Below are 111,662 nucleotides of genomic sequence, written 5' to 3'. Positions count from 1 at the left end.
GAATACGGCGGCAGAGCCGCCTCTCAGATCATCGCCCCACTCACGACAGAGCAGAGATTGCCGCCGCAGAATGTGATCGAGAGCCGACGCAGCCAAGGAAGGCTCCTCGAACTCTGGCAACTGATCAACAGCCAGAACGCTATCTACAGTACGCCGTCACTGATAAAGAGCCGCGACGAAATTGAACGGCTCTTTTTCCGCGGTGGTCTTGATCTGGTCGACCAGGTTATCGACGAGGGCCGGCGCAAGTCGCGCTACACACTAACCGCGACGGAATTCACTGAACGCTTCGTCCCAACAATGCGGCCGATCGAAACATATCGAAGCGAGTTCCTCGACGCCGTTGTCGAAAAGTTTGCCGACGCAAGCACAAACGCCCTCTTCGGCCTCGCGATAGTGGTGCTGGTGACGGCCATCGTTCTTGCGACGCTCATTGGAATCATCCTCTCGGTGCGAACACATGTGTTTCGCCCGCTCATGCAAGCGCATGACGACGTCCTTCGACTGGCAGAAGATCGCCCCATTGCCACAGCGACTAGGCCGACCCAGGCCGGTGAGATTCGCGACCTTTTCCAGGCGATCGAAGTCCTTCAGGGAAAGCTGCAAGAGCGCGCCTCCCTCACCAGGGAATTGAAAGTCCAGGCGGAAACTGACGGACTGACGGCGCTCCTCAACCGGCGGATGCTCGACCGCTTCGCCCAATCATCGCCGATTGGAGAACGCACGAACGACAGCATGTGCCTTATCCTCATGGACATCGACCATTTCAAGAAGGTGAACGACACCTACGGACATGTCACGGGCGATCGCGTGCTCATCCAAACCGCAGAACTCTTGCGGTCCCAACTGCGGGCCTGCGATCTGATCGCCCGCTTCGGCGGCGAAGAATTCGCGGTTCTCGTCTCCAGCAATGATCTCTCCGGCGCCGTTTCGATTGCAAGAAAGATCCGCCTCGCTATGCAACGAGAGACGTTCACGACACCCGATGGAACACCCTTCCGCGTGACAGCGAGCTTCGGCGTCGCGTCCGGCCGACGTGGCGAACGCGCGTGGTCGGAATTGATCGAGCTAGCAGATACTGCCCTCTACCGCGCGAAATCAGACGGTCGCAATCGTGTTCGCTTCGCGCGAAACACGCTCTCAGCGCCGGCCGCGATGTCTACGACACGCGATAACCTGGCACTGGAACGACGTTCCCCCAAATAGCTTAAGTACGGAACCTGCGGTGCAATCCGCTTCATAACGCGAGTTCCGTATATGAGGTGCGCGATGCGTGGGACTCGTCACAACTGCGTCGGGTTCGGTGCGTGCCCGTAGACGGCGACCGGATCGAAGACCTTTGCCGTCTCCTCCAAGGTGAGAATAATCGGGGTCTCGCCGAGAGGCCCAACGGGGATCGAGCGATAGAAGCACGACCGGTAGCCCACATGGCAGCTCGCGATGCCCGCGACCTCGACCCGCAACCAGATCGCGTCCTGGTCATCATCAACGCGTATCTGCATGACTTTCTGAACAAGCCCGCTCTTCGCCCCCTTGTGCCACAAGCACTGCCGGCTACGACTCCAATAGTGCGCTTCGCCCGTCTCGATCGTCTGCAGCAATGCATTCGCGTTCATCACGCCCATCATAAGAACCTCGCCGGATGAGGCGCCGGTCGTCACGACGGGGATCAAACCTTCAGCGTTGAACTTCGGCGCAAGAAGTGAGCCTTCCTCGACTCCTTCGATTGTCAACCGCGGCGCAAACTGTTTCGGCCGATCACCGCCACGATCAATCCTACTCATCCGAATGCCTCCCGCGATCCCGAAATCGAACCGAGGAAGTCGCGCCGAAGCTCGGTATCCGTCTCGAAGGCGCCTATCAGGCGGCGTGTGACCATGGTGACACCGGGCTTTCGGATCCCACGCGTCGTCATGCACATATGTGCCGCTTCGATCACCACAGCGACGCCCTTCGGCTTGAGCACCTCATCGAGGGCGTCGGCGATCTGCGCCGTCAGCGTCTCCTGAATTTGCAGCCGCTTGCCGTAGACCTCGATTAGCCGGGCGAGTTTGCTGATCCCGACCACGCGGCCCGAAGGAAGATAGGCGACATGGGCCCTGCCGATGATCGGAACAATGTGGTGCTCGCAGTGCGATTCTAAGCGAACGTCGCGCAGCACGACCATGTCTCCATAGTTCTGCGTCTCCTCGAAGGTTCGGCCAAGCAGATCCACCGGATCGATGCGATACCCTTCGAAAAACTCCTCATAGGCCCGCACCACGCGATCCGGCGTTCCGACCAAGCCTTCGCGGTCCGGATCATCGCCCGCCCATTCGATCAACGTCCGAACCGCGGCCTCGGCGGCCTCGCGCGTCGGGCGCTTTCGTGGCGCATGAGATGGCCCCAAGCCCACGATGGGCTCACTCAACAAAACGTCACTCATGATTTCTCCAGTCAGCTAGTTGCGAATGATCATGCAACGTTATAACGTATCGTTCAAGAGACTATCTCGCTCGCCATGAAATGATGGAGAAATCCATGGCCCAGCACACAAAGCCGCCGCACGGGAGACCCGTTTCGCAAGCGGTCGTTGACGCGGTGCTCGACGCCGTCGCCAAGACTTGCCACGAGCGTGGGCTGCAATTCACAATAATCCGCCGACAGGTGATGGAAACCCTGATCCATGCCGGACAGCCGCTCGGCGCTTATGAGTTGATGCCTGCGCTCGAGCGCACCCTCGGCCGGCGCCTCGCGCCTCCGACGGTCTACCGTGCGCTCGAATTCCTACGGGACCAGCACTTCGTTTCTCGCATCGAGAGCCGAAACGCGTTCGTGCCCTGCGCGCACCCCGATCACCCGCACGCATGCGTGTTCTTCCTTTGCGACAATTATGGCGCTTCCACCGAACTCGAAGATTCCACTATCGAGAAAGCAGTTACCCGCGATGCCGCGTCACTCGGCTTCCGCATCGCTCGCCACGTGGTCGAACTGCAGGGTACCTGCGCGACCTGCCTCGCCACCGGCAGTCACGCAGCCGCCCATTACTCATAGTGCTTCAGCCCGAGAAGAGGCTGGCCTCAAGGCCGCCTCTGATACGGCTCGCCAACAACCAACAGGAGATACCACAATCATGCAGCCCGCTTTGTCACAAACGCCCGTCACGGTCCTCACCGGATATTTGGGCGCCGGAAAGACCACGCTCCTCAACCGGATTCTCACCGAGAACCACGGCAAGAAGTACGCCATTATCGTCAATGAATTCGGCGAGGTCGGCATCGATAACGATCTGATCGTCGATGCCGACGAAGAGATATTCGAGATGAACAACGGCTGCATCTGCTGCACCGTGCGTGGCGATCTCATTCGCATCATCGACGGGCTCATGCGCCGCCGCGATCGCTTCGATGCCATTCTGGTCGAGACTACAGGTCTCGCCGACCCAGCTCCCGTCGCCCAGACCTTCTTCGTCGACGAGGATGTCCGCTCGAAGACCAAGCTCGACTCGATCGTCACCGTCGTCGACGCCAAGCATCTGCTCGGCGAAATCGACGAGGCACACGAAGCGCAAGAACAACTCGCCTTCGCCGACACGATCCTGATCAACAAGACTGATCTCGTTTCTGCCGACGAACTCAAGCAGGTCGAAGATCGTATTCGGCGCATCAATCCGACGGCGACGCTCCATCACACACAGCGCTGCAATATCGATCTCAACCAGGTGCTTGGCCGTGGCGCTTTCGACCTCGATCGCGTTCTGGAAGTCGAACCGGACTTTCTCGACGAGTTCCACGAGCATGAACATGACGACCATGTCTCAAGCTTCGCACTTGTCGCCAAGGAGCCCCTGGATCCCAACACATTCCTGCCTTGGCTTGGCACGATTATCCAGCACCTCGGCATGGATATCCTTCGTATGAAGGGCATCATCTCTTTCAAGAATGATGATGACCGCTTTGTCGTGCAGGCCGTTCATATGCTCCTCGACGGCGACCATCAGCGCCCCTGGAAGCCCGAGGAGGAACGCATCACCCGACTCGTCTTCATTGGTCGCAACCTCCCGAAGGAGGTCATCGAAGCGGGCTTCAACGCATGCCGGGCGTAAGCGCTGCGAGAGCCGTTTCAGGAGCCCCGCCGCTTCATGGGTTCCCCAGCCCTTCCACCAGCGTGCTCAATGCCGCATCCAAGGGGGCCAATCCCACCTTCTCGGGCACCAAGAGCCCATCGATCGCAAGCATGGTCATACCGTGGACGAGGCCCCAGCCGGCCGCCGCCTGACCTTCTATAGGCCGCTTGCGAATGCTCCCCGCGGCTTGGCCGCGCCGGAGGATCTCGAGGAGAACATCGAATACCGCCAGCGCCCGCTCATTGAGATGCATTCCCACCGCCTTCCCCTCCTCCGCGCTAAACATCAGGCGGTAGAGAGCCGGGTTGTCCGTTCCGAACGCGACGTAGGCACGAGCTATCGGGGCAATTTCGTCGCGCAGAGTTGTGGGCGCTTCTGACTTCGCAGCGGATAGAGACTCCCGCAGCCGGTCGAAGCCAATCATGGCGAGTTCTGCAAGTAGCGAGGCTTTGTCCGGAAAGTGCTTGTAGGGGGCCGCGTGGCTTACGCCAGCCCGGCGGGCGACTTCGCGCAGCGTGAACTGCCAGCCCTTCTCCTCCCGAAGCATGTCCAGCGCCGTCTCGATAACCGCGCGACGGAGATCACCGTGGTGATAGGGGCGGTTGGGTGCGTCCTGCATGGTACCTCAAAGTTTCTTGTGATTACATTGTTGACAGTGACTACTTAAGCGCCTACGTCAAGGGCATAAGTTTCTCCTGTCTACATTGGGGTGGACCATGAACGCAATCGAAAAAATCACCGACGCTGATCGGCTAGGCAGTCTCCTCGCGGCACAGCGTGCTGCCTTCCTGCGTGACGGAGCGCCTTCGCTGGCGCAGCGGCGCGCTGATCTGACTAGGTTCAGGGCCACGATAATCGGGCACCGCAGAGCGATCGAAGATGCCATCAATACCGATTTCGGGCATCGCTCGAGGTATGAGACGGCGATCATGGAGGTTGGAGGGGTCGCCGAGGGCACGAAGTACCTGATCCGCAACCTTCGCAAATTCATGGCGCCGACCCGCCGCCACGTTGCTCTGCACATGCGGATGGGCAACGCCCGAATTGAATATCAGCCGCTTGGCGTCGTCGGCGTGATGTCACCGTGGAACTATCCGGTGAACCTCGCGCTGATGCCAGTCGTAACGGCCATCGCAGCGGGAAACCGGGTGATGCTGAAACCTTCGGAGTTTACACCCGTCACCAATGCGCTACTCGCAAAAATGTTCGGCGAAATATTCTCCGAGGACCAGTTCGCGATCGTGACCGGTGATGCGGCGGTAGGGGCGGCATTCACTGCCCTGCCGTTTGACCATCTCATCTTCACCGGCAGCACCGCAGTGGGGCGGGCGGTGATGAAGGCTGCTAGCGACAACCTTGTCCCGATCACCCTTGAACTGGGAGGCAAATCGCCGGTCATTGTCGCCAAAGGCCACTCCCTCGACCAAGCTGCGGCGTCCATTGCTTTCGGCAAGCTGCTCAACGCTGGCCAGACGTGCATCGCCCCGGATTACGCACTCGTCCATGAAAACGACGTCGAGTCGTTCGTCGGGGCGTATGACCGGAAAGTCGCGTCCTTCTATGCGGACGGGCCGACGAGTAAACACTATACTTCCATCATCAATGAGCGGCACCACGCTCGGCTCCAGGGCCTGATCGAGGATGCTGGCGCCAGGGGAGCGCGGATCATCGAGGTCGGCAACCGGCCCGGTGATGCATCTCGTCGCCCCAACACGCTGGCGCCAACCGTCGTGCTTGGCGTCACAGACACCATGCGCATCGCTCATGAGGAGATCTTCGGTCCGATCCTGCCGGTCTTTCCCTACCGCGACATCAGCGATGCGATTGCCTATGTGAACGCCCGGCCTCGGCCGCTCGCGCTCTACTATTTCGGCGCTGATGATGAAGACCGACGCATGGTGCTGAGCCGAACAACCTCAGGAAACGTCACTATCAACGGGACGATCATGCACATCGCCCAGGATGACTTGCCCTTCGGCGGCGTCGGGCCCAGCGGCATGGGCGCTTACCATGGCGTCGAGGGCTTCCGTACGCTCAGCCATGCCAAGGGGATCTACGAGCAGGGTCGCTGGAACCTCTCCAATCTGCTCCACGCCCCGTTCAGACAGCCGATCGATATCATCCTCAACATGATGCTTCGGTGACAGCATGCCGTCATCAAATCAAGCTCAGGAGCATCCGTACATGACCACCCATACATCGTTGCCGCTACGCGGTTCCTGCGAGTGCCGCGCTTGCTCGTTCGAGGTGCATACGTCGCCGAAAGCCAGGTTCCGGTGCCACTGCCTGATCTGCCAGGAGTTCAATGGCAAACCGTTCGCGGATGTGGTCGCTGTTCGCGCCAGGGATGTCGTGCTGAAAAACCCCGGCAATATCTCATTCAAGAAATACCGTGCGCCGCCGAACTTCAATCGGGGGGTCTGCCGGACTTGCGGCAAGCCCGTTGTGGAGGTTGCGGGCGTCGGGTCGCTCAAAGTGATGTTCATCCCGACCAGCAATTTCGAACCGGAGGCCCGGCTGCCGCCGGTTCGGATCGACATATTCTATCACCGTCGTGTGCTGGACATGCCCGATAGCGTGCCCAAATACAGCGGCTATTTCGCGAGCGAGTTCGCCATCGGGAAACTGATCATGAGTGGCTTGTAGGGCGCCGGCTAAAGTACCGTTCGCGCGGAAACGCCCCGTGAAGGGGAGCTTTCACATTAGATTTCAAGCCTTGATCTGCAAAAAGTACCGTCAGACAGATCGGCCGCACCTTCGCCCGCGATTTGCTCGGTTCCAAAGACTATCGATATCGGTTGGTCTATTTTCCTCGGAGTTCTCCGCAAAAGCGGCGTCTCCAGCCCTGCCAAAAAGACCGTCGGCGATGGTGAAGTCCGTCGCCGTCAGTAGAGTGGCCCCCGCGTCGGTTGCGATACGGCGCAACATTCGCGGATTGAACGACGCCGCTTCAAGCGATCGCAGCTCGGCTTCCGACCGGATTACGGCAAGCGTCCCCGGCGACCTGCCGGGCGTCAGTCGCGCGATATGGACAGCCCCGCGATAAGCGGAGCGTACGCGGCGAGCCTGCGGGATACGAACTCCGTGAACAGCCGCACGCGCTTCGTCTTGCGTGTCTCCCCCTGTGTGAGAAGCCAGAGCGTTCCGTACATGTGCAGGTCGGTGCCCGGCACCCTCACCAGTAGGGGGTCGGCATCGCCGACGAAGCATGGCAGTGTCGTGATCCCGAGCCCTTGCCGTACAGCAACGATCTGCGCCTCGGCGTCCGTGGTTCTGAATGGAACCCCCGTGGTGCGAACCTCACCCTCGCTGGCCCAATCCGGAATTCCATGAATGCTTATGACGATCCACCGGATGGGATCAGGCGCGCCCGCACGCCATGCGGCTAGTCGATCGCAGGACATGTAGACGCCGCCGAACAGCTCCGGTCCCTTCAGGCCGTGAAGGTTGAGCGGCAGGGTTTTGCGGTCGTAGACGACGCGGATCGCCACGTCGGCCTCTCGGTTGGTCAGATTTGCCAGTTCGCCGGACGACAAGACTTCGATCTCGATGTCCGGATGCAGACGGGCGAAATCGGCAAAGTCCGGCATGAGCAGGTGTGTCGCGAGGGTCGGAGCCAACGTCACCCGCAGAAGCCCGCGCACGCTCTGGTCGCGCCCGAATACGCGCGTCTCCAACTGGTGCGACGACGCTTCCATCTGGTTCGCGAGCTCGAGGACCTCCTCGCCCGCAGCCGTCAGGCGGTAGCCCGAAGGCAGCTTTTCGAACATCTGCGCCCCGAGGCGTTCCTCGAGCTGTGCGATGCGTCGCAGCACGGTCGAGTGATACACCCCGAGGCGCTCGGCAGCACCCCGCACTGAGCCTCCGCGCGCCACGGCAAGAAAGTAGCGAATGTCATCCCAGTCGATCATGGTGCAATCCGGCACCGCGCGGTGCGCCTTCCAAAGCCCGTATCGAACGCATCGTACAACAGTACTGGCGGTCATCATAGCTTATGGCGACGAGCGCGGGCCAATTTCGAACGGCGGACACCGATCGTCGCGGCTGGCGTCAGTCGTCCAGCCGGATCGATTTTGCACCACCGATGTGCGCGCTTCCGCACTCAACAACTGATGCCGGCGGGCCCATTTCGAGGTCTCGGGGGCAAGATGCTATCCCGACACCAGGACAGGAGAAGGTATGGGAAAGCTTGAAGGTAAGGTTGCAGTCATCACGGGTGGTACCTCCGGTATGGCGCTTGAGACGGCGAAACTATTCGTCGAAGAAGGGGCCTATGTGTTCATCACCGGCCGGCGGCAGGAGGTCCTCGACGAGGCGGTGAAGGCGATTGGCCGCAACGTGACCGGCGTGCGCGCCGACTCCGCCAACCTGGCGGACCTCGACCGGCTCTACGAGAAGGTGAAATCCGTAAAGGGCCACATCGACATCGTCTTCGCCAGCGCCGGCGGCGGAGAAGTCGACAAGCCGATCGGGTCGATCTCGGAGCAGTTGGTCGACGATACGCTCAATCTCAACGTCCGCGGTACGCTGTTCACCGTCCAAAAGGCGTTACCCCTGATGCGCGAGGGCGGCTCGATCATCCTCAACGCCTCGAATGCGCACCTCAAGGGATATGCTGGAGCAAGCTTGTACGCGGCTGCCAAGGCGGCAGTCAGGTCGTTCGCGCGAAGCTGGACGAACGACCTGCAGGACCGAAAGATCCGGGTGAACAGCATCAGTCCGGGAGCGATCGGCGACACGGCCGCCTTCGCCGGAATTTCCAAAGAGTTGACGGACTACTTCGTCTCGCTGGTTCCGTTGGGACGCTTCGGGCTTTCTACGGAGATCGCGGCTGCGGTCCTCTATCTCGCCTCGGACGACAGTCGTTTCACGACGGCCATCGATCTCGTTGTCGACGGGGGCATGTCGCAGGTCTGACCCCGACGCCGTCCCGCGGTTGGCCCTCCAATGGCGGGATCACTAGGCGCGGAGCCTAGAGCGCTGATGCACCTCGTTCCCAGGCGTGCGCGCAAAACTTGATCGATTGGGCGAGCAACCTAGCCACCGTTCGCTTTGCGAACTTTAGTTCTAACACAACATCGGAGAAACATTATGAGCTACGCAATTGTAGGATTCGGTAAGATAGGCCAGGCTCTCGCCCACGCCTTCGCCCGTAAAAACATCGAGGTGACCGTCGCGAGCCGCCGGCCGCCCGAGGCGTTGACGCCGCAGGCTCAGGCGATTGGACCCACGGTCGTCGCCAAGTCGCTGCGGGAAGCACTCGAGGCCGACACAATCATCTTGGCGGTCCCGTTCGGGGAGCACCGCGCGGTTGCGAAGGCCCTGCCGAGTTGGGAAGGCAAGACGGTCATCGACGCGATGAACGCGTTTCCTGTCCCTGAAGAGCTGGACGGCCTCCCGTCCTCTGCCTTCGTTGCGAAGTCGTTCACCGGCGCCAAGCTCGTGAAAGGTTTCAATCACCTGATTGCGGCCACCCTGGCTACCGATCCGATCGTCGAGGGCGGCCACCGGGTCGTCTTTCTGGCGAGCGACGACGAGGACGCGATCGCTCCCGTAGCGGCCTTGGCCAAACAACTCGGGTTTGCGCCCGTCGAGCTGGGAAAGCTCAACGAGGGTGGCACGCTGGTGCACGCACGCGGCCGCACTTGGGGCCAGCTCATCTTCCAGGATTTGTTCAAGAAGGAGCAGTAATCGATCTACGACCGTGTGATCGACGCCGAGAACTGGTCGCGCGCGCCAACTTCTTCGAGCGCGCGACCGAATATTTGAAGGCCACAAAGTCGCGAAGGTTGGGGTGAGCCCGACGGCCTATGGGGCGCCGTTCGAAGAGCGGGGAGACGCCCGACAGAGCGGCAGATCTGCGGGTCGCCTCGAATCTATCGACTGCTATCGCTGGCCTGGGATTCGCTCGAGTGTCCTCTGCTATCCGATACTACTCCAGGGTACTCCCCTTCACTCCCATTCGATTGTTCTGAGCGATCGTAAAGCGTTGATCTAGCGGGGCAACGTTTTTCTGTGCGCCACGAAGAACCATCTCCCCAATCCGTCAGAAATCTCCGCTCTTGAATTGAAAGGGGAAATTCGCCGGTTCCAAGTCGGCCCGGTTTCAGGGACTATCGGCGTCAATCGTTCAATTTTTTGTTCTTCGGCTGCGCGTTCACGAGCAGCCCTGCCAGCAAAAGACCGTCACGACCAGCGAGAGCCCTACGATATCGCTAGTGTCCACATCGACCTCCTCCCTTGCGATCAGCCAACGATCTCGCGTGGCGGGACCTGACCGTCGCGGTCCGGGCGCGCACCAAACCGCCAGCAGAGCTCCATCGACATGCGCCGGTCGGCCCGAGTGCCGCGAGCGACACAGTGCCGCGGCTCTCGGCTGAAAAATTTTGCCGAGGTCGATGAATCCGGGCTGGTCCCCCGTCTACGTAAATGAGGCGGCGTTTGAATCGGCTGCCCGCGGCCGGAGAAAACTGAGGAGAACAGCCATGAGTAGCGAAAAAATCTTCGAATACGATCTCGATATCGTGGGCGTCACCGACTACGGCGCGAAGATGGAAGCCATCTTTACAGGGCAAGAAAATGTGCCGCTGCAGGGGGCTCAATTCGATGTCACGCTTGCAGGATCAATCAAGGGGCGCGTGGCGGGATCGCTGCGCGGCATTGATTACCTGCGGGTGCGCGCCGATGGCCGCCGGGAACTCGATCTCCGCGGCACCATCGAAACCGACGACGGGAGCAGGATAGCGTTTTCCGCCGACGGCGTCGGGACACCGCGCGAGGGCGAGCCGATCGTCGACCTGGCTGTGAAAATCCATCTCCTCACGGCCGCAGCGGATTACGCCTGGGTCAACGCGCGACCGGCCTGGGGTGCCGGCTACGCGAACGTCGCCACCGGGAAGATCCATATCGACGCCTTTCTGCATTGACGTAGAGGCGACCGATGATTTTTCGAACATCGGATCGTCCTTAAGAAACAGGGACGCCTTCCGCGCCCCTCGCCGAGGAGGATGAAGATGGCAATCGAGATTTTTTGGCTGAGCGGCAGCCCTTATTCGTGGCGCGTGCTGTTGGCGCTGGAGATCAAACAGGCTTCCTACGTCGATCGGCGCTTGGATGGCTCCAAGGGTGATTTGAAGTCACCGGAATACCTCGCTATCAATCCCCGCGGACGCGCGCCGGCGCTGCGCGACGGCGACTTCGTTCTGAACGAGTCCGTCGCCATCATGGCCTACCTGGATCAAGCCTGCCCGGGTCCCAAGCTGTTCGGCGCCTCGGCCGGGGAGACCGGTCAAATCTGGCGGTTCATCTGCGAATGCTCGGACTATCTGGCGGATGAAACGATAGCGGCCGTTCTGCCTGTCTTTAGTGGGCAACTGCCGGAAAAGCGTGAAGCGGTCTTTGCGTCTGTCGAGAAGGTCCGCGCGGAGTTCGCCCGGATCGAGCGGGTCCTAGCGGACCAGGACTGGTTCGTGGGGGACGCCATCAGCGCCGCCGATATCGCGGTCTACCCGTTCGCCGCCCTCGCCCTCCGCGGCGCGCGGGCGGCCGAAAAGCAGGGCGTCGATCTGGGCTTCTTGCCGTTCGTCGGGCGCTATCCGGCGGTCGGACGCTGGATGGACCGGATCGAGGCTCTCCCTAGATACCAGAAAACCTATCCGCCGCATTGGCGCGCCGCGGACGTCGCACCAGGGAGCGCCGTCTGACGTCCTGGCTCGGATCGCTACGCAATGACGTCATTTCCTCTCGCACAATGGGTCGGATAAGACTCTGCGATCGATCTACGGGGCAACTCTTTCGCACATACGGGTTGATGCCCAGCTGCTCCATCTTCGCGCGAACCCCGCAAGGTCGGGGCCTGCAAGCGCGTCTCCTCGTTTGAACTTTGGCGTGGTCAGCCCGTTCTATCCGATCTTGCGAGAGTCCTAGGTCGACGGACTCCACATTCGGACGGATAGCGCCAGTGACAAGCGTCACTGGCGCTATTGGAGTGTCTGCCACGAGCGGGCGTCAATCGACGATCAAACCACCGGTGAGATTGGCGACCGTGCCGGTCATCGCGCTGGCCTTGTCGGAAGCGAGGAAGGCCGCGAACTCGGCCACTTCGGCGACCGACGTGAAGCGCTTCCGGTGCGTCATGCCTTCGACGAAGCCCTGAAACTGCTGCGGCGTGATCCCCAGCGCCTTCGCGTGCAGGCCGAAGACGACGTCGATCGTCTGTGTCTCAGGCATGCCGGTTGAGCGCAGGACGATCGAGCGGACGCCGCTCGGCCCCAATTCCGCGGAGAGGTTGCGGCTCAGCGCCTCCATCGCCGCCCAGGCCGGGCCCATGCCGCCGACAAGCGCCGCGCCGATACGCGCCGGCTCGGGCGTGTTCATCAGGATGACCCCGGAGCCCGCCTTCGACATGCGCCTGGCTGCGGCCCTCGCCGTGAGGAACTGCGAGCGCATGTAGAGGTTGATCGGCGCCAGGAAGCTATCGACCGGCAGTTCGGCGATCGGGATGCCCTGAGTTCCCGGCTGGGGCACCGCCGTGATGGCGTTGAACGAGATGTCGATCCTGCCGGCCTTCTCGGCGACTGACGCGATGTGGGCCTCCACCGCCGCTTCGTCGAGGGCATCGACCAGGGCCGCGTCGGCAAAACCGCCGTGAGAGGAGATCTTGTCCGCGACGGCGCGGACCGTTTCGAGCCGCCGACCGGTCAGGTAGACCTTCGCGCCCTCGCGAGCGAACCGACCGCCCACCGCGCCGCCGATCGCGCCGCCTGCGCCATAGATCACGGCGACTTTGTCCTTGAGCAACATATTGATTTCCCTAAAGTTCATTGTGCTGACGCAGCGCCGTCGGCTCATCCATCGGCATTCGGCGTCACCAGCGATGACGCTCCCGACCGGGCGAATTCATCGGTCATGGCGACTGGCGGACGACGGCCGCGGTGTCTGCTGACGACGGGGCGTCGCCAGCGCTCGAAAATTTTCAGAGCGGCCGATGAATCTCGATCCGGCGGCCCGTCCTAGTAGACAGGACCCTCGGTGGAGATGAACATGCCAAGCCTGATGGACAAGAACGTGATCGTGCTGGGCGCGAGCCGCGGACTCGGCGCGATGATTGCGCGGCGGGCCGCCGCGCAAGGCGCGCGCACCCTGGCCGTTGCACGGCGCCGTCACGGGCTCGACGAGCTTGCCCGCAGCGCCGGCGACGTCGACGTCCTGGAGCTCGACGCCTCGGACGAGAGCGCTCCCGAGAAGGTGTTCAGCGATCGTGTTCCGAGCCTGCTGGTGGTCTGCGGCGGAGCCCGACCTCATGCAGCGGCCATCCACGAGATGACCTGGGAGCAGTTCTCGGCCAACTGGGAGAACGACGTCAAAACCTCTTTCCTGTTCTGCAAGGCCGCGCTTTCGAAACCGTTGGCGCCGGGCTCGGTGGTCGTTCTGGTCTCGAGCGGAGCGGCGCTGGGCGGGTCGCCGGTTTCGGGCGGATACGCGGGCGCGAAGCGCATGCAGATGCTGATCGCCAACTATTGCCAGAAGGAGTCCGACCGGCTGGGGCTGGGAATCAGGTTCCTCGCGGTCGCACCGGCGACGATCATGCCTGGCACCGAATTCGGCAAGCATGCGGTCGAGGGGTATGCCGAGTATCTCGGCATGTCGGTCGCCGACTTCGTCAACAGCATGAAGTCGCCTCAGAGCCCGGAAGACGTCGTCGCGGCAGTATTCGAGCTTGCCGCGCACCCGAACGCTTGGGAGGGAAGCGTCTTCAAGGTTTCTAGCGACGGCATCGCGAGGGTATAGTGATGCTCATGGCTCAATCAGACCGCACCTCTCAGCCAATCGCCGGCGTGTCGGCTATCGAACCGGCCGTCGCAAGCCCCGGTGGGCCCGACGCATTCGCCCGGCTTGCCGAACCCTATCGGCGGCAGATCAAGGCGCACTGCTATCGCATGAGCGGATCGCTGCACGAGGCGGAGGACCTCGTTCAGGAAACCTATCTGCGCGCCTGGCGTGCCTTCGCGAGCTTCGAGGGGCGCGGTTCGCTCAAGGCCTGGCTATATCAGATCGCGACGCGCATCTGTCTCGACGCCATCGCCCAGCGCAAGAGGCTCCCGCGGATTCTGCCGGAGGGAAGCTTCCCACCCGCGACCGAGATGCCATCGGGACAGCCGCCGGCGGACATCGCATGGCTTGAGCCGTATCCGGACTCGGAGCTGGACCAGCTTGCCGACGAGTCACCCGACGCAGAAACACGCTACCTACAGCGAGAGTCTGTGCGCCTCGCATTCGTCGCCGCGCTCCAGCATCTCCCGCCGCGTCAGCGGGCAGTGCTGCTGCTCATAGACGTGCTCGGCTGGTCTTCCGCCGAGACCGCCTTGCTGATCGGCGGCTCTACCGCATCCGTCAACAGCGCCCTTCAACGGGCGAGATCGACGCTGGAGCGCCACAATCGCGCCGGGATGGACGGCCCTATTGTCGCCCCGCCAGACCAACAGGCGCTGCTCGACCGCTACGTTCGCGCCTGGGAAGACAAGAACCTCGACGGCTTCGTTGCGCTGTTGAAGAGCGAGGCGACTTACGCCATGCCGCCTTGGTCTCACTGGTATCTGGGTCGTGAGGCCATCGGCCGGTTCTTCGGCGCGGTCTGGAAGCACTACGGTCGCTTCCGCCTGCTGCCGACGCAGGCCAACGGCCAGCCCGCCTTCGTGCTCTACACCCAGGCCGACGGCGAGCGTGCGTGGCGCGCCCACTCGGTGCAGGTGCTGGGCATCGAGGGCGATGCCATCTCGAGCCTCACGGCCTTCATGCGCCCGTTGGCGCCGGCGCTCATCCCATCCTTCGGCCTTCCTCTCGCCTTCGAGGACTGATCCGCGAGACCCGACTGGTCAGCCAACCGCACCCCATTCACAACTTCGTGGTTTTTGCGGCTACGATTTCCGCTACTGCACCAAATTTCGAGCAATAGCGGTCAAGGCTGCACAGAAACCGATGCCATCGGGTCTCGGCATCCGCTGTGCCTAGAAATCCATCTGCAACCTTGAAATGCTATCCGTCGTTCCAGGGACCGCCTGGCGTCCAATGCGCATTGAAAGGCGCAGTCTCAGTCGTTGCGATCATAGGCGGCATGACGAGTTCGGCGATACGCGCCTGGATTTCCGGAAACGGTTCAGGTGCAAGAGCGATCACGGTCCGCCTCAGAAACGCCGCCCATTGGACTTCCTTTGCCTCGGCGAAGCCCGCCGTCAGCGCCGATGGTGTTTTGGTGGGAAGCCGCGTCTCGCGGCGCTCGAAGGTCGTCTGGATCGCCCGCGCCAGAACCTCTCCTTCAAAGGCGAAGGCGCCGGCGATGGCCCAGAGATCGAAGAAGTCCTTCATGCGCGAATTGAGCATGTCAAGCGCCACCATGGCCTGGAATTTCTCCGCCACAACAGTTTCAGCTGGATAGGCTCTCAGGTGCGGCGCCGGCTGCTCTAGAATCGAAGGGTATTCTATGTCGACAGGGTCCGGCGTGATCACATCGCCGTACCCAATGTCTACATGCATGGGCAGGCGCGCGCCAGCAAGTTCCGCCACGAAGTCCAACCGAACGCCAGCGATGTCAGCAGGAGCATTCTCGCCAAAGCCGAGGAGATCGAGGTCGCCGGTAGCACGGTAGGGCACAGGCGCCCACAGGCTGAACAGCATCGCGCCCTTGAGGACGACGCGATCCCGGTATGGCGAAACACTCAGACGATAGAGCACACGCTCTCCAGCCCCGCAGCCTCCGCCATCAGCCAGCCAGTCTTGCGCTCAATCCCGCACAGCAACCCGCCCAAAAAGGCGCAACCCGTCTCCTTCAACTCGTGCCGCCGGAACACGGGCGAAAGTCGCTCCTTCAGCGCCGAAAGCTCCCGCACCCATGCCAACAGCGATCCCGACCAAGTCGCAACCGACATCCAATTCCCTCCCGGTTTTCAAAGGAGGGAATTACATCAACCTCAAAACCGCAACTGTAGTACTAGTTCACCAGGCAGGCTTGGAGCCTGCAAGAATCGGTCAGGATACGGACATGAGCCGAGCCGCCAGGCGCACACCTGAATGGGCGTCGAACAGAAAGCCTCGATCGAGCGGAAAGTGCACGGCAACGGCCTTGTCGAAGTCGATGTCGTAATCCCTCGGCATCTTGACCGACAGGCTCTCCTTGCCCACCACGAGCGTGACCAACGTCACGTCGCCGGTAGGCTCAGCGGCATAGACCGTAGCATCGAACAGACCAGCGCCGGGCTTGACGATGTCGGCGTCTTCCGCGCGGAAGCCCATGACCACATCCTTGGTCATGATTCCCTTTTCTGCTGCCACCGGCAGGCTCACACCGTGGCTCTCGAAGCGATTGTTCTCGATCCACCCGCGCAGGAAATTCATCGGCGGCGAGCCCATGAAGCCGGCGACGAACAGGTTCGCCGGGCGATCATACACCTCGCGGGGGGTGCCTAGCTGCTGCAGCACACCGCGGTCCATGATCGCAACGCGATGCGCAAGGGTCATGGCCTCGACCTGATCGTGGGTGACGTAGACGGTGGTCACCCCGAGCTGGTGCTGCATGCGCTTGAGCTCGGCGCGCATGAAGCCGCGGAGCTTCGCATCGAGGTTGGAAAGCGGCTCGTCCATCAGGAAGGCCGAGGGCCGCCGCACGATGGCCCTTGCCAAGGCCACCCGCTGACGCTGGCCGCCGGACAGCTGGCGCGGGTATCGGTCGAGGAGATCCTCCATATGGACCTGCGCAGCAGCGTCGCGGACAGCGAGCTCCCGCTCCTGCTTCGACACACCACGGACCTTCAGCGGAAAATCGATGTTCTCGGCTACGGTCTTGTGCGGATAGAGGGCATAGGACTGGAACACCATCGCCACGTCGCGGTACTTCGGCAGTATGTTGGTGACGTCGGTATCGCCGAGCACCACCTGCCCCGAATCGGCGGTTTCCAGGCCGGCTATGATCCGAAGCCCGGTGGTCTTGCCGCAACCGGAGGGCCCGAGCAGCACCAGAAACTCACCCGGCGCAACGTCGATACTGAGATCTTTAACAACGTGAACCGCACCGAACGATTTGTTCAGGCTGCGCAGCGACAGCCGCTGCGCTTGATGACCGGTGTCGATGCCCCTATCCACGTTCATCCCTTCACCGCCCCCAACAGTATCCCCTTGGAAATGAAGCGCTGAAGCACGAGCGCCATCAGTACGACCGGAATGATCATGACGATAATGACCACCGCCATGCTCCACCACAGGATGCCGCGCTCGCCCGCATTCATGGCGGCGACCAGGATAGGCATGGTCTGCGCATTGGACGTCGAAAGGAACAGCGACAGCAGATACTCGTTCCAGCACAGGATCAGCACCAGTAGCGTCGTCGCCGCGAGACCGGGTTTCGCCAAGGGCAGGATGATCTCGACGAAGGTGGTAAAGCGGGTGGCGCCGTCGAGCTGCGCGCTCTCGTCGAGGTCGGTCGGAATGGTGACGAAGAAGTCGTACATCAGCCAAACGACGATCGGCAGGTTTACTACCGTGTAGGCGAGGATCTGCGCGATGTGGGTGTCGAGCAGCCGAATGCTCTGAAACATCATGTAGATCGGAATGACGGCGACGATCGGCGGCAGAATGCGCTGCGAGATCATCCAGAACAGGATATCTCCGTTCCCCAGCGTGGCCTTGAAATGGTGACCAACAGCGCGGGCGAGAACGAAGAAGACCGCGAGCGCGACGGCAAGCGACAGACGCCAATCGACCCCCCAACGGCCGACCACCACCGCCATCGCGACCAAGCAGAGAACGAAGAGAACGATCGTCGCGAATTTGGGCTTGTACTGAATGCGCGCCAAGGCATAGGCGGCCATCGAGCCGATGGTGACGCAAAGGGCTGTGGCGAGAAGCGCGATGATGATCGAGTTGATGTAGGCCCTCAGCGTGTCCTCGTAGTCGAAGACGAACAACTCGCGCCATGCATGCAGGCTCGGCGTGAAGTCGATCCAGGGCAGGTAGACTGGGCCGGCGTTGACGTCGGCTGGCAACTTGAACGACGTAATCAGGAGCCAATAGAGCGGAAACAGGACGAACACCGCCCAAAGGATCAGCAGGCCGTAGACGATGACGGCCGTGGCCGGCGCCATCTCCTTGATCGACTTCGGCTCGAACCACCGCCTGAGCAGGGATCTCTGGGGTGACATCCGGATGTCGTGCGTGATCATGCCGGCCTCAATCGCTTGAGGACGAGGAGATTGAAGAAGGAGACGCACAGCACCACCGTCACGAACAGAAGTAGGTAGGCGATCGCCGCAGAATCCCCGAGATTCAGCGCCCGCCATGCAAAGAATGAATGAAGCGTCATTGACTCGGTCGCGATGCCGGGGCCCCCGGACGTCATGATGTTGGGGAGGTCGACCAGCTTGAAGGCCTCGATGATCCTGATCAGCATCACCGTGGCGGCAACCGGCGCAATTTGCGGCCAGGTTATTTCCTTGAACACCTGCCAACCGCTGGCACCGTCGACCTGGCCGGCCTCCACCTGGTCACGGGAAACATTCTCAAGCGCAGCAAGCAGGATGACGAAGATGAACGGGATCCACTGCCAGGAATCGCCGATCACGATGAACAAGCGGGCAGTCCAGGCATGGTTAGCCCAGCCGAAGTCACCGAGGCCGATCCACTGCCAAACCGGCGAGAACGGACCCTTGGTCGTGTCCGCCAGCATGCGGAAGCTGTAGCCGATGCCGATCGGCGTTATCATCAAGGGGATGAAGAAGACGACGCGGAAGAAGGTCCGGCCCTTAATCGGCTGGGCGCAAAGAACGGCGAGGCCAAGGCCGATCAGGAACTGGATGGTGCACCCGACGAGCACGTAGAAGATGGTCACGCCGAGCGTGCCGAACGGATTGCCGCTGAACAGCGTCGCGGAAAAGAGAAGCGCCAGTCCGAATCCCACGCTGGCGGTGATCAGCCGGCCAATAAAGCCGAGGATCGCGAAGCCTCGCTTGGCGTAGCGGTAGAGCCACCAGATGAGGCCGGCCGCGCTCGCGATCGTGACGATCCAACCAAGCAGGCTGATGCTGGTGAAGGTCCCGAGGAAATGGAACTGCTCGGTGCCGAAGAACTGCTTCCGGAAGTTCCTCAGGCCGACGAACTGGACCTGATAGGAACCGGCCCTGAGGCGGATGTTGGAGAAGGCGAGCACCAGCGACGCTATCGTCGGGAATACCGAGAAGATGAGAATCATGATCACGGCGGGGGCGATGAAAAGCTGGCGCGAATGGCGGTCGAGCCACTCGTTCAGCCTCGCCCTCGTCGTGACGGAAGCATTGAGGCCGGCCGGGGCGACACGCCCCAGCTGACTAGTTGTCGTTGGTCCAGTACCGGAGGTCACTGACTCTCACCCCTCAGTTGGTGATGCCGAGCGAGGACTTGTACAGGTCCTTCTGCTTGTCCCGGTCCAAACGCTCGGTGATCTCTTCCCAGCCGGTCTCGACGTTCGTCACCGCCTCTTCAGCAGTGATCTCGCCGGCAAGGAAGCGAGCGAGCTCGCGGTCGAGCACGACACCCTGATACTCGGCGGTCCCCGGGATTTTGAGGTCCGAGGCCATGTTCGGGTTGTTCAGGCTGTCCTTGATGGCGCCAAGATAGTTCTTGGCTGACTCCTCTGTGAACCCGGCCTTGATCCACGGCTCGAGATTGTCGAGCTGCGAGTTGCGGTACGGGTTGTAACCAGTCCAGCCCATCGTCACGTCGACATTCGATTGGGCCGCCTGGTTCATGTAGGACAGGAAGTCATAGCCGGCCTGCTTCACCTTGTCGTCAGCCTTGGCGTTGATACCGCCGGTCCAGCCACCGAACGCCGCGAACGGCGAGTAGTTGATGCCGTCGATCGCATGCGGGCAACGGGTGGCATCGCAGTCGACTAGCTTGCCGGTGGCCTTGTCGAGCACCTTCTTGGTGCCCATCATGACGGTGGCGCCCATCTTGTTCTTGATCGCCTCGCCGCCCGGGTCGAGAGACAGGGGGCCGATATCGCCCCAGTCGATGGCCAATGCACAGCGACCAGTGGTGACGAGCGCCCGGGTGTCGCCGATGTCGTGGTTGAGCTCATCGGGTGGTCCGTATTCGCCGTTCTCCTTGTAGACCTTGAAGGCCTCAGCCCAGGCTTCGTTATTGACCAAGGGCTTCATGGTCGCGGGATCGAAGAACATGCCCTCACCGGTGCCCTGAGTCTGAACGTAGGCGGCAGCGATCGACATGAGGGCGAAGTATGACTGCGCGTTCCGCTTCTTGAACATGCAGGAGCCGAAATCCGGCATGCCGTCGCCGTTCAGGTCCTTGCCGTTGGTCGCGGCAGCAACCGCATGATACTCGTCCCAGGTGCGCGGCGGCTTCAAGCCCACCTGGTCCAGAATGTCCTTGCGGTAATATACCATCTGGAAATCGCCATCGACGGTGATCAGGTAGGTCTTGCCGCCGACCTTCTGGTTATACTCGCGGAAGAACGGAGCAATGTCGTTGATGTCGATCTTGGTGTCCTTCGCGACATAGTCGGTCAGGTCCTGGAGTAGACCGGCGTCGACATATTCGGGCGCCCAGCTCGAAGCAAATACGCCGATGTCGATGGAGTTGGTGGCGGTCGCCCAGTCGGTGAGAAGTTTCTGGAACAGCTCCGCGAACGGGACTTCGGCGACCTCGATCTTCGCCCCGGTCATCTCGGTGAATTCCTTGCCGCGCTCGACAAGACGCTGGGCAATAACCGGTCCGGGCCGGGTCATGATCCTGACCGTGACGCCGTCATACATTTTCTGCGCGGCCGCAGGCCCGCTCGCCGCGACACCGGCCATGGCCATTGCACCGAGAAGGAGTGGGTTCAAAAGTTTTCCAATGTGGTTCATTCGTTACCTCCCTTTGTTGGTTCGCCCGCCCTGATGTCATTGATTCCGACGCCAATGCCTTTTCAAGGACATAGATACCGTCGGGCCTGGATATGGTTAGGCTAGCCGTGTCTTTCGCCTGGCGGTTCCCCTCCTGACAGTTGTGGTCTTCGAGCCGTAAGCCTCTCCTTTCGCCGATCCTCCATCATGGCCAGGTTGGCTCGACTCCATAAGCCGCATATTCGGTTACTCCCTTTGCATGGCGGGGCAACTGCACCAGCTTGCCAAGGATTCCAAACCGGGTCGCGCCGGAAGCAGCGGGTATGTTGTTGGCGAGCTGGTTGACCGTGGCGTAGGCAAGCGTCGCAAACTTGATCGCCTCCCTGAACTTCGCCGGAACGCCAAACTCGTCAGATGTCGTCAGGCGCAGACCCCTCGGCATGTATTCCGGCAGCCTACTCATCAAGTAATGATTCCGGGTGCCTCTGCCACTGGCCATGATCACCGATATTTCGCTTAGCATTTTGACGCTGTCGGTGATCGAACGCGTGATCGCGTACGCGGCAAACTCGGTCAAAGTCGCCAGCAAATCCTCTGTCGAAAGATGACTGAACTCCTCCATCTGGCGGTCGAGATAGGAGGAGCCGAAGTCGAGACGCGAGGCGCTCCGCGGGATCGGTCGCTTGAAGAAGTCGTGCTCTTTCAATCTCCCCATCAGCATGTCGGCGACCTTGCCCTTGGAGGCGACTTCGCCGTCCTTGTCATAGGGCCTGCCCAGAGATTGTAGAACAACTTCGCAGGTAGCGTGAGCAAATTTGTGAATATCTGTTGGGTTACGCAGGTTGCGTCGGTGCGACTCTCGATGAATTGCTGGGAACGACCGTGCGCAAGGCCAACTAATATGTCTTAGACAGGCTCAACAGCGCGGCATGATCGGAGGCGAACCTCATGCAGCCCGGTGTCCTCGACACGCGTTGGGCGCTCGCGCTACACTTTTCGCCACCGCCATCTATCGGCAAGCGCGGGGGCGACATCACCCCGAAAGGCCCCTCCGCCCGTACCGCCACCTCTACGCCAGACTACGCCGGCCACGATTCAGCCTCCCAGAATTATACCGTCACGGGCCCGGTCCGCCATCCTCTCTCTCAATGGGATGACCTTCGCGCGAGGGCTAGGAAAATTGTAATCTTCGTGCTACATATCTCGCCAATCTGTAGTGCGAAGGTTTCAAATGCCTACACCACATAACCCTCCCGCCGCTGTGCGGCGCGTCCTGCGCAAGCTCGGTGCAGACATCCACGATGCCCGTCGGCGTCGGCGGCTGCCAATGGCTGTCGTCGCAGAGCGCGCCTTCACGTCCCGCTCGACCCTGCAAAAGGTCGAGGCTGGGGACACCAATGTCAGCATCGGCATTTATGCAGGCGTCCTTCAGGCGCTCGGCCTGCTCGACGGTCTGGGCCAGATCGCCGACATCGGCAACGACCCGGTTGGACAAGCGCTAGCCAGCGCGGAACTACCCAAGCACGTCCACCTTAAGCGAACAGTCGGATCATCCAGCGATGGCTGATTTCGAGGTACATATCGACCTGGACGGCCGCACGCGCCCTATCGGCCTGACGAGGAGCAATCGCGTTCGAGGCACGGAGACTATCCTTTTCGAATATGATGCCACGTGGCTCGCCGATCCAGACCGGTTCTCGCTTGAGCCTGCCCTTGCCCTGACCCGCGGTGCCTTCGCCCCTCCTGCCGGACTGGCGACTTTCGGCTCCATAGGAGACTCAGCGCCCGACACATGGGGGCGCCGTCTTATGCAACGGGCCGAGCGCCGTCTTGCCGAACGTGAAGGCCGCGCCGTTCGCACCCTTGCGGAAAGCGACTACCTGCTCGGCGTCGCCGACGAGACCCGCCTGGGTGCCCTCAGATTCCGCTGGGCAGGCGAAGAGGCGTTCCAGGCGCCTATCCGCGCCGGCGTCCCAGCCCTGATCGAACTCGGGCGGCTGCTCCAGATCACCGAACGAATCCTCCGGGACGAGGAAACGGACGAGGACCTTCAACTCATCTTCGCCCCCGGCTCTTCCCTCGGCGGTGCCCGGCCGAAGGCCTCGGTCATCGACCAGCACGGACACCTCTCAATCGCCAAGTTTCCGAAGGAGACCGACGACTACAGCATGGAGACATGGGAGGAGATCGCGCTGCGGCTGGCCGAGCAGTCCGGTATTACCACGCCGCACCATGAGCTGATCGAGGTCGCCGGCAGGGCGGTGATGCTGTCCCGACGCTTCGATCGTTCCGGCTCGATCCGCCTTCCTTTCCTGTCAGCGATGGCGATGATGGGCGCCAAGGACGGTGAGCGCGGCAGCTACCCTGAAATCGTCGACGCTCTTACGCAACATGGCGCGCAGGGGAAGACCGACGCTCATGCCCTCTATCGGCGGGTCGTCTTTAACGTCCTGATTTCTAATGTCGATGATCACCTGCGCAACCATGGTTTCCTTTGGCTTGGTAAGGCGGGATGGTCCCTTTCTCCCGCCTATGACCTGAACCCCGTGCCCACCGACCTCAAGGCGCGCGTGCTGACGACGAACATCGACCTCGACGAAGGCACCTGCTCGCTCGACCTGCTTGAGGCGGCTTCGCAGTTCTTCGGCCTCGCGCTTCCACAGGCCCGCGCGATCATCAAAGAGGTAGCGACCGTTACTGCGACGTGGCGAGAGACCGCCAAGGCGGCCGGCGCCCGTTCCGCCGAGATCACCCGGATGGCCAGCGCCTTCGAGCACGATGATCTAAAACGGGCATTGACGTTATGAAGGCAGCATCAAGATCGCCGACTCAATTCGCGGACCGGCTAAGAGGGATCGATTCAGCTTTACAAAACTTAGGGTCGCTGCTTCGCGGACGAAGCGCTCTCCTGCAAGAGTCGGCCGGGCTCCGATCCTACTGCGCTCGAACAACGGTAAGCCAAGCGTTCGTTCGAGTATCTGAATACGCCGGCTAACGGTCGACTGCGGCAGATTCAATATGTCAGCGGCTCGCCGAAAGCTGCCTTGCTCGGCAACGACGATCGCATATTTAAGATAGCGAAGATCAAGCGCGAGGTTCGGCATTCGATGCGAGCCGCTAGATCAAGATAAGTGAGCGAGTTGATCTATTTGCGCAGCGCAGCAGGTTACCGTGGACTCGCGCACCGTTCGTAGGCGTTGTTCCGCGATCACCGGTGTGGCAACGTCGGTGTCCGCGCTGATGCTCCGCACCGTGGCATGCGCCGGTCCTTCATTGTCACGCTTGCCCCGGCTCAGACGCCAGCGATTTTGTAAGTCGCGTCGCCAGCTGTTCTCCCGCTTGCTTGGCGGCGGCGTGCGCCTGCTTAAGATTAGACGCCGCGAGGTCCCGCAACGAGGCCATAGCGGGATTAACATCAGCGAGGGTCAGCTCGACATCGATGAGTTGGAGGTCCAATCCCCAGCTGTCTTCGAAGATGCGCCTAAGCCAGGGCGTCGCGTGGTCCCAGCCTTCCTTCGGCATGCCAGGGCCGTACGCGCCTCCACGCGCTGAGATCAGATAGGCGGGACGCTTCGAGATCGGCGACGCCACCTTAACGGTGAAACGCGGTTCGGTTACCAGAAGGTCAATCCACGCCTTTGCGTGTTGCGAAACAGCGTAATTGTAGAGCGGAACCGAAAAAATGAAGGCATCTGCTGCCAGCATCTCATCGGCCAATTTGGTTGCCAGCGCTGCCGCCTCCACCTCCTCCGTCGTGCGTTCGCTGAGGGCCTTTGGACCAGCCTGCACGGCACGGGCCCAAGCTGTTGCAGGCAGGGGTGAAAGGCCAACGTCCCGCCTCACGACATCCAGCTCTGCCAGTTGCGTTCGGATAGAGTCCTCGAGCGTTGAAGCTAGAGCGCGGCTTTGAGAGCCGACGGCACGAATGCTTGCATCCAAACGAAAAATCGTCGTCACGGCTCAAGCCTTCCTCTTGTTGAGAAAGGCGACCAGCGCCTCATTCACTGCCTCAGACGCCTCGAGCTGTGGCCAGTGCCCGACGCCCTCAAGTGGTAGGAACCCCTGGAGGTTTGGCACGGCCGGCTTGAGATCTTCCTCGTTCAAAGCTCGCATCTTAACCATGCTGTCTGCTGTGCCATACGCAAAGAAGGCTGGCTGTCGGATCTTCGCCCCGGCAAATGCTTTTGCTTGGTCGAAATAGGGCTGCATGCCGCGATAGATATTCAGTGGGCCGTGGAAGCCATCACGCTGGAAGCCTGCGATCATCGTCTCGGCGTCCTCGCGGTCAGCGAAGGGCGGGATGCCGATCGGGGATGGCCGGTGCATATCTTTGCTTGGGTCCATCGGACCCCATCCTTCGGAAGCATCGGGCAACCCCGACATCCAATAGAGAGCGCCCGGGAAAGTCGTGGCCGCATCCGCCCACTCCTGGTCGGCCTCCGGCTTCATGTGGCGGAACATATAAAAGGCTCCCTCCTTGCCGGCGGCCTTCAGCATTTCGAGCATGCTTGGCCCCGCACCCGGTAGCACCGGAGGGACACTGAGGCCGAAGACCGCGTCAAACAGATCCGGACGCATCACCGCCGCGTTCCAGCTCACCGTCGCACCGAAGTCGTGGCCGACCAGGCTAGCGCGCTCGATCCCGAGTTTCGCGAGGATGCCGACAAGGTCTCCGACGTGGTAGAGAACCGTGTAAAGCGCGGCGTCTTCAGGCTTGGAGCTATCGCCATAGCCACGCGTATCGAACGATATCGCGCGGTAACCCGCGGCCGCGACTGCCGCCATCTGCCGGCGCCAGCCCCGCCATCCGTCAGGAAAGCCGTGGACGAACAGCACAGCCGGGCCCTCGCCTTCCTCGACAACGTTCAGCTTGACGCCATTGGTTTCTACAAAGGTCTGCTTCAGCGATCTATTCCGATCCACGAAAGTCATCTTTCATACTCCATTTGAATTGTGAAATTGACGCACGCGAGGCGGCGACCGCTGAGATCGATCTGTGAAGTATACAGCTCGATAATAGTTCGCGTGCGATCGAGATGGTGTTCGGGTTACTTTGAACTCTCTGTCATCCGTCTCGGAGTCAGTCGCAGACTAACCGCTGCCTGACTCCGAGAATTGATGTCAGCACCGGATCGAGTTACTTCCCTGCGAACTGGATCTTCGGGATCGGCTCGTGTTTGCGCACAGCCGCGACCGCAATGGCCATTCCCTCTGCGCCATCCTTGGTGTCAAGGATGCCAGCGCCGAGCTGGGTGGAGATTATGTCGGCAGCCGCAACGCCGCCGGTAGCCCAGGTGTGGATGAGCGTGCGCGCCTTGCCGTACGCGAGGGTCGGCCCTGTCGCGAGATGCCGCACGAGTTCGTCGGAGACCTCCTCCAACTTGCCGTCAGGCGCTGAATGGGTTGCGATACCCAGATCGACTGCGACCTTTCCGAAAATTGGCTCCGAAAGCAGGACGAAGCGAGTAGCGAGCGTTTTGCCGACGCGATCGGCGAGCCGCTGCACCCCGCCTGCCATTGGAATGCCGCCGACCGACACTTCCGGGAGGACGAGCATCGCCGACTCTGCGACGACCAGGAAATCGAACGCCAGGAGCAGTTCGAAACCGCCGCCCAAGGCCATCCCTGCTACCGAAGCAACCGTGGGGACGGGCAGTTCCTCGATGAGACGGATCGAAGCCAGGATGTCGGCCGCAAACGCTTCGAGAAATTTCGAGCCCTTGTCACCGATGGCGCCCAGATCGTCTGCCACGGCGATGTTGCCGGACGCGGACGTCAAGTGAAGGACGCGGATGTCGCTTGCATATGCCTGGCGAACGGCGGCCCGCAGCGACGAGGGAAAGTCGGACCCTGGCTCGCTGTCTGCATCACCGAGCAAGGTCAGTTTGCCCACCGCACCGTGTTGCTCGAAGCGGAACGAACTCATGTTTTACCTCCTAGTTTGCTGACTATCTAGCCAGGCAGGCCTAACACCTGCTACAAAATGGCCCGTGTCTCACGTCGCGATTGGCGGATGACCAAAGCCTGTTATGTGATGTACGTTACAGAATGGAGTGCTGTCAATGGCCCGCCCCCGCGCGTTCGAAGAAAGCGAAGTGCTAGATCGCGCGGCGGACGTCTTCGGTCGCCGGGGCTACGACGGCTCAACCATGGCGGAACTGACGGCCGCAATGGGCTTGAACTCTCCCAGCATCTACGCGGCTTTCGGAAGCAAGCGCGGGCTTTTCGACGCTGTTCTCGGCCGCTGTAGTGCCCGCGAGGACGAGCACTGGGAGTGGGCGCTCACAGCCCCCACGGCCGAAGAAGTCGTCAAGCGCTTGCTGACGACCTCGCCAGCGCAGGAGTCCAGCCGCATACTCGTTCATGCGGGCTTGGCGATGGGCAGTGAGAATGCCGACATTCCCGCTGCCCTGCTTCATCGCCGCCAATCGGCAGAACTGAAACTGCGAGACCGGTTCGAAGAGGCGAAACGGAGTGGCGAACTCCCTGTGGACGCTGATGCCTCAGGGCTGGCGAGCTATGTGACGTCGGTTCTCGGCGGCCTCGCTATGAAAGCCGCCGGCGGGGCGCCGCACGCCGAACTGCGAGAGGGTGCCGAACAGGCGGTGGCGGCCTGGCGGGCGATCAGCGACGTTGCAGCCGCCGCGAGCACTTCATCGAGGGGGGCGGCACCGGCAGGCGAGTTAAGCCGCGACCCGCGAAGGTTCAGCGCCGACACAGCGCTCGATGCTGCCATGAAGGTCTTTTGGACCAAGGGTTTCGCGGGCGCATCGTTGAATGATCTCACTGAGGCGATGGGAATCACTCGACCCAGTCTCTACGCCGCGTTCGGCAACAAAGAAGCATTGTTTTTCAAGGCCCTCGACCTCTATCAGTCACTTCGTAAAGACTACCTAACTGAAGCGCTCCAAGCTCCGACGGCGCGAGGCGTTTTCGAAGCGCTGCTCAGGGGTGCGCTACGCGATCAACAGGCAGAAGGGCAACCGCGCGGCTGCCTCATGGTTCTTAACGCAATGCAAGGCGGTGATGAGGCGCAGCCCATCCGCAACGAAGTCCTCAGGCGCCAGGCCATCGGGCGCGACTTGCTCGCGGCCCGGTTTGAGCGGGCCAAACGCGACGGCGACCTGTTGCCGACCGTCAATGTCGAAGGTCTCGTGCGCTTTGTCCAATCCCTGATGCACGGCATCCTCATGCAGGGAGGGGCCGGCGCAAGCCAACGTGAGCTTGAGGCGTTGGTTGAGAGCAGCTTGACCATGTGGACCGCATCCGCCGAATTACCGATCAGTAAAGATTAGGCGCAGTTAATCTGTCAAGATCTTTACCGATCGGTACCTGTCCTTCGCTATCGGGGGCCTGCCGGGTTGGAGTAGCCATCGCGGAGGCCACAATTCCCGAAGACGAACACTCGCTGTGCTCACGATTTCCGTGAACCAAGCACGCGCGGGGCGTGCGTCGTCCCTCATGCCGTCCCCAGGGCGACAGAGCCTTTGTCCGAACGATCCCGGCATCTGGGACGCTGGCCACGACATGGACGACGTCGCCCACCGAGAGGTTGGGTGTGCCCCGTCTAAATTGGCGCCATGATATTCCCCCTGGCCCGCGTCGATCGCATCGCGTCCCGCCTTATTGCCTCTTCGCAGCTTCAATCGACGGAACGGGCGTGGGATAATTGTGACGCAGATATTCGGCCGTCGTGAGCGGCTTGTGACCGATCAGGCGCTCAAGATCGCCGGTGAGGTCGCCCCACTCACCGAGGTTGACCGCATGGACCCATTCGAGCGCGAACGCAGCGTACGGTTCGGGCAGACCCTCCGCTGCATAGTTGGCCATATATTCTTCATCCGTCACAGGAATGAGGGGCACCGGGACGCCACGGGCGTCGGACAGGATCTGGGCGATGTCGGCGTAGGACACCGCCGGCTCGCCGGTAAGCGAGTAGGTCTTGTTGTCGTGGCCTTCCTCCGTCAGCACCACCGCCTGAGCCTCTGCGATGTCTTCACGCGACGCCGGCGCCTGCTTGCCGTCACCGGCCGGAACGCGAAGACCTTTCTCGTAAACCTTGTCGCCGAACTGGAACTGGAAGGTTTCGAGGAACGCCGGCTGTCGAACAATCGTGTAGGTGAGGCCCGAGGCCTTCAAGGTTTGTTCGGCGAAGATATCGGGCGCCGTGCACTCAGACAGGTTGAAGTTCGATCCCTCGCGGCGGATGATGGCCGTGTAAGCGACATGTTTGACGCCGGCCTGCCGCGCCGCAGTGATCGCATTGTAATGCTGTGTGTTGCGGTCGGTAAATGGAGCGCACGAGATGAGCATCAGCTTCTCGACGTCCGCGAAGGCATTCAACAGCGAGTCGTAGTCAAAATAGTCGCCCTTGCGAATCTCGATGCCTTGAGCGGCAAGATCAGCCGCCTTTTGCGGGTCGCGGGCCAAGCCAATTAGATCACTGGCTGGCCGCCGTTTCAGGAGGTGCTGCAACGTCTTGCGACCTAGATAACCGCTGGCGGCCGTGACAAGTATCTTACCCATTATAGTCCTCTTCGCTTGATGATTGGGGGGCGGTAACCGCGCTCACCCGAGAAGGCTGACGCCGATTGAGAAGTTGGTGTGCTTGACGGAGTGGGCCATTAGGCTCAGCGACAGCAGACACACGTGCTCCAGAGTCCGCGCCATGAGCAGCGGCCCGGTGTCCATCGGGCGAAGTCCGAGAGTCTCGATGAATGCCGAGACGCGTGCCTTCGCCTGTGTGTTGTCCCCGGCGATGAACACGTCCAAAGGATGACCCTCGATGGGACCGGCCGCCAGGACATGGGAGAACAGGGTATTGAACGCCTTGACGACTTCCGCATTGGCAGGGGCCGCCTTGGCGATCTCCTGCGCGCCGAAACTGTCGGCAGGGGTCACAAAGCTCGTGTAGTCGGGGGCGATGGGGTTGGTGATGTCGACGAGGAGCTTGCCTGCCAGTTCTTCTCCGTACTGCTTCACCACGTCGAGAACGGCGGAGTAGGGAACCGCCAGGATGACAATGTCCCCGGCCGGGGCGGCGCCGAACGTTGCTGTCGTCGCGCCGGCACCGATCTGCTCAGCGAGCGCCCGCGCCTTCGCGGCGTCGCGACTCATCACCTCGACGCTGTGTCCGGCTTTGGCGGCAAGGCCGCCGATCGCTGCGGCCATGCCGCCTGAGCCGATAATGCTAATAGTGCTCATGTTCATTTTCCTTGCGGGGCGGGCAGCGCCTTTGTTGCCATTTGCGCAGACGCACTCTATTTAGTGGTTCACCGATCCGCTTAACAATCGGATCACCGATCCACATATACGGATCACTGATCCGGTTATCAAGGCATCTCATGCGATCCGACGCAAAAAAAAATTACAACCATATCCTCGCGGTCGCGCGTGACGTCGTCACCGAGCACGGTATCAATGCGTCCATGCGCGATATCGCCCGCCGGGCCGACGTCGGGTTGGCCACGCTGCTGCGTCATTTCCCGACGCGAGAAGCCTTGTTCGAAGCGTTGCTGTGTACGAATCTGGACGCACTGACGCAGACGGCAGACGAACTCGAAACCTCGGATTCGCCTGACGAAGCGCTCGAGTCCTGGCTTCGCGAATGGTTGGCATTCGCCCAAAGCTATAGGGGCGTTGTCGCCTTGATGGCGGCGGCCCACACGAACCCAGACTCCGCGCTTTATGCTTCATGCGCCGCGGTGCACTCGGCGAGCGCGCAACTTCTGCTCCGTGCTCAGGCCGAAGGGACGGCGCGCGCCGATATGAACGGGGACGACCTATTCGCCCTGATGACGGCACTCGGCTGGGCGGTCGACCAACCCTCATTCGCGCCGCGGGCCGATCACCTCTTTCACATCATCGCGAGCGCCATCCTGACAAACCCGTCGAGGCCCGATGTCAAGACGGCAGCATGTTGAACCGGATCGGCATCTGCTGCGCTCGACCGGTTCCACCGGGCTAAAATTCCACCGGCGGTGGCCCTTCAAACAAGAGCCTCAGGCCTAGTGGACGCTCCTAGATGACACCTGTCTTCTGGGACGACCTGTCCGATTTGCACGCTACAGCCCGATATTGCCGCACTCGTTCACGCGTGGGCTTCAAAGCGGAAGATCTATCGCCTTATATCTTCACAAGAGTAAAAACGTGGAGATACAGTATGAGTGCTGCCTCGCACGTCGCCCGCAGAACAATTCGCCGGCAGCAGCTACGAGAGATCGTGCCGCTTGCCGACAGCACGATCTACGACATGGAGCAGCGAGGAGAATTCCCGCAGCGCTTTTATCTCACCTCGCGCTGCGTCGTCTGGGACTTGGCAGAGGTCGAAGCCTGGCTCGACGCTCGGCGCCATGTCTCTCGCGCAAATGCCATCAAGCGTGCTCCAAGCCCTAACGTGAGGCTGCGCCGTTCGCGGCCCGTCAAACATTAGGCTCCAACTCAAGCAACTCCATCGTGGCCTCTCTTGGGCGGGAGAGCGCCCTTCTGAAATGGCCCGCTTCGCATCGATCAGCTTCTCGCGAGCCCTGGCAAGCGAGAGGCCATCTGGGCCGTATCGGCCGAGCGTCAGCGTCTCGCGCCGTCCGTTGAGGCGGTAGTCGTACCGGAACACGATGGCCCCCGACGGCTGCACCACGACGTACATACCGTCACGATCGCTCACCTTGTACAATTTATGCTGCGATCTCAGCGCCTTAATCGCAGTGTCAGTTAGCATGGGGGGCTCCAAAACAGTCTAAACTGGAGAGAGGCGCCGATTATACCGTCAGGCCAAAACAGGGGGCGCTGGAAGCGAATTTCCCTTTTTTAATCAGCCAGTTACCGCCAAAAACGATACCGTCAGCAGCTCTCTTAGCCGTGACGGTATAGCGAAATCCCCGATCGAACAAGTTCCCCATACCGTCTGTTATACCGTCAAATCGGAGCACTGCCCCTCGATAGACGACGATAGACGTTGCGATATTTATCGTTATATTTCAGTCGATTATGTCGCACTGGAGCGTACAAACGGATACTGCCGGAGGGGTAAAAATCATTCCCACTCTATCGTCCCAGGCGGCTTCGAGGTTACGTCATAAACCACGCGGTTGATGCCGCGCACTTCGTTGATGATGCGGGTTGCGGCACGGCCGAGGAATTCCATGTCGTAGTGAAAGAAATCCGCGGTCATGCCGTCGACCGAGGTGACGGCGCGGAGCGCGCAGACGAACTCGTAAGTGCGGCCGTCGCCCATGACGCCGACGGTCTGGACCGGAAGCAGCACCGCGAAGGCCTGCCAAATGGCATCGTAGAGACCGGCCTTGCGGATTTCGTCGAGATAGATGGCATCGGCTTCCCGCAGGATATCGAGCTTCTCGCGAGTGATGCCGCCCGGGCAGCGGATCGCAAGACCCGGCCCTGGGAAGGGGTGACGGCCGATGAAGCTGTCGGGCAATCCGAGCTCCTTGCCGAGCGCGCGCACTTCATCCTTGAAGAGTTCACGCAGCGGCTCCACGAGCTGCATGTTCATGCGCTCCGGCAGGCCGCCGACATTGTGGTGCGACTTGATGGTGACCGACGGGCCGCCGGTGAAGGAGACGCTCTCGATGACATCCGGATAGAGCGTGCCCTGGCCCAAGAAGTCGGCGCCGCCGAGCTTCTTCGCTTCTTCTTCGAAGGTTTCGATGAACAGGCGGCCGATGATCTTACGCTTGGTTTCCGGATCGCTGACGCCTTCGAGCTCGCCGATGAACCTGTCCGAGGCATCGACATGCAGCAGATGCAGATTGTAATGCTCGCGGAACATCGCGACGACGTTTGCCGCCTCGTCTTTCCGCATCAGACCGTGATCGACTAGGATGCAGGTGAGTTGGTCACCGACGGCTTCATGGATCAAGAGCGCTGCGACCGAGCTGTCGACGCCGCCGGAAAGCGCGCAGATGACGCGCTTGTCGCCGACCTGCTGGCGGATCTGTTCGACCGCCTTCTCGCGATAGGCCGACATTGACCAGTCGCCCTTGATGCCGGCGATGTTGTGGATGAAGTTGCCGATGAGCTTCGCGCCATCCGGGGTATGCACGACTTCCGGATGGAACTGCACGCCGTAATATTTGCGTTTTTCGTCGGCAATGAAGGCATATGGCGCGTTGGAGGAAGTCGCGACGACCTCGAAGCCATTGGGCAGCGCCGTGACGCGGTCGCCATGGCTCATCCACACCTGATGGCGCGATCCGGAGGACCAGAGGCCCTCGAAGAGCTGGCAATCCTTGTCGACGTCCAGAAAAGCGCGGCCGAATTCGCGGTGATGACCGCTCTCGACCTTGCCGCCGAGCTGCATGCACATGGTCTGCTGGCCGTAGCAGATGCCGAAGACCGGCAGGCCGCTGTCGAAGATAATCTGCGGCGCGCGCGGCGAACCCTCATCGACCGTTGAAGCCGGGCTGCCGGAGAGGATCACAGCTTTCGGTTGAAGGCGCTTGAAGCTCTCTTCGGCGGACTGGAAGGGAACGATCTCGCAGTAGACACCGGTCTCGCGCACGCGGCGTGCGATCAGCTGGGTCACTTGGCTGCCGAAATCGACGATGAGAACGCTGTCGGGATGTGCTGTCTGGGTCATGGCGAGCCTTTAATGAAAAGCACCCGTTCTGGCAATGCAGGAAATCGGCCGCGTCGGGATTTTATTGTCCTGATTGTCCCCCGCTTCAAGGCGTTTTAGAACCAAAAGACACCGTCTTCCAATGCTGTGAACAGACTGTCGACGGCATAGGAGAGCTTACGGTCGATCACGTGCAGATATTCCGTCCAGCCCGAAATATGCTGCAGCTCTTCGACGCCATCGGAAATGCCGCGAAGGCCGATCAATGGCAGGCTATAGCCTTGGCAGGCGCGGAGGATCGCGAATGTTTCCATGTCCACCATGTCAGCAGCGATGTTCTTGTAGGCCGGTCCCGATATGACGTTGCCGCCGGTCGAAAGGCTGGCCTCTGGAATGCCGGGAATGCGGAGCGGCAGATCGATGACGGCAGGAAGGTCGAGGAAGGGCGTGCTGCCCTTCTCGAAGCCGAGCGGCGATGCATCCATGTCGCGATAGGAAACGGACGAAACCTGATAGACCTCCGTCTGCTCCAGCGTTGCGGAGCCTGCCGAGCCGAGAGAAACGACGAGCTGCGGCAGGTCGTCGGCCTGATCGAGCCGTGAAAGCGTCTTCGTCATCGCGATCGCAGCCTCGACCGGACCGACGCCAGTCATCAGCGGCTCGAAGCGGGAGCGCAGGAAGGGACCGTATTCGGCTTCCGCCGCCATGACGAAGAGGATGGACTTGCCGGCCACCGGCTTCAGTTCGAATTTCATCCCGTAATTCCTTCTCTGCCGCGGACGACCATCATCGTTCCCGTCATGGAGGCGATCAGCTTGGCCGGTCCGTCGTCAATCGCATAGCCGCGCCCATCGGCAACGATGATGTTGGAGCCGGGTTTGGTGATCTCGCCGCGAAACAGGAAGCGTTCCCCCCGCCCAGGCGACATCAGGTTGACCTTGAATTCGATCGTGAGGATCGAGGCATCGGCGTCGATGACGCTGTAGGCGGCAAAGCCGCAGGCGCTGTCGAGCGCTGCCGAAATGACGCCGGCATGAAGAATGCCATGCTGTTGCGTTAGCTTGACATCGAAGGGCAGCTCGATCTCCACCACGCCGTGCTCGACCCGCGTCAGTTCGGCGCCGATCGTTTCCATCGCCGCCTGGCGCGCGAAGCTCTGCCGGATCCGCTCGCGGAAATCACCGCTTTCCCTAACATTCATGCATTTGTCCCCTTGCAACCGCGAAAGTGGCACGGCACGCCGGATTCGACAAGGATGAGCAGGCGAAATCAGTTCAGACAGACGGTCGCGCCTTGACGACTGCCGCACCGAGGATTCAGCCGCGCCCGCGTGCAATCCCGACGATATGCTGGTCCCATGCCACATCGCTGCGCGTTGCAAGGAATTTCCCGCCATAGGAAGAAACCGCAAATCCGTGCCGAGCGGGTGCGATGCCGGAAGCATCGGAGATCCTGTCCTCGGCCAGTACCTTGCCGGAGCGGGCGTCGATCGTCACGGAGGCACCCTTCGGCGAGGTCACACCGACGAGGCCGTCCTTGCGGTTGACGGCGATGGCGCCGACGTAGTTGCCGAGCCGGCGGGTCGTTTTCTCCGGCAGGTCGATGACGGTCAGCTCCTCGCCTTTGGCAAAGCGGCCGACGAGCGGTGGCAGGTCGTTGCGGTGGCCCTCGTACTGGCATGCGAACCACACGCTGCCACCGGCGTCGATATCAACGTGACGGGTCGAGACCTGCGACCATTGCGGCGGCAGAACATGTTTTTCGACGAGCATGCCATTCGCCGCATCGATCAGCGTCAGTGACGGCTGCATGTTGCCGAGGTTGAGCTTCGTGCGACCGGAATCCGGATGGGTTTCGATGCCGCCATTGGCGACGACAAGCCAGCGGCCGTCGTCGGAGACAGTCATATCGTGAGGGCCGACCCCATAGGTCTCGAACTCGCCGATGCGGGCGAAGCGGCTTGTCGCATCGTAAAGACCGATCATGCCGCGATTGCCGTCGAAATCGTTCTCGCTGGCGTAGAGAACGCGTCCGTCCGGCGAAAAGGCGCCGTGCCCGTAAAAGTGGCGACCTTCGGCGGAGGTGATGACGATCGGTCCGCCCTTATTCCAAGGGTCGAAGATCATTGCGTAGGTGCCGGGGCGACGGGCAAAGGCGACCGTCTTGCCTGTGGCCGGACTGAAGGCCATGCCATGGGCGCGAGCGGGGAGTGTTACCTGATCGACGATTTCGCCACGCTCGGTCACGGTTGCGACAGCGAAGGAGCCGTCGGCGGCGCGGATGCCCGAGGCATAGACCGCATCGGCGCGCTCAAGTGCCAGCAGCGCGCGCGGCTGCAATGCGGCGAGAAAGCTCAGCCCCGCTGCCTTGACTAAACTGCGCCGGTCGATGGCAGCGCTCCGCCACATCGGCTCAGTCCCCGTCGGAGAAGGAGAAGCCGGCGGAAAGGCCGATTGCGCCGCCATATTCGTCGCTTATGCGAGTGATCAGCGCGCGGCTTGTTGCCAGAAATGCGTCAAGCTTGGCTTTTTCCGCATCGCTGGTGGCCACGTCGATATCCGGATTGAGTTTCGGGACTGTGTCGAGCAGCGTTTTGAAGTTCGCCTCGATCGCATCGGCGATGGGCTTCTTGTCGGCAGGCAGGAGCTCCGCCATTCCAGCCTTCTGCCAGAGCGTGCGCAGTCCCTCGATGTTTGCCGTCATCGATTTCCAGGTGTTTTTCGAGCGCCAGTAGATAGCCATGCGCGGCCGCGGCGCGGTGTCCCGGCCTTTGTAGAACAGCTCCAGCCGCTGATCGCGGACGGTTTCGGCGCCGTGGACAAGAATGCCGAGAAGCGCGGTCGCCGCTTCCTTGTTATCCATGAAATCTTCGCTTCGGGGACCGGGACGTTTCCAGCTTGCCTGCACACCATCCGGCTTCTCCCAAGCCGCAACGACTTCGCCGGCCTCCCGCTGGATATTGCCCGCGACAGCCGCGCCGAATTGGCAGCGGAACCCGTTCTTTTGACCAACCAGCTGATCGGAGCCGTTGCCGTAAAGCACGTATTCCAGTGCCGTGAGACCCTGCAGGGCAACGCTCTTTCCGCCAATCGCATCGACTGTTGCATCTTTCGGGTCGGCCTTGGCGAGCAGCGCCTGCACCTGCCTGAGGCCCACGCCCTTGCGGTCAGGAAAGAAGAGGATGTGTTCGAAGAGGTTGTCGTGCATCACCGGGCCGGTCTGTACGATTTCGATGATCGACCAATAGCGGATCGTATCGTCGAAGGCAGATTTGGCCCTGTCCAGAGTCTGCTGGGTCCCGTTGTCACAGAGATCCTTCATCGCCGTCGTCAGGCGTGCTGCAGACTGCTGCATATTGCGGTAGCCGGGCCGGATCACCTCATCGACGGCGCGCGCCATTACGGCCGGGATAGCCTCCTCGTTCAGCCCCGCCGGCGTCGACGCGGTCTGCGCAGTTACCGATGTCGCAAGCACGAGCGAAAGCAGGAGAGGTTGCCAAAGGCGCATTACAGGGACTCCAGGAATCTGATCAAGGCCTCTCTATCGTCTTCCGGCAGAGAGGAGAATGCATCGCGGGGCTTTTCTGCTTCGCCGCCGTGCCAGAGGATCGCTTCGGTGAGATTTCTGGCGCGGCCGTCGTGAAGGAAAAAGCTGTGCCCGCTGACAGTCCGGGTCAGTCCTATACCCCATAGCGGCGGCGTGCGCCATTCACGTCCGCTTGCGCGGCCAACTTGCTGGCCATCAGCAAGGCCCTCACCCATGTCATGCAGCAGGAAATCCGAATACGGCCAGATAAGCTGAAAAGACTGAGCCTTTTCGGCCGCATCCCGACGGGTGACGAATTTGGGCACGTGGCAAGATATGCAGCCGGACCGATAGAAAAGTTCCTTGCCCCGCAGCGTCTCCGGGAAGCTTGCCTTTCGCCGCGCTGGCACGGCGAGGTTAGCGGAATAGAAGGTCACGAGATCGAGGATAGGCCCGGGTGCCTCTTCATTGCCGAGGCGCTTTTGAATACCGGTCGGCATTTTTTGGCATTTCATCTCGGCCTGCGTGCAATCGCCATGCGCATCCGGCCGGTCGGGCGTCGATATGCCGATGTCGCTCAAGAAAGCAGCAGCGCTCTGGTCGCGCACTGTCGCATTCTGCGCCTTCCAGCCGAAGCGGCCAAGGGTGGCCGCGCCGATGCGAGAATCGCGAACAATGGCAGCCTTGCCCGAAATGCCGTCGCTATTCTTGTCGTCCGGATCGGCATGCGCAAGGATATCGGCTGTCGGAATGGCTTCAATGAGGCCCAGCCCGATCATCGCCGGGGCAACACGTGGCGATATCGTCGTTGCCGGGTGGAGCGGGCCGTAAGCTAGATCCTTGATTTCGTAGGTCGGCGCGCGCAGTGAGACTGTTTCTCCACCGGCAAGCGTAACGGTCTTTGGCGTATAGCGGATTACCATCTTGCCTTCGGCGGCGAGACCGGGCACGGCAAGGTCCTGCAGCTGATGGCCATAAGCGGGGTCGGGGAAATTGACGGCGTTAGCACTTGCGATCGCCTCTCTTTCCTCCGGTGTCACCGCTGCTCGTGCAAGGCGAAGGAACATCGAGGTGGCGCTGACGCCGCCTTCAGGTGGCTTTCCACGCCCGTCGTTCACGTGGCAGCTCATGCACGAGCGCGCATTGAAGAGCGGCCCGAGTCCGTCCGATGCCTGTGTCGAGGATGGTGCGGAAACCCAGAGCTTCTTGAAGAGTGCGTTGCCGAGATTGAAGTTCTGCTCTTGCTCGAAGGAGATGTTCGCTGAGATATGCGAGAAGGAATCCTGTGTAACCGGATCAATCGATGTGGCGGCACCCGCCTGCATCGCTTCATATGGCTCGGCCTTGGAAAAATCACTCGCCGGGCGCGTCACGGCCTCGGCGCGCTTCAAATCGGCATCGGAGAGGTCTGTCCGTTTCGCCGGAAGATCGAAGTTGGCGGCAATGGCCGCTGAAAGGCCGGCAAGCGTGGCGCAGAAGGCTGCGCTGAAGTATAGGCGGCGAGCCGGATTATGCGGCATTTTCGGGGTTCGGGCCGCTTCGGTTCGGAAGCGACCCGCCTTTGTGCTTATTGGAAGACAGCGTTAGGATTATCCAGGCTGTCGGAACCTTCAAGCTGAACCGTACCCAGATCGAGTGCGGCAATAACGCGTTGGATCGACTTCGTCTGGTCGATGAGGCCGTCGATGGCGGCTTGAACGGCGGCGTTGCCATCCTTGTTGCCTTCGGCGATCATCTGGTCGTATTTCTCGACCGTCTCGCCGCGCTTTGCCATGGCGTTCATCGCATCAAGCGTCGTCTTCAGCTTGCCCGCCACCTCGGCATCAAGCGCCTTGTCCTTGGCGACAACGAGATCGTGCAGTGATGCGCCGGTCAGTTTCGTTCCGTCGACGCGGGTGTAATCCCCGGTGTAAGCGGCGGCGATGCCGACCGCATCGTTAAGGTGCGAGTTATAGGTGTTGTCAGAGAAGCAATCATGCTCCTCTTCCGGATCGTGCAGCAAAAGGCCAAGCTTCATGCGCTCGCCGGCGAGTTCGCCGTAGGAAAGTGAGCCCATGCCGGTCAGGATCGCGACGAGGCCGGCCTTCGGATCAGCTTCGACGTTCTTCGTCGCAGCACCGTCAGCCGTCCAATTGTCGGTCATTTCCTGCAGGTCGGAGACGAGCAGCGTGGAGGCCGACTTCAGATACTCGGCACGCCGGTCGCAATTGCCATGCGTGCAATTCTTGAGGTCGTAGTCCGTTGCCGGGCGGTCGCCCGACCCAGGACCCGTACCGTTCAGGTCCTGGCCCCAGAGCAGGAATTCAATAGCATGGTAGCCGGTCGCGACATTGGCTTCGACACCGCCTGCTTCCTGCAACGTGCCGGACAGGAACTCCGGCGTCAGCTTCGAAGCGTCGACATCCTTGCCGTCGATCTTGATCGTCTTGTTGGCGATGACGTTTGCGACAAAGAGCGCGTTTTCGTCGCTCTCCGTGCCGTAGGACGCATCGACGTAATCGATCAGACCCTCATCGAGCGGCCAGGCGTTGACCTTGCCTTCCCAGTCATCGACGATCGGATTGCCGAAGCGGTAGACTTCCGTCTGCTGATAGGGAACACGGGCCGCAAACCACGCATCCTTGGCGGCCTTCAGCGTCTCGTCGTTCGGCGCCTTCAGGAAGGCATCGATCGCCTTATCGAGCGCCTTCGCGGTGATCAGCGAATCTTCGTACTTGGCATGGGCCACTTCGGCATAATGCTTCACGACGGCGGCAGCGTCGGTGTCTGCGAGGGCCGCGGCGGGAAATAGAGGGGCTACCGCCAGCGCCAATGCTGCGCAGAAATTCTTGTTGAGCTTCATGATCCTCTCCTGTGACGGGTATCCGTCTGAAATCACCCAAATCTCTTCGCGCAAAAGAAAACCAGTGTCAAACACTCTAGTTTGGAATAATTTTAAGGATGGAATTTGTCTGAAAGCGCGTGATTAGAAAGGACTTTGCTTGGAAAAAGGCAGAAGGTTGATCTATTAGTGTGCAATTGCTCAATTTCTGATCTGGATTCCCCGCGTGCGCCATCACATCAGGCATTTCATCCATCGCCACGAACAAAAAGGTGAGACTCATCACCATCTGAAATCCGGCATAGGCGCGATGGTGGGTATGCTTTCCGTTGGAGCGTTGACGATCGAGACGGGCATTCCGCTGCTGATTGCACCCTTCGGCGCAAGTGCTGTCCTGCTTTTCGGCCAGCCGCAGAGCCCCCTTGCTCAACCGGCAAACGTCATCGGCGGCTATCTGCTGGCGGCGCTCATTGCTGGTCTGGCCGCCTTCTTCTTTCCGGGCATCTGGTGGGCTGGGGCAGTCGCGGTCGGTCTTGCGATTGCCGGCATGCTGCTGTTGCGGATCACGCATCCACCGGCGGGTGCGGTGCCGCTTGTGGCGTTCGGCTCACATCTCGGTGGACTGACGCTCTTTACCGTCGTTTTCCTGGGCGGCGTCCTGCTGGTGGCGATTGCCGTCGTGCACCACTTTATCCCACCGCGCCTTCAATATCCGCTGCGTGCGCCGGAGGCGCCTTAAGCCTTCCGCTGCATCCGGCAGAAGAAAAAGCCGTCCGTATCAGTCGATGCCGGTGTCAGCGTAACCGTTTCACCGTCTGACGAACGCGGGCGCGGTGCATCCTTGCCGAACAGATCGTTCCAGGCAGGCAGGGCGCTTTCGATGGCGAATTCCGGATTTTCCGTGGTGAAGCGACGGACCTGCGCCTCATTCTCCTGCGGCAACACGGAACAGGTGACGTAAATCAATTCACCGCCGGGGCGAACGAAGGCGCTTGCCTGTTTCAGCGCATCCTGCTGCTGGCTGGTGCGTTCATCGAGATTTTTCGCCGTCAGCCGCCATTTGGTATCCGGGCGGCGGCGCCAGGTGCCGGTGCCGGTGCAGGGTGCATCGACCAGCACCTTGTCGCAGCGAGCGCGCAGACTCGAAAGCGCCTTCGCATCGTCGTGCACTTGAACATTGCGCGTACCGGCGCGCTTCAGACGCTCGATGATCGGCGCGAGGCGTTTGCGGTCGGTGTCATAAGCATGGATCTGGCCTTTGTTGTGCATCGCTGCCGCCATGGCCAGGGTCTTGCCGCCACCTCCGGCGCAATAGTCGAGCACCTGCTCGCCATCTTTCGGCAGCACCAGATCGGCAACGATCTGCGATCCCTCGTCTTGAACTTCGAACCAGCCTTTTTGAAAGGAAAGCTCAGCCGTGACATTCGGAAGCCGCGAGGCGCCTTCACCGGCAGGAATCCGGATGCCGTACCGCGCGATCTTCGCTTCATGCGCGCCGGCTCTTTCAAGCGCCTTGACCGCCTTTTCGCGGCTGGCCTTCAGGATGTTGGCTCGCAGGTCGAGCGTCGGGCGGGAGGCGAGTGCCTGCGCTTCGGCAAGCCAGCTATCGCCGAATGCCATCTCGAAGGAGCTTTGCACCCACTCGGGAATATCAGCCTGGGCATGGGGAGGCGCGGAGGAAAGAGCCCGGCTCTGGAAGGCTGCGAGCGCTGCATCGGGCAGAGAAGGCGGCGCGAACTTGTCGTCGGAAAGTTCGGCGGCAAGCGCTTCCGGCGTGAACCGCCATTGACGGAACATGACGGCATAGGCAATCGCCAGCGGGCTGTCATCATCCATCAGAAACGAATGCGAAAGCCGCATGCGCAAAGCATCATAAACGATGTTGCCGATTGCGGCGCGATCGCCGGACCCTGCGAAGCGATGCGCGAGGCCCCAGTCCTTCAGCGCGTCGGCGACAGGTCTTTTGCGCTGATCGATATCAGCAAGAACCGAAATCGCCCCCTCGAGGCGGCCGCCCAAACGCATTCACAAAACTCCTGTTGCCACGAACATGTAAACGATCCGCGGGAAGCGTGACTGACGCTGCGGATAATTTCACAAGTCTCAACCGCGTGGTAACCGCGATTGACGGCAAGAGCAAGCGCCGTCCGGCGCTGGTAGCGGACGCCTTAGCTGGCGGCGACGACTTCGTAGCAGACCTTGGCAGTACCGGAGCGGACCATACCGATGTTCTGTGCGGCGGCGCGCGAAAGGTCGAGAACACGGCCGCGGATGAACGGGCCACGGTCATTGACGCGAACGATGACGCTACGGCCATTGTTGCGGTTGGTGACTCTAAGCTTGGTACCGAACCGAAGCGAACGGTGAGCGGCAGTCAAAACGGCAGGATTCATACGTTCGCCGGAAGCTGTTTTGGAATGCAGTGCGTACCACGAAGCGCCGCCACATCCGGCTGCAGCAAATCCTTCGGCAGGAAGGATGAAAGAACTAGCTGCAATAGCTGCGACAATGACTATAGAACGGCTGATATTCTTCAAAACGGATTACCCCTCAACTATTGAATTGCGCCTTTACGGGCGGCGGGGCTTACATCCGGCGAAAAGTGGCAAAAAAGTGCCGCCGATTATCACGGAATGTTACAAGTTGTAACACTTGTGAGTCCGGTGGAATTCGAGTGGAAAAAGTTCGACTGCCGGAAAAGTGGAAAAAAGATAAGAGAATCAGGTAAAATTAGAACAAATTTTTCTGCTGCAACGCGTCGTGACGCTTTGTTAAAAAAGTAACAAAAATAATTTTCCGATCCCGCCACAATTGATGCCTCATTTGCGCAAATTCAGAGGCCATTAACCATAATACGAGCGAAAATCAGATCGCAAAAAAGTCCGAAGTAGGAATTTTCTACTCATTTCGAATGTGCTGGGATCGCGTATTCGGGTTAACCGCGCCACCGTCCGCTCTGCCACAATTGTGCAAGCGACATCGGGTAATTCGGGAAGGAAAAGGTGTAGCCCGCGGCTTTCAATTTGGCATTCGAAACGCGCTTATTTTCGCCGTAGAAGGAGCGTGCCATCGGCGTCAGCTCGGCGGTTTCGAAGGGCTGTTCCGGAGGTGGCTCAACACCCATCAGCCGCGCTGCTTCGACGATGACATCCTGCGGCGGGCCAGGCAGGTCATCCGTCACATTATATATGCCACCAAGGGACTGGTCCGCGAGGTAGCGCGCCGACGCGCCGATATCCTCAACGCGGATGCGATTGAAAACCTGATCCTTCTTGATCAGGCGCCGGGCCGTGCCTCGGTCGAGATTGATGAACGCGTTGCGGCCCGGGCCGTAGATGCCCGACAGCCGCAGTACGGCAGCCGGAATACCGAGCTCCCTGCCAATCGCAAGCCATGCATCCTCTGCCTCCAGCCTTTCCTTCGATCGCCCGGAAACAGGGACGCAGACCGTCTCTTCGCTGACCCACGCACCCTTGTGGTCGCCGTAAACGCCAACAGTGGAAAGATAGCCGATCCACTGCAGCGCCGGCATCATCTTGCGGAGTTCGCCGCTTGCGAGATTGATCAGCGGGTCCCCGGCTTCCCGCGGAGCGATCGACTGGACAAGGTGTGTGACGCTTCGCATGGCCTCAAGCAAGGCGTCGCTGATGATCTCGCCGTCGAAAATGAAGGCTTCGATCCCTTGGCTGCGGAGCAGCTCAGCCTTGTCAGCCGATCGGGTTGTGCCGGAAATGCGGACGCTTGCGGCGGAGAAAGCCTTGGCAATCGCCGTGCCGGAATAGCCACAGCCGAAAATCATCACATGCATCACACCACCCCCGCCAGTTGCCATTCCGCACGCACGTCAGCGTCCGACTCATCCGGCCTTTGTGCCGCAAAGGCGGCAAATTCGCCAGGGTCCATCAATCGCGAAAGCGCCCAGATTGCCATGGCGCGAACAACTGGAGACGCATCGGCCGCCAACCGCCGGCATTGACCGATAAGGCCGCGATCGCCGGAATTTCCGGCGGCGATCAGCACGTTGCGGATAAAGCGGTTCCTGCCGATGCGCTTGACCGGAGAGCCACTGAAGAAGGTCCGGAAAGCCGCGTCATCCAGCGTCAGAAGAAAGGCGATCGACGGCTCTTTCAGGTCTTTGCGCGCCTGCAGCTTCATTTCGGATGCCGAGGCAGCAAACTTGTTCCATGGACAAGCGGCAAGACAGTCGTCGCAACCATAGATACGATTACCGATCAGCGGCCGGAATTCGGGATCGATCGGGCCTTTGTGCTCGATCGTCAGGTAGGAGATGCAGCGCCGCGCGTCGATCTGATACGGCGCTGGGAATGCATTGGTCGGACAGGCATCGAGACAAGCGCGGCAGGAGCCGCAATGATCGATCTCGGCGCCATCTATATTGAGATCGGCTGTCGTGAACATCGAGCCGAGGAAGAGCCATGAACCGTGGCTGCGGCTGACCAGATTGGTATGCTTACCCTGCCAGCCGAGACCTGCTGCGGCGGCGAGCGGCTTTTCCATCACAGGTGCCGTGTCGACAAAGACTTTGACGTCGACGCCTGCCCGTGCCGCAAAGCGGGTCGCGATCTCCTTGAGCCGTCCCTTGATGACGTCGTGATAGTCGCGATTGCGTGCATAGACGGAGATTGCCGCCTTGTCCGGCTTTTCAAGAATCTGGCGCGGGTCTTCCTCGGGGCCGTAATTGAGGCCGAAGACAACGATGGACTTCACATCGCTCCAGAGCGTGCGGGGATCGCCACGGCGATCGCGCGTTTCCGCCATCCATTCCATCGTGCCGTGACGTCCGGCATCGATGAATTCGCCAAGCCGTTCCTTCGCTTCGGGTATCGAATCGGGCCGTGTGATGCGACAGAGATCAAAGCCGAGTGCTGCCGCCTCGGCATGAACAAAGGCGGTCAAATTGTCGCGGCGCTTGCGTTCCTTATCGTCTGTCATCCGTTCGGGCATCGAAAGCCCTCGTCAGAAATCCAGGTCTGCGTAGTGAGAGACCGGTGTCAGTCCACGCACCCGCTCCGTCAACAGCGGGCGGAAGGATGGCCGTGATTTCATGCGCTGGTACCAATCCTTGGCGATCGGCGATTCAGTCCAATCGATCTCGCCGAGATAGTCGAGGATCGAGAGCGAAGCGGCCGCCGCAAGGTCGGCATAGCTCATGCGGTCTCCTGCCAGCCACTGCCGCGAACCGGCAAGCCAGGTCAGGTATTTCATATGCTGGCGGATATTAGCACGCGCCGTGCGCAGGATTTTTGAATCCGGTGCACCGCCGCCCTGATCTGCGCTCATCTGCAACTTATACACGCGCTCCCGTGCCAGAGGCCGGGTTACATCCGTCTCCATCTTCTGCATGAACCACTCACCGAGGCGGCGGATCTCCGCGCGCTGGAAAGGATCTTCCGCAAGAAGACGCCTGTCGCGCTTCAGCACGCCGTGCGTTTCATCGAGATATTCCGAAATGACGGCCGCGCCGCAAAGCGCGCGCATACTGTCGTCCACATAGACCGGCAAGGTACCGGCGGGGTTGAGCGCCAGAAAGTCGCGCCGCTTTTCCCAGGTTTGCTCTTCAATAAGATCCGCCTGAAAGCCATACTCGCTCAGAATCAGCCGCACGAAGCGTGAAGCGGATGACATAGGATGATGATAAAGCGTCGGCATCGATACCCGAATTGTTGATTTGTCGCGGCATGCTCGGGGGCATTCATACTCATAGCGCCCTAGTCATGACTCATTCGTTGCAGCTATAGGAGCTTGGCCCCTTCAATACAAGCAAATCGGGTCCCACCCCGTCTCACAAGGGATAAAACATGGCTGATATCTTCAGTGCGCTCATTCTCGGCCTTATCGAGGGCCTCACGGAATTCATACCGGTCTCTTCGACAGCCCATGTCCTGCTGGCAGGCCACTTCCTGGGCTTTCGGTCCCCGGGCAATACATTTGTCGTTCTCATCCAGCTCGGCGCAATCCTTGCAATCCTTCTCGTCTATTTCAAGCGACTGCTGAGCCTTGCCCTTGCTTTGCCCAGCAGTGCGCGGGCGCGGCATTTCGTCCTTGCCGTTCTTTTTGGCTTTCTGCCGGCAGCCGTTATCGGCGCCATTGCGCATGACTTCATCAAGAACGTGCTTTTCGAAACACCGATGCTGATCTGCGTGGTCCTCATTCTCGGCGGCCTCGTCCTCCTTGCCGTCGACAAGATCCAGTTCAAGCCCAAATATCATGATGTGACGGAGTTTTCGCTGCCGATGGCCGTGAAGATAGGTTTCTTCCAGTGCCTGGCAATGATCCCGGGGACATCCCGCTCTGGCGCCACGATTGTGGGCGCATTGCTGATGGGTGCCGACAAGCGTTCCGCAGCAGAATTCTCGTTCTTTCTGGCCATGCCGACGATGGTCGGCGCCTTTGCGCTGGACCTCTACGAAAACCGCAATGTGCTGAGCTTTGATGACGGAATGCTCATCGTCGTCGGCTTCGTGGCGGCTTTCGTCTCGGCGCTCTTCGTTGTTCGCGCGCTGCTCAATTTCGTCTCGATCCGGGGCTATGCGCCCTTCGCCTGGTGGCGAATCTTCATCGGCGCGGCAGGCCTGATCGGCTTGACGTTGTTCGGCTGATTTTCAGGGAGTTGACATCCGGGGCGGCTCCGGAAAGAGCCGGCCTTTGCCCTCAGTGGTTGAGGGAGGCGGTGGAGCAGGGATCGATGCCATAAGCCGGCGCGCAACCGCCCTTCACCGCTGCGACCGAGCCGGGCGCAATGAAGGAGCCTGCGAGGATAACCAGTGCCGCACACGCAAATAGAAGCGCGATTGACTTGCCCATCGATAAAGCCTTTCAAAGTCGATTTAGCGCGCCGCAAAAGGCGCTGAGTCCATCTCAGGACGCGCGGGGTGTGTAGTCAGTGGAGTAGCAAATAGCAATAAATGTTCCTGCTAAATGTGGCGTTAATTTCACTAATTTTTTGATGCGTCTTTTATGCAACGCCCTTTTGGCGTGACGCCATGGACAACACGCTAAACTTGCGCCGGATTTGTCTGAAAGACGCAAAATGAAAAACACCGCCCGTGGATAAACACAAGCGGTGTTCAACTGTTGCCGTCGTTCCTCAGGCTGCTTTTCCCGAACCAGTGTACTGGCCATGCGGGCGATAATGCACCAGATAGGACGGCAGTACGGAGGTCAGCATTGTCGGCGTAACTCCGAGGGCCTTCAGCGTGTGGCCATCCGCTTCGGCCTTCGTTGAAACGATATTGTCGCGCTTCAACAGGCGAACCTGATCAGCCGTGATCGGGGGCTTAATGAAGGGAACGAGCGACGCGACGCTGCCGATTAGCGAGGCGATGCTGAAGGGAATGGAAACCAGCCGGTTCTTGCGGGCGGTAATCTTCAGCATGACCTGAAGACATTCGCGGAAGGTCAGCACTTCCGGACCACCGAGTTCATAGATCGCCCCGCCCGCAGCCTTACCCTCGATGGCACGTGCTACGGCTTCTGCCACGTCTTCCACGTAGACCGGCTGCAGCTTCGTCTTGCCACCGCCGATGAGCGGCAGAACCGGCGAAAGACGGGCCATCTCCGCAAATTTGTTGAAGAAGCCGTCTTCCGGCCCGAAAACGATCGACGGGCGGAAGATCACAGCGTCCTTCTTGATCGAAAAAATTGCCGCCTCCGCGCGCCCCTTGGTGCGGGCATAGCTGGAATCCGAATTCGCGTCGGCGCCGATTGCCGAAATATGGATGAGCTTCGCGCCGGAGGCACGGGCGGCTTCAGCGACAGCACGCGCACCGAACTCCTGGACCGCATCGAAGGTGTTGCGGCCGGTCTCGAAGAGCACGCCGACACAGTTGATGACGAAGTCCGCACCCTCGACGGCTCGATCGACCGAGTTGCGATAGCGAAGGTTAGCCTGAACGAACGAAATCTGGCCGACATTGCCAAGTGGCTGCAGGAAACCTGCAAGATCCGGGCGACGCACTGCGACGCGAATTCGATAGCCGCGCTTTGCCAGCGCACCCACGATATGCCTGCCGATAAAGCCGGAACCTCCGAACACAGTCACGAGCGGCGGCAGGTTGGCAAGGGTCATGGCAGGTTCCTCGAAAGGCTCGGATGGATGCGTTGGTCGGCACTCGTATTAACCGAAACCCGGCGCGACGGAAAGATCCCATCGCGCTCGAGTTTTGCGGATGCGAAGAGTGCTCAGACGCCTTCCACGACAACCATTTCCGCGTCGGCGGCTTCCTGGCGGATCTTGGCGGCGATCTGGTATTCCGGTGAATTATAGCACTCGACCGCGTGTTTCATCGAAGGAAATTCGATGACGACGTTTCGGGCGCGCGACTTGCCTTCGAGTTCGGTGATTGCGCCGCCGCGGGCGAGGAAGTTTGCACCGTATTTCTCAAAGGCCGGCTTGGCTGCCGCGACATAATCCTTGTAGCGCTCGGAATCGCGGACATCGACGCGCGCGATCCAGTATCCCTTTGCCATGGTCTTCCTCCTGTTGACGGTCGAAAATTGCGGGGCGGGCAACGCGACCCATATCCTTCGTCAGGCGTCAGAGAGCGGTTTCCATTTCGGCAAGAATGCCACGCGCCGCCTCCTTCGGATCGGGCGCCTTGACGATCGGCCGTGCGACGACGAGGTGGCTCGAGCCAGCCTTCAGCGCATCGGCCGGGGTCATCACCCGCTTCTGATCGCCCTTTTCGCTGCCTGCCGGGCGGATGCCGGGGGTGACGATCGCCATGTCGGGTCCGACGATTTTCCGAACGGCGGCGGATTCTTCGGCGGAGCAGACGACGCCGCCCATCCCGGCGAGCAGCGCCTGTTCGGCGCGGCGCAGCACCAGCGTATGCGGGTCGTATTCGTAACCCGCAGCGATCAGATCCTGCTCGTCCATGGAGGTGAGAACGGTCACGCCAAGCAGGCACAGGTCCGAGCCGTTTGCAGCCTCCACAGCAGCCTTCATCGCCTTGGGATAGGCATGCAGCGTCAGCATCGACATGCCCATTTTCACGATATTCTCGACGCCGGAAGCGACCGTGTTGTCGATATCGAGCAACTTCATGTCCAGGAAGATCTTCTTGCCGTCCTGCGCAAGATCGCACGCGAATTCCAGGCCGCCGGCAAAGACGAGCTGATAGCCGATCTTGTAGAAGAGAATGTCGTCGCCGAGCGTCGAAACGATCTTTTCCGCCTCGCCAAGTGTCGGAACATCCAGCCCGACGATCAGCCGCTCGCGTGCGTTCATCTCACATCCATCCCTGCCAGTTTTCCATGGGCGTCCAGTCGCATGATAAGCGCCGGTCCGCAAGGCTGAAACAATAGAGGTTGCCGCCGCCGGGCGGCTGATCGCGATCGCGCGCGATGGCGCGGCTCTCAAGATGGCATTTCAGCAGCGTGCCGACGCCACCATGCCCGACAAAGGCGATCGGCTCGCGTGGATCGTGATCGATGAGAATGGTTTCAAAGGCCGAAACGATGCGGTGCTGCGCATCGGCGGCACGCTCCCAGCCCCTGAAACTGTTCTGCGGATGGGCGAAGAACCAGTCGGCCGCTTTTTCGAATTCCGGAGGCGGCAAGAAGCCGGTCGCGGAACGGTCGTTTTCGTGCATGCCGTCCCGGATTTCGATGGCCACGCCCGCCGCAGTAGCGAAGATTTCCGCGGTTTCGATCGCCTTCGTCTCATCGCTCGAAACAATACGGCGCAGTTGCCTCGCCCAAGCGCTTTCAGCCGCCTTGTGGGCGCGCGCCTCGCCGATCTCCGATAAACCCCATCTGGGCACCGGGACGTTCGGATCGATTTTCACTTGTGGGTGGGTGATATACAGCCCGTACATTTCAGCCGCGTCTGTAGATCCAGAGCTGGGCCGGCGGGATGTTGCGGACGATAAAATCGAAATGCTGGATGTGGTAACGCTCCGGCCGCGCGATGATCGGCGAGACGGGGCCATAAGAAATCTGCACGACCGGCCGACCGGCCGGAATACGGTCGAGCAAGCTTTCGAGAAGCGCAGAGCGCGCCTGCATCGGAAAGTTCAGGAGCGGGACAGCCGAAACGACGGAATCGAATGTCTGATCCTTGAGGTTGCCGAGCGTCTTGTCGAGGTCGAAGGCGTCGCCATTGATGAAGTGGACGCCGGGGTAGAGGCGCACGAGATGCTCGTAAAAGTCCGTCGAATATTCGATGGCGACAAGGCTCTCCGGCTTCACGCCGCGCCCGAGGATCGCCTTGGTAATGGCGCCCGTACCGGGGCCGAGTTCAAGAACCGGAAGCCCCGAATTCAGGTTGATGACGCTCGCCATCTTGCGGGCGGTGATGGAGGAGGTCGGGACGATGGAGCCGACAGTCTTCGGCCCCTGCATCATGCCCTTGAAGAAGCGGATCTCCTCATCGAACTTCTTGCCGAGCCGTTCTTTCAGCCGCAACGCCATGCCGTCCTCCACGAATAATGCACCAAACCGCCAGCTCTCTATTTGCAATCCTCTGGCGCAAAAACAAGACCAAACGTCGCAATCGGCAAACTTTGCACGGCAAATGCTACGCGCGTTTACACGCGCATCGGCATCAGAACGTAAAGTGCATCGTCGCCAGCGGTATCGCGAATAAGCGTCGGCGAGCCCGCATCGGCCAGCAGGAAAATCGCCTGATCGCCGGAAAGCTGCGCCGTGATGTCGAGCAGATATTTGGCATTGAAGCCGATTTCCATGGCATCCGTATCGTAACCGACGGCGACTTCCTCTGTCGCGCTGCCGGAATCCGGATTGTTGACGGTGAGCAAAAGCTGGCCGTCGGAAAGTGCGAGCTTCACGGCGCGGCCGCGCTCGGAAGAAATCGTCGACACGCGATCGACAGCCTGGGCGAACGTCGAGCAATCGACGCGCATTTCCTTGTCGTTGCCGGTGGGGATCACACGCTGGTAATCCGGGAAGGTTCCGTCGATGAGCTTGGAGGTCATGACGATCGAGCCGATGCTGAGGCGGATTTTGGCATCCGAGACTTCGACCGTGACCACCGCATCGGGATTGTCGATGAGTTTCTGCAGTTCGCCGACCGTCTTGCGCGGAATGATGATGCCCGGCATGCCTTCGGAGCCGGAAGGCGCCTTCACGTCGGCGCGTGCAAGGCGGTGGCCATCCGTCGCTACGGCGCGCAACTTAAGATCCCCGTCGCTTTCGATCGTGTGCAAGAAGATGCCGTTCAGATAGTAGCGCGTTTCTTCGGTCGAGATCGCAAACTGCGTGCGGTCGATCAGCATCTTGAGATCGGCCGCCTTCAGCTTGAAGGAATGCGTGAAGGTGCCGGCGGTGAGGTCCGGGAAATCGGATTCCGGCAGGCACTGCAGCGAGAATTTCGAGCGGCCGGACTGGACAGCCATGGAGCCGCCATCCGTCGATGTCGCCAATAGAACTTCCGAACCGTCTGGCAGTTTGCGCACGATGTCGTAAAGAAGATGCGCCGGAACCGTCGTGGCGCCGCCCTGCTCGACATTGGCGGGCGTGGCTTCAGTCACTTCGAGGTCGAGATCCGTCGCCTTCATGTCAAGGTTCTGGCCATCTGCGCGCAGCAGGATATTGGACAGGATCGGAATCGTGTTGCGACGTTCGACCACGCGGTGAACGTGGTTCAGCGACTTCAAAAGGTTTGACCGCTCAATAGTTATACGCATGGGATGCTACCGCTTTCGACCGTTACTGCCCGGCACGCAAGACGCGCCGAAAGATGCTGTCCGGCTCCGGGCCGGAGGAGTGGACAGGCAAAATGGCAGAACTTTACCGGCGAATGCAAGGGGTGCGAGACACGGCAGCGCGGCAATTGCCATTTTCCGGCATGGATGCTCACAGAAATCCAAGCATCCGCAGAAAACATTGTGGCGAAACCTCATGGAATCCCGTGGCCTTCGTTCGCAAAATCGGCCGCCCGAGCTTCATTTTCGCTGTAAAGGGGTCTAAGTCTGGCATCTTCAGAGAGTCGATTTCAGGAGGTAGCCGGCCATGACGTTCATGCCCCAGAGTCAGAATTCCGTCGATCCGATCAAGCTGGAGAAACTCGCGGAGGTCGCTGTCAATGTCGGCTTGCAACTTCAGAGGGAGCAGGATCTGGTGATTACTGCTCCAGTTGTCGCGATGCCGCTGGTTCGCCTGATCACCAAGCATGCCTATATGGCGGGTGCTGGTCTCGTCACGACGTTCTATTCCGACGAAGAGACGACGCTTGCCCGCTATCAATACGGCAGCGACGAAGGCTTCGACCGTGCCTCCGGCTGGCTCTACGAAGGTATGGCAAAGGCCTATCAAAATGGCGCGGCGCGCCTCGCAATTGCCGGCGACAATCCAATGCTGCTTTCCGAACAGGATCCGAACAAGGTCGGCCGCGCGAACCGGGCGAATTCCACCGCCTATAAGCCGGCGCTCGAAAAGATCTCGAACTTCGACATCAACTGGAACATCGTTGCCTATCCGAACCCATCTTGGGCGAAGGTCGTATTTCCGGACGATCCGGAGCCGATTGCGGTCGCGAAACTGTCAAAGGCAATCTTTGCCGCCTCGCGCGTCGATCTCGACGATCCGGTCTCAGCGTGGAGGGAGCACAACGCGAACCTTGCCGCACGCTCATCCTGGCTGAACGGCCAGCGCTTCGCCGCGCTGCATTTCAAGGGACCGGGTACCGACCTGACCGTTGGCCTTGCCGACGGTCACGAGTGGCATGGCGGTGCCTCCGCCGCCAAGAACGGCGTCACGTGCAACCCGAATATCCCAACCGAAGAGGTCTTCACGACACCGCACGCGCTGCGCGTCGAGGGCCATGTCTCAAGCACCAAACCGCTCTCGCATCAAGGCACGCTGATCGACAAGATCCAGGTTCATTTCGAAGAGGGCCGGATTGTCGAGGCCAAGGCCTCGCGCGGCGCGGAGGTATTGAACAAGGTGCTCGATACCGACGAAGGCGCGCGGCGTCTCGGCGAAGTGGCGCTCGTACCGCATTCGTCGCCGATCTCGGCGAGCGGCATCCTGTTCTACAATACGCTTTTTGACGAAAACGCCTCGTGCCATATCGCGCTCGGCCAGTGCTACTCGAAGTGCTTCCTGGGTGGCGCGCAGCTCAGCCAGGATCAGATCAAGGCCCAGGGCGGCAATTCCAGCCTTATCCATATCGATTGGATGATCGGCTCGGACGAGGTGGATATCGACGGGGTCAAGCCGGACGGCTCGCGGGTTCCGGTAATGCGGCAGGGAGAATGGGCCTGACGGGCGCCATCGCCCTCTGGCTGACCCAAACGCTCGCCAGCACAAGCGCGAATCCGAAGAGCTGCGCGGGCGTCAAGCTTTGGCCGAGCGCCAGCCAGCCGAGAAGCGTCGCGACGAGCGGGCTTAGGAAGCCGAGCGACGCGGCCGCCGACGGCTCGATCTTCGACAGGCCACGGAACCACACGACGTAAGTGAAGGCGGCGCCGATCAATCCCAGATAGGCCATGCCAAGCACATTTGCCGCCGTCGGCACCGGAAGAGCCGGTTCGAACATCAGCGCGACCGGCACGAGCAAAAGCCCGCCGGCGGTCAATTGCCATGCCGTGAATGTGAGGTTCGAGACCGGCGGCGCCCAACGGCGCGTCAGCACCGTGCCGAAAGCCATCGAGACGGCGCCTGCGAGACCCGCGGCAACACCAATCGGATCAAGCGCAGCCTTGGGTGTTAACACCAGCAGTGCAACCCCAGCCATTCCGGCCAAACCTGCAAGGACGGCAAAAAGCTTGATCGGCTTGCCAAGAAAGACGCGCGATAGCGCGATGACGATCAGCGGCTGGACGGCTCCGACCGTTGCCGCAACGCCGCCCGGAAGCCGGTAAGCGGAGACGAAAAGCATTGCCCAGAAGAACGAGAAGTTCAGCGCGCCGAGGATGAAGACCCTGCTCCACCAGATGCCGCACGGCAAGCGGCGGACGGTGACAAGAAGCAAGAGACCCGCAGGCAAGGCGCGCAGCATTGCAACAGTCAGTGGATAGCCGGCAGGCAGGAACGCGGTCGTTACGAAATAGGTGCTGCCCCAGATGGCTGGAGCAATGGCCGTCGTCAGGACATCGGCCGCATAAGTGCTATTTTTCTTCATATCAAGAATCTCTACATCAAGATAATATTCAACATAGTGGTATTTATCTTGACGTCAAGACATCTTGTGCTATCGCTTGTTTATCGAAGTTGAGGAAGCGATGGACCGCGTCGATAAAATCCTGTCCCAATGGCAACGTGAGCGGCCAGACCTCGACGTCGAAGCGATGGGCATCCTGGGGCGCCTCAAGCGGCTGATGACGCATCTCGGACGCGAGGTTGAACAAGTGCTGCTGCAGCACGGGCTCTCGTCGTCCGCCTTCGACGTGCTCGCAACGCTTCGGCGTTCGGGAGCGCCCTATCGCCTCTCACCAGGCGATCTTCTGGCGATGACGATGGTGAGCTCCGGTACGATGACCAACCGCATCGACCAGCTCGAGAAAGCAGGTTTTGTCGAGCGCGTCCTCAATCCCGACGATCGGCGAAGCGTGCTGATTGCATTGACGGAGAAAGGGTTTGCAGCCGTCGAGACCGCGGTCGGTGCGCATGTCGCCAATCAGCAGCGGCTCGTCGAAAACCTCAGCGATGAAGACAAGGCAGCGCTCGACGCGCTGCTGCGCAAATTTCTCGCGAAATTCGAATAGTCAGATCGCGCTCAGCGCCTTGCGCACGCGATCAAGATGACCTTGGCGTTTGGCGGCCGTCGCGCGATCCATATCATGCAGGCTGAGCATGCGAAAATTGAGGCGCTTGGAGCAGACGTTCGCGATGCCGCGCTTCAGCAGCCGGCGCACCGGATTGCCCATATAGAGATGAACCAGCCACCACGGCGAGCCCGTCGTCGTCAAAGCCCAAAGCAGCCTAATATTTGTCAGCTGCGGAACAATCCGCCCGCCGGCCGCATCGTGCGAGAAGGCAACACCGGGCGCGAAGACCCGATCGAAGAAGCCCTTGAGGATCGCCGGAAAGTTGAACCACCACTGCGGAAAGACAAGGATCAATCCATCGGCCGCCTTCAGCCGCTCCACGATCGTTGAGACGCTGGAGGCATCATAGGGGATATCGAAGTAGCCGCCACGCTCGGCCTTCGTGAGGCGAGGATCGAAATCCTCGGCATAGAGATCGAGCACATCAACCGCATGACCGGCTTCTGCCAGAGCTTCACCCGCAGTCTTTGCAACAGAGGCGGCAAAACTCTCTTCGAGCGGATGAGCAAGCACCAGGAGGATACGCATCGGTTGTCCTAGACTAGAATAGGCTGCCCTGCTTCGGCGGCGCGGTCGGCTGTTCCGGCTTCGGCGAGCGTTTCCTCGGCGGCGCACCGCCTTCGGTCGTCACGGCGCCGACGCGGCCGTCGGCAAACTCGATCGAAATGCCGCTGCCGGCTGAAAGTGCCGCGGCCTGCGATACCGGCCGGTTTTCATCGTCGCGGATGACTGCATAACCGCGCTTCAAGACGTTTTTGTAGGAGAGCGACTGCAGCACGCGGTCCTGTGCCGAAAGCTCGCCCCTTGCCCGTGTCAACTGATGGCGGACAGCGGTATCGGCGTGACGGGACAAGTTTGCCAGATGGTCGCGCATGCGCGCCGTCTGCGTTTTCAAGCGCATGGGCAGGGAGGCAAACACGACATCGGCGCGGCCGACACGGGACTTAGAGCGATCGATCAATCGCTCCACCATGCGCTCCGCCCGCGTCATTCGCTCGGCAAGTATCTGGCGGTGCTCGGCAATGCGGTTAGAAAGCACGTCCGGCCTCAGATGCGAGGCAGTGCGCTCAAAGCTCCGGCGTTTATTGATGGTGTTGAGTTCCAACCCGCGGCCGAGGCCCGCCGCTGCCTCATCAAAGCGCCGCCGCGGCATCGCAAGCAGCTGATCGAGCGACGGCAGCGCCCGCACCAGCGAGCGAACCGCCTGCCGCCGGTGATCCATCTGGCGGCTTGTACAGCCTTGCAGACGAGCTGAAAGTGCCGAAACCTGCGCCTCCAGTTCGGCCTTGACGGGAACGGCCATTTCCGCAGCACCCGTCGGCGTCGGCGCACGCACATCGGCCGCATAATCGATCAGCGTCCAGTCCGTCTCGTGGCCAACCGCGGAGATAAGCGGAATTTCACTTTCAGCAGCGGCCCGCACGACGATCTCGTCGTTGAAGCTCCAGAGGTCTTCGAGGCTGCCGCCGCCGCGGGCGACGATCAGCACATCCGGCCTCGGCATTTCGCCGCCCGGCTGAAAGCCATTGAAACCGCGGATGGCATTCGCCACCTCCTCGCCGGAACCATCGCCCTGCACCTTGACGGGCCAGACGATAACATGGACGGGAAAACGATCAGAAATGCGGTGCAGGATATCGCGAATGACGGCGCCCGTCGGCGACGTGACGACGCCGATGACCTTCGGCATGAACGGCAGCCGCCTCTTGCGCGCCGCGTCAAAAAGACCTTCAGCACCAAGCTTGCGCTTGCGCTCCTCGATCAGCGCCATCAGCGCGCCGGCACCGGCTGGCTCCAGCGTTTCAATGACGATCTGGTACTTCGATGAGCCAGGGAAAGTCGTCACCTTGCCGGTGGCGATTACCTCCATGCCTTCTTCCGGCCGGAACTTCAGCCGCGAGAATGTGCCCTTCCAGATGACGGCGTCGATACGTGCGCGATCGTCCTTCAGCGAGAAATAGGCATGACCCGATGAATGCGGGCCGCGATAGCCGGAAATTTCGCCACGCACCCGCACCTGATCGAAGGCGGTTTCGACCGTGCGCTTGATCGATCCCGAAAGCTCGGAGACCGAATATTCCGTCAGGTTCGTGGGCGAATCGGTGTCGAAGACGTTGCTCATCCTTCCTTTCTAGCGAAAGCGGAGGGAAAGATCAGCCTTAGGCGTCAAGGATTTTGCAGAGCGGCCTGTCAATCCACCGGCTTGAAGAGATAGTATTCGACGCTCTTGGCTTTGGCGAAAGGGCGTAGGTAAGAGGGAATATTACCCTTCGCGAGCTGAGCGTAGAGCCCTTCCGATTTCAACTTCCGGAGCGCGGCGGTCAAGGGGTCGTCTTTGCAAAAGGCAAGCATAGTGACGCCGGCCCCGCGCAGGAAGGCTTCCGCCTCCTTTGGGTCGGAAAGACCGATATGAAGTTCGGTCAGCATGCCCTGCGGATTCCGGTGATACGGCGCGGTCAAAACGTGCTGGCCGGTGAACCGCAGGATTGGAACACCCATTTCCGAAGAAGCCGCGATCATGCCAACTGGTATGGTGTTGAGTGGCGCCACAGCATCTCTGGACTTGCAGGAATTCGTTTCGTCATCCTCCTTCGCGGCATTTTGTTTTTCTTCCGGCGTCTTGCGCTGCATCTCGACAAAGCCACCCGCCACCGCCCACGCAGCCGGCACGCTCGCCAGCACGACCATGATATAGCAAAGAGCCGCAGCGATATTTTCCCGTTCGCCATTCGAAAACCGGCGCATATCGATAATCAGCAGCGCGAGCGGCAGGATTGAAATCATATTCGAGAAGGCGGCGCCCCGAACCTGCACAAGTGCAATCGCCCAACTCACCCCCAGCAGGAGCAGCAGGATCAGATGAATCTCCACACGATCGCGATGAAAGATGCGGAAGACGCAGGTGCCGACACCAAGTAGACCAACGGCATAAAAGGCACCAAGCGAATAGGGCTCGGTACGCCCCATCGCAATGATCGACCGCGCCTCAGAAATACCGTTAAGCCATAGCTCGATCAGCATGGGATCGAGATCGTTCATTGGATTATGCAAGCATTGCGGCGCGATCACGAGCGCGGATACGGCGACAATAGCGCCAACACCGGCAAGAGCGACAAAACGCAGAGAACGCGACAGGTGGCTGGCGCAAACGGCCACGGCTAGGAGCAGCCCTCCGCCAATCGCGGAGAGACTGTAAAAGCCAAGCGAGAGGCTGTCGCAGGTTACAGTTGAATACAGCCTGGGGGAAATCGTACCGAAGAAGAAAATGCTGATGAAGAGCGCCATGGATAGACCGAAGGCTTTTGCCGCCGCCGCATAGATTTCCCCGTGCCAGGCCCAGGAAATCGCGACCGTGATGCAGACGGCCGCAACGACCGGTGTCGTTTCGGCGCCGATCGCAATTGCAAGAGCGGCACAGAATCCCGCGATGGTATAGCTCCAGGCGCGATATTTCTCATCGAGCAACATCGCAATCATCATGGCGACGAGGCAGAGTTGCACATTATGATGATCAATTGCGCCCGGCAGAAACCGGCCGCTTGTCATCACCGTCAGAGCAGTCAGGCCCAGCGAAATGTGCATGGCCGCGATGCCGCCGATGCGGCGCGCAGCTATCGCCATGGCGAGCATCAGAGGGATAATGAGCGAAAGCGGCCAAACGGCAAGTGCAACAGTCTCGGCTTTTTCTGTCGACAGGAAGAGGCCGAAGAACCTGATCAGCGAGGCAAGCGGCAAGTCGACGAGTCGCGACCAATGCATCAGCGTTCCGCCGACACCAAGCCGATACTGCATGAGATCGAACCAGCCTTGGCCAGCAAGCAGGTCGCGCGCCTCGACAAGCCGCATGCCGTCATCGTTGTCAGGGCCGACATAGTCCGTGGCATTCGGCAGCCTCATGGCTGCTATCGCCGCGATCAGCACACCGCTGTAAATCAGGACGGATGGCCAGAGACGCGTCAGCAAGGTTCGCAGCTTCGTCAGCGAAAATGCCGAAGTGGCCCTGCCGGTTATCTCTGCAACATTCGTCATTGGGATACTGTCCGTCTTGAACTCGACGGACTTTAGCCTTCGTGAATCAAGAAAGAGTAAAGCGCACCAAAAGTAGCCACGGTCTCTGTCTGCGCTATAGCGTCTTATTAATAATGGATGTTTTAGACTGCTCGCCGACCAAGAACGGTGGGTAGGATCATGACGCGATTGCCGCCAGAGAGCTTGAATATTGCTGTGCTGCTACCTTGCTATAACGAAGCGGCAACGATCGGCGCAGTCGTCCGCGGTTTCAAAGCGGCACTGCCGCATGCCCAGATCCACGTCTACGACAACAATTCGACCGACGGGACCGCGCTCCACGCCATGCTCGCAGGCGCCGCCGTCGTTCGCGAGCGGCGTCAGGGCAAGGGTCATGTAGTGCGCCGCATGTTCGCCGATATCGACGCTGACATCTATCTGATGGCGGATGGCGACGGCACCTATGCGCCGGAAGACGGCGAAGAGCTGATCCGCACGCTGCTGACCGAACGCGCCGACATGGTGGTCGGAACGCGGCGCGGCGTTCATGCGGACGCAGGACGCGACGGACATGCTTTCGGCAACCGCATCTTCAACATTCTCTATCGCACGATCTTCGGCCCTGACTTCACCGATATTTTCTCAGGCTACCGGGCCTTCTCGCGCCGTTTCGCCAAAAGCTTCCCAGCCGTTTCCGGCGGTTTCGAGATCGAGACCGAAATGTCCGTTCACGCGTCGCGGCTCAAGCTGCCGGTCGCCGAACTGGAACTCGACTACGGCCGGCGCCCGGAAGGCTCGCACTCGAAACTTTCAACCTTCAAGGATGGCGGCAAGATTCTGTGGATGTTTGCCATGCTGATGAAGGAAACACGGCCCTTTGCCTTCTTCGGGCTTATCAGCGCGTTCTTCATGCTCTCGAGCATGGGTTTCATGACGCCCGTGCTGGCGGAGTATTTCGAAACAGGCCTCGTCAACCGCATGCCGACATGGGTCCTCTCCATGGCGCTGATGATGATCTCGTTCATGGTCTTCACCGCCGGCCTGATCCTTGACTCCGTCGCCCGCTCGCGTGCCGAGCAGTTGCGCATCCATTACATCAACGTCGCCGCACTGAGTCAGGGTGCGATGCCGGAAAAACCCATCGACGCCGCACGAAGCGGCAAGACCGCCCGTATCGCTTGATTGCTTCCGCTCAAGGTGACGCCACTTCCATGAATAGAGAAACCACAAACCGCATCCGTTTCGTGCTGGAAGATATCCTACCGCCGTTTATCCGCGATTCAGGTGCTTTCCGCTGGGCTGCACAGCGCGTCTGGGGCGCCCATATCACCCATCTAGCGAACTTCCGCGAGCGCGCGCCATTCCTTTCGGAAAAAGAGTATGCCGAGCTTTACCGCAATCATCCCCGCGTTCACGAAGGCACTGACAATTCGGTAGCCTGCATCCGTCGCATCCTCGGATCGATCGAGGGCGAGACTGTCTGCGACATCGGGTGCGGCACCGGCGCGCTGCTCAGCCGCATTCAGTCGGCGCATCCGGACCTCCATCGCCTCACAGGCGTCGACTTCGTGATAGACGACGCGTCGCGCCTTTCCGGCATTGAATATGTCGCCGCCAAGGTCGAAACCCTCCCCTTTGCAGACGCGGAATTCGACACGGTCATCTGCACACATGTGATCGAGCATATTCTCGACTACCGGCGGGCGATCGCGGAACTGCGCCGGATTGCAAGACGCCGCCTCATCATCGTTGTGCCGCGTGAGCGCGAATACCGCTACACGTTCAACCCGCACTTCAACTTCTTCCCTTATACGCACTCCTTCCTGAGAGCTGTCCAACCGGTGCCTTCAGTCTACGTCTGCGAGGATATAGGCCGCGACATCTTCTATTCGGAAGAAAGAGGTGCAGCGGATTGAAGGACGGTTCGATGCTTTCCACTTTTTCAGCGAGCACGTGGATTGGCCTTATCGGCACGCCGCTGCTGATCGCCTCGGGTCAGGTGCTGTTCAAACTGACGAGCGCGACCGCAGGCGAACTCAATGTCCGCAATATCCTTGCGCTGCTTCTCAATCCCGTGCTGCTCGCAGCACTGCTCCTTTACGCCCTCGGAACGATTATCTGGATCTACGTCCTGAAAGCCGTCCCTCTGACGATTGCCTACTCCTTCATGGGGCTGACCTTCTGTTTCGTTCCTTTGCTAGCGCAGGTCTTTCTCGGAGAGGCTCTTACTGTACGCTACGTCATTGGCGCCATTTTCATCATAGCCGGCATGCTGGCGATCAATGGCTGACAGTTCTTCCAATCGAATTTTGTTGTTCCTGCGCTTTATCGCATTGTTGCTGCTCGGACTGATGATAGACGCGCTACTCTTCCATTTGCTGCTGAATGCGGCGTTTGGCCCGCTTCTCGCGCGGACACTGAGCCTTCTTGCAGCACTTGCCATTACGCTCGCATTGCTGCACCGCATCGATCTTAAAGCACGCAATCGATTGTCGACAGAACGCCCTGGCCTTGCCGCAATCCTAATAATCGCGGCAATTCTGAACCAAGGCCTCTACGCCACGCTCGTAACGGCATTGCCGTCTCTGCAGCCGTTGGCGGCGATGGCTCTCGCCTCCACCGCCACACTGTGCTTTGCAATTTTCGGCTACCTGCGGCTCGCGTTTCGCAAATAATCAAACTGGCTGCCAGCCGTCCCTCTCGCTGGCGCGGTAGATCGCGTCGATCACCTTCTGGTTCAGCTTCGAGCTTTCGAGCGTCACCACCTCTTCCTTCTCGCCCTTCGCAGCGCGGGCAAAAGCTTCAGCTTCGCGCCTATACTGGCGGCTGTCCTGGAAGCGGAAGATGGTCGACTCGTTGTGGCTGCGGTTGGCGAGTTCCAGTTCCTCCGGCCCCCAGCGGTCGGCGTTGAAGGGCGACTTCACCTCGATGTAACCCTCGGTGCCGTGGAAGACCATGACCTGGCGGTTTGCCATCTGGGTGGATATGTAGAAACTCAGCTCGAAATCGCCGAAGTCGGCCTTCACGCTCGAATAAATATCGGTGCCGAATTCCGGGTCGCGTTCGGTGACGGCCTGGATGCGCACCGGTTCCTTGCCGGTCGAGAACCGCGTGCTGATGGTCGGATAAACGCCGATATCGGGCAGGCCGCCGCCGCCGAGTGCGGGAATGTTGCGCATGTTGCCGGGATCGCGATTAAAATAGGTGAAGGCACCCTGGACATGGCGCAGCTTGCCGATCGCACCATCGGCTATCAGCGAGCGGACCTTTCGCCAGACCGGCGCATAGGTCACCATATAGGCTTCGGTAATCAGGACCTTATTGCGATCGCGCGCAGCAATGAGGCTGTCGATCTCGCCGGCATTGAGTGCGATCGGCTTTTCGCAAAGGACATGCTTTCCAGCGTCTGCCGCCTTGATGGTCCATTCGACGTGCTGCGACGTCGGCAGCGGAATGTAGACGGCATCGATCACATCGGAGGCGAGCATCTCCTCATAGGAACCGAAAGCATGCGGTACGGAAAAGCGGCTGGCCATCTCTCGGGCCTTTTTCAGGTCGCGGCTGGCAATTGCGGTGACGACGCAGTTTTCCGCGTCCTGAATGGCCGGAACGACGAGTTCACGGCCGATCTTTGCCGTCGAAATGATACCAAAACGGAGCATGGCTTAGCCTCCCAGAGCTTGAATGGGCGCAAGCTTATTCAGGGGTGGCGAGCGACGCAATGGCGCGCGCGCAAATCACGGAAGTTTGGTTTTCCTCTGCCGGAACCTGCGTTAGTTTACTCCCCGCGGCGCTCTGTCGCATCCGCACTTTCAATCAAATCAGCATTTTAGGAGAACGCCATGAAGATGCGCAGGCTTGGAAAAACAGGTCTTTCAATCTCGCCTATCGTCTTCGGCGGCAATGTCTTCGGATGGACCGCCGACCAGAAAACGTCGTTTGATATTCTCGATTCATTCTTCGACGCGGGTCTCAACACTATCGATACGGCCGACGTTTATTCATCCTGGGTGCCCGGCAACAAGGGCGGCGATTCAGAGGAGATCATCGGCAAGTGGCTGAAGAACGGAAAGGTTTCCCGCGACAGGGCGGTCATCATCACCAAGGTCGGCTCCGACATGGGCCAAGGCAGGACGCTGAAAGAGCAATATATCCTGAAGGCCGTGGAGGATTCGCTTAGCCGCCTAGGGACCGATTACATCGACCTCTACCTCTCGCATTGGCCAGACGAAAATACGCCTTATGAAGAAACGCTCGGCGCCTTTGCCAAGCTGAAAAAGCAGGGCAAGATCCGAGCGATCGGTTGCTCTAATCTTGATGCCGGCCAGCTTCAGGCATCCTTCGATGCCGCGGAGAAGGCTGGCGTTCCTCGCTACGATGTGCTGCAGCCCGAATATAATCTCTATGAGCGCTCCAGCTTCGAAGGGCGGCTTGCCGATCTTTGCGTCAAGGAAGATATCGGCGTCATCACCTATTTCAGCCTCGCAGCCGGCTTTCTCACCGGCAAGTACCGCAGCAAAGCCGATACGAAGGGCAAGGCCCGCGAGGACCGGGTCTCGAAATATCTCGACGACAAGGGCATGCGCATTCTTGCCGCACTTGATCAGATTTCCGCCGAGACGGGTGCAACACCTGCAGAGATCTCGCTCGCCTGGCTGCTCAACAAGAAAGGCGTGACGGCACCGATCGCCAGTGCTACGAGCACCTCTCAGCTCGACAGCCTTGTAAAAGCGGCTGAACTGGAGCTTTCCGACGAAGCAATGAGACTGCTCGACCGAGCTGGCTCCTGAGGGGGAATGACATGACCGTGACAATCCGCGATGCGAGACCGGAAGACGAAGCGCGTTGGCGCGGACTCTGGAAGGATTATCTCGCCTTCTACGAAGTGACGGTCGATAAGGACATTACCGATTCAACGTGGCGTCGGGTTTTCGATCCGGCGTCGGCAATCTTCATGCGCGTTGCGGAAGTCGATGGAAAGGTGATGGGCTTCACCCTATCGCTGACGCATGAAGGTACGTGGATTCGCGACAAGGACTGCTATCTCGAAGATCTCTTCGTCGATTCTGCCGCCCGCGGCAAAGGGGTCGGCCGGGCGCTGCTGGATGACCTCGTTTCTCTCTGCAAGCAGAACGGCTGGTCGCGGCTTTACTGGCACACCAACGAACAGAACAAGACGGCACGTGCGCTCTACGACAGCTATGTCGAAAGCGATGGACACATCCGCTACCGCATCAGTTTCTAAGCCGCGGAAGACCCTCGTAGAACTTCGAATGATCACCTTGCCAATTCGCCATACCAGGCTTGGTGCCGCGCGGCCGCACATAGCTTTGGATCACACGCTTTGGCCGCTCGTGCCATTGGATGTTGAAGGCCCATAGCTTCGGAAAGAAGCAGAGCGATGAATAGGGCAGATGATCGTGGATCCACCATGCAAGCTTCTGCCACTCTTCCTCATCGCGATAAGTATCGATCATCCAGGGTACGACGACACAGGCCGTCGCCCCCATGCAGCCATCGAAATCATGCCTGTCCCAGATATGGTCCGCGGCACTTGATGCATTGGTCGAGCAATTGAGCTTGTTTTTGTTTCCGAACTCGTTGACGGCGGCGGAACGGTAGCCCGAGCGGATGTGCAATCTGCCGAACATTGCCTGAAGCGGTTCGAGCAGTTCCTCGCAAAGCCGCCTGCCCGCCTCGATCGCCAGGTCCGGGTCGTCGGGAATGTTCGGAATTCGATAGAAATCGGCGATCTCGGAATGCAGGAAATCGCGGAAGAAGAAATTCTTCGAAAGCCGCGCCCGGCCCATATCCTCGAGCGATTTCATCGATCCAGGCTTCTTCATGCACCTCTCCATCTACTGGCACGACCCTATCCCGCCCTCCGGCTATTGCCACCCGGAAATTGCGGGCTCCAGCCTTACCAGCTGCTCCAGCTTGGCACGGCTTGCCGGAAGAGAGCCTGGCTCTAAATCTTCCAGCGTTATGATGACGCCGATACAAGGGTGCGAGATATGTCCGAACAGCAGGCAGTCGAAGCAGTCGTCCACCTCTACGTCGAAGGCATGACCTTTGCCAACGAAGCGGCTTTGCGAAAGGCCTTCCATCCGCAAAGCGCAATCATCGGTCACTACGAAAATATGGTCGAATGGCTGACACGCGACGAATTCATCGCTGCAATCACGGCCGAAGGCGCCGCTCCGCCGGGTACGCAACCCTATATGGACATAACAACGATCGATATCGAAGGCGATGCCGCGATGGTGAAGGTGACTGACGAATTCGCGGGGATGCGATTTACCGATTATCTGTCGATGCTGAAGATCGACGGCCGCTGGACCATCGTCAACAAGCTTTACTACCTGCATGCCTGATGACGCAGCTTTCAGTGCTTCGGGCCGGCGAAACCGCCAGCCCGGAGCGCCCATCATGTGCTCGTCAGCCTCGCAGCACGCCGCCGGTGAATTTCGCTACGCTCGCCACGATCTTCTGCGTCAAGGCTTCGAAATCCTCGTCCGTCAGCGTCCGCTCGACGGGCTGGATCTGCACTTCGATCGCAATCGACTTCTTGCCCTCACCAAGGGACGCGCCTTCGAAAATGTCGAAGACATTGACGCCGGTGACTAGCTTGCGGTCGGCACCGCTCGCGGCCCTGATGATCGCGCCTGCTTCTACCGTCCTGTCGACGACGAAAGCGAAGTCGCGCTTGACGGCCTGGAAGGGCGAAAGCTCCAGCGCCGGCTTGGTGCGCGTCGCCTTCTTCTTCGGCTCTGGCATGGCGTCGATATAGACTTCGAAGCCGCAGAGCGCACCGGAGACATCGAGCGCTTCGAGCGTCGAGGGATGGAATTCGCCGAAATAGCCGAGGACGACCTTCGGGCCCATCTTGATCGTGCCCGAGCGGCCGGGATGGTACCATTCCGGTCCGCCCTGCTCGATCTGGATGTTGCTCATCGGCAAGCCGCAGGCCTCGATCACCGCCAGCGCATCGGCCTTGGCATCGAAGGCATCGACTGGCTTGCCGCCGCCCTTCACATTATTCGACCACATGCGGCCGGAGCCGGCGAGCGACGCCGTGCCGCGGCGAATGCCGCCGGCAACACGGCGCTGGCCTTCCGGCCTGTCATTCTCATAGGTGCCGGAAACTTCGAAGATCGCCACATCGCCGTAGCCCTTGTCGGCGTTGCGCTGTGCCGCCGTCAGCAGACCCGCCAGAAGCGAGGGGCGCATGTCGGACATTTCGGCAGCGATCGGGTTTGCAAGCTTTAGTGCCGGCGAGCCACCGCCGAAGAGCTTCGCCTGCTCTTCCGAAATGAAGGACCAGGTGACAGCCTCCAGCATGCCGCGCGAGGCAAGCGCCCGCTTGGCCATGCGGTTGCGGATCTGCAGCGTTGTCAGGATCTTGCCGTTGACCGCGGCATGGCTTTCCAGCGGCGCCGGCTTGATGTTGTCGACGCCATGGATACGCATGACTTCCTCGACGAGGTCGGCCTTGCCATCGACATCCGGACGCCAGGAAGGAACAGCGACGGAGACACGTTCGCCCGAACCTGACACCATGAAGCCGAGCCGGGTCAGGATATCCTTGCTCTCCTCAGTCGAGACTTCGAGGCCGGTCAGGCGCTTGACTTCCGAATAAGGGAAATCGACGACCTTCGGCTGATAGCCCTTGTAGCCAACGACATCCGCCTTTGCCGGCGTGCCGCCGCAAAGTTCGAGAACGAGTTCCGTCGTGCGCTCCAGACCGGGAACCATATATTCCGGATCGACACCGCGCTCGAAGCGATAGCGGGCATCGGTGATGATGCCGAGCGTGCGGCCCGTCTTGGCGATGTTCATCGGGTCCCAGAGTGCGCATTCGATCAGCACGTCGGTCGTGTTTTCGTCGCAGCCGGAATGCTCGCCGCCCATGACGCCGCCGATCGACTCGATGCCATCGGCATCGGCGATGACGACGTTGTTAGGCCCAAGCTTGTATTCGCGCTGGTCGAGCGCCAGCACTGTCTCGCCTTCCTTGGCGCGGCGAACCGTCAGATGACCGCTCACTTTTGCAGCGTCAAAGACGTGCATCGGCCGCCCCTGATCGAAGGTCATGTAGTTGGTGATATCGACCAGCGCATTGATCGGGCGCAGACCGATTGCCAGCAGGCGCTGCTGCATCCATTTCGGGCTCGGGCGGTTCTTGACGCCGCGCACGAGGCGGAGCGCAAAACCTGGGCAGAGTTTTTCGTCATCAAGATCGAGCCTTACTTTGACGGGTGTCTCGCCTTCGACGGCAAAGGACGGCGCAGGCCGTGCTTTCAGCGTGCCGAGACCCGACGCGGCCAGATCGCGCGCGATGCCGTAGATGCTCGTGCAGTCCGGACGGTTCGGCGTCAGGTTGATCTCGATGACCGGATCGTCGAGGTGGGCATAAGCCGCATAGCTGGTCCCAACCGGCGCGTCTTCGGGCAGATCGATGATGCCCTCATGATTGTCAGAAATCATCAGCTCCTTTTCGGAGCACATCATGCCATGGCTTTCGACGCCGCGGATATTGCCGACGGAAAGTGTTACGTCGATGCCGGGAACATAGGTGCCCGATGCGGCAAATGCGCCGACGAGACCCGCCCGCGCATTTGGCGCGCCGCAGACGACCTGGACCGGCGGACCCCTGCCGGTATCAACTGAGAGAACCTTCAGCCGATCGGCCTGCGGATGTTTTTCAGCGGAGAGAACCTTGGCAATGACGAAAGGCTTGAAGGCTGCCTTGTCATCGACATCTTCGACCTCCAGCCCGATCATCGTCAGGCGGGCGCAGATTTCATCGAGGGTGGCATCCGTTTCCAGATGATCCTTCAGCCAGGAGAGTGTGAATTTCATGATCTCAATCCTCCCTTTACGCGCTCAGACCGCCGAACAGCGTCGGCATGTCGAGCGGGCGGAAGCCGTAATGGGTCATCCAGCGAATATCGGCGTTGAAGAAGTCGCGCAGGTCCGGCATGCCGTATTTCAGCATGGCGATGCGGTCGAGGCCCATGCCCCAGGCAAAGCCCTGATATTCGTCCGGGTCGAGACCGCCATAGCGCAACACGTTCGGGTGCACCATGCCGCAGCCGAGGATCTCCATCCAATCCGTTCCTTCGCCGAACTTGACGATCGGGCCGGAGCGGTCGCACTGGATATCAACCTCGAAGGACGGCTCGGTGAACGGGAAGAAGGACGGACGGAAGCGCATCGTCACGCTGTCGACCTCGAAGAAGGACTTGCAGAACTCCTCAAGCACCCAGCGCATGTTGGCGACATTTGCCTTCGTGTCGATCACCAGTCCCTCGACCTGATGGAACATCGGCGAATGAGTTGCATCCGAATCCTGGCGATAGGTCTTGCCAGGGATGATGATGCGGATCGGTGGCTTCTGTGCTTCCATCGTGCGCACCTGCACCGGCGAGGTGTGCGTGCGCAGTACCTTGCGCTCGCCGTTTTCATCCGGCTGGAAGAAGAACGTGTCGTGCATCTCGCGGGCTGGGTGGCCTTCGGGGAAATTCAGCGCCGTGAAGTTGTAATAGTCGGTCTCGACATCCGGACCTTCTGCGATCGAGAAGCCCATGTCACCGAAGATCGCGGTGATCTCGTCGACGATCTGGCTAATCGGGTGGATGCGTCCGCGCTCGACGGGCGATGAGCGGACCGGCAGGCTGATGTCGACCGTCTCCGCCTTCAGGCGGGAATTGACCGCCGCCTCCTTGAGCGTCGCCTTGCGCGCGGCAAGCGCTTCTGCGACCTCATTTTTGAGGACGTTGATTGCAACGCCCTTGGTCTGGCGCTCTTCGGGCGACATCGTGCCAAGCGTCTTCAGGAGCTCGGAAACAGAGCCCTTTTTTCCGAGGGCTGAAACGCGCACGGCTTCCAGCGCCGGTTCGTCATCGGCGGCAGCAATTTCCGCAAGCAGCGATGATTTGAGATGGTCGATATCTGACATCGTCAATTCTTTCCGTCCAGGATCAGGCGGGTAATCGGAGGCTGGTGAAAGCCGGCAAGAAGTACAAAGAAAGAAAAACCCGCGCCAGCCCAAACCAGCGCGGGTTTCCCAAAATTCAAAAAAGCGTCAAGCTTGGGAAGCGCTGGTTAACGAACCGCGCCTTCAAACTCGTTCTTCGTACCGGCTTCCTTGAGGTACTCAAGAGCCTTCTTGGAGGCTGTGACCAGCGCGCTGAATGCTTCCGGCTCATGGATTGCCATGTCGGAGAGAACCTTGCGGTCGACTTCGATGCCGGCCTTGTTCAGGCCGTCGATGAAGCGGCCGTAGGTCAGGCCGAATTCGCGGACGGCAGCGTTGATGCGCTGGATCCAGAGCGCGCGGAAATTGCGCTTGTTCACCTTGCGGTCGCGGTAGGCGTACTGCTTGGCGCGATCGACTGCAGCCTTGGCGGTACGGATGGTGTTCTTGCGGCGGCCGTAGAAGCCTTTTGCTGCCTTCAGAACCTTCTTGTGCTTGGCGTGAGAGGTTACGCCTCTTTTTACACGTGCCATTTCATGATCTCCTTAATCTAAAGCGTTCGCGGAATAGTCTTAGAGACCGTTCGGCAGGTAGTTCTTCACGACCTTGCGGCCGTCGGGTTCAGCGAGAACCATCGTGCCACGTGCGTCGCGAATGAACTTGTTGGTACGCTTGATCATGCCATGGCGCTTGCCAGCAGCGGCGGCCTTGACCTTGCCGGTCGCGGTGATCTTGAACCGCTTCTTGGCCGAGGACTTCGTCTTCATCTTGGGCATTTTGCTACTCCGTTTCTGTCCTCCCTGCACGCTTCTTCAAAGAAGCCCTTCTGCGATGTCCGGTTTTGCGGAGTCGCAACAAGGTGCGGGAGCGTTTGTTGTTGATCTGCGGGTATGGCGACGAAACCGTCCCGCAAGCATTCGAAACTGCCACGGCATGCCCTGCCGGTCAGTTCGGACGCGCGCTTATACCCGCAGCGCCAGAAAAGTGCAACGGGGCAGGCAAGGAATCTTCAGCCGCACAAAAAACAGGAAAGCCGCCCTTGCGGACGGCTTTGATGCGTCGATGAGGACCGCGCTCACTTCGGCGCGAGCACCATCATCATCTGGCGGCCCTCAAGCTTTGGCTCGGCTTCGACCTTTGCAAATTCCAGCGTGTCGGCCTTGACCTGCTGCAGAAGCTTCATGCCGAGTTCCTGGTGGGCCATTTCGCGGCCACGGAACTTCAGTGTCACCTTGACTTTGTCGCCTTCCTCGAAGAAGCGGCCCATAGCCTTCATCTTCACCTCATAATCATGAGTGTCGATGTTCGGACGCATCTTGATTTCTTTGACTTCGACGATTTTCTGTTTTTTGCGCGCCTCGGCAGCCTTCTTCTGGTTGGCGTATTTCAGCTTGCCCAGATCGAGAATCTTGCACACAGGCGGTTCGGCGTTGGGAGAAATTTCCACAAGGTCGAGACCGGCTTCTTCAGCCATTCTCAAGGCCTGGTCGGTGGGCACCGCGCCCAAATTTTGTCCTTCAGCATCAATCAACTGAACCTTGGGAACACGGATTTCCCGGTTCGAACGCGGCCCTTCCTTCACGGGCGCGTCGGTTTTAAAAGGTCTGCGAATGGTCGTACTCTCCTCGAGTTGTTTCGGATTGCAGCTTCGCGCTTCCATTTGGGGGCGCAAACAAAGTCTCAAAGTCTCGCTTTCGCTGCGATGTCGTCAATAACACGCTTTAGCGGAAAAATCACCTGCTGTCAGCCTATCGAGAATCTGTTTTATAGGAGCAAACAACGGGAGTTCTGCTTATGTCCGAAGCAACAGCCACATCCGACCCGCAGTTCCTGACAGTGGGCGAAGGCGATGCGGAGCGAAGGATTGCTTTCATCATTCGCGAAGCTGTCTCGAAGGATCGCAGCCCGACCTTCGTCTGGCTCTCCGGCTACAGGTCGGACATGAGCGGAACAAAGGCGATCGAGCTTGATCGTCTGGCCGGCGAACTCGGACTTGCCTGCATTCGCCTCGACTATTCGGGCCATGGTCTTTCCGGGGGGCAATTCATAAACGGAACGATTTCCCGCTGGCTGGAAGAGGCACTTGCCGTCATCCTTCATACGAAACCCGAGAGTATCATCGTCGTCGGCTCCTCGATGGGCGGCTGGATCGCGTTGCGGCTGGCGCAGGAGCTTGCAAAGCTGGACACTGCGCCAAAGCTCGACGGCATGGTCCTGATCGCGCCGGCACCCGACTTCACCTCGGAGCTCATCGAGCCGCATCTGAGAAAGAAGGACCGCGTCTCGCTCGCGGAACGCGGCTATTTCGAAGAGAAGTCCGAATATAGCCCGGAACCGAACATCTATACCCGTGCCCTGCTCGAAGACGGACGCGAAAACCGGGTCCTGACCGGAATTATCGAGACAGGCTGCCCGGTGCATATCCTGCAAGGCATGAAAGATCCGGACGTTCCCTACAGTCATGCCATGAAGCTGATAGAACACCTGCCCGCCGACGATGTCGTGCTGACTTTTATCCGCGACGGCGACCATCGGCTCTCCCGGCCGCAGGACATCGAACGGATGTTGTCTGCCGCCAAAGGCCTTATTCATTGATCGAAAGACCGCGCCGCCTCCGAACGAAGGCGGAATCGCATCCGCCGCATAGCATGAATTCGTGTGTCATTTTAACCATGTCGGTGGGTTGAAGCGGCCTTGCAAGAAGTAATGATTGACTCCTCAACCCCCTCTCCGTTAACTCTTTGTTAATAAATACAGGGGCGATGCAGGGAAACGGGCGTGCGGATAAAGGGTTACTTGGTGGCCACAATGGCCATGTTTGCGATGTCTTCGGCCGCATTACCGGCCCCCACGAAAAACCTCTCGATGGTCACCGGCGGCGCTACCTCGCAGCCGATTGGCCATTATGATTTCTGCCAGACCCATCGGGCCGAATGCGGCGCGGATCGGAATGCAGGGCCTGCGGAAATGAAGAGTGAGAAGTGGGCTCTGATCCGCTCGGTCAATTCCACCGTCAACAGCACCATTACCCCGATGACGGATAAGGAAATCTACGGCAAAGACGAAATCTGGTCTTACCCGACAACGGCGGGCGACTGTGAAGACTTTGCGCTCCTGAAGCGCCGCATCTTGATCCAGCGCGGCTTTGAGCCGGCAAACCTTCTGATGACCGTGGTTCGCAAGCCGGATGGCGAGGGTCATGCCGTGCTGACGCTGCGCACAGCCGAAGGCGACTTCATTCTCGACAATCTCGCTTCAAGCGTGAAGCCCTGGTTCGATACGCCGTATTCCTTCGTCAAGCGCCAGTCGAGCTTCAATGCCGGGCGTTGGGTCACCATAGAAAATGGCTACGACGTGCTGGTCGGCGCACTGAAGTAAGCAATCTCACAATACGAATGACTGCAAAAGGCCGGCTGAATGCCCGGCCTTTTTTCTTTTGGCTTTGTTTGCCGCGGCTGAGCCGGCCCTTCGCTTCGGCTCAGGGCGTTCGGCGCTGCAATCGATTCACCGGATCGATTGCCCGGGCTTTGCCTGGCCGCGTCTCCCCCTCACCCATTGCCGATCAGGATGCCGGCGGCCAGCACCAGGCTGCCGCCAAGCACGACCTGAAAGGCCGCGCGCAGGAACGGCGTTTCCATATATCTGTTCTGGATGAAGGCAATCGCCCATAGCTCGAAAAAGACGATGACGACGGCAGTGATGGTCGCGGTCCAAAATTGCGGAATGAGGTAAGGCAGCGCATGGCCGAGGCCGCCGAGCGTTGTCATGATGCCACAGGCAAGACCGCGCTTGACGGGCGAACCGCGCCCGGAAATCTTGCCGTCGTCATGTGCGGCTTCCGTGAAGCCCATCGAGATACCGGCGCCAACCGAAGCCGAAAGGCCGACTAGAAAAGTCTGCCACGTATCCTGAGTCGCAAAGGCGGCGGCAAAGATCGGCGCCAACGTCGAGACGGAACCGTCCATCAGGCCCGCAAGGCCAGGCTGCACATAGGTAAGCACGAATTGCCGCCGCGCATTTTCGTCCTCGGCGTCCTTAACGTCTTCCGGCGTATGCTTGTCGCCGAGCATCTTGGCAATGTCTTCATGACCCTGTTCGGCAAGCGCCAGATCACCGAGCAACTGGCGTGTCGAGGCGTCCGAAGTCTGCTTTGCTGCCTCAACATAGAAGCGGTAGGCCTGTTCCTCCATTGTTTCGGTTTCCTGCCGCACTGCTTCCAGCGACAGGTTCTTGCGCAGCCAGTCCGGCTTGCGCTCATAAAAGCCCTGCACATGCTCGCGGCGGATCAGCGGAATGCGTTCGCCGAAACGCTGCCGATGGATTTCAATCAGCGACTTGCGGTGCGTATCCTCGACCTCAGCCATATCCTCGAAAACCTGAGCCGAGGCGGGATAGGCCGTTTTCAGCATGTCGGCATAGGCGAGATAGATGCGGGCGTCGTCTTCCTCCGAAGCAATCGCGAGTGCCAGAATTTCCTGTTCCGACAATGACTTGAATGAACGTTTGGACGACCTGAAAAACCGCGGCAGCATGGCACGCTCCATTTTAGAATTATTCTAAATCTAGACAGTGCGCCGTAAAGCGTCAAGCATCCGGCGGTCGATCTGACAGATTGCCGCACGACGAATTGTGTACTTCAGTTGGAAACGGCAGATGCCTATATGATGCGTGCCGCAAGAACGTGGCCATTCGGGGTCTAAGATGAGCGGTGAATTGCAGAGCCGGGCGGCACATGTTGCCGCAATCCGCGAGCGGGCGGAAACGGAGATGAGGGCGATGGGCATCGACAATGCCTTCATCGACAGGCTGGTCGAGACCTTCTACGGCCGCGTCCTTGCGCATCCCGAACTCGGCCCGGTTTTCGACGCCCGGCTTTCCGGCCGTTGGCCGGAGCACATGTCAAAGATGAAGAGTTTCTGGTCGTCCGTCGCATTCCGCAGCGGCGCCTACGGTGGGAAGCCTGTGCAAGCACATGTCGGTGTTGCCAACATGACGCCGGCTCTCTTTCCGCAATGGCTGGAGCTTTTTGCCACAACGCTCGACGATATCGCTCCTAATGCCGAGGCAAAGGCGTGGTTCATGGCGACAGCGGAACGCATCGCGAAGAGCTTGACGCTATCGCTATTCTACAACCCCGCACTCGACGATCCGGCGCGCAAGCCCGCCTAAGCTTTTTCCGTCGAAAAGGTCGCACCTGCGCTCGCTGCAACGACCAGAGCGGTGCCAAACATCTGCAACATCGTCATGGGTTGGAAGAGGATGAGGAAGCCCGCAAGCGCGCCAATTGCCGGCTCCAAGCTCATGAGGATACCGAAAGCGGCCGTCGTCATCCGCCGCAACGCAATCATTTCCAAGGTATAAGGCAGGAGCGGAACAAGGATCGCCAAACCCGCCATCTCGACGAGGCCGTAGCCATCGAGGTTCGGCACGGCGCCCGCAAAGCCGAAGGGCGTGGCGACCACCGCGGCCACGATCAGCGACATGGAGAGGCCTTCGAGCCCCTGGAAAACCGCTCCGACCTTCTTCGTCAGCATGATATAGCACGCCCAGCCCGCGCCGGCGCCGAAGGCGAAGAGCACGCCAGGCAGATTGCCGACCCATTCCTCCCCGTCATAAGCGAGGAACAAGACGCCGGCGGCGGCAATTGCCGGCCAGATCAGACGGCGGGTAAGGCCGTAACCGAACGTCGCGACGGAAAGCGGGCCAAGGAAATCGATCGCGACCGCAAGCCCCAAGGGAATTCGCTCGATTGCCGCGAAGAAGGACATGGTCATCAACGCCGTCGTCGTGCCGAGAACCAGCGCGCCGATCCACTGCTCGCGGCTGTAGCGCAGCAATGGCGGACGAATGGCGATCGCAAGGATAACTGCCGCGAAAACAAGCCGCAGCCAAGAGGCACCGGCGGATCCATAGGCTGCGATCGCGCCGGAAGAGAATGCCGCGCCAAACTGAATAGATGACATCGACAACAGGCACATCAGCGCGCCGGCCGCAACGCCGCCGGAAAATGCGGGCGCTGCTGCAGTCAACGCGACGGCACTGCCGTTTGCCCCTGGCTCGCCTGTCTTCTGATCCATTTTCCGCTCCTGATTTGCACCACTGATACGAAGGCAATGGCAGAGCGGCAAATGCAAACTTCTGATCCGGACATAAGCGGGCTTTATGAGCGGAGGCTGCTAAAGCGCCCGCCTGGTTTCGAGCACCTCTTCAGCTTCACTCGCGCTCATGCCAAATACTTTTTTGCCGATCTCAAAACTGAATCCATTGCGGGCGAAAGCTGAAAGCTCCTTCGCCTTTCGCTTCTCATCAAGGTCGCCACGCCGGAACGGCCCAAAGGCGCGCTTGCGGGCGAAGACGACGGCGGCGAACAGATCGTCGGAATACTCGAGCGCGGTATCGACGATATCGCCTGCCACTCCTTTCGAGGAGAGTTTCTGCGCGATGACCCGTTTCGATTTTCCGCCGCGCACGGCCGAACGCGTGCTCGCCGCAGCATAGGCGACATCGTCGAGCGCCTTCTGGTCATAGGCGAATTTGATCGCGGAACCGGCAAGCGCCTCCAACTGCGCCGGACTGATGTTTTCGAACTTCTGCTTCGCCTTTCGCGTGATCGCATCGAAGAGCTGTTTTTCCGTCATCATCCGGCGCTCGAGGCGATAGATCGTCGAGTTGCGTGCCCAGGAGAGCATGCGCGGCGTCGGAACATCGGATTGCTGATCTTGATCGTCCATCGACAGGGCTTTTCTAACCCCCGAGGCCCTCCAGCACGTTGGCGACGTTAAGGCCGATTTCCGGCACGCCATAGCCGCCCTCCATGCAGGTCAATACCGGAAGGCCCGCCTTGGCGATCATCGCGCCCATGCGCATGAAGTCATCTGAATTGAGCTTGAAGAAGGAGATCGGATCGCGCTCGAAGGTATCGACGCCAAGCGAGACGACGATGGCTTCGGCGCCGAAAGCCTTGATGCGCGAAAGCGAATCCGCAAGCGCTGCCGACCAGGCAACCCAGGCCGTGCCGCGCGGCAGCGGGTAGTTCGCATTGCAGTGCTCGCCATCACCCTCGCCGGTTTCATCGGCATAGCCCCAGAAATAGGGAAAGGCGTTGGCCGGTTCGCCATGCAGCGACGCGAAGAAGATATCGCCACGGCGATAGGTGATGTCCTGCGTGCCGTTGCCGTGATGGAAATCGACATCGAGGATCGCGACCTTCTTCGCGCCAAGATCCAACAAGCGCTGCGCTGCGACAGCGGCGTTGTTGATGAAGCAATAGCCGCCGAAGAGATCGATGCCCGCATGATGGCCGGGCGGGCGGCAAAGCGAAAAGGCGAAACGGTTGCCGGCATTCAGCCAGTCAGCGCCGGTGAGTGCGCATTGCATCGAAGCGACGGCCGCCTCGTAGGTGCCGTTGGTGATCGAGGTCTCGGTGGCATTGGCGTAATAGCCGAGCATGCCGTCGATATCGTTCGGCACGCGCTGTGTCGCCCGGCGAACCGGCAGCGAGGTCGGGATCGCTTCGCCCGCAGCCCCGCTCGCCTTCCACAAAGTCCAAGCCTTCGACAGGAAATCGATATAGCCGGCATCGTGCACTTTCAGAGCCGTTTCCAGTCCATGCCGCTCTGGCGCGACAACCTCAGAAAAGCCCGCTTCCCTAACTGCCTCCAGGATCCATTCCGCACGGAAAGGGCCTTCAAATGGCGTCACAAGAAGACCACCATGCAGTTCGGTCTTCGCATCACGCAGTTTGTGGTCTTCGGAATAGATGACGCGCACCGACTTCTCCCTGATTTTATTTGTCGGATAAGGCGCGGCGGATGCACGCCTTGTCAATGGCTTAAGCGGCGATGCGCTTGTAGAAGAGCGTGGTCGCGCAATAGCCGCCCTCCGGCCACATCGCATAGTCCGGGATGACGCCGGCGTGCTGCCAGCCGAGGCGCGGATAGATTACCTCCGCTTCGCTGCCGGTTGCGGTGTCGAGCACCAGCAGACGCTTGCCGTGTTTTGCGGCTTCGCGTTCGATCGCCTCCATCAACAGCCGCGCCAGGCCCTTACCGCGCGCAGCACGATGCACGAGCAGTTTCTTCAAATCGCCACGATGCGGCTGGTTCGGCATCGAGGCGAAGCCTACCTGCACCGTCCCGACGATCTTTCCGTCGAGTTCCGCAACGGCCAGCAGAGTGACCCCTGCCTCGACACTCTCGACGATGCCCTGCCAGTAAGGCTCGGCATCGACTGGCGTATAAGGCTGCATAAAGCCAACGGATGCGCCGCCATTGACGCAATCCGCAAGCACTTCGCAAAGACCCGGAATGGCCGTGCGGGCCTGTTGTGCATCGAGAATACGAACGGTCATCATCTGCTCCTGAAAAATCAAATCAGCGGCGGCTGCGATTGAGCACGACGCAATAGCGGGCGGGTTTGCTGGTGGGATTGTGGAAAGCATGCCCTTCGCCGACCGGCATGAAGAGGCAATCGCCGGGGAAGAGGCGATGCACCGTTTCGCCGGTGGTCATCTCCATCTCGCCTTCGAACACCCAGACGTGCTGCGTCATGCCATGGCTTGCTGCATGCGGCGGAAAGCTGACGCGGGCGCCGGCCGGAAACTCGACGTCGACGACATCGACCTCGGACGAGGTTCCAGGCGGCGAAACGGAGCGGCGCACGTAACCGGTTTCCGGATCGCGCCACACCTGCTGCTCGTGGCGTCTCGCCAGCGGCGAGACTTCCTGCCCCTCATCGGCAAAGAAGGCCGAAAGCGAGAGTTCCAGCGCAGCACAGACCCTTGCAAGCAGCGAGGCCGTCGGGCTCACCTCCGCCCGCTCGATGCGCGAGATCATCGCTCGGCTGACGCCGGAGGCATTGGCGAGATCATCCAGCGTCAGGGCCTTTTCGATCCTGAGCTTGCGGATGCGGTTGCCGATCGCCGTTTCGAGTTCCTGTTCCATCACTTGGGGCTCATTGATTCTACTATAAGAGAAATACATGATCAGATAGTGGATTCAAGCAGTTTTAATGGTCGCCTTTGCCCGGCATTTTTATCCTAAACGGAGTCCTGCTTTTCCGCTTTGCGGCAGGGGACGGCACTGCTATATGGCGCGCATGAGCACCAATCCGACGACTCCGCTGTCCCATATCCGCAATTTCTCGATCGTGGCCCACATCGACCACGGCAAATCGACGCTTGCCGACCGCCTGATCCAGACGACCGGCGGCCTTGCCGATCGCGAAATGTCCGAGCAGGTGCTGGACAATATGGATATCGAGCGCGAGCGCGGCATCACCATCAAGGCGCAGACCGTGCGCCTGCACTACAAGGCGAAGGACGGCGAGACCTATATCCTGAATCTGATCGACACGCCCGGCCACGTTGACTTCGCCTACGAAGTCTCGCGGTCGCTGTCGGCCTGCGAGGGTTCGCTGCTCGTCGTCGACGCGAGCCAGGGCGTCGAAGCCCAGACACTCGCCAACGTCTATCAGGCAATCGACAACAACCACGAGCTCGTCACCGTTCTTAACAAGATCGACCTGCCGGCGGCAGAACCTGAGCGCATCAAGGAGCAGATCGAGGAAGTGATCGGCATCGACGCTTCCGAGGCGGTGCTGATTTCTGCCAAGACCGGGCTCGGCATTCCCGATGTGCTGGAAGCGATCGTTAACAAGCTGCCGGCGCCGAAGAGCCCGGGCGGCGAAAAGGCGCCGCTGAAGGCACTGCTCGTCGACAGCTGGTACGATGCCTATCTCGGCGTCATGGTTCTGGTGCGCGTCATCGACGGCGTTCTGACCAAAGGCCAGACGATCCGGATGATGGGCACGGGGGCCAAGTATCAGGTGGAGCGTGTCGGCGTACTGACGCCGAAGATGGTCAATGTCGATTCCCTTGGCCCTGGCGAGATCGGCTTTATCACCGGCAGCATCAAGGAAGTGGCCGATACCCGCGTCGGAGATACGATCACCGAGGACAAGCGACCGACGGCGGAAGCGCTGCCGGGTTTCAAGCCCGCCCAGCCCGTCGTCTTCTGCGGACTCTTCCCGGTCGATGCCGCCGATTTCGAGAATCTGCGCGCCGCGATGGGCAAGCTGCGCCTCAACGACGCCTCCTTCTCCTTCGAGATGGAATCCTCCGCGGCGCTCGGCTTCGGCTTCCGTTGCGGCTTCCTCGGCTTGCTTCATCTCGAAATCATCCAGGAGCGCCTGGAACGCGAGTTCGACCTCGACCTCATCGCGACGGCGCCTTCCGTCGTCTACAAGATGTACATGACCGACGGTACGGAACGCGAGCTGCACAATCCCGCTGACATGCCGGATGTCGTGAAGATCTCCGAGATCCATGAGCCCTGGATCAGGGCCACGATCCTGACGCCGGACGATTATCTCGGCGGCATCCTAAAGCTCTGCCAGGACCGGCGGGGCATCCAGATCGAACTTACCTATGTCGGCACGCGCGCGATGTTGACATACGATCTGCCGCTCAATGAAGTTGTCTTTGATTTCTACGACCGGCTGAAGTCGATCTCGAAGGGCTACGCCTCCTTCGACTATGCGCTGACCGACCACCGCGAAGGCAATCTCGTGAAGATGTCGATCCTCGTCAACGGCGAGCCGGTCGACGCCCTGTCGATGATGGTGCACCGGATGGCGGCCGAAAAGCGCGGCCGCGACATGTGCGAAAAGCTCAAGGAGCTGATCCCGAAGCACATGTTCAAGATCCCGATCCAGGCCGCGATCGGCGGCAACGTCATTGCCCGCGAAACCATCTCCGCGCTGCGCAAAGACGTGACCGCCAAGTGCTACGGCGGCGACGCCACCCGCAAGCGCAAGCTGCTCGACAAGCAGAAGGCGGGCAAGAAGCGCATGCGACAGTTCGGCAAGGTGGAAATCCCGCAGGAGGCGTTTATTGCGGCGCTGAAAATGGGCGACGAGTAATGCCTTCTCCTTCGAAGTTATGCGCATATTGTATGCGCATAACTTAACTTCGATGGACTACCGCTAACCGTCGACCTGCCCGGAAGGGCCGCTTGGCTTCAGTGCAAGCGTCAGAAATCAGCGACAGCGTCGCAGATCTTTCAGCGAGAGGCGACGAAATCACTGCCGCGCTGGATTTCCTGTTCCAAGGCTTCTCAGCCTATCCCCGCGCCATATACTCCTTGACCAACCCCTCGTAGGCATTCATTTCCGGCAGTGTTTCATAGCTATACACCGCGCCGGTTTCCGCAAATGACAGCTTCTCCCTTGTCCAAGTCTCGATGAAGGGCGTGAACCAGCTTGCATCATCCAGCATGGTGGCGCGCAGGTTGACGAACCAGTCCATGCCTTCCGGACGGGTGAACATCCAGCTCATGCAGTGCGGGCAGAAATAGTGTTTTGTCACGCCATGCAAACCGCCGATGACGGGCTCGCCTCGAGTGACTTCGAAGCCTTCCGCCGGAATCGCGGCGCTCAGAGAATAGGCGCTGGACGACATTTTCTGGCAGCCGGTGCAATGGCACGCCATGGTCAGCAGCGGCTTTGCGCTTACCTTCAACCTCACCCGGCCGCAACGGCAGCCGCCTTCCCATGGCAAATTCTTGTTGATCATCGGGTTCTCCTCCCTGTTCGCCGTTGATCTAGCGTCATCTGCCGTCAATCAAGATCAGTGCGCGCTTGCAACTGGCTTCGTGACCGGCGCTGCGCGTTCTCTCCTCCACCATGGAAAGGCAAAGAAGAGAAGGCGCTTATGTTCTGCCATGTATCCGCGCCGGATTGCCGGTGACCGTCGCACCGGCGGGCACATCTTTCGTCACAACTGCGCCCGCGCCGACGATCGCGCCGTCCCCAACCGACACGCCGAGGATGATCGCACCGCCGCCGATCCAGACATCTTCGCCGATCACCACCGGCCGCGCCATCTCGATCCCGGCTTTGCGAAGAGCGACGTCCTTGTGATGCTCGGCACAATAAATATGCACGCCCGGCCCCAGCATGGACCGATCGCCGACCACCACTGTTCCCGAATCGAGGATAGTGCAGCCTGCATTGAGGTAGACGCGACTGCCGAGGGTTATGTTCACACCATAGGAACAATGGAACGGCGCCTCGATGAAAGCGTCGGCAGGCGCCTTCGCGAGCAGCGCCGCCAGCGCTGGCGCCATGCTGCCGCGTTCGTCCGGCAGCATCGTGTTGTGCTGGTGAACGGCGTTGCGCGCCAGCTGCCGCAACGCCTCGAGTTCGCCATCGAGGCAGCAATACCATTCACCGGCCGCCATCTTCTCCCGCTCGCTCATCTGTCTCTCCGATGTTGGCCGCCTGCGTGTTAAGCGGATTGTGCCGCGAGAAGCGGGGCACCCGCGATGCCCCAGCTGACCTCAACATGAACATGTGACGGCCTGTCGACGCAAGCCGGGCGTTGCGAAGCGGCCACGAAGGCCCTAAATCAAACCTGAAGGGAGCCCGCCGATGACCGAAAAAGCCCGTGTGACGATCCTCTACTGCACCCAGTGCAATTGGCTGCTGCGCGCCGGCTGGATGGCGCAGGAACTACTGCACACATTTTCGGACAGCCTCGCCGAAGTGGCGCTCGTTCCCGGCACGGGCGGCAATTTCGAGATCCGTGTCAACGGCGACCTCATCTGGGAACGCAACCGCGACGGCGGTTTTCCAGGACCGAAGGAGCTCAAGCAGCGGGTGCGGGACATCATCGAGCCCGGCCGCGATCTCGGCCATGCCGACCGGGTTTCGCTGGAGAGCTGACACTCAGTCGAAGGGCGAATTGCAGGTCTTGTAGATGCCCTCGTAGGTCACGAAACGATCGGTCCGCGGATTGTAGGTCCGGTACTGATTTCGGCACCATTCGACATGCATATCTTTCGCTGGCGGACGTATCCGACGGATCGGCGGCGGATCATAGGAGAGCTGCGGCCTGGGCTGGGCGCGCGGCTGGTAATAGGTCGGCCCTCTCGCTCCCGGCGGTCGATAGTTTGGCTGTATATAGGAAGGGCGGTGCCACTGCTGGGGCCCGAAGCCGAAGCAGCCGCGATAATCGCAATAGGTCGACTGCACATTGATGATCGCCGGATTGCGCGGCTGTGGCGGCACGAGCGGAGACGCGGCACCGGCTGCAAGGGGCACAAAACCGATGACGGAGCCAAAGATGATCGTTCGAAGCGCAGACATCACTGATTCCTTTCTGCTGCTGCAGATATAGAACAACCGCCGCCGCATGGCATCCACCACAAGATCGAAAGCCGTTCAGTTCGGCGTGATCGCCCCAACCCGGCTTCTTCGGGAAACGTATCCGCTCTTTTTTGCCGACTGTCAGGAAAACTTCAAAAACCCGGTTGACAGCAAAGAGCCACCCCCGTACATGGCTCTCCGTCGCCCAGATGGCGGAATTGGTAGACGCGCCAGCTTCAGGTGCTGGTACCCGAAAGGGTGTGGAGGTTCGAGTCCTCTTCTGGGCACCATTCCATTTCCAAGATAGCAAAACAGCCGATGCCAACGGCCACGGTTTCGTGACCGCCGCTGTCTTCTTACCACTTCAGATATCGTGATCCGATTAGCGCGCCGAGGGCGGTGACTGCGGCGATTGCCGTGGTGTACCAGACCGCCAGAAACAGCGGGCTGTCGTCCGGGCAATGCCAGGCGTAAAGCGCTGCCGCTATGCCGCCAGCGGCGAGGCCTGCGGCCGCGCCGGCAAGGGTTGGGCGTTCCGGAGCGCCGTTTTTCAGTGCCCAGAGGAACCCGGCAAGCGGCGCAAACGAGAGGATCGAGATGAAGAACAGGCAGAAGCCTGCGTTGCGGCCGAGCATTGCGGTTTCCCATGCATCCTGCGGAATGGCCATCAATTCGGCTGCAGTGCCTGCCGCGAGCAGGATTAGCGGTACGAACAGTGCTAGGCTTGAAAGCCTCAGCGACACGGCCGGCCGGCCAATGCGAAAGACAAGCCCGCAAGCGGTGACGGCGAGCGTCAGGGTCACGAACATCTTGAAGAGCACGCGTGCGGTTTCGATTGCGCTTGCCATGTCGTGGCGGATACCGACTGCCGACAAAAACAACGCTGCAGAGACGGCGACGCCGATCAGCAGCCCACCCATGAGCAAGGGGCCGAGCCGCGTGCGGACAGGCGCGTCTTGTGCCAGGAGGCTGATCAGGTCATCGGTCTTCACTCGTCTCACTCCGGTATAACGCCGCCAGCGACTTCAGCGCACGGTGCAGCGCAACGCGCACCGCACCTTCGCTCATTTTCAGCCTTTCGGCCGTTTCGCGAACACCTGCTCCCTCGATCGAAATCGAGCGCACGATATCACGCTGTGGATCGTTCAGGCGCTTCAACATATGTTCGGCATCGAGCCGATCCAAATTGCCCGCCTGTTCTTCCGCTTCGAGCGTTGCCATCACTTCATCGATCGGCACATCGACGTGACGGCCGCGGCGGCGCAGGCTGTCAATCAGCTTGTTGCGCACGATCGTCGACAGCCAAGGACCGATCGGGCGCGCCGGATCCCAGGTTCCGCGCTTCAGGTGAACGGCCAGCAGCACCTCCTGCACGACGTCTTCCGCCTCGCTTGCCGCCGCGCCGAACTGGTCGCAGCGTCTGCGGGCCATGGCGCGTAAATGAGGTGTCACAGCGGAAAGAAAGCGGTGATAGGCCTGCGCATCGCCACCCATGGCGCTACGCATCCAGCCTGCCCATTCCTCTTCCCGCGCCGAATATCTCACCCGATATCTTCCTCTACGAGAGGGCACACATTTTTGTTACCGGCCGTTCGAAATTATTTTCGCCACACCCAGAGAGCGTCGCTCTCAGGCGTTTTTCTCCCGCAATCGCGCAAACGGCAAGCCCGGCCGGCGAAAAAGTGCTCGGCTAAGGCTGCAAGATGTGCGGCGACTCACGGACCGATAAACGGCACCCTATATTCTCTGGAACAGGTAGACTGCATTTTCGCTTACGTGCCAGGGGTCGTCCTCAGTTTCTCGACACCCGACGCACGGCACCTGAGCCGTCTGCTTCCTGATCATCATCGCCGGCGGACCGGGAAGCGTCTCAGTCGATCACTTCATCGCGCGGCATTTTCCTGCACGGCACGAGGTGTCAGCGCACAGGCTGATAGTGGCCTCTCGCAGGCACCTGCGTGCCCTGGCTCACATAGCCGTCACGATCGCACACATAGACGATGGTCGGCATGCCGCCGGAGCGGAAAATCCAGTCCCCATTGCGGCGAATGCCGCGCGTTTCGGTGCGGCAGGCATATTGCTCCTCATCCTTCTTGTCCGGCTGAGACTTGACACCGGGGAGATCGGGATAGGGATAGAGCGGCTGAACGTCTGCTTTGCCCGCACGATTCCAATCCGTTGCAAAAGCCGGTTCGGCAATCAGACTGCTGGCAACAGAAAGGGCAGCGAGCAAGATTGGCAGGGATCGCATATCGGTGGCCTTTCATTGCCGGACGGACGCCAGTGGCGTTCACCTTCGGATTTAGGAAGCGTCCCGGCGGTGATCAAGCTTTTGGCAGCAAGGGCAACGACAGATCGATCCGGCCCTAGGCTTCTCGGCGGAAATAGCCTCGGACGAGCGGATGCGCGAAGAGGCTTGCAAGGATCGCAATCGCAGCGCCGGCGGCAAAGCCGGCGAAGAGCCCGCCGATAACGCCGGCCGCCAGCAGAACCTTCTTGCCGGGACCGTCCGGTTTCGTTGGCGGTTCGGCTTCCGAAATGACGCGCATGTTGCTCTGAGGTAGGTTCTGTTCCTCGGTCGTCTGGCTGGAGCGCTTCAGAACGGTCTCGTAGATTTCGCGGGCGGCCGTCGCCTTGCGCTGCAGTTCGTTGAGTTCGACCTGCTTGTCGGATGTGGTCGCCTGCAGCGCCTTTTGAATGTTCAGTTCCTTGGCGATCGCGTCCTCGGCTTTCTTCGCCTGGTCGTAATCGGCGCGCGCCGAGGTCACCATGCGCTGCAATTCACCCTTTATCTCGCCCGAAATACTCTGCAGCGACGAGCGGGCGGCCTGCAGCCGCGGATGCCGGGCGCCCATCTGGCTCTCGAGGCTGCCGACAATTGCGGCCTGCGTAGCATATTGCTGTCGAAGGCTCGCGAGCGACGAGTTCACCGAATTGCGGTCCGTCTGGCTGTTGGCGACAATATCCTCAAAGCTCATGTTCGCGGCCGCATCCGCGCGAGCCTTGGCCTGGATGGTCTTTTCCTGTGCGGTCAGCAAAAGCGTATTCAACGACGCAAGGCGCTGGTCGGAGATCAGATTGCCCTCCGTTGCCGCCATGTCGTTGTCGGCGCGGAAGGTTTCGACGGCTTGCTCGGCTTCCTGCACCTTCTGGCGCAGATCGTTCAGGCGAACATCAAGCGTTGCAGTGGTATTTTCGTATAGACCGGTCGAGGCACTGCTTTCCTCCTGCATGAAGGAAGTCACGACCTGGTTTGCAAGCTTGGCGGATTTGTCCGGATTGTTCGTTACCGCCGTCAAGGATACGACATAGGTGCTGCTCTGCCGGGTGATCGTAAGCGCCTTCTGCAATGCACTGACCACGGCCGCATCGTCGCTCCGGCCGCCGTTGAATTCCGGATCCTGCGCAAGCTTCATGGTATCGGCAACCCGGCGCAACACATTGCCGGACATCAGGATCTGCACCTGGCTGTCGATCATCGACGAGATCATCTCCGGCGAGATCGCCGATGACTGCGGCGCCGGATCAGCAAGGCCGATCTGGCGCGGATCGAAATAAAGGCTCGTGCTCGCGGTGAATTTCTGCGGCAGCGACGGCAGCAGGGCTCCGCCCGCCAATGCGCCGAGCACGGCAAGACCGAGAACAATCAGCCTTCTGTTCCAGATTGCAAAAATGATCGATCGCGTATCAAGAAGCGGCGCGTCGGGATCGACGGAAACCGGTGCCGGACGGACAACGTCGCGCTCCGGCTGCGGTGGCAAAGGCGGCGGCTGGTCGCGCAGATCTCTTTCCGGGGGAGCGGGCGACTGCTGTGCTTCCGGCTCGAAAACAGGCCTTGCGAAGTCGCCAGGTCTCAAGACTGGCGTGCGCGCAGGAGAGCTTTCCGGCGCGGTTGGCGCAGGCTCGTAGCTTCGCCAGCTAGGCAGCCGGCTGACTCTGTTCCTGTCGAATTGGCTCATAGACACACTCGTGACCCGCCGACGCAGACCTTTGGCGGAGGCAGATCAACTTTAGAAATCCTTAGCTAACGGAGCGTTAAGATACCCTACCCGATATTGCCGGAACATGGCAAAGCTCCTGAAAGCGAGATTGATGAAAGCCGCCTTTTCGCCCTGGCGCCGCATGCTGACGATCGCCGCGGCAATAGTGCTGCCATTGCACGCTGGCCTTGCCGAAGCAGCGGGGCCCTGCTTTCGCGGCATCAATCTTTCCGGTGCGGAGTTCGGCAATCCGGGTGGAGAGATTTTCAAGGATTATGCTTACCCCTCAGAAGAGACGATCGGCTACTTCCGCAAGAAGGGGATGAATATCGTTCGCTTGCCGTTCTTGTGGGAGCGACTGCAGCCCGAACTGGGGCAGGCCCTGAACGACGACGAACTCCAGCGCATCAAGGATACGGTGACCCTTTTGCGCAAATACAAGATGAGCGTCATTCTCGATCCGCACAATTATGCCCAATACAAGAAAGCGCAGGTCGGTACGCCGCCGGTGACGACGCTGGCATTCGCCGATTTCTGGACTCGGCTCGCCGTCGAATTTGCCGATCAGGAGGACGTGATTTTCGGGCTCATGAACGAGCCCTATGACATCGCCAGCGACAAATGGTTGAGCGCTGCCAATGCCGCGATCCGCGGCATCCGTGCGGTCGGCGCCGGCAATCTCATCCTCGTGCCAGGCACGAAATGGACGGGAGCCCATTCCTGGCAGTCAGACGGCCCGGGCGGGCCGAATGGCACCATAATGCTTGGCGTCAAGGACCCGCGCAGGAACTATGCCTATGAGGTTCACCAGTATTTCGACAGCGATTCCTCCGGTACGCACGAGGAATGTTCCGGCAATGAGAACGCCAGGAAGGCCATCGTCAGCATGTCCGATTGGGCGCGCAAGCACGGCACCCGGGTGCTGCTGGGCGAATTCGGTGTCTCGCAAGCGCCGGAATGCGTCGCCGGATTGAAAGCGGTTTTGGATACGATGCAGGAAAACGGCGACGTCTGGCTCGGCTGGACATACTGGGTTGCAGGCGATTGGTGGCCGCAAACCGAGCCGTTGAACGTGCAGCCGCACGACGGCCATGAGCGAAAGCAAATCACAGTGCTGGAGGCTGCCGCTAAGGCGCCGGCTCCGGCAGAGGACGCATGCCGGACACGAGGCAGGTGATGATGGCACGGCGGGAAGCATTGGCAAAGGAACAGATCGACTACGGCCTCCTGGCCGTCGGCGTATTGTCGGTTACCTACAATTGCCTTCTCGCCTTCATCAATCACAACATCACGCCGCTTGCGTCGTCGCATGTCGTCGTCAGCGAGATCCTGCTGCTGGTCTATAGTTTTGGCTTCATATTGAAGCGCGGGCTCTACGAAGAGGATCTCGCGCCTCTTGGCTATTTGCTGGCGACGATTTTCCTCACGATCTATGTGATGGTCACCAACCGCGCAGGCTATATCGACCACCTGCGCAACGTGCTTATCATCTTCGCCTTCGTCATCATGGGTCGATGGACGAACGAGCGAACGCTGAAGCTGATCTTCAAGACCTGCTGCATCGTTGTACTGGCGGTGCTGATCTGCGAAATCGTCTCCGTACAAGCCTATGTAGCATTGTTCCATCCGGCCGAATATTTCGAGAACACTCGCGGTGTGCCGCGCGCCACCTATAGCGACATCGGCCTTTTCCGCGGCGCCCTTGGCTTCCCGTCCCGCTTTTCCTTCGGGATCATCGATCACCGGTCCTCATCGATCTTCCTGGAGCAGGTATCGCTTGCCAATTTCTGCGGTGTACTAGTCATCTATCTCGTCAGCTTTTCCAATCGCTTGAGATTGTTCGACCGGCTGCTTTTCCTCATCACCGTCGTGTTGATTCTGGTCACCAACGACACGCGCACGATGCTTATTTTCAGCGTGGTCTGCCTCGGCGGATACTTTGTCTATCCGTGGATTCCGAAGATCTGCGATTTCTTGATGATGCCGGCGATCATCACCATGGGCTTTGTCATCCATGCATTCCGCCCTGATGCCCATGAAGACGATTTCGTCGGCCGCATCAGCGGGACCGTTCGAAACATCTTTGCCATGGACATCCCGGCGACTCTTGGCCTTGAACTCGAGAAAGCCACGACTTTCGTCGACAGCGGCTACGTCTACATAACCTATGGCGCGACGATCTTCGGCCTCATCCTCTTTTGGCTGTTCGTCTCTTTTTTCCCGGCAGGCGAGACGCCGAACCAGAAGCGTCTTGCGCATTCGCTATCGCTTTTCATGTTCCTGAACCTGATGATCGGCTCCACGGCGATCTTCTCCATGAAGACGGCCGGCCTTGTCTGGCTGCTCGTTGGGTTCCTGAAAGTCAACGAGGGCGTGCGCGGGAAACGCGCTGCCGGTAAAGTAGGCATGCCGATTTCCACCTGAACGGTTGCGCGGCGGGGATACGAGACGCCGCAGGCGGGACGGAGTCTCGCTATGACTTCCGTAAGTTGGAGCTCGATGCATGGATGCAAGAGCCTGCAAGTCCTTGACAGCTTCTCTTGCAAATTCTTGCACGAATGAAAGAGCCACGCCCTATGCGGCGTGGCTGCTTTAATCTAAGCAGACCTGCCGGTTATTGCCGCGAGAGGGAAGAGGGCCATGACGAACTATGTGCTGACAGTATCGTGCAAATCGACGCGCGGGATCGTGGCTGCGATTGCGAGTTATCTCGCCGATCAGGGCTGCAACATCGTCGATAGCTCGCAGTTCGACGACCTCGACACCGGCAAGTTCTTCACTCGCGTCAGCTTCATCTCCGAAGAAGGCGTCGGCCTTCCGGCGCTGACGGAGGGTTTCAAGCCGATCGCCGAGAAATTCAGCATGGACGCCGAGATCCACGACGGCAGTGCCCGCATGAAAGTGCTGCTGATGGTCTCCCGCTTCGGCCATTGTTTGAACGACCTGCTCTACCGCTGGAAGATCGGCGCGCTGCCGATCGATATCGTCGGCGTCGTCTCCAACCACTTCGACTACCAGAAAGTCGTCGTCAACCACGACATTCCCTTTTATCACATCAAGGTCACCAAGGAGAACAAGCCGCAGGCCGAAGCCCAACTGCTCGATCTCGTCGACCAGACCGGCACGGAACTGATCGTGCTCGCCCGCTACATGCAGGTGCTTTCCGATGCGATGTGCCGCAAGATGTCCGGCAAGATCATCAATATCCACCATTCCTTCCTGCCGAGCTTCAAGGGCGCTAACCCCTACAAGCAGGCTTATGAGCGCGGCGTGAAGCTGATCGGCGCCACGGCGCATTACGTGACGGCCGACCTCGACGAAGGTCCGATCATCGAGCAGGACACGGCGCGCATCACCCACGCCCAGAGTGCGGACGACTACGTCTCGATCGGCCGCGATGTCGAAAGCCAGGTACTGGCGCGGGCCATCCACGCCCATATCCATCGTCGCGTCTTCCTCAACGGCAACCGCACCATCGTCTTCCCGGCAAGCCCAGGTTCCTACGCATCCGAACGGATGGGTTGATCTCTACCCAAAAGGGCAGCGGCGCAAAGCTTGCTTGCTCATGACACGAATTCGATTATCTGCTTATGTGAACAATCGAATCATGCCGTGGGGGATGCCATGACCGACGATGCGCGTGCTGATCGTATGGAACTGCCGCGCCCGGACGTAACGTCGGCGGAAGCAGAAAGCATCCTGCAATCGCGCTACGGCTTTCAAGGCACGATCACTGAACTCGGCAGCCAGCAGGACCGCAATTACCGGATCGACACCGGCGACGGCAGCTATGTGCTGAAGATCTGCCACATGGCTTACGATACGCTGGAGCTCGAGGCGCAGAATGCAGCAATCCGGTATCTGACCAGCAAGGACGGCGCGCCGCGTGTCCCGAGGGTCATGAGCTCGACGGATGGTCAGGACATCATCGCCGTCACGGTTCGCGAACAGACCTTCAAGGTACGTCTGCTCGAATATCTCGAAGGCGAAGGTCTGACGCATCGCAAATACCTGCCGAAGGCTTCCGTCGCGGCCCTTGGTGCGCTTTGCGCCCGGCTGGCGCAGGCGCTTGCGGATTTCAACCATTCGGGCCTCGACCGCAGCCTGCAGTGGGATCTGCGTCGCGCCGGACCTGTTGCCGTTCAGCTGCTTTCGGCAATCACCGATGGCGCTGCACGCGACCGGATCGCAAAGAGCATGGTGCTTGCCGTACGCCGCATCCAGCCGCTCGCGCCATCGCTCCGCGTTCAGGCCGTGCATCATGATGTAACAGGCGACAACGTCGTCTGCCGGATCGATGCGCAAGGACGGCCGATGCCCGATGGCGTCATCGATTTCGGCGATATCATTCGCGGCTGGCTCGTCGGCGATCTAGCCGTGACCTGCGCCTCGCTGCTGCATCAGGCCGATGGCGATCCATTCTACATCCTGCCCGCGGTCAAAGCCTATCACGAGATCTATCCGCTGACGGACGAGGAGTTGAAGGCGCTTTGGCCGCTAGTCGTCGCGCGTGCGGTCATTCTGGTTGCAAGCAGCGAACAGCAGATTTCGATCGATCCGGAAAACGACTACGTCCGCAACAATCTGGAGCTTGAACGGCGAATCTTCGACACGGCCATGTCTGTTCCCTTCGGATTGATGGAAGCCGCGATCCTCGAGGCTGTTGGCGCCGGGACGCCGCCGATCGATATGTCTGGCTGGCACATGCTTCTGCCGGAGATCGACCTTGCAAACATCGCCTATCTCGACCTCGGCGTTCAGAGCCCGCATTTCGCAGCCGGTAACTGGCTGAATGCGGAAATGGACTGGCGGCTTTTGGCACGCGCGGCGAATGAGGCGGGCATAGCGGCGACCCGCTACGGTGAATACCGGCTTTCGCGCTCCGTTCTTCGAAGTGCCAGGCAGCCGTCGACCTACGCGCTGCACAATGACATCTGCCTGCCCGGAGGAAGCAGCGTCGCTGCCCCTTTTTCCGGACGCATCGATTGCAAGAACCACCATCTCATCCTGATCGGCAACGGCATCAATCTGCATCTCGACGGCCTGGATCTGTCTGTTGAGGATGGCGTGGAGGTTGAACAGGGGCAGATCATCGGCACGGTCTCGGGCGAGGCCTCTTCGCTCGGCGGCTTGCGTATACAGCTTTGCACGGTTCCTGCGCTCGAACCGCCGCTCTTTGCCGCACCGCAGGAGGCAGCCGCCTGGTCCGTCCTTTGCCCATCACCCGCGGGTCTGCTTGGACCGGGCGCCAACGCGCCCAAGCCGGAAACGGGAGAACTGCTTGCGAGGCGTCAGGCGCATCTCGCAAAGCCGCAGAAGAATTACTACGAGGTGCCGCCGCAGATCGAGCGCGGCTGGAAGGAACACATGTTCGATGTCGAGGCGCGCGCCTATCTCGACATGGTCAACAATGTCACGATTCTCGGCCACGGGCACCCGCGCCTGGCAGAAGCGATCGGCGAGCAATGGCTGAAGCTCAACACCAATTCGCGCTTTCACTATGCGGCGATCGGCGAATTTTGCGAGCGGTTGGCCGCCTTAGCGCCCGACGGACTGGACCGCGTCTTCCTCGTCAACAGCGGGTCAGAGGCGAATGATCTGGCGATCCGGCTTGCCTGGGCGCATACGGGGGCGCGCAACATGCTCTGCCTGCTGGAAGCCTATCATGGCTGGTCGGTTGCGAGCGACGCCGTCTCCACCTCGATTGCCGACAATCCTCAGGCGCCGACAACCCGGCCGGATTGGGTGCATGCCGCCGTTTCGCCCAACACCTATCGCGGCGAATTTCGTGGGCCGGATTCGACCGGAGACTATCTCGCCGCGATGGCGCCTGTGCTGCAGTCGATCGACGCCAGCGGGCAAGGGCTTGCGGGCTTCATCGCCGAATCGGTCTATGGGAATGCCGGCGGCATTTCCTTGCCGGATGGATATCTAGCTGAAGTCTATGCTCAAGTTCGCGCCCGCGGCGGAGTCTGCATAGCCGACGAAGTGCAGGTCGGCTACGGCAGGATCGGCCATCACTTCTGGGGATTCGAGCAGCAGGGCGTCGTGCCGGATATCCTCACCATCGCCAAGGGCATGGGCAACGGCCACCCGCTCGGTGCCGTGATCACGACGCAGGCAATTGCCGAATCGCTGGAGAAGGAAGGCTATTTCTTTTCCTCGTCCGGCGGCAGCCCGGTCAGTTGCATCGCCGGCATGACGGTGCTCGACATCATGGTAGACGAAAAGCTGCAGGACAACGCACGCGAGGTGGGCGACCATCTCAAAGGTCGGCTTGCCGCACTGATCGACAAGTATCCGATTGTCGGCGCCATCCACGGCATGGGCCTCTATCTCGGGCTTGAATTCGTCCGCGACAGAACGACGCTGGAGCCAGCGACACAAGAGACGGCGGCCATCTGCAATCGTCTTCTAGAACTCGGCGTGATCATGCAGGCAACCGGCGATCACCTGAATGTGCTGAAAATCAAGCCGCCGCTTTGCCTGACCATCACGAGCGCCGACTTCTTCGCGGACATCCTGGAAAAGGTCCTTTCCGAGGGTTGGTGACCGGTCCTCCGCCGTTAATCAATGCGGTCATTTCGAGGCTTTCGGTTTTTTAATCAAAAGCCCCATTGCCGGAATCAAAACGACTTCCTATGTCTGTCCCGGTGATCGAAACGAGGCTTCCGGCCGTCACGCAATTTGCACAAAGATCTGATAGTGTTCTTTCGGCAAATACGACTGTGACAGAATTATTTTTTTCGGATCGTCGAGATTTTGACACGTTTCGGAATATGATTCTGATGGACTGTCCTTTATTCTCTACAAACAAGGTAGATTATAAAGACGGTCGTCGCCGGTCCCGAGTCTTTCGAGACCCTCACGAGTGCAACGCCAACACAAGGAACGAGACATGATAGATATCGATATTCTCGCCACCCTTCTCGAGCGAATTGTACTCGGCAATGACCGTCCGGGCGCCCTCTCCCGCTCGAACTGTCGAATGTGACCTTCGTCCCTCCTTTCAACGGTATCAGACAAGTCAATTCGTCATCGCCTCGCAATCCGCGCGGCAGGAGTTCTACGCATGAAAAAGCAAGTTATCGAATATGCAGGCGTTCCCGTCGGGATCGTCATTCCAGATGAAGACCGGCTGAAGTTCATCGCCGTGAAATTTCACGTGCACGACCTCGACGAGCAGCGTTTCAGCTCGCCGGACGAGGTGAAGCTCGCGATCCACGACCTGATGACACGGCGCCATCCAAAGCCAATCCATGCCTGAAAACAGGCTTAGATTTCCGCGCTTCGTCGCTTTCCAGAGTTTATGACCGGTCCCGAAAAAGGGGCCGGTCTTGTTTTTTCGTGCTGGTTGCGATCCTATCGGACGTGAACAAGGACGGCGCATTTGCTCAATCTCATTACCGATATCGAGGGCGTTTCGATCGGCCAGGTAACGGATCTGAAGCTCGGTTCCGGCGTCACTGCAATTATCTTCGACGAACCGGCGACGGCTTCGGCCAGCGTTCTCGGCGGCGCGCCTGGCAGCCGGGACACGGCCTTGCTCGATCCTTCGATGACAGTCGAAAAGGTTGATGCCTTCGTTCTTTCCGGCGGCTCGGCTTTTGGGCTGGATGCGGCAGGCGGCGTACAAGCCGGCCTGAGGAAGGCCGGCCGCGGCTTCCAGGTGGGCACAGTGCGTGTTCCGATTGTACCCCAGGCAATCCTCTTCGATCTCTTGAACGGCGGCGACAAAGATTGGGGCCTGCATTCGCGTTACCGGGAGATGGGCTATGCGGCCTTCAAGGCAGCTGTGAAAGGCGAATTTCCGCTCGGAACGGTGGGCGCCGGAACAGGTGCCACGACGGCAACATTCAAAGGCGGGCTCGGCTCGGCAAGCACGGTCAGCAGCGCTGGGCATCGGATCGCGGCAATCGTCGCGGTCAATGCGCTCGGTTCGGCAACGATCGGCGACGGACCGCATTTCTGGGCGGCACCCTTCGAAAACGGCAACGAATTCGGCAGCCTCGGAATGCCCGCGACGATCGACCATCGCTTGCGGCTCAAGGGCGTGGTGGCACCTGCAACCACGATCGGTGCGGTCGTGACCAATGCGGCGCTGACGAAGGCCGAGGCTTACCGGCTTTCGCTGGGCGCTCATGACGGGCTGGCAAGGGCATTGCTTCCGGCACACTTACCTCTAGACGGCGATACCGTCTTTGCCGCTTCGACGTGTGCGCGACCGATGGCCGACATGGGCGAGTTGATGGAGCTTTGCCACCTCGCAGGAGTGGTCATGGCCCGAGCGATCGCGCGCGGTGTTTACGAAGCGACAGCGCTGCCTTACGAGGGTGCGCAGAGGGCCTGGCGGGAGCTTTATCCGGACGGACGCTGATCGCCCAGACAGTGAGAAGAGCCCAAGCGGCGGGAGAGAAAATGCAGATCCGGGCCCTGATGTATTTCGACGAGTTGGTCAGGACAAAATCCATGCGCCAGGCGGCCGAGAACTTGGGCGTTGCGCCGACTGCCGTCAGCCGCCAGATCGAGAATCTCGAAGAACATTTCGGTGCTGCTCTCGTCGAACGCAGCGCGCGCGGCGTGACGCTGACGGCCGCGGGTGAACTGCTTGCCGCCCGCGCCGGACGGACACTTCGCGAACTCGAGCATGTGCAGCAGCTGATCGAAGACCTGAAGGGTCTCGAGCGCGGTCAGGTGACCATCTACGCCAACGGCGCAATCGTCACCAGTCTGCTTGCACCCGCGCTTTCGGAGTTCAGCCGCAGCTTTCCCAATATCCGCTTCGAGGTGATGATCACCAGCGCCCGGCAAGCCATCGAGGCGGTGAACGCAGCGCGGGCCGATATGGCGCTGACGCTTTTTGCTCCGCCAATGTCCGATGCAAAAGTGGTGACGCGCTTTGAAATCGCTTATGACGTGATTGTTTCGGCACAGGATGCCGCGGCAGGGCGCAAGGAAATTACCCTTCGCGAACTTGCACGCTACACACTCGCTCTGCCCGAGAAGTCCTTTGGTTTCCGCCAGAGCTTCGATGCGCTTGTCGAGCGACAGGGGCTGACGATCGATCCGGTTTTCACCGTCAGTTCGCTCGAAATGCTCAAGGAACTCGTGCTCAGCGACAGCGCGGTAACGCTGTTGCCGGCGCTTGCTGTGCGCCGCGAGATCGAGGCAGGCCAGCTTGCTGCCATTCCACTTGCCAGCGAAAACTCCATCCGCACGCATGCCGAGCTTTCGATCGCGCCGGATCGGCAACTCTCCTTCGCAGCGGACAAGCTCATCAGTTTCATCGAAAATTTCATGCGGACGAAACTGAAGGGCCGCTGAGGCCGGTCGAGCAGGACGACTTGCATTTTCTCTTTTTTTAGTGTGTAGCTTTTTTCGATGCACAATGAACACATAATGTGCGCACTAGTTCACATCGCCTTTTTGGGATCCGCAAAATTATGATCACCAGCTTTCTGCCGGCGCCTTTCACGCGGCTTGCTCACCGCCTTTCCCTCAGCGCTGCTCTTTCCGTCGCGATGATGGCAAGCGCCATCGTGCCGGCTCATGCGGCCAAGACGGTGCTCAATCTCGGCATGAGCGTCGAACCGGCGGGGCTCGATCCGACGATCGCTGCACCGGTCGCGATCGGTCAGGTGACCTGGCAGAATGTCTTCGAAGGGCTGGTTGCGATCGATGAGAGCGGCAAGGTCCGGCCGCAGCTTGCCAAGAGCTGGGAAATTTCGCCGGATGGGCTGACCTATAAGTTCAAACTACAGACGGGCGTCAAATTCCATGACGGCGAAGCCTTCGATTCCGCTACGGCGAGATTCGCGCTGGAACGTGCCCGCGGCAAAGATTCGGTCAATCCGCAGAAGCGCTTCTTCGCCTCGATCGCCTCCATCGATACGCCGGATCCCGAAACGCTGGTGCTGCATCTCTCGCAGCCGACGGGAAGCCTGCTTTACTGGCTTGGTTGGCCGGCATCGGTCATGGTTGGTCCGAAGTCGGCTGCGAGCGACAAGACGCAACCTGTCGGCACCGGTCCGTTCAAATTCGTCAACTGGGCGAAAGGTGACAAGGTCGAGCTTGTAAAGAACGAGGCCTACTGGAACAGTCTGGTGTCCGTGAAGCTCGACAAGGTGACCTTCCGCTTCATCGCCGACCCGCAAGCGCAGGCTGCTGCGCTGAAAGCAGGCGATGTGGACGCCATTCCGGAATTCGCCGCACCCGAGCTGATGACTTCGTTCAAGGGCGATCCGCGGCTAGTGACGAAGGTCGGCAATACCGAACTCAAGGTCGTTGCCGGCATGAACAATGCCAAAAAGCCTTTCGACGACAAGCGGGTGCGCCAGGCCCTGATGATGGCGATCGACCGTCAGACGGTGATCGACGGCGCCTGGTCGGGCCTCGGCACGGCGATCGGCAGCCACTATACGCCGAACGATCCGGGCTACCAGGACACCACCGGTCTACTGCCCTACAACCCCGAAAAGGCGAAGGCGCTGCTTGCGGAAGCCGGCTATCCGAACGGCCTCACCTTCACGATCAAATCGCCGCAGATGGCCTATGCGCCGCGCAGCGCCCAAGTGATGCAGGCAATGTTTGCCGAGATCGGCGTGACGATGAACATTGAACCGACCGAATTTCCGGCGAAATGGGTGCAGGATGTGATGAAGGACCGCGCTTACGAGATGACTGTCGTGGCGCATGCCGAGCCGATGGATGTCGACATCTATTCGCGCGATCCCTACTACTTCAACTACAAGAACCCGACCTTCAACGATCTGATGAAGAAGGTGCAGGAGACGACCGATCCCGTCTTGCAGAACAAGATCTACGGCGAGGCGCAGAAAATCCTCGCCGAGGATGTGCCGGCGCTTTATCTATTCGTCATGCCGAAGCTCGGCGTGTGGAACAAGAAGCTGAAAGGTCTATGGGAAAACGAGCCGATCCCTTCGAACGTTCTGACCAACGTGTCGTGGGAGGAGTGATTTTCCGCAACGAGATGGTAACGACTGGGGGCGGGACGTGATCACGGTTCTTGGCCGGCGCTTTTCTGGACTAATCCTGACGCTTGCCACCCTCTCTTTCCTGATTTTTGCTGTCATGGATCTTCTGCCCGGCGATCCGGCTTCGATCATGCTCGGCACTTCGGCAACACCCGAAACGCTGGCAGCGCTTCGGCATGAACTTGGGCTCGATCAACCTCTGCTCTTTCGCTACGGCCAATGGGTCGTCGGAGTGATTTCCGGTGATCTCGGGCAGTCTTATACCTATGGCGTGCCGGTCGCGGGGCTGATCCTCGAGCGGCTGGCGGTGACGCTGCCGCTGGCGCTGCTCGCTATCCTCCTTTCCGTCGCCATAGCCGTGCCGCTCGGCACCTTTGCAGCGGCGCGGCGGAACGGCATCGCCGATGTCGCCGCAACGCTCTTTTCGCAGGTAAGCATTGCCGTTCCGGCTTTCTGGGTATCGTTGCTGCTGATCATCCTGTTCTCAACGACGCTTGAACTCATGCCGGCCGGAGGTTTCCCAGGGTGGAGTGCGGGCCCCTGGCCTGCGTTTCAGGCGCTGATTATGCCTGCCATGGCCCTGGCGCTGCCGCAGGCGGGCGTCCTGACACGCGTCACTCGCTCGACGGTCCTGGAAACACTGCACGAGGATTTCACGCGGACGGCACTCGCGAAAGGGCTTTCGGCGCGCGCAGTCTTGTGGAGGCACGCCGTGCCGAACGCGCTGGTGCCGATACTGACGATCCTTGGGCTGCAGTTCACATTCCTCGTAGCGGGCGCGGTTCTGGTCGAAAACGTCTTCAACCTGCCAGGTCTTGGACGGCTTGCGTTTCAAGCATTGTCGCAACGCGACATCATTGTCATGCAGGATGTCGTGCTGTTTTTTGCCGCGCTCGTCGTCGTCATGAATTTCCTCGTCGATATGTCCTATCTTGCGGTCGACCCGCGCTTGCGCAGGGATGTGTGACGATGGTGATCGCTTCCGGTACCGCCATCAGACGGCGCTCGTTCACGATTAGCCGGCAAATTAAGCTTCTTACCGGCGCATCCATCATCGGATTGCTCGTGGCAATCGCGCTTCTGTCGCTCATCTGGACGCCGCTGCCGCCCGCAAAGATGCAGATCATTCACAAACTGCAGCCGCCCTTCGCCTTCGGGCTGTTCGGCACCGATCAATTCGGCCGCGACGTTCTTTCGATGCTGATGGCCGGATGCTGGAATTCGCTGTCGATCGCCATCGCCGCGGTCGCCGTTGGTGCTGCGGTCGGTTCGATTGCCGGCATATCAGCCGCAGCGATCCGCGGCATCTTTGAAACGCTGCTGATGCGCGTCTGCGACGTCATCTTCGCGCTGCCACCGATCCTCTCCGCGATGATCCTCGGCGCTTTTCTCGGACCTGGCAAGTTTACGGCGATCACGGCGATTGCCGCCTTCATGATCCCGGTTTTCGCGCGAGTCACTCTCGCCTCGGCCCTGCAGGCCTGGAGCCGCGACTACGTGCTGGCGGCGCGCGCAATCGGCAACAGCCGCTTGACGATTTCGGTGCGCCATGTGTTGCCGAACATCATGAACCAGATCACCGTCCATGCGGCGATCCAGCTCGGGTTGGCGATCCTCACTGAGGCGGGATTAAGCTTCCTTGGTCTGGGAGTGGCGCCGCCGGTGCCGACCTGGGGCCGGATGCTCGCCGATTCCCAAACCTATCTTGGGCTGGCGCCGTGGCTTGCCATCCTTCCCGGGCTTGCGATCGCGCTGGCCGTTCTCGGTTTCAACATGCTGGGGGACGGACTGCGCGATTTCTTCGACCCGCGGCGTTTCTAAAATCAGACCGGACGGCGGTAACCAGTTGGCTGTTGGTAAAGCTGGCCAATACGCTTGACAGCGGCTTCAAAATTCTCGCGGGCCACGGTCATCGTGTAGCCGTTGGCATGAATGATCGTTTCCGGATCCTCCATGATTGCGACATGCCCCTTCCAGAAGACGAGGTCGCCGCGGCGAAGTTCGGAGCGATCGATCGCCTCGCCGAGGCCGGCTGCCTGCATGTCCGTGTCACGAGGCGCGCTTCGACCGGCCATCTGCATGGCAAGCTGCACAAGGCCGGAACAATCGATGCCAAGGCCTGAGCGGCCGCCCCACAAGTAAGGTGCATTCATGAAGCGCGACGCGATCTCGACATAATCGTCGTCCTTGCCGGTAGCAACAGGCTGGACATGCCTTGCAAAGATCGCAGTACCATCTTCAAGTACGGCGTAGTGATTTCCGCGCGCTTCCGCCTCCCCCGCGACCCTGACGCGGCTGCCCATGGAGAGCACCGACTTGTAAGGCTTGCGCAATTCCGGCTCCGGATAGAGGAACGTGCGCTGCACGGTGACGATATGCGTCGGTTCTCCTTGAGCGTCGGACAGCATCTCCTCCGGCAGGTAGCCGACATACCCATCCGAACGAGCCTTTACCCAGCACCAGCCGCCGGCACGGTCAAAGACCGTTACATCCTCCCCGAGGAGCAGTTCCGTATCGATGTCGACTGAAAGTTCCGGTTGCGAACGAAGCGGCGCAACCGGAACGGCGATCCGCGCCGGGGTACCGGAAACAAAACGCAAGGCTTCGACCTTGCCTTCCAGACTCGCTTCGGCAAGGTCCGGACGATAGGCATGCAGGCGGCGGTCGAGCATCGTCACTTCCATTCCCTTATATTGGCAGGCGGCGCCCCTGGTCACGCACCAGGTCGCCGAGTTTCTCGAGATAGAGCGCGCCACCGACGGTGCGCTTGATGATCACATTCCGCCGGTCGCTCTCATCGCGTGCCCGATCGACTAAGCCCATTTCGCCCATGGTATCGAGCGCACGAGTGATAACCGGTTTCGTCACGTTCAGCGTTGCGGCGAGCCCACGCACGGTATGGGGCGGCGGCACCAGATAGATATGCAGCAGGATCGCCATCTGGCGCAACGTCAAATCACGTTCGTCGTGACGCACCTGGTCGAGGGTAACGCCGTACCAAAGCCCCAGCGCCTGCGAGGCGGTCAATTCGATCGGCAAGGATCCTCCAAAATCATTACGCTAGCGTTTCATTCTCCGGCAGTGGATGCCGGTGTGCAAGAGGCGGCAGAATCTGCCGCCTCGCAAAGTGAATAAAATTTTAACGATCGTCGATCAGCCGCGGCGGATATGGTGGTAAAGCGCACGGATCGCCTGAGCCTCGCCGCCGCCTGGCGAATGAGCGCGCTCGGTCGGCGCCCAGCCGTAGATGTCGAAATGCGCCCAGCTCTTCGTATTGCTGACAAAGCGTTTCAGGAATAGCGCAGCCGTGATCGCACCCGCCATACCGCCCGCCGGAGCGTTGGTGATGTCGGCGATCCTGGCGCGGATATCCTTGTCGTAGCCCATATAGAGCGGCAGCCGCCACAAGGGGTCGTCGGTCTCGAGGCTTGCTTCAGTCAGATGGTGGGCAAGGTTTTCGTCATCCGTGAAGAATGGCGGGAGATCGGGACCGAGCGCGACGCGGGCAGCGCCCGTGAGCGTCGCCATATCGATCAGCAGATCCGGTGCCTCTTCGTCGGCGTAAGCCAATGCGTCGGCAAGGATCAGGCGGCCCTCCGCATCGGTATTGTCGATCTGAACCGTTAGACCCTTGCGGCTCTTGTAGACGTCTCCCGGGCGGAACGCATTTGCCGAAATCGAATTTTCAACGACAGGAATGATGACGCGGAGGTCGACCTTCAGCTTCGCGTCCATGATCATCAGCGCAAGGCCCATTACATTCGCTGCGCCGCCCATGTCCTTCTTCATCAAAAGCATGGAGGAGGCAGGCTTGATGTCGAGGCCGCCGGTATCAAAGCAGACGCCCTTGCCGACAAGCGTAACCTTGCGGTGGCCCTTCTTCCCCCAGCGCAGTTCCAGGAGGCGCGGCGCATCGGCGCTGGCGCGGCCAACTGTGTGGACCAGCGGGAAGTTCTCCTTCAGCAGATCGTCGCCGATGATGACCGACATTTCCGCCTTGTAGTGCTCGGCGAGGCCGCGGAAGGCGGCTTCGAGCTGTTCGGGTCCCATATCATTGGTCGGCGTGTTGATGAGATCGCGGGCAAGGAAGACGCCTGCGAGCTGGCGCTTGATATCTGCACCGTCAGCATCGCGCGGGATCATCAGCGTTGCGGCCGCCTGCTTGTCGGAACGGTAGCGGTCGAAACGGTAGCTGCCGAGCCCAAAACCGAGCGACAGGCGGTTTGCCGTCAACGGTGCGGTTTCGATGTGCCAATCGCCGGCCGGCAGCGAGCGGGCAAGTTTGCCGGTGATATAGGGTTGTTCCGATGGATTAGTGCCGAGGCCGAAAAGCGCCCCGCCGAGGTGCCCCGCCGCGGTCGGGATAAGCAGTAGAGAACCGCTTTCCGCCCTGTAGCCTGCCTTCTTCGCCCAATCGAGCGCGATCGGATCGATCGTACCGGTCTCGATGTGTGCAGGCGTGACCGCGAAGATCGGCAATGTGGAACCGCCTTTCGTGTTGAACGGCGTCGGTCTCTCGATGAACTGATAGGGGGCCATATTTATCCTTCGGCGATGTCCGGGAATCGCTTTTTAACGGTCCGTTAGGGTTAACAGACTATTGCTGGAGTGAAGATTGCGTCAAACCTTTCCCTGTTCCGCTTAGAGGCCAGGCGCCAGTTTCTGAATTCAGGAAAGCGCAATGCCTCTCCCGGCCATCAATCCCTCCAAGAACCGTATTCTCCACTGCGCCGTAGCCATAATGATCGTCGCGGCGCTCGCGGGTTGCTCGACGACCAAGGACAAGATGACGACGGGTTCGGTTCCGAAGCTGACAAAGCCGCTCGAAACCATGGATGCGAACGAGCTTCACGCAATGACGGAACGGGTCGGCCAGGCCTACGAGAAAAACCCACGCGATCCGGTCAACGGCGTCAACTACGCCAACCTGCTGCGCATGGCCGGGCGTGATGCGCAGGCGCTTGCCGTCATGCAGCAGGTTGCGATTTCCAATCCGAAAGACCGCAATGTCCTTGCCGCATACGGCAAGGCCCAGGCAGCCGCCGGACAATTCCAGCAAGCGCTCGACACGATCGGCCGGGCGCAAACCCCGGACCGGCCCGATTGGAAGCTTATTTCTGCCCAAGGCGCGATTCTCGACCAGATGGGCAAGCCCGGCGATGCGCGCGCGCGTTATCGCGATGCGCTGGACATCATGCCGAACGAGCCTTCCGTGCTTTCAAACCTCGGCATGTCCTATGTGCTGACAGGCGACCTCAGGACCGCCGAAACCTATCTCAAGCAAGCGGCGAGCCAGCCGGGCGCCGATAGTCGCGTCAGGCAGAATCTTGCCCTTGTCGTCGGTCTGCAGGGACGCTTCCCAGAGGCCGAAGAGATCGCCCGCCGCGAGCTCGCGCAGCAGCAGGCCGACGCCAACGTCGCCTATTTGCGTTCGATGCTTTCCCAGCAAAATTCCTGGCAGAAGCTCGCGGCAAAGGACAGCGCGCCGGCAAGCAATACCAACTGATTTCGGTTACCGAAGGATCGCGCCGGAAATCAAACGCAAACCCAGCCCGCCCATGACGAGCCCGGCAGCGCGGTCGATCCAGTGCTTAGCGGCCAAATAGACCTGGCGCGGACGGCGGGCCGAGAAAGCCAGCGCCACGATCGCATACCATCCGGCCTCGATCGCGAAGATGCCGATCGGCAGACCGATGATGACACCTGCAGGTACGGTTTTCGGCAGAAAAGCCGCGAATATACTCGCATAGACGATGATGGTCTTCGGATTGCTGAGCTGCGTCAGCAGCGCCATCGAGAAGCTGCGGCCGAGCGACGCCCCGCCCGCGACCGCGCCGGACACCTCGAGAGGTTCCTTCGCGCCCTGCCAGATCCGGAACGCGATATAGACGAGGTAGGCGCCGCCGGCGAACTTCAACACCAGGTAAAGCCACGCAAACTGCGTCAGCAACGCCGTCAGGCCCGCAAGGGCGAGAATGCCGAAAATGACGCCGCCGACACCCATTCCGAGCGCCGCTGCCAAGCCATCAAGGCGAGAGCGGGAAATGGCGATGCGCGAGACGACGACGAAACTTGGGCCGGGGCTCATCGCGCCGACGATCAGCGCTGCAAAAATGCTGGTGAGAATGGCTGCGGAAGACATGAACACTAACTCCTGATTTCGACCAGACGAGCGGTGGCCACATCAACGCTTCCCGATGGTCTTCGATCTCATTCGCCAGTCACGCAAAAACTATGGCTAGCTGGTTTCGCAATAGCCTGCAAGCGGTGTCAGAACCTGTCGGCGACCTGAATGCCGGCCGGGCCGAGAATAACCGCAACGAGAACGGGAAGGAAGAACAGGATCATCGGAACGGTCAGCTTCGGCGGCAGGGCGGCGGCCTTTTTTTCAGCCTCGTTCATGCGTTCGTCACGGCCTTCCTGTGCGAGAACGCGTAGCGCCTGCGAAATCGGCGTGCCGTAACGGTCGGCCTGGATAAGGGCCTGTGTGACCGACTGCACAAGACCGATCTGCGTGCGCGTGCCGAGGTTCTCGAGTGCCTGACGGCGGTCGGGCAGGAAGGAGAGCTCAGCTGTCGTCAACACCATTTCTTCGGCAAGCGGCGGCGACTGTTCGCCGAGTTCTTCCGAGACGCGTCGCATCGCTGCTTCAATCGAGATGCCGGATTCGACGCAGATCAGCATCAGGTCGAGCGCGTCCGGCCAGGCGCGTTTGATCGAGTGCTGTCGCTTCGACATGCGGTTCGAGATGAAGATGTTCGGCGCGTAGAAGCCGAGATAGCCCGTGCCGACCATCGCCAGCAGGCGGATGGGAAGCGGCTTGGCGGCAAGGTTTCCGAGACCGAAAATCCAAAAAACGGCGACCGCGAGAAAGACGAACGGCAGAAAGAAGCGAGCGACGAGAAATGTGTTCAAGGCGTTTTCGGAGCGATAGCCGGCTGCCCGGAGCTTATTCATCGTGTTTTCGTCGACCAGCGCTTCGCGAAGATTGAAGCGTTCGACGATCTGGCGCACAGACCGGTTGTTCTGGTTGCGAAGCGACGCCTTGCTTCCCGACTCCGTATTCATGCGGGCACGCTCGCGGGCACGAATCTGATCACGCTCCGTCGAGACGGCGCGCATCCGCTTGTTGAGGTCGCCGCGCTCGAAGAAGGGAACGGCGATCGTATAGAAGGTTGCGAAGACGGCGATCGCGACGAGAAGCGCCACCAGCATGGCCGGATCGGTCAATCTTGCTGCAAGATCCGATGACATGGCGCGTTCCTTCCGGTTAGATGTCGAAATTGACCATGTTGCGCATGACGAAGATACCGATCGACATCCAGACCGCCGAAGCGCCCATGATGAAATGCCCGCGCGGATCGGTGAAGAGAATGATCATGTATTGCGGCGACGTGAGGTAAACGAGCGTGGCGACGATGAAGGGCAAGGCGCCGATGATGACGGCGGAAGCCTTGGCTTCCATCGAAAGCGCCTGCACCTTGGCCTTCATCTTCTTGCGGTCGCGCAGAACCTTCGAAAGGTTGCCGATCGCTTCGGAAAGATTGCCGCCGGCCTGCGACTGAATGGCGATGACGATCGCGAAGAAACTGACTTCCTGCAACGGCATGTAGTTGGTCATGCGCGCGCAGGCGTCGGGAACACTGAGGCCGACCTGTTGCGATTCCACGACCCGGCGAAATTCGGTTTTCACCGGATCGCGGCCTTCGTTTGCGATGAGGCGGATCGCATCGTTCAGCGGCAGGCCGGACTTGATCGAACGCACGATGACGTCGAGCGCGTTCGGAAATTCGTTGAGGAATTTGTTCTGGCGGCGCTTGATCAGGAATCCCAGTATCCAGCGCGGCAGGCCGAGTCCAGCAACGACTGGAAGCGCAAGAACGACCAGCATCGGAGCGCCGGCGAGCAATGCGATCAGCATCAGGAACAGCCCGAAGGCGGCGCCGAACATGTAGAATTTAGCGGGCGTGATGGCAAAGCCCGCTTGGGTCAGCCGCGACTTCAGGGACAGTTTCCGTTTTGTGTTTTCCTGCTGGCGTTTTTCGAGGTCCTTGAGATTGTCCTGCACCGACTTGCGGCGTTTCGACATTTCCTGCACACGGTCCCGTGCGGCCTTGACCTTCACCCGGTCGGTCTCGTTTGAGGCGACGCGGCTGACGCGATTGGCAGCCTTCTTCTCGGTCTCCATACGGCTGAAGAGCAGGCCATAGCACACCGCGCCCGCTGCGACCGCAACCAGCGCGATGATGGCAAGCACTATCGCATCGAGGCCGAACATCATACTTCCTTCGACTTTTCTTCCATCTGATCCAAGGCAGCGGCAAGGCGCTTTTCTTCGTTGTAGTAGCGCGCGCGATCCCAGAAATGCGGTTTGCCGATACCGGTTGACAGGTGACGCCCGATGAGGCGGCCGGCGGCGTCCTCGCCGTCGATCTCGTACCGCATCAGGTCCTGGGTGATGATCACATCGCCTTCCATGCCGATCACCTCGGTGATCGCCGTAATACGCCGCGAGCCGTCGCGCAGCCGCGCTGCCTGAATTATGACGTCGATCGAACCGGCGATGATTTCGCGAACAGTCTTTGCCGGCAGACTGTAGCCACCCATCGCGATCATGGATTCGATACGGCTCAGACATTCGCGGGGCGAGTTCGAGTGGATCGTTCCCATTGAGCCGTCGTGACCGGTGTTCATCGCCTGCAGAAGGTCGAAGACCTCCGGTCCACGCACTTCGCCGACGATGATGCGTTCCGGACGCATACGAAGGCAGTTCTTGACGAGGTCGCGCATGGTGATCTCGCCTTCGCCTTCGATGTTCGGCGGACGGGTTTCCAGCCGCACCACATGCGGCTGCTGCAGCTGCAGTTCCGCCGTATCCTCACAGGTGATAACGCGCTCGTCCCTGTCGATATAGTTCGTCAGGCAGTTCAGAAGCGTTGTCTTGCCGGAACCGGTGCCGCCGGAGATCACGACGTTGCAGCGGACGCGGCCTATGATCTGCAAAAGCGTTGCGCCTTCCGACGTGATCGCGCCAAAGCGGACGAGTTGATCGAGCGTCAGCTTGTCCTTCTTGAACTTACGGATGGTAAGCGCCGGGCCATCGATCGCCAGCGGCGGAGCGATGACGTTGACACGCGAGCCGTCCGGCAGGCGAGCGTCGCAGATCGGGCTCGATTCGTCGACGCGGCGGCCGACCTGGCTGACGATACGCTGGCAGATAGAAAGGAGCTGGCCGTTGTCGCGGAAGCGGATCTCAGACTCGATCGTCTTGCCGCCGACTTCGATGAAGGTCTGGCCGGCGCCGTTGACCATGATGTCGGAAATGTCGTCGCGCGCGAGCAGCGGCTCCAGCGGTCCATAGCCGAGAACATCGTTGCAGATGTCTTCGAGCAGCTCTTCCTGCTCGGAAATCGACATCGCGAAGTTCTTGATGGTGATGATATCGTTGACGATATCGCGGATTTCCTCGCGGGCGCTTTCCCCATCCAGCTTGGCAAGCTGGGAGAGATCAATCGTATCGATCAGCGCCGAGAAGACCTGTGCCTTGGTGTCGTAATATTCGTCGGTGCGGGCTGGCCGCCGGCGCTGCGGTGTCTGCATGGGCGGCGGCGTCACCTGATACCGGCCAGGCTCTCTTGCCGGCTCGACCAGCACGGCGGGCGCGGAAGCGGGAGCCGCAGCGGCTGACGGCGGTGGCGGTGCGCTTACGCCGCCGCCCTTTCCTTGGCCTTCATTTCCGCGTTTTCCGAACATGCCACAAAATCCAATCTACTCGTTTTCGTCTTTACCTGGCGCGCTTCAGCAGTCCCATCAGGCCGCCGCGCTTTGCCTTCTTGATGGCGATACGGCCGGTGACGATGTGTGCCAGCTGGGAGAAGGTCTCCGCGGTGGGTGATTTCGGGTCCATCTCGGAGATCATGCGGCCGCTGTTGGCGGCATTGCCGAACAGACCTACGTCGAAAGGAATGATCGCGATCGGCTCGATCTCAAGCGGTTCGCAGAAATCGGATGGGGCGATTTCCGGCCGTTTCGGCATGCCGACCTGATTTAGGATCAGGTGCGGCATCTTGTCGTTCGGGCGCAGCTTGCGCAGGGCATCGAGCATGTTCTTTGCGTTGCGCAGGTTCGCAAGATCGGGAACGGCGCAGATGACAACCTCATCTGCCGAAGCCAGGACCGATCGCGTCCATTCCGACCAGGCATGCGGAACGTCGAGCACCGTCACCGGCGCACTGCGCTGCAGGACTTCAAGGACCGGCTGAAACGCCTGGCCATCGAAATCATAGGCGCGATCAAGAATCGATGGTGCTGCAAGCAGCGACAGATGTTCCGAACATTTCGTCAGCAAACGATCGAGGAAAACCTCGTCAAGCCGATCGGGAGCAAAGACCGCCTCGGCGATCCCCTGCGTCGGGTCCTGGTCGAAATCGATGTTGGCCGTGCCGTAGGGCAGGTCGAGATCGGCGAGGATCGTCTCGGTCGAGAAGAGATTGGATATGCCGAAAGCGCAGTTGTGCGCGATCGTCGAGGCACCCGTGCCTCCCTTGGAGCCGATGAAGGCGATGCTGCGGCCAAGCGGCTCGGCATCCGGATCGACGAAGATCGACGCCATGGCCATCATGATGTCCGGCATCGCGACCGGCTGGACCATGTATTCGGAAATGCCGTTGCGGATCAGCTCGCGGTAAAGCGCGATGTCGTTGTAATAGCCGATGATGACGACCTTGGTGCTCGGATCGCAAACGGCCGCTAGCGGCGCGAGCTCCGAGAGCAGGCTTGCCGCATTGGCCTTGGTTTCGAGGATGATCAGATTGGGGGTCGGGGCACTGGCGAACATGTTGGCAGCCGCCGCGACGCCGCCGCTGGTGATCCGCAGGCTGACCTTCGACATCCTCCGGTCGTTGCCGCAGCGCTCCATCACACGCTGAAGCGCCTCGCTCTCGCAGAAGGCATGCACGGAGATACGCGGCAGCGGGCGCATGTTCTCCAGCTCGCCCATGCGAACGGCGTCTTCCGCGTGCTGAAGCTCCGTCGTGTTTTTGATCTCGTATTCGATAGGGCTCATAGTTTCGATGCTCCCCACTAGAAACCACCTGACGAGGACTGTTCGAGGACAGTCCTGTATTCGCGGTATTCGGTGATGGCGTCATTGCGGCGCGCAGCATCGATCGGCGTCATGCCGCGCGGCGCAATCAAATCTTCCGGATTGGCGATCTGTGCGGCCAGATTGTTCTGTGTGGCGCAGCCGAAATTGTAATAATTCTGGTTGTCGAAACCGCCGCCGATATCCCTGGGCCATTGGCCGCACTGGGAGGTCATGGCCGTCATGCCGACGAAACTGAGGCGGATCGGCGCTGCATCGCCAGGCGCTGCGGAGTAGCTTGCATTGACGATCTTCGAGCTCGGTATCCCTCTCTTCGAGAGCTCGGCCCGTACCTGGTTGCGCACCTGGCTTGTCGCGGCCGAGTTTGGCGAGCCTTGGGGCGTCATGACATAAACCGGGCCGGAAGCCCGGGATATATAATTGGCAGCGAAGCCGCGGATCATGTCACGCTGGGCAATCGTCAAGCGCCGATCGGTCGACGCGACCGGGATATCGACCGTCTGCTCGGCCTCCGCCACCACGATCGGATGGCGCTGCCGGTAATCGTCGGGAATGCCGCCGGTCGTCAAATTGTCGCGGGGAGCCGCGCAGCCGGAAAGCATGGCGGCCGCAAGGGCCGCTGCGCCAAGCGTGACGGATCGTATCGTGGCTTTCCTGTTTTGAGCCATCGCCTGATCACCATATCGTTTCATCGTTTTCGATCCTGCGCCGCTCATTTGTAGATAAACCCAATGGAACCGTGGAATTGCGCGTCGGCCACCGGAACTTCGCGGCGGCCGTAAACCTTGTTGACACGGTTCATGAAGAACGCCTGGCCGTCATGCTCCGGACTGAAATTGTCGTCCGGCCTGTTGAGCTCGTTGCGGGCGACGGGGCGTACCAGATAGGGGGTCGCGATGATCACGAGCTCGGTTTCCTCTCGCTGCACCGTTCTTTGGCGGAACAGCGTCCCCAGCAGCGGGATCTTATTCGCACCCGGCGTGCCGTTCGACGTTTGCGAAACGTTGTCCCTGATCAGGCCGGCAAGCGCGATCGAGCCGCCGGACGGAAGCTCAATGGATGTTTCCGCCGAACGGCGCTGGTAGGTCGGCTGGGATCCCGAGACGGACGGAGCCGGCTCGGACACGTTGGTCTTGATCTCAAGGCTGATGCGTCCTGAGGAGAGAACCACCGGCTTGAAGGCCAGATTGATGCCGTAGTTGTAGGGAACGACCGTCACGTTGCCGTCGTTGTCGGTGGTCGAATAGAGGACCTGGCCGCCCGAATTGAAGGTAGCAGCCTGACCTGAAATCGCCGTCAGCGTAGGCTCGGCAAGCGTTCTAACGACCTTCGCCTGCTCTAGTGCATTCAAATAGGTCGATATGTCATACTTGCCGATCGAGGTCTTGAAGAGGGCCGCAAGTCCGCCGCCGACCGTCGCAGCGGCGCCATCCGCCGAAGGAAGGCCGAGTTGCGCCACGGTCAAGCCCGAGGAATTCGATACGAGATTGTCGAAGCCGAGCTGTTTCAGAATTTCGCGGCGGACCTCTGCGATCGTCACCTTGAGCGTGACCTGGTCCTCGCCCTCAATCTGCAGCAGGTTGACGACCTGCGATTGCTGGCGGGCCTCGGCGAAAAGCGCGACATCGCCCCCCGATGCGCTGCTGGAGGCCGTTTCGGTTCGCGTCGTCGCTTCGCCACCGGTCAGGAACGCCTGGGCAAGGTCGGCGGCTTGCTTGGCGTCCTGTGGCGTGCGGACGGTGCCGGTCAGCACGATGTTGTCCGACACGATCTCGACCTTGATGTTGGAGTCGACGATGAAACGCCTCAGGTTCGTCTCGAGGCCGGAGACATCGCGCTCGATTTCGATATCGAGGCTCACGACTTCCTGGCCATCGCTCCCGAAAATGAAGATGTTCGTTTGGCCGACTTTCTTGCCGAAAAGATAGATGCGGCGCGAGGTGCGCGTCACCGCATCGGCCATCGACGGATCGGAGACGAGGATGTCATGCGCTTCCTCCGGTAGATCGACGACCACCGCCTTGTTGAGGCCGAGCCTAACGCGGCGGTGGGCGCCGGGACCGGTCCGCGAGATCTGGATGACGCCTTCCGATTCCGCATGCGCAATGCCCGCGCCAACCAGTGGCCCGAAAGCGGAGGGCGTCAGCCCCGAAATAGCCGTTGTTAGCGTAAGGAAGCCCGCGAGGAGAGACTTGGTGCGCCGCATTGTGTTGACCATTAATTTCCCCTTACTCGGCCTTTGGCGCACTGCTGTCTGTGACGATCGAACCGGATTTGATGACCTGAACGAGCGCGCTCCCGTTGTCTCCGTTCAGTAGATAATCGGCAGCGCTCGTATCTTGCTCCTGCGCGTCGGCTACGGAACGCAGGGCAAGCGACAGCTTGTCGGCCATCTGCTGCGCGACAGTCAGAACTTTCGTTTGATCGGGCGTCAGTTCCAGGGTCGCCGTGGTGCCCACGACAGCCTTGGAACCATCGTCTTTTTCTTGAATCTGCTGATCGATGGCGAGAACGCGCACGTTGCTCAGCACGGCCTCGGTTAGGAACTTTTCGCTTCCCTGGGCCCTGCGGACCATGATGACGTCCACACGGTCGTTCGGCAGGATGAAGCCGCCGGCGCCGGTTGCGACCGAGATTTCCGTCGCGACAGCGCGCTTGCCGGCCGGCAGAAGCGCCGAGAGGATACGGCTGTTGGAATCGGCGATTTTTTCGGGACGGATCGGCTCGCCTTCGAAGACCGGCAAACGGACTACCGCGCCCTGCATATCCTTGATCGCATCCGGTTTGTCGGCTTCGGTGATGAAGCCCTGAACGACGGCGCCACGCGGCCAGGGCATCCAGTGAACCGCTTTGTCGTCAATGCGGGCGCCGACCGGCAGATTGGCGCTCGATACCAGCACGTTGACCGTGGGTTCCTTCTCGACGACCGACTGGACCTGCGTGACGACACCGCCGCGCCCGGCAAGCTTCATCGCCAGCAGACCGGCGAGGCCAGCGGCAACGACGGCCACTGAAAGTATCATCAAACGGGCGGGCTTCATTCAGCTGTCCTCGGGAGACGGTTTGTTCACCCCGAAGAATGCTCAGGAATTGGTGTAATTATAGTTAACGGAACACTTACATTTTAAGTTAATGGAGGTTTAAACCGCCGTTATTGCAGTGTTTCCAGCGCAGCGATCAGAATCGTCGAATACGGGAACGCCATGAAGCCGCCAATGGCGATGGCGATGCCGTAAGGAATCTTCTTTGCGAGCAGGAGCGAATTCGGCACCGGCAAGCCGATGGCGAGGATCGTGTTGGACTGAGTGCGCAAGAGAAGAATGAGGAAGGTAAGCAACCCACCAATCAGGCCGACGGAAACGACGAAAAGCAGAAGCGATTGATTGAAGCCGAACCATATAGCCGTCGCGCTCAAGAGCTTTGCATCGCCCCCGCCCATTACGTTAAGGGCGAAAAGCACGAAACAGGCCAGAAATACAATCATCGCTGCAAGGAGATGCATACCGATGTGCGGAAGTGGCATGCCGGCTAAGGGGGCGATGATGAGAAAAGCAGCAATCAGAATCAGCGAAACGCGATTTGGGATTGTCATCGTGAGCAGATCGGAAAATGCCGCCATCGCCAAGCAGAGAGGGAAGATCAGGAATATGGCGGCTGCCAGCATCAAAACTTCTCCATTCGGCAGAAAATCAAAAACCGCTCATAGGAAGAGCGGTTTTCGCTTGCTCGAGCTTCTGGAAGAATAAACCCGGTTAATTGGCCGTTTCCGCGTCGACCATCTTTTCCGAGATATTCTGGAAGGTGT

At 60.2% G+C, this 111,662-nt stretch carries 116 protein-coding genes, 1 tRNA gene and 2 pseudogenes (2 of these 119 cut by a window edge); 44 read left to right on the top strand and 75 right to left on the bottom strand.

Annotation, left to right across the window (positions count from 1 at the left end; all coding sequences use genetic code 11):
* Positions 1-1,206, top strand: partial view of a GGDEF domain-containing protein gene (locus N2599_RS19965; protein WP_051336596.1) — the 3' portion only. The gene continues 681 nt to the left of window position 1, outside the view; only the last 1,206 of its 1,887 coding nucleotides appear in the window; its start codon lies off the left edge, out of view; the stop codon is at positions 1,204-1,206.
* Between the two features lie 77 nt (positions 1,207-1,283).
* Here the strand turns inward: N2599_RS19965 and hisI are convergent, their stop codons facing one another.
* Together hisI and folE are read right to left on the bottom strand one after the other, a co-directional pair.
* A complete protein-coding gene (gene hisI, locus N2599_RS19960; RefSeq protein WP_051336595.1) occupies positions 1,284-1,784 on the bottom strand; it encodes a phosphoribosyl-AMP cyclohydrolase in 501 nt (166 codons plus the stop codon).
* Complete coding sequence (folE, locus tag N2599_RS19955; protein ID WP_027510639.1) at positions 1,781-2,425, bottom strand: GTP cyclohydrolase I FolE; 645 nt, start codon at positions 2,423-2,425, stop codon at positions 1,781-1,783. The genes hisI and folE overlap by 4 nt, the downstream gene beginning before the upstream one ends.
* 95 nt (positions 2,426-2,520) lie before the next feature.
* Here folE and N2599_RS19950 point away from each other — a divergent pair, with 95 nt between their 5' ends.
* Together N2599_RS19950 and N2599_RS19945 are read left to right on the top strand one after the other, a co-directional pair.
* On the top strand, positions 2,521-3,033 hold the full coding sequence (locus N2599_RS19950; RefSeq protein WP_084606485.1) for a Fur family transcriptional regulator: 513 nt from the start codon (positions 2,521-2,523) through the stop codon (positions 3,031-3,033).
* Between the two features lie 79 nt (positions 3,034-3,112).
* On the top strand, positions 3,113-4,084 hold the full coding sequence (locus N2599_RS19945; protein WP_027510638.1) for a CobW family GTP-binding protein: 972 nt from the start codon (positions 3,113-3,115) through the stop codon (positions 4,082-4,084).
* Between the two features lie 34 nt (positions 4,085-4,118).
* Here N2599_RS19945 and N2599_RS19940 read toward each other — a convergent pair whose 3' ends face one another.
* Positions 4,119-4,724, bottom strand: coding sequence for a TetR/AcrR family transcriptional regulator (locus tag N2599_RS19940; protein ID WP_027510637.1), 606 nt, complete (start codon positions 4,722-4,724; stop codon positions 4,119-4,121).
* Positions 4,725-4,821: 97 nt separating this feature from the next.
* Here N2599_RS19940 and N2599_RS19935 point away from each other — a divergent pair, with 97 nt between their 5' ends.
* Positions 4,822-6,249: a coniferyl aldehyde dehydrogenase gene (locus N2599_RS19935; RefSeq protein ID WP_051336594.1), complete on the top strand. Its 1,428-nt coding sequence runs from the start codon at positions 4,822-4,824 to the stop codon at positions 6,247-6,249.
* Between the two features lie 40 nt (positions 6,250-6,289).
* Positions 6,290-6,751, top strand: coding sequence for a GFA family protein (locus tag N2599_RS19930; RefSeq protein WP_027510635.1), 462 nt, complete (start codon positions 6,290-6,292; stop codon positions 6,749-6,751).
* Between the two features lie 368 nt (positions 6,752-7,119).
* Here the strand turns inward: N2599_RS19930 and N2599_RS19925 are convergent, their stop codons facing one another.
* Positions 7,120-8,016: a LysR family transcriptional regulator gene (locus N2599_RS19925; protein ID WP_027510634.1), complete on the bottom strand. Its 897-nt coding sequence runs from the start codon at positions 8,014-8,016 to the stop codon at positions 7,120-7,122.
* 268 nt (positions 8,017-8,284) lie between these two features.
* Here N2599_RS19925 and N2599_RS19920 point away from each other — a divergent pair, with 268 nt between their 5' ends.
* The 4 genes from N2599_RS19920 to N2599_RS19905 all read left to right on the top strand — a co-directional run bounded on the left by N2599_RS19920 (position 8,285) and on the right by N2599_RS19905 (position 11,808).
* Positions 8,285-9,022 carry an SDR family oxidoreductase gene (locus N2599_RS19920; RefSeq protein ID WP_027510633.1) on the top strand — a complete coding sequence of 246 codons (738 nt, stop codon included), beginning with the start codon at positions 8,285-8,287 and terminating at the stop codon, positions 9,020-9,022.
* A gap of 174 nt (positions 9,023-9,196) precedes the next feature.
* Positions 9,197-9,796: an NADPH-dependent F420 reductase gene (locus N2599_RS19915; protein ID WP_027510632.1), complete on the top strand. Its 600-nt coding sequence runs from the start codon at positions 9,197-9,199 to the stop codon at positions 9,794-9,796.
* A 794-nt stretch (positions 9,797-10,590) separates the two neighbouring features.
* Entirely contained in the window at positions 10,591-11,031 is a 441-nt protein-coding gene (locus tag N2599_RS19910; protein WP_051336593.1) for a DUF3237 family protein, read from the top strand.
* Positions 11,032-11,118: 87 nt separating this feature from the next.
* Positions 11,119-11,808, top strand: coding sequence for a glutathione S-transferase family protein (locus N2599_RS19905; RefSeq protein WP_027510630.1), 690 nt, complete (start codon positions 11,119-11,121; stop codon positions 11,806-11,808).
* 304 nt (positions 11,809-12,112) lie between these two features.
* On the opposite strand, the gene N2599_RS19900 is transcribed toward N2599_RS19905, so the two are convergent.
* Positions 12,113-12,907 carry an SDR family NAD(P)-dependent oxidoreductase gene (locus tag N2599_RS19900; protein WP_027510629.1) on the bottom strand — a complete coding sequence of 265 codons (795 nt, stop codon included), beginning with the start codon at positions 12,905-12,907 and terminating at the stop codon, positions 12,113-12,115.
* Between the two features lie 240 nt (positions 12,908-13,147).
* Here N2599_RS19900 and N2599_RS19895 point away from each other — a divergent pair, with 240 nt between their 5' ends.
* Both N2599_RS19895 and N2599_RS19890 read left to right on the top strand, forming a co-directional pair.
* The gene (locus N2599_RS19895) at positions 13,148-13,894 is read left to right on the top strand and encodes an SDR family oxidoreductase (RefSeq protein WP_037142150.1); all 747 of its coding nucleotides are present in this window, start codon (positions 13,148-13,150) and stop codon (positions 13,892-13,894) included.
* A gap of 8 nt (positions 13,895-13,902) precedes the next feature.
* Positions 13,903-14,961: a sigma-70 family RNA polymerase sigma factor gene (locus tag N2599_RS19890; RefSeq protein ID WP_084606493.1), complete on the top strand. Its 1,059-nt coding sequence runs from the start codon at positions 13,903-13,905 to the stop codon at positions 14,959-14,961.
* A 178-nt stretch (positions 14,962-15,139) separates the two neighbouring features.
* Here the strand turns inward: N2599_RS19890 and N2599_RS19885 are convergent, their stop codons facing one another.
* From N2599_RS19885 to N2599_RS19855, 7 genes and pseudogenes are all read right to left on the bottom strand, one after another.
* Positions 15,140-15,835, bottom strand: coding sequence for a nucleotidyl transferase AbiEii/AbiGii toxin family protein (locus tag N2599_RS19885; RefSeq protein ID WP_051336592.1), 696 nt, complete (start codon positions 15,833-15,835; stop codon positions 15,140-15,142).
* 11 nt (positions 15,836-15,846) lie between these two features.
* Positions 15,847-16,029 (bottom strand): annotated as a pseudogene (locus N2599_RS19880) (IS701 family transposase); the annotation flags it as partial.
* A gap of 100 nt (positions 16,030-16,129) precedes the next feature.
* Positions 16,130-17,245: an ABC transporter ATP-binding protein gene (locus N2599_RS19875; protein WP_051336590.1), complete on the bottom strand. Its 1,116-nt coding sequence runs from the start codon at positions 17,243-17,245 to the stop codon at positions 16,130-16,132.
* The gene (locus tag N2599_RS19870; protein ID WP_037142148.1) at positions 17,242-18,315 is read right to left on the bottom strand and encodes a carbohydrate ABC transporter permease; all 1,074 of its coding nucleotides are present in this window, start codon (positions 18,313-18,315) and stop codon (positions 17,242-17,244) included. The genes N2599_RS19875 and N2599_RS19870 overlap by 4 nt, the downstream gene beginning before the upstream one ends.
* Positions 18,312-19,487, bottom strand: a complete 1,176-nt coding sequence (locus N2599_RS19865) for a carbohydrate ABC transporter permease (protein WP_027510625.1) — start codon at positions 19,485-19,487, stop codon at positions 18,312-18,314. Before N2599_RS19865 ends, N2599_RS19870 begins: the two co-directional genes overlap by 4 nt.
* A 13-nt stretch (positions 19,488-19,500) precedes the next feature.
* Positions 19,501-20,994, bottom strand: a complete 1,494-nt coding sequence (locus tag N2599_RS19860) for an ABC transporter substrate-binding protein (RefSeq protein WP_027510624.1) — start codon at positions 20,992-20,994, stop codon at positions 19,501-19,503.
* 184 nt (positions 20,995-21,178) lie between these two features.
* The gene (locus N2599_RS19855; RefSeq protein ID WP_280753548.1) at positions 21,179-21,751 is read right to left on the bottom strand and encodes an anhydro-N-acetylmuramic acid kinase; all 573 of its coding nucleotides are present in this window, start codon (positions 21,749-21,751) and stop codon (positions 21,179-21,181) included.
* Positions 21,752-22,204: 453 nt separating this feature from the next.
* Here N2599_RS19855 and N2599_RS19850 point away from each other — a divergent pair, with 453 nt between their 5' ends.
* Positions 22,205-22,540: a helix-turn-helix domain-containing protein gene (locus tag N2599_RS19850; RefSeq protein WP_027510623.1), complete on the top strand. Its 336-nt coding sequence runs from the start codon at positions 22,205-22,207 to the stop codon at positions 22,538-22,540.
* Positions 22,533-23,780, top strand: coding sequence for a type II toxin-antitoxin system HipA family toxin (locus N2599_RS19845; RefSeq protein WP_027510622.1), 1,248 nt, complete (start codon positions 22,533-22,535; stop codon positions 23,778-23,780). Before N2599_RS19850 ends, N2599_RS19845 begins: the two co-directional genes overlap by 8 nt.
* On the opposite strand, the gene N2599_RS19840 is transcribed toward N2599_RS19845, so the two are convergent.
* The 4 genes from N2599_RS19840 to N2599_RS19825 form a co-directional block, all read right to left on the bottom strand.
* Positions 23,775-24,077: a LysR family transcriptional regulator gene (locus N2599_RS19840; protein ID WP_027510621.1), complete on the bottom strand. Its 303-nt coding sequence runs from the start codon at positions 24,075-24,077 to the stop codon at positions 23,775-23,777. The genes N2599_RS19845 and N2599_RS19840 overlap by 6 nt on opposite strands.
* Before the next feature lie 172 nt (positions 24,078-24,249).
* Positions 24,250-24,930, bottom strand: a complete 681-nt coding sequence (locus N2599_RS19835; protein ID WP_027510620.1) for an FMN-dependent NADH-azoreductase — start codon at positions 24,928-24,930, stop codon at positions 24,250-24,252.
* A 3-nt stretch (positions 24,931-24,933) separates the two neighbouring features.
* Complete coding sequence (locus N2599_RS19830) at positions 24,934-25,905, bottom strand: alpha/beta fold hydrolase (RefSeq protein WP_027510619.1); 972 nt, start codon at positions 25,903-25,905, stop codon at positions 24,934-24,936.
* A 205-nt stretch (positions 25,906-26,110) separates the two neighbouring features.
* A complete protein-coding gene (locus N2599_RS19825; protein WP_027510618.1) occupies positions 26,111-26,899 on the bottom strand; it encodes an enoyl-CoA hydratase/isomerase family protein in 789 nt (262 codons plus the stop codon).
* A gap of 136 nt (positions 26,900-27,035) precedes the next feature.
* Between N2599_RS19825 and N2599_RS19820 the strand changes: the two genes are divergently transcribed.
* The gene (locus tag N2599_RS19820; RefSeq protein ID WP_027510617.1) at positions 27,036-28,268 is read left to right on the top strand and encodes a TetR/AcrR family transcriptional regulator; all 1,233 of its coding nucleotides are present in this window, start codon (positions 27,036-27,038) and stop codon (positions 28,266-28,268) included.
* Positions 28,269-28,596: 328 nt separating this feature from the next.
* Here the strand turns inward: N2599_RS19820 and N2599_RS19815 are convergent, their stop codons facing one another.
* Positions 28,597-29,499: an SDR family oxidoreductase gene (locus N2599_RS19815; RefSeq protein ID WP_051336588.1), complete on the bottom strand. Its 903-nt coding sequence runs from the start codon at positions 29,497-29,499 to the stop codon at positions 28,597-28,599.
* Positions 29,500-29,541: 42 nt separating this feature from the next.
* Positions 29,542-30,177 carry an NADPH-dependent F420 reductase gene (locus N2599_RS19810; protein WP_027510616.1) on the bottom strand — a complete coding sequence of 212 codons (636 nt, stop codon included), beginning with the start codon at positions 30,175-30,177 and terminating at the stop codon, positions 29,542-29,544.
* A gap of 140 nt (positions 30,178-30,317) precedes the next feature.
* On the opposite strand from N2599_RS19810, the gene N2599_RS19805 reads away from it, so the two are divergent.
* Both N2599_RS19805 and N2599_RS19800 read left to right on the top strand, forming a co-directional pair.
* On the top strand, positions 30,318-30,896 hold the full coding sequence (locus tag N2599_RS19805; RefSeq protein WP_027510615.1) for a TetR/AcrR family transcriptional regulator: 579 nt from the start codon (positions 30,318-30,320) through the stop codon (positions 30,894-30,896).
* Positions 30,897-31,135: 239 nt separating this feature from the next.
* Positions 31,136-31,405, top strand: a complete 270-nt coding sequence (locus N2599_RS19800; protein WP_084606492.1) for a helix-turn-helix transcriptional regulator — start codon at positions 31,136-31,138, stop codon at positions 31,403-31,405.
* A 21-nt stretch (positions 31,406-31,426) separates the two neighbouring features.
* Here the strand turns inward: N2599_RS19800 and N2599_RS19795 are convergent.
* The 8 genes and pseudogenes from N2599_RS19795 to N2599_RS19760 all read right to left on the bottom strand — a co-directional run.
* Positions 31,427-31,690 (bottom strand): annotated as a pseudogene (locus N2599_RS19795) (Arm DNA-binding domain-containing protein); the annotation flags it as partial.
* A 315-nt stretch (positions 31,691-32,005) separates the two neighbouring features.
* Positions 32,006-33,568: a glutamine-hydrolyzing GMP synthase gene (gene guaA, locus N2599_RS19790; protein WP_027510613.1), complete on the bottom strand. Its 1,563-nt coding sequence runs from the start codon at positions 33,566-33,568 to the stop codon at positions 32,006-32,008.
* Positions 33,569-33,663: 95 nt separating this feature from the next.
* Complete coding sequence (locus N2599_RS19785; RefSeq protein WP_027510612.1) at positions 33,664-34,302, bottom strand: 5'-methylthioadenosine/S-adenosylhomocysteine nucleosidase; 639 nt, start codon at positions 34,300-34,302, stop codon at positions 33,664-33,666.
* Positions 34,299-34,748: a PaaI family thioesterase gene (locus tag N2599_RS19780; RefSeq protein WP_027510611.1), complete on the bottom strand. Its 450-nt coding sequence runs from the start codon at positions 34,746-34,748 to the stop codon at positions 34,299-34,301. Before N2599_RS19780 ends, N2599_RS19785 begins: the two co-directional genes overlap by 4 nt.
* Positions 34,749-34,863: 115 nt before the next feature.
* On the bottom strand, positions 34,864-35,955 hold the full coding sequence (locus N2599_RS19775; RefSeq protein WP_027510610.1) for a DUF1513 domain-containing protein: 1,092 nt from the start codon (positions 35,953-35,955) through the stop codon (positions 34,864-34,866).
* A gap of 4 nt (positions 35,956-35,959) precedes the next feature.
* Positions 35,960-37,054, bottom strand: a complete 1,095-nt coding sequence (locus N2599_RS19770) for an imelysin family protein (protein ID WP_027510609.1) — start codon at positions 37,052-37,054, stop codon at positions 35,960-35,962.
* Positions 37,054-38,592, bottom strand: coding sequence for a di-heme oxidoreductase family protein (locus N2599_RS19765; RefSeq protein ID WP_027510608.1), 1,539 nt, complete (start codon positions 38,590-38,592; stop codon positions 37,054-37,056). The genes N2599_RS19770 and N2599_RS19765 overlap by 1 nt, the downstream gene beginning before the upstream one ends.
* Before the next feature lie 47 nt (positions 38,593-38,639).
* The gene (locus N2599_RS19760) at positions 38,640-39,914 is read right to left on the bottom strand and encodes an imelysin family protein (protein WP_027510607.1); all 1,275 of its coding nucleotides are present in this window, start codon (positions 39,912-39,914) and stop codon (positions 38,640-38,642) included.
* Positions 39,915-40,119: 205 nt separating this feature from the next.
* Here N2599_RS19760 and N2599_RS19755 point away from each other — a divergent pair, with 205 nt between their 5' ends.
* The gene (locus N2599_RS19755) at positions 40,120-40,632 is read left to right on the top strand and encodes an HPP family protein (protein WP_027510606.1); all 513 of its coding nucleotides are present in this window, start codon (positions 40,120-40,122) and stop codon (positions 40,630-40,632) included.
* On the opposite strand, the gene N2599_RS19750 is transcribed toward N2599_RS19755, so the two are convergent.
* From N2599_RS19750 to N2599_RS19730, 5 genes are all read right to left on the bottom strand, one after another.
* Positions 40,629-41,918 carry an RsmB/NOP family class I SAM-dependent RNA methyltransferase gene (locus N2599_RS19750; RefSeq protein ID WP_027510605.1) on the bottom strand — a complete coding sequence of 430 codons (1,290 nt, stop codon included), beginning with the start codon at positions 41,916-41,918 and terminating at the stop codon, positions 40,629-40,631. The genes N2599_RS19755 and N2599_RS19750 overlap by 4 nt on opposite strands.
* A gap of 143 nt (positions 41,919-42,061) precedes the next feature.
* On the bottom strand, positions 42,062-42,430 hold the full coding sequence (locus N2599_RS19745; protein WP_027510604.1) for a septal ring lytic transglycosylase RlpA family protein: 369 nt from the start codon (positions 42,428-42,430) through the stop codon (positions 42,062-42,064).
* 398 nt (positions 42,431-42,828) lie between these two features.
* Complete coding sequence (locus N2599_RS19740; RefSeq protein WP_027510603.1) at positions 42,829-43,701, bottom strand: SDR family oxidoreductase; 873 nt, start codon at positions 43,699-43,701, stop codon at positions 42,829-42,831.
* Entirely contained in the window at positions 43,701-44,858 is a 1,158-nt protein-coding gene (queG, locus tag N2599_RS19735; RefSeq protein WP_027510602.1) for a tRNA epoxyqueuosine(34) reductase QueG, read from the bottom strand. Before queG ends, N2599_RS19740 begins: the two co-directional genes overlap by 1 nt.
* 12 nt (positions 44,859-44,870) lie before the next feature.
* Positions 44,871-45,563 (bottom strand): glutathione S-transferase family protein, encoded by a 693-nt coding sequence (locus N2599_RS19730; protein WP_027510601.1) that lies wholly within the window; start codon positions 45,561-45,563, stop codon positions 44,871-44,873.
* A gap of 149 nt (positions 45,564-45,712) precedes the next feature.
* Between N2599_RS19730 and N2599_RS19725 the strand changes: the two genes are divergently transcribed.
* On the top strand, positions 45,713-46,513 hold the full coding sequence (locus tag N2599_RS19725; RefSeq protein ID WP_027510600.1) for an undecaprenyl-diphosphate phosphatase: 801 nt from the start codon (positions 45,713-45,715) through the stop codon (positions 46,511-46,513).
* 52 nt (positions 46,514-46,565) lie between these two features.
* Here the strand turns inward: N2599_RS19725 and N2599_RS19720 are convergent, their stop codons facing one another.
* The 7 genes from N2599_RS19720 to dnaN all read right to left on the bottom strand — a co-directional run bounded on the left by N2599_RS19720 (position 46,566) and on the right by dnaN (position 51,562).
* On the bottom strand, positions 46,566-46,718 hold the full coding sequence (locus tag N2599_RS19720) for a hypothetical protein (protein ID WP_027510599.1): 153 nt from the start codon (positions 46,716-46,718) through the stop codon (positions 46,566-46,568).
* Positions 46,719-47,001: 283 nt separating this feature from the next.
* The gene (locus tag N2599_RS19715; protein WP_027510598.1) at positions 47,002-47,982 is read right to left on the bottom strand and encodes a complex I NDUFA9 subunit family protein; all 981 of its coding nucleotides are present in this window, start codon (positions 47,980-47,982) and stop codon (positions 47,002-47,004) included.
* 113 nt (positions 47,983-48,095) lie between these two features.
* A complete protein-coding gene (locus N2599_RS19710; protein ID WP_027510597.1) occupies positions 48,096-48,383 on the bottom strand; it encodes a DUF1330 domain-containing protein in 288 nt (95 codons plus the stop codon).
* Between the two features lie 67 nt (positions 48,384-48,450).
* Entirely contained in the window at positions 48,451-49,143 is a 693-nt protein-coding gene (pyrF, locus tag N2599_RS19705) for an orotidine-5'-phosphate decarboxylase (protein ID WP_027510596.1), read from the bottom strand.
* Position 49,144: 1 nt separating this feature from the next.
* Positions 49,145-49,732 carry a histidine phosphatase family protein gene (locus N2599_RS19700; protein WP_027510595.1) on the bottom strand — a complete coding sequence of 196 codons (588 nt, stop codon included), beginning with the start codon at positions 49,730-49,732 and terminating at the stop codon, positions 49,145-49,147.
* Position 49,733: 1 nt separating this feature from the next.
* On the bottom strand, positions 49,734-50,327 hold the full coding sequence (pmtA, locus tag N2599_RS19695; protein ID WP_027510594.1) for a phospholipid N-methyltransferase PmtA: 594 nt from the start codon (positions 50,325-50,327) through the stop codon (positions 49,734-49,736).
* A gap of 116 nt (positions 50,328-50,443) precedes the next feature.
* Positions 50,444-51,562, bottom strand: coding sequence for a DNA polymerase III subunit beta (gene dnaN, locus N2599_RS19690; RefSeq protein WP_027510593.1), 1,119 nt, complete (start codon positions 51,560-51,562; stop codon positions 50,444-50,446).
* Between the two features lie 325 nt (positions 51,563-51,887).
* Here dnaN and N2599_RS19685 point away from each other — a divergent pair, with 325 nt between their 5' ends.
* The gene (locus N2599_RS19685; protein WP_027510592.1) at positions 51,888-53,141 is read left to right on the top strand and encodes an aminopeptidase; all 1,254 of its coding nucleotides are present in this window, start codon (positions 51,888-51,890) and stop codon (positions 53,139-53,141) included.
* Here N2599_RS19685 and N2599_RS19680 read toward each other — a convergent pair.
* Positions 53,089-54,000 (bottom strand): EamA family transporter, encoded by a 912-nt coding sequence (locus tag N2599_RS19680; RefSeq protein WP_027510591.1) that lies wholly within the window; start codon positions 53,998-54,000, stop codon positions 53,089-53,091. The two genes, N2599_RS19685 and N2599_RS19680, sit on opposite strands and share 53 nt — an antisense overlap.
* A 100-nt stretch (positions 54,001-54,100) precedes the next feature.
* Between N2599_RS19680 and N2599_RS19675 the strand changes: the two genes are divergently transcribed.
* Positions 54,101-54,583: a MarR family winged helix-turn-helix transcriptional regulator gene (locus N2599_RS19675; protein WP_027510590.1), complete on the top strand. Its 483-nt coding sequence runs from the start codon at positions 54,101-54,103 to the stop codon at positions 54,581-54,583.
* On the opposite strand, the gene N2599_RS19670 is transcribed toward N2599_RS19675, so the two are convergent.
* From N2599_RS19670 to N2599_RS19660, 3 genes are all read right to left on the bottom strand, one after another.
* Positions 54,584-55,174, bottom strand: coding sequence for an NAD(P)H-dependent oxidoreductase (locus N2599_RS19670; protein ID WP_027510589.1), 591 nt, complete (start codon positions 55,172-55,174; stop codon positions 54,584-54,586).
* Positions 55,175-55,187: 13 nt separating this feature from the next.
* Positions 55,188-56,768, bottom strand: a complete 1,581-nt coding sequence (xseA, locus tag N2599_RS19665) for an exodeoxyribonuclease VII large subunit (protein ID WP_027510588.1) — start codon at positions 56,766-56,768, stop codon at positions 55,188-55,190.
* Positions 56,769-56,836: 68 nt separating this feature from the next.
* Positions 56,837-58,675 (bottom strand): hypothetical protein, encoded by a 1,839-nt coding sequence (locus tag N2599_RS19660; protein WP_027510587.1) that lies wholly within the window; start codon positions 58,673-58,675, stop codon positions 56,837-56,839.
* 159 nt (positions 58,676-58,834) lie between these two features.
* Here N2599_RS19660 and N2599_RS19655 point away from each other — a divergent pair, with 159 nt between their 5' ends.
* Genes N2599_RS19655 through N2599_RS19640 form a run of 4 tightly spaced genes read left to right on the top strand, consistent with a single transcriptional unit; the run spans position 58,835 to position 61,329 of the window.
* Positions 58,835-59,836 carry a glycosyltransferase gene (locus N2599_RS19655; RefSeq protein WP_027510586.1) on the top strand — a complete coding sequence of 334 codons (1,002 nt, stop codon included), beginning with the start codon at positions 58,835-58,837 and terminating at the stop codon, positions 59,834-59,836.
* Positions 59,837-59,865: 29 nt separating this feature from the next.
* The gene (locus N2599_RS19650; protein ID WP_027510585.1) at positions 59,866-60,570 is read left to right on the top strand and encodes a class I SAM-dependent methyltransferase; all 705 of its coding nucleotides are present in this window, start codon (positions 59,866-59,868) and stop codon (positions 60,568-60,570) included.
* A gap of 11 nt (positions 60,571-60,581) precedes the next feature.
* Positions 60,582-60,944 (top strand): DMT family transporter, encoded by a 363-nt coding sequence (locus tag N2599_RS19645; RefSeq protein ID WP_027510584.1) that lies wholly within the window; start codon positions 60,582-60,584, stop codon positions 60,942-60,944.
* Positions 60,937-61,329, top strand: a complete 393-nt coding sequence (locus tag N2599_RS19640; RefSeq protein WP_051336587.1) for a hypothetical protein — start codon at positions 60,937-60,939, stop codon at positions 61,327-61,329. Before N2599_RS19645 ends, N2599_RS19640 begins: the two co-directional genes overlap by 8 nt.
* On the opposite strand, the gene N2599_RS19635 is transcribed toward N2599_RS19640, so the two are convergent.
* Entirely contained in the window at positions 61,330-62,316 is a 987-nt protein-coding gene (locus N2599_RS19635) for a Gfo/Idh/MocA family protein (RefSeq protein WP_027510582.1), read from the bottom strand.
* A gap of 180 nt (positions 62,317-62,496) precedes the next feature.
* Between N2599_RS19635 and N2599_RS19630 the strand changes: the two genes are divergently transcribed.
* Entirely contained in the window at positions 62,497-63,444 is a 948-nt protein-coding gene (locus N2599_RS19630) for an aldo/keto reductase (protein ID WP_027510581.1), read from the top strand.
* Between the two features lie 11 nt (positions 63,445-63,455).
* Positions 63,456-63,899: a GNAT family N-acetyltransferase gene (locus N2599_RS19625; protein ID WP_027510580.1), complete on the top strand. Its 444-nt coding sequence runs from the start codon at positions 63,456-63,458 to the stop codon at positions 63,897-63,899.
* Here N2599_RS19625 and N2599_RS19620 read toward each other — a convergent pair.
* Positions 63,889-64,500 carry a hypothetical protein gene (locus N2599_RS19620; protein ID WP_027510579.1) on the bottom strand — a complete coding sequence of 204 codons (612 nt, stop codon included), beginning with the start codon at positions 64,498-64,500 and terminating at the stop codon, positions 63,889-63,891. The genes N2599_RS19625 and N2599_RS19620 overlap by 11 nt on opposite strands.
* A 168-nt stretch (positions 64,501-64,668) precedes the next feature.
* On the opposite strand from N2599_RS19620, the gene N2599_RS19615 reads away from it, so the two are divergent.
* Positions 64,669-65,028 (top strand): nuclear transport factor 2 family protein, encoded by a 360-nt coding sequence (locus tag N2599_RS19615; protein ID WP_027510578.1) that lies wholly within the window; start codon positions 64,669-64,671, stop codon positions 65,026-65,028.
* Between the two features lie 64 nt (positions 65,029-65,092).
* Here N2599_RS19615 and pheT read toward each other — a convergent pair whose 3' ends face one another.
* The 5 genes from pheT to infC all read right to left on the bottom strand — a co-directional run bounded on the left by pheT (position 65,093) and on the right by infC (position 70,245).
* On the bottom strand, positions 65,093-67,516 hold the full coding sequence (gene pheT, locus N2599_RS19610) for a phenylalanine--tRNA ligase subunit beta (protein WP_027510577.1): 2,424 nt from the start codon (positions 67,514-67,516) through the stop codon (positions 65,093-65,095).
* 16 nt (positions 67,517-67,532) lie between these two features.
* Positions 67,533-68,615 carry a phenylalanine--tRNA ligase subunit alpha gene (gene pheS / locus N2599_RS19605; protein WP_027510576.1) on the bottom strand — a complete coding sequence of 361 codons (1,083 nt, stop codon included), beginning with the start codon at positions 68,613-68,615 and terminating at the stop codon, positions 67,533-67,535.
* A gap of 146 nt (positions 68,616-68,761) precedes the next feature.
* Positions 68,762-69,166 (bottom strand): 50S ribosomal protein L20, encoded by a 405-nt coding sequence (gene rplT / locus N2599_RS19600; protein WP_027510575.1) that lies wholly within the window; start codon positions 69,164-69,166, stop codon positions 68,762-68,764.
* A 39-nt stretch (positions 69,167-69,205) separates the two neighbouring features.
* Entirely contained in the window at positions 69,206-69,409 is a 204-nt protein-coding gene (gene rpmI / locus N2599_RS19595) for a 50S ribosomal protein L35 (protein WP_004108077.1), read from the bottom strand.
* Between the two features lie 299 nt (positions 69,410-69,708).
* On the bottom strand, positions 69,709-70,245 hold the full coding sequence (infC, locus tag N2599_RS19590; protein WP_037142171.1) for a translation initiation factor IF-3: 537 nt from the start codon (positions 70,243-70,245) through the stop codon (positions 69,709-69,711).
* Positions 70,246-70,427: 182 nt separating this feature from the next.
* On the opposite strand from infC, the gene N2599_RS19585 reads away from it, so the two are divergent.
* Together N2599_RS19585 and N2599_RS19580 are read left to right on the top strand one after the other, a co-directional pair.
* Positions 70,428-71,228: an alpha/beta hydrolase gene (locus tag N2599_RS19585; protein ID WP_027510573.1), complete on the top strand. Its 801-nt coding sequence runs from the start codon at positions 70,428-70,430 to the stop codon at positions 71,226-71,228.
* A gap of 183 nt (positions 71,229-71,411) precedes the next feature.
* Entirely contained in the window at positions 71,412-72,011 is a 600-nt protein-coding gene (locus N2599_RS19580) for a transglutaminase-like cysteine peptidase (RefSeq protein WP_027510572.1), read from the top strand.
* A gap of 170 nt (positions 72,012-72,181) precedes the next feature.
* Here the strand turns inward: N2599_RS19580 and mbfA are convergent, their stop codons facing one another.
* Positions 72,182-73,165 carry an iron exporter MbfA gene (gene mbfA, locus N2599_RS19575; RefSeq protein ID WP_027510571.1) on the bottom strand — a complete coding sequence of 328 codons (984 nt, stop codon included), beginning with the start codon at positions 73,163-73,165 and terminating at the stop codon, positions 72,182-72,184.
* 169 nt (positions 73,166-73,334) lie between these two features.
* Here mbfA and N2599_RS19570 point away from each other — a divergent pair, with 169 nt between their 5' ends.
* A complete protein-coding gene (locus tag N2599_RS19570) occupies positions 73,335-73,802 on the top strand; it encodes a group III truncated hemoglobin (RefSeq protein WP_027510570.1) in 468 nt (155 codons plus the stop codon).
* On the opposite strand, the gene N2599_RS19565 is transcribed toward N2599_RS19570, so the two are convergent.
* The 5 genes from N2599_RS19565 to N2599_RS19545 all read right to left on the bottom strand — a co-directional run bounded on the left by N2599_RS19565 (position 73,799) and on the right by N2599_RS19545 (position 77,575).
* A complete protein-coding gene (locus N2599_RS19565; RefSeq protein WP_027510569.1) occupies positions 73,799-74,710 on the bottom strand; it encodes an EamA family transporter in 912 nt (303 codons plus the stop codon). The genes N2599_RS19570 and N2599_RS19565 overlap by 4 nt on opposite strands.
* Positions 74,711-74,809: 99 nt before the next feature.
* Positions 74,810-75,364 carry a recombination regulator RecX gene (gene recX / locus N2599_RS19560; RefSeq protein ID WP_027510568.1) on the bottom strand — a complete coding sequence of 185 codons (555 nt, stop codon included), beginning with the start codon at positions 75,362-75,364 and terminating at the stop codon, positions 74,810-74,812.
* Between the two features lie 13 nt (positions 75,365-75,377).
* Positions 75,378-76,403 (bottom strand): histone deacetylase family protein, encoded by a 1,026-nt coding sequence (locus N2599_RS19555; RefSeq protein WP_027510567.1) that lies wholly within the window; start codon positions 76,401-76,403, stop codon positions 75,378-75,380.
* Between the two features lie 61 nt (positions 76,404-76,464).
* On the bottom strand, positions 76,465-76,986 hold the full coding sequence (locus tag N2599_RS19550; protein ID WP_027510566.1) for a GNAT family N-acetyltransferase: 522 nt from the start codon (positions 76,984-76,986) through the stop codon (positions 76,465-76,467).
* A gap of 19 nt (positions 76,987-77,005) precedes the next feature.
* Entirely contained in the window at positions 77,006-77,575 is a 570-nt protein-coding gene (locus N2599_RS19545) for a helix-turn-helix domain-containing protein (RefSeq protein WP_027510565.1), read from the bottom strand.
* Positions 77,576-77,720: 145 nt separating this feature from the next.
* Here N2599_RS19545 and lepA point away from each other — a divergent pair, with 145 nt between their 5' ends.
* On the top strand, positions 77,721-79,553 hold the full coding sequence (gene lepA / locus N2599_RS19540; protein WP_027510564.1) for a translation elongation factor 4: 1,833 nt from the start codon (positions 77,721-77,723) through the stop codon (positions 79,551-79,553).
* A 199-nt stretch (positions 79,554-79,752) separates the two neighbouring features.
* On the opposite strand, the gene N2599_RS19535 is transcribed toward lepA, so the two are convergent.
* Positions 79,753-80,205, bottom strand: a complete 453-nt coding sequence (locus N2599_RS19535; RefSeq protein WP_027510563.1) for a GFA family protein — start codon at positions 80,203-80,205, stop codon at positions 79,753-79,755.
* Positions 80,206-80,341: 136 nt separating this feature from the next.
* A complete protein-coding gene (locus N2599_RS19530; RefSeq protein ID WP_027510562.1) occupies positions 80,342-80,890 on the bottom strand; it encodes a sugar O-acetyltransferase in 549 nt (182 codons plus the stop codon).
* A 172-nt stretch (positions 80,891-81,062) separates the two neighbouring features.
* Between N2599_RS19530 and N2599_RS19525 the strand changes: the two genes are divergently transcribed.
* Positions 81,063-81,356, top strand: coding sequence for an Rdx family protein (locus tag N2599_RS19525; RefSeq protein ID WP_027510561.1), 294 nt, complete (start codon positions 81,063-81,065; stop codon positions 81,354-81,356).
* A 3-nt stretch (positions 81,357-81,359) separates the two neighbouring features.
* On the opposite strand, the gene N2599_RS19520 is transcribed toward N2599_RS19525, so the two are convergent.
* A complete protein-coding gene (locus N2599_RS19520; protein ID WP_027510560.1) occupies positions 81,360-81,779 on the bottom strand; it encodes a BA14K family protein in 420 nt (139 codons plus the stop codon).
* A 203-nt stretch (positions 81,780-81,982) separates the two neighbouring features.
* Between N2599_RS19520 and N2599_RS19515 the strand changes: the two genes are divergently transcribed.
* Positions 81,983-82,069 (top strand) — tRNA-Leu (locus N2599_RS19515).
* A gap of 66 nt (positions 82,070-82,135) precedes the next feature.
* Here the strand turns inward: N2599_RS19515 and N2599_RS19510 are convergent.
* The 4 genes from N2599_RS19510 to N2599_RS19495 all read right to left on the bottom strand — a co-directional run bounded on the left by N2599_RS19510 (position 82,136) and on the right by N2599_RS19495 (position 85,738).
* A complete protein-coding gene (locus N2599_RS19510) occupies positions 82,136-82,771 on the bottom strand; it encodes an NrsF family protein (protein WP_027510559.1) in 636 nt (211 codons plus the stop codon).
* On the bottom strand, positions 82,758-83,324 hold the full coding sequence (locus N2599_RS19505) for a sigma-70 family RNA polymerase sigma factor (protein WP_027510558.1): 567 nt from the start codon (positions 83,322-83,324) through the stop codon (positions 82,758-82,760). The genes N2599_RS19510 and N2599_RS19505 overlap by 14 nt, the downstream gene beginning before the upstream one ends.
* Positions 83,325-83,697: 373 nt before the next feature.
* The gene (locus N2599_RS19500) at positions 83,698-84,030 is read right to left on the bottom strand and encodes a hypothetical protein (protein WP_027510557.1); all 333 of its coding nucleotides are present in this window, start codon (positions 84,028-84,030) and stop codon (positions 83,698-83,700) included.
* A gap of 115 nt (positions 84,031-84,145) precedes the next feature.
* Positions 84,146-85,738, bottom strand: a complete 1,593-nt coding sequence (locus N2599_RS19495) for a GumC family protein (protein WP_027510556.1) — start codon at positions 85,736-85,738, stop codon at positions 84,146-84,148.
* 133 nt (positions 85,739-85,871) lie between these two features.
* Here N2599_RS19495 and N2599_RS19490 point away from each other — a divergent pair, with 133 nt between their 5' ends.
* The 10 genes from N2599_RS19490 to N2599_RS19445 all read left to right on the top strand — a co-directional run bounded on the left by N2599_RS19490 (position 85,872) and on the right by N2599_RS19445 (position 98,574).
* Positions 85,872-86,936 (top strand): glycoside hydrolase family 5 protein, encoded by a 1,065-nt coding sequence (locus N2599_RS19490; RefSeq protein WP_027510555.1) that lies wholly within the window; start codon positions 85,872-85,874, stop codon positions 86,934-86,936.
* Positions 86,915-88,183, top strand: coding sequence for a hypothetical protein (locus N2599_RS19485; protein ID WP_037142141.1), 1,269 nt, complete (start codon positions 86,915-86,917; stop codon positions 88,181-88,183). Before N2599_RS19490 ends, N2599_RS19485 begins: the two co-directional genes overlap by 22 nt.
* 216 nt (positions 88,184-88,399) lie before the next feature.
* Complete coding sequence (gene purU / locus N2599_RS19480; protein WP_027510553.1) at positions 88,400-89,284, top strand: formyltetrahydrofolate deformylase; 885 nt, start codon at positions 88,400-88,402, stop codon at positions 89,282-89,284.
* A 99-nt stretch (positions 89,285-89,383) separates the two neighbouring features.
* Positions 89,384-92,311: an aminotransferase gene (locus tag N2599_RS19475; protein WP_027510552.1), complete on the top strand. Its 2,928-nt coding sequence runs from the start codon at positions 89,384-89,386 to the stop codon at positions 92,309-92,311.
* 520 nt (positions 92,312-92,831) lie between these two features.
* Complete coding sequence (locus N2599_RS19470; RefSeq protein WP_027510551.1) at positions 92,832-93,026, top strand: hypothetical protein; 195 nt, start codon at positions 92,832-92,834, stop codon at positions 93,024-93,026.
* Between the two features lie 123 nt (positions 93,027-93,149).
* A complete protein-coding gene (locus N2599_RS19465; protein WP_027510550.1) occupies positions 93,150-94,136 on the top strand; it encodes a P1 family peptidase in 987 nt (328 codons plus the stop codon).
* Positions 94,137-94,177: 41 nt separating this feature from the next.
* Positions 94,178-95,083: a LysR family transcriptional regulator gene (locus N2599_RS19460; RefSeq protein WP_027510549.1), complete on the top strand. Its 906-nt coding sequence runs from the start codon at positions 94,178-94,180 to the stop codon at positions 95,081-95,083.
* Positions 95,084-95,202: 119 nt separating this feature from the next.
* The gene (locus N2599_RS19455) at positions 95,203-96,735 is read left to right on the top strand and encodes an ABC transporter substrate-binding protein (RefSeq protein WP_037142139.1); all 1,533 of its coding nucleotides are present in this window, start codon (positions 95,203-95,205) and stop codon (positions 96,733-96,735) included.
* 37 nt (positions 96,736-96,772) lie between these two features.
* A complete protein-coding gene (locus N2599_RS19450) occupies positions 96,773-97,720 on the top strand; it encodes an ABC transporter permease (RefSeq protein ID WP_027510547.1) in 948 nt (315 codons plus the stop codon).
* A 2-nt stretch (positions 97,721-97,722) separates the two neighbouring features.
* Entirely contained in the window at positions 97,723-98,574 is an 852-nt protein-coding gene (locus N2599_RS19445; protein WP_027510546.1) for an ABC transporter permease, read from the top strand.
* Between the two features lie 2 nt (positions 98,575-98,576).
* On the opposite strand, the gene N2599_RS19440 is transcribed toward N2599_RS19445, so the two are convergent.
* From N2599_RS19440 to N2599_RS19430, 3 genes are all read right to left on the bottom strand, one after another.
* Positions 98,577-99,431, bottom strand: a complete 855-nt coding sequence (locus tag N2599_RS19440) for a C40 family peptidase (RefSeq protein ID WP_027510545.1) — start codon at positions 99,429-99,431, stop codon at positions 98,577-98,579.
* A 10-nt stretch (positions 99,432-99,441) separates the two neighbouring features.
* A complete protein-coding gene (locus tag N2599_RS19435; RefSeq protein ID WP_027510544.1) occupies positions 99,442-99,792 on the bottom strand; it encodes a MarR family winged helix-turn-helix transcriptional regulator in 351 nt (116 codons plus the stop codon).
* Between the two features lie 114 nt (positions 99,793-99,906).
* Positions 99,907-101,292 (bottom strand): leucyl aminopeptidase family protein, encoded by a 1,386-nt coding sequence (locus tag N2599_RS19430; protein ID WP_027510543.1) that lies wholly within the window; start codon positions 101,290-101,292, stop codon positions 99,907-99,909.
* Positions 101,293-101,434: 142 nt separating this feature from the next.
* On the opposite strand from N2599_RS19430, the gene N2599_RS19425 reads away from it, so the two are divergent.
* Entirely contained in the window at positions 101,435-102,259 is an 825-nt protein-coding gene (locus N2599_RS19425) for a tetratricopeptide repeat protein (protein ID WP_027510542.1), read from the top strand.
* Positions 102,260-102,265: 6 nt separating this feature from the next.
* Here the strand turns inward: N2599_RS19425 and N2599_RS19420 are convergent, their stop codons facing one another.
* The 10 genes from N2599_RS19420 to N2599_RS19375 all read right to left on the bottom strand — a co-directional run.
* The gene (locus N2599_RS19420) at positions 102,266-102,895 is read right to left on the bottom strand and encodes a LysE family translocator (RefSeq protein ID WP_027510541.1); all 630 of its coding nucleotides are present in this window, start codon (positions 102,893-102,895) and stop codon (positions 102,266-102,268) included.
* Positions 102,896-103,023: 128 nt separating this feature from the next.
* Complete coding sequence (locus tag N2599_RS19415) at positions 103,024-104,007, bottom strand: type II secretion system F family protein (RefSeq protein ID WP_027510540.1); 984 nt, start codon at positions 104,005-104,007, stop codon at positions 103,024-103,026.
* A gap of 16 nt (positions 104,008-104,023) precedes the next feature.
* Positions 104,024-105,031, bottom strand: a complete 1,008-nt coding sequence (locus tag N2599_RS19410; protein WP_027510539.1) for a type II secretion system F family protein — start codon at positions 105,029-105,031, stop codon at positions 104,024-104,026.
* Positions 105,031-106,506, bottom strand: coding sequence for a TadA family conjugal transfer-associated ATPase (locus N2599_RS19405; protein ID WP_027510538.1), 1,476 nt, complete (start codon positions 106,504-106,506; stop codon positions 105,031-105,033). The genes N2599_RS19410 and N2599_RS19405 overlap by 1 nt, the downstream gene beginning before the upstream one ends.
* 31 nt (positions 106,507-106,537) lie before the next feature.
* On the bottom strand, positions 106,538-107,818 hold the full coding sequence (locus N2599_RS19400; protein ID WP_027510537.1) for a CpaE/TadZ family protein: 1,281 nt from the start codon (positions 107,816-107,818) through the stop codon (positions 106,538-106,540).
* A 17-nt stretch (positions 107,819-107,835) separates the two neighbouring features.
* A complete protein-coding gene (locus N2599_RS19395) occupies positions 107,836-108,573 on the bottom strand; it encodes a CpaD family pilus assembly protein (RefSeq protein ID WP_027510536.1) in 738 nt (245 codons plus the stop codon).
* Entirely contained in the window at positions 108,570-110,075 is a 1,506-nt protein-coding gene (locus N2599_RS19390; RefSeq protein ID WP_027510535.1) for a type II and III secretion system protein family protein, read from the bottom strand. Before N2599_RS19390 ends, N2599_RS19395 begins: the two co-directional genes overlap by 4 nt.
* A 10-nt stretch (positions 110,076-110,085) precedes the next feature.
* Entirely contained in the window at positions 110,086-110,898 is an 813-nt protein-coding gene (gene cpaB / locus N2599_RS19385) for a Flp pilus assembly protein CpaB (protein ID WP_027510534.1), read from the bottom strand.
* A 110-nt stretch (positions 110,899-111,008) separates the two neighbouring features.
* Complete coding sequence (locus N2599_RS19380; RefSeq protein WP_027510533.1) at positions 111,009-111,521, bottom strand: A24 family peptidase; 513 nt, start codon at positions 111,519-111,521, stop codon at positions 111,009-111,011.
* A gap of 88 nt (positions 111,522-111,609) precedes the next feature.
* On the bottom strand, positions 111,610-111,662 hold the final stretch of the coding sequence (locus N2599_RS19375) for a Flp family type IVb pilin (protein ID WP_027510532.1). Its footprint extends 130 nt past the window's final position; the window shows 53 of its 183 coding nt (coding positions 131-183); the start codon falls outside the window, past its right edge; it ends in the stop codon at positions 111,610-111,612.

The organism is Rhizobium sullae, from assembly GCF_025200715.1.
Taxonomy (GTDB): domain Bacteria; phylum Pseudomonadota; class Alphaproteobacteria; order Rhizobiales; family Rhizobiaceae; genus Rhizobium; species Rhizobium sullae.
The sequence above is the reverse complement of the archived record's forward strand: the minus strand, read 5'-3'. Positions and strand labels throughout refer to the sequence as shown.

Bases quoted from the DNA above. Each gene is read 5' to 3' on its own strand.
- hisI (WP_051336595.1), bottom strand. From the start codon at position 1,784: ATGAGTAGGATTGATCGTGGCGGTGATCGGCCGAAACAGTTTGCGCCG.
- folE (WP_027510639.1), bottom strand. From the start codon at position 2,425: ATGAGTGACGTTTTGTTGAGTGAGCCCATCGTGGGCTTGGGGCCATCT.
- N2599_RS19950 (WP_084606485.1), top strand. From the start codon at position 2,521: ATGGCCCAGCACACAAAGCCGCCGCACGGGAGACCCGTTTCGCAAGCG.
- N2599_RS19945 (WP_027510638.1), top strand. From the start codon at position 3,113: ATGCAGCCCGCTTTGTCACAAACGCCCGTCACGGTCCTCACCGGATAT.
- N2599_RS19940 (WP_027510637.1), bottom strand. From the start codon at position 4,724: ATGCAGGACGCACCCAACCGCCCCTATCACCACGGTGATCTCCGTCGC.
- N2599_RS19935 (WP_051336594.1), top strand. From the start codon at position 4,822: ATGAACGCAATCGAAAAAATCACCGACGCTGATCGGCTAGGCAGTCTC.
- N2599_RS19930 (WP_027510635.1), top strand. From the start codon at position 6,290: ATGACCACCCATACATCGTTGCCGCTACGCGGTTCCTGCGAGTGCCGC.
- N2599_RS19925 (WP_027510634.1), bottom strand. From the start codon at position 8,016: ATGATCGACTGGGATGACATTCGCTACTTTCTTGCCGTGGCGCGCGGA.
- N2599_RS19920 (WP_027510633.1), top strand. From the start codon at position 8,285: ATGGGAAAGCTTGAAGGTAAGGTTGCAGTCATCACGGGTGGTACCTCC.
- N2599_RS19915 (WP_027510632.1), top strand. From the start codon at position 9,197: ATGAGCTACGCAATTGTAGGATTCGGTAAGATAGGCCAGGCTCTCGCC.
- N2599_RS19910 (WP_051336593.1), top strand. From the start codon at position 10,591: ATGAGTAGCGAAAAAATCTTCGAATACGATCTCGATATCGTGGGCGTC.
- N2599_RS19905 (WP_027510630.1), top strand. From the start codon at position 11,119: ATGGCAATCGAGATTTTTTGGCTGAGCGGCAGCCCTTATTCGTGGCGC.
- N2599_RS19900 (WP_027510629.1), bottom strand. From the start codon at position 12,907: ATGTTGCTCAAGGACAAAGTCGCCGTGATCTATGGCGCAGGCGGCGCG.
- N2599_RS19895 (WP_037142150.1), top strand. From the start codon at position 13,148: ATGCCAAGCCTGATGGACAAGAACGTGATCGTGCTGGGCGCGAGCCGC.
- N2599_RS19890 (WP_084606493.1), top strand. From the start codon at position 13,903: ATGGCTCAATCAGACCGCACCTCTCAGCCAATCGCCGGCGTGTCGGCT.
- N2599_RS19875 (WP_051336590.1), bottom strand. From the start codon at position 17,245: ATGAACGTGGATAGGGGCATCGACACCGGTCATCAAGCGCAGCGGCTG.
- N2599_RS19870 (WP_037142148.1), bottom strand. From the start codon at position 18,315: ATGATCACGCACGACATCCGGATGTCACCCCAGAGATCCCTGCTCAGG.
- N2599_RS19860 (WP_027510624.1), bottom strand. From the start codon at position 20,994: ATGAACCACATTGGAAAACTTTTGAACCCACTCCTTCTCGGTGCAATG.
- N2599_RS19850 (WP_027510623.1), top strand. From the start codon at position 22,205: ATGCCTACACCACATAACCCTCCCGCCGCTGTGCGGCGCGTCCTGCGC.
- N2599_RS19845 (WP_027510622.1), top strand. From the start codon at position 22,533: ATGGCTGATTTCGAGGTACATATCGACCTGGACGGCCGCACGCGCCCT.
- N2599_RS19840 (WP_027510621.1), bottom strand. From the start codon at position 24,077: ATGCCGAACCTCGCGCTTGATCTTCGCTATCTTAAATATGCGATCGTC.
- N2599_RS19830 (WP_027510619.1), bottom strand. From the start codon at position 25,905: ATGACTTTCGTGGATCGGAATAGATCGCTGAAGCAGACCTTTGTAGAA.
- N2599_RS19825 (WP_027510618.1), bottom strand. From the start codon at position 26,899: ATGAGTTCGTTCCGCTTCGAGCAACACGGTGCGGTGGGCAAACTGACC.
- N2599_RS19820 (WP_027510617.1), top strand. From the start codon at position 27,036: ATGGCCCGCCCCCGCGCGTTCGAAGAAAGCGAAGTGCTAGATCGCGCG.
- N2599_RS19815 (WP_051336588.1), bottom strand. From the start codon at position 29,499: ATGGGTAAGATACTTGTCACGGCCGCCAGCGGTTATCTAGGTCGCAAG.
- N2599_RS19810 (WP_027510616.1), bottom strand. From the start codon at position 30,177: ATGAGCACTATTAGCATTATCGGCTCAGGCGGCATGGCCGCAGCGATC.
- N2599_RS19805 (WP_027510615.1), top strand. From the start codon at position 30,318: ATGCGATCCGACGCAAAAAAAAATTACAACCATATCCTCGCGGTCGCG.
- N2599_RS19800 (WP_084606492.1), top strand. From the start codon at position 31,136: ATGAGTGCTGCCTCGCACGTCGCCCGCAGAACAATTCGCCGGCAGCAG.
- guaA (WP_027510613.1), bottom strand. From the start codon at position 33,568: ATGACCCAGACAGCACATCCCGACAGCGTTCTCATCGTCGATTTCGGC.
- N2599_RS19785 (WP_027510612.1), bottom strand. From the start codon at position 34,302: ATGAAATTCGAACTGAAGCCGGTGGCCGGCAAGTCCATCCTCTTCGTC.
- N2599_RS19780 (WP_027510611.1), bottom strand. From the start codon at position 34,748: ATGAATGTTAGGGAAAGCGGTGATTTCCGCGAGCGGATCCGGCAGAGC.
- N2599_RS19775 (WP_027510610.1), bottom strand. From the start codon at position 35,955: ATGTGGCGGAGCGCTGCCATCGACCGGCGCAGTTTAGTCAAGGCAGCG.
- N2599_RS19770 (WP_027510609.1), bottom strand. From the start codon at position 37,054: ATGCGCCTTTGGCAACCTCTCCTGCTTTCGCTCGTGCTTGCGACATCG.
- N2599_RS19765 (WP_027510608.1), bottom strand. From the start codon at position 38,592: ATGCCGCATAATCCGGCTCGCCGCCTATACTTCAGCGCAGCCTTCTGC.
- N2599_RS19760 (WP_027510607.1), bottom strand. From the start codon at position 39,914: ATGAAGCTCAACAAGAATTTCTGCGCAGCATTGGCGCTGGCGGTAGCC.
- N2599_RS19750 (WP_027510605.1), bottom strand. From the start codon at position 41,918: ATGCGTTTGGGCGGCCGCCTCGAGGGGGCGATTTCGGTTCTTGCTGAT.
- N2599_RS19740 (WP_027510603.1), bottom strand. From the start codon at position 43,701: ATGCATGTGATGATTTTCGGCTGTGGCTATTCCGGCACGGCGATTGCC.
- queG (WP_027510602.1), bottom strand. From the start codon at position 44,858: ATGCCCGAACGGATGACAGACGATAAGGAACGCAAGCGCCGCGACAAT.
- N2599_RS19730 (WP_027510601.1), bottom strand. From the start codon at position 45,563: ATGCCGACGCTTTATCATCATCCTATGTCATCCGCTTCACGCTTCGTG.
- N2599_RS19725 (WP_027510600.1), top strand. From the start codon at position 45,713: ATGGCTGATATCTTCAGTGCGCTCATTCTCGGCCTTATCGAGGGCCTC.
- N2599_RS19720 (WP_027510599.1), bottom strand. From the start codon at position 46,718: ATGGGCAAGTCAATCGCGCTTCTATTTGCGTGTGCGGCACTGGTTATC.
- N2599_RS19715 (WP_027510598.1), bottom strand. From the start codon at position 47,982: ATGACCCTTGCCAACCTGCCGCCGCTCGTGACTGTGTTCGGAGGTTCC.
- N2599_RS19710 (WP_027510597.1), bottom strand. From the start codon at position 48,383: ATGGCAAAGGGATACTGGATCGCGCGCGTCGATGTCCGCGATTCCGAG.
- pyrF (WP_027510596.1), bottom strand. From the start codon at position 49,143: ATGAACGCACGCGAGCGGCTGATCGTCGGGCTGGATGTTCCGACACTT.
- N2599_RS19700 (WP_027510595.1), bottom strand. From the start codon at position 49,732: ATGTACGGGCTGTATATCACCCACCCACAAGTGAAAATCGATCCGAAC.
- pmtA (WP_027510594.1), bottom strand. From the start codon at position 50,327: ATGGCGTTGCGGCTGAAAGAACGGCTCGGCAAGAAGTTCGATGAGGAG.
- dnaN (WP_027510593.1), bottom strand. From the start codon at position 51,562: ATGCGTATAACTATTGAGCGGTCAAACCTTTTGAAGTCGCTGAACCAC.
- N2599_RS19685 (WP_027510592.1), top strand. From the start codon at position 51,888: ATGACGTTCATGCCCCAGAGTCAGAATTCCGTCGATCCGATCAAGCTG.
- N2599_RS19680 (WP_027510591.1), bottom strand. From the start codon at position 54,000: ATGAAGAAAAATAGCACTTATGCGGCCGATGTCCTGACGACGGCCATT.
- N2599_RS19675 (WP_027510590.1), top strand. From the start codon at position 54,101: ATGGACCGCGTCGATAAAATCCTGTCCCAATGGCAACGTGAGCGGCCA.
- N2599_RS19670 (WP_027510589.1), bottom strand. From the start codon at position 55,174: ATGCGTATCCTCCTGGTGCTTGCTCATCCGCTCGAAGAGAGTTTTGCC.
- xseA (WP_027510588.1), bottom strand. From the start codon at position 56,768: ATGAGCAACGTCTTCGACACCGATTCGCCCACGAACCTGACGGAATAT.
- N2599_RS19660 (WP_027510587.1), bottom strand. From the start codon at position 58,675: ATGACGAATGTTGCAGAGATAACCGGCAGGGCCACTTCGGCATTTTCG.
- N2599_RS19655 (WP_027510586.1), top strand. From the start codon at position 58,835: ATGACGCGATTGCCGCCAGAGAGCTTGAATATTGCTGTGCTGCTACCT.
- N2599_RS19650 (WP_027510585.1), top strand. From the start codon at position 59,866: ATGAATAGAGAAACCACAAACCGCATCCGTTTCGTGCTGGAAGATATC.
- N2599_RS19645 (WP_027510584.1), top strand. From the start codon at position 60,582: ATGCTTTCCACTTTTTCAGCGAGCACGTGGATTGGCCTTATCGGCACG.
- N2599_RS19640 (WP_051336587.1), top strand. From the start codon at position 60,937: ATGGCTGACAGTTCTTCCAATCGAATTTTGTTGTTCCTGCGCTTTATC.
- N2599_RS19635 (WP_027510582.1), bottom strand. From the start codon at position 62,316: ATGCTCCGTTTTGGTATCATTTCGACGGCAAAGATCGGCCGTGAACTC.
- N2599_RS19630 (WP_027510581.1), top strand. From the start codon at position 62,497: ATGAAGATGCGCAGGCTTGGAAAAACAGGTCTTTCAATCTCGCCTATC.
- N2599_RS19625 (WP_027510580.1), top strand. From the start codon at position 63,456: ATGACCGTGACAATCCGCGATGCGAGACCGGAAGACGAAGCGCGTTGG.
- N2599_RS19620 (WP_027510579.1), bottom strand. From the start codon at position 64,500: ATGAAGAAGCCTGGATCGATGAAATCGCTCGAGGATATGGGCCGGGCG.
- N2599_RS19615 (WP_027510578.1), top strand. From the start codon at position 64,669: ATGTCCGAACAGCAGGCAGTCGAAGCAGTCGTCCACCTCTACGTCGAA.
- pheT (WP_027510577.1), bottom strand. From the start codon at position 67,516: ATGAAATTCACACTCTCCTGGCTGAAGGATCATCTGGAAACGGATGCC.
- pheS (WP_027510576.1), bottom strand. From the start codon at position 68,615: ATGTCAGATATCGACCATCTCAAATCATCGCTGCTTGCGGAAATTGCT.
- rplT (WP_027510575.1), bottom strand. From the start codon at position 69,166: ATGGCACGTGTAAAAAGAGGCGTAACCTCTCACGCCAAGCACAAGAAG.
- rpmI (WP_004108077.1), bottom strand. From the start codon at position 69,409: ATGCCCAAGATGAAGACGAAGTCCTCGGCCAAGAAGCGGTTCAAGATC.
- N2599_RS19585 (WP_027510573.1), top strand. From the start codon at position 70,428: ATGTCCGAAGCAACAGCCACATCCGACCCGCAGTTCCTGACAGTGGGC.
- mbfA (WP_027510571.1), bottom strand. From the start codon at position 73,165: ATGCTGCCGCGGTTTTTCAGGTCGTCCAAACGTTCATTCAAGTCATTG.
- N2599_RS19570 (WP_027510570.1), top strand. From the start codon at position 73,335: ATGAGCGGTGAATTGCAGAGCCGGGCGGCACATGTTGCCGCAATCCGC.
- N2599_RS19565 (WP_027510569.1), bottom strand. From the start codon at position 74,710: ATGGATCAGAAGACAGGCGAGCCAGGGGCAAACGGCAGTGCCGTCGCG.
- recX (WP_027510568.1), bottom strand. From the start codon at position 75,364: ATGGACGATCAAGATCAGCAATCCGATGTTCCGACGCCGCGCATGCTC.
- N2599_RS19550 (WP_027510566.1), bottom strand. From the start codon at position 76,986: ATGATGACCGTTCGTATTCTCGATGCACAACAGGCCCGCACGGCCATT.
- N2599_RS19545 (WP_027510565.1), bottom strand. From the start codon at position 77,575: ATGGAACAGGAACTCGAAACGGCGATCGGCAACCGCATCCGCAAGCTC.
- lepA (WP_027510564.1), top strand. From the start codon at position 77,721: ATGGCGCGCATGAGCACCAATCCGACGACTCCGCTGTCCCATATCCGC.
- N2599_RS19535 (WP_027510563.1), bottom strand. From the start codon at position 80,205: ATGATCAACAAGAATTTGCCATGGGAAGGCGGCTGCCGTTGCGGCCGG.
- N2599_RS19530 (WP_027510562.1), bottom strand. From the start codon at position 80,890: ATGAGCGAGCGGGAGAAGATGGCGGCCGGTGAATGGTATTGCTGCCTC.
- N2599_RS19525 (WP_027510561.1), top strand. From the start codon at position 81,063: ATGACCGAAAAAGCCCGTGTGACGATCCTCTACTGCACCCAGTGCAAT.
- N2599_RS19520 (WP_027510560.1), bottom strand. From the start codon at position 81,779: ATGTCTGCGCTTCGAACGATCATCTTTGGCTCCGTCATCGGTTTTGTG.
- N2599_RS19500 (WP_027510557.1), bottom strand. From the start codon at position 84,030: ATGCGATCCCTGCCAATCTTGCTCGCTGCCCTTTCTGTTGCCAGCAGT.
- N2599_RS19495 (WP_027510556.1), bottom strand. From the start codon at position 85,738: ATGAGCCAATTCGACAGGAACAGAGTCAGCCGGCTGCCTAGCTGGCGA.
- N2599_RS19490 (WP_027510555.1), top strand. From the start codon at position 85,872: ATGAAAGCCGCCTTTTCGCCCTGGCGCCGCATGCTGACGATCGCCGCG.
- N2599_RS19485 (WP_037142141.1), top strand. From the start codon at position 86,915: ATGCCGGACACGAGGCAGGTGATGATGGCACGGCGGGAAGCATTGGCA.
- purU (WP_027510553.1), top strand. From the start codon at position 88,400: ATGACGAACTATGTGCTGACAGTATCGTGCAAATCGACGCGCGGGATC.
- N2599_RS19475 (WP_027510552.1), top strand. From the start codon at position 89,384: ATGACCGACGATGCGCGTGCTGATCGTATGGAACTGCCGCGCCCGGAC.
- N2599_RS19470 (WP_027510551.1), top strand. From the start codon at position 92,832: ATGAAAAAGCAAGTTATCGAATATGCAGGCGTTCCCGTCGGGATCGTC.
- N2599_RS19460 (WP_027510549.1), top strand. From the start codon at position 94,178: ATGCAGATCCGGGCCCTGATGTATTTCGACGAGTTGGTCAGGACAAAA.
- N2599_RS19455 (WP_037142139.1), top strand. From the start codon at position 95,203: ATGATCACCAGCTTTCTGCCGGCGCCTTTCACGCGGCTTGCTCACCGC.
- N2599_RS19445 (WP_027510546.1), top strand. From the start codon at position 97,723: ATGGTGATCGCTTCCGGTACCGCCATCAGACGGCGCTCGTTCACGATT.
- N2599_RS19430 (WP_027510543.1), bottom strand. From the start codon at position 101,292: ATGGCCCCCTATCAGTTCATCGAGAGACCGACGCCGTTCAACACGAAA.
- N2599_RS19425 (WP_027510542.1), top strand. From the start codon at position 101,435: ATGCCTCTCCCGGCCATCAATCCCTCCAAGAACCGTATTCTCCACTGC.
- N2599_RS19420 (WP_027510541.1), bottom strand. From the start codon at position 102,895: ATGTCTTCCGCAGCCATTCTCACCAGCATTTTTGCAGCGCTGATCGTC.
- N2599_RS19415 (WP_027510540.1), bottom strand. From the start codon at position 104,007: ATGTCATCGGATCTTGCAGCAAGATTGACCGATCCGGCCATGCTGGTG.
- N2599_RS19410 (WP_027510539.1), bottom strand. From the start codon at position 105,031: ATGTTCGGCCTCGATGCGATAGTGCTTGCCATCATCGCGCTGGTTGCG.
- N2599_RS19405 (WP_027510538.1), bottom strand. From the start codon at position 106,506: ATGTTCGGAAAACGCGGAAATGAAGGCCAAGGAAAGGGCGGCGGCGTA.
- N2599_RS19400 (WP_027510537.1), bottom strand. From the start codon at position 107,818: ATGAGCCCTATCGAATACGAGATCAAAAACACGACGGAGCTTCAGCAC.
- N2599_RS19395 (WP_027510536.1), bottom strand. From the start codon at position 108,573: ATGAGCGGCGCAGGATCGAAAACGATGAAACGATATGGTGATCAGGCG.
- N2599_RS19390 (WP_027510535.1), bottom strand. From the start codon at position 110,075: ATGGTCAACACAATGCGGCGCACCAAGTCTCTCCTCGCGGGCTTCCTT.
- cpaB (WP_027510534.1), bottom strand. From the start codon at position 110,898: ATGAAGCCCGCCCGTTTGATGATACTTTCAGTGGCCGTCGTTGCCGCT.
- N2599_RS19380 (WP_027510533.1), bottom strand. From the start codon at position 111,521: ATGCTGGCAGCCGCCATATTCCTGATCTTCCCTCTCTGCTTGGCGATG.